The following is a 115343-nucleotide window of genomic DNA, read 5'->3' as shown; positions in this document are numbered from 1 at the left end:
CTCCTCACTCATAGCGGACATAAATCTGAACTTAGTCTGGCCCGCCTCATTGCTGTTGCCAGAAATTAATACAAAGGTAATACAGCTTGAACGTTAAACTGGAAGGCATACGGACATGATAGCAGTTTAAATTGCTCATCGGCCGAATAGGTGACAGCAATTTGTCGAAGCATTTTAATCATAACATGGCTGCAAAGATATGAGGTTCACAATCAAGATAATATAGTAAACAGGGACTTTTAAAACACAATTAATTTAAAAGCCATCCTATACTAATGCTTAAAGCATCAGCTGAAAAAATATTAGTTTTTTTTGCAGTTTCTCATTTTATAAAAGAAGCCGGAATGCGCATTTTCGATGATAAAACGATCATCGTAATTAGGACGTCTTACGAAGGTTATTCCGTTAACAGTAGCCTGCTGTTTAATACCACCCATGACACTTTCAAGCGCTGGGGATGCTACCTCATTACCCAGCATTTTCACTTTGTAGTTACTTCCATTGTCTTCAACGACAGCAGCTTTTGGCAAAAGCTGCGTCTCTGTATGAGAGCTGGTTATCCGGACATCACATAAATATGTCCCCAAGCCTAAACCTTCAGCTGCGGAACATAAACCGGAAAAACACAAAGCAATCATACAATAAACAAATTTATTCATATCTGTCTTCCAGGACTTTGGATCGTTAAAAAATCGTTATCGGCAAAATATTTTGTGACTTGAGGAATTGGTGATGTCATACGTGTATAGAGCTGATTTATGGATATTAATTTTTGTTGTGGGTAAGGTTGGATGAGCCGGGTGCTATGTTGGATGCAATGGTAACAGTCAGTCATTAAGAACGGAACGTCCGCTCCTTGCTCATTACGGACGTTCACCGCCTGTATCTTCTTTTTATGTTGCGATCCTTAATATCCTGGCATGATACGAACGGCTTTCAGCTCTAATGCAACATAACATCTGTGACCAGCATGCCGCGATTCAACCCGTTCCCCTGCAGAAGAGGCCGGGCGGGAAATGGATCGTTGGTGGTGCCGGATAAACTGCCATCACTCAGGCTGACACTATGCGATATCTTTTAAGGAAGATCGGGATTTACTGGTGCCGGTAAAAACGACTGATATGACTTTACCGGCTTTCGCAGTTCAGGCCTGGCAACTCGGTGTCTCCGCATTGCCTTGCTATCTGCTTAGTCTGTATGCATGAAGTCGCCGGGGTAATTAACCTCCGGCAGACCACGTTAACGGCATAGGGATAACTATTTAGCTCCACTCATCCCGGGAGAACCATCATGTCCTCCCTCATTCCCGCCACTGCCACCCTGCCCGCCGACGCCGCCAGGACCCGCATCGCCTCCGTTTCCGCCATTACCTGATCCGTCACCATTACCGCCGTTCCCTCCATTTCCTCCGTTTTCACCACCATTACCGCCGTCGCCGCCATTTCCGTTGCTGCCAGAACCAGCATTCCCTCCGTCTCCCCCGTTTCCGTCACCGCCACCGTCACCACCGTCGCCACCGTCGCCGTCTGCCCATGCCGCAGTGCTGAATATTCCGGCCGCCAGAGAAGAGGTTACCGTGAGTACGACCATGAAAGGTCTCAGTAATGCTGAGGTGAGAATAATGAGATATACAGCTTTCATGAGAAGGTTTTTCATATCATCCTCTGCGCTATGACTTATATGCCGCCGCCGCTATCACCGCCATCACCACCATCACCACCATCACCACCGGATGAGTTGTTCCCGCTTCCTCCGTTGCCACCATCCCCTCCATCGGCTCCGTTAGTGCCGCCATTTCCGCCATCTCCGCCATTTGAGTTGGAGCCTGTACCAGCATTACCGCCGTTACCGCCATCCCCTCCGTTTTCGCCCGGACCACCGTCCCCGCCGTTTCCACCATCAGAAATCAGTGATAAGGAATCAGGAAAAGGAATCGGGGAGGCCGGAGAGGCATAACCGCAGTGTGTAAAAATCACCAGTATCAGAGTGGAGCACCTTAGTAGGGTACGGTATCGTTTACAGATGTTCTGACTGGTCATTGTTACCTCCATCACCGCCAGCACCTCCGGGCGCATTGTCAGTTGAACCACCATCACCCCCGTTGCCACCATTGGCGCTACCCTGTCCATTTTTATGATGTTTGTGGTGTTTATGGTAGGGTTCAGTCGCGGCGCCTGCCCCATTTCCCCCATTTCCGCCGTTACCACCTGTAGCAGAACCGTTACCGCCGTTACCTCCGTTCAGACAGCCTGTACCGGGCACGCCGTCTTTACCACTTTCTCCATCAGGCGAACTGCCGTTCCCATCTTGTCCGTTCAGGCTCTCACAGGCAGACAGCTGAATAGTGTCCTGCGGGAGTGTCTGACTGAATACCGGCAGGGAAAGGAGCAGCCCTGCAGATAGTGGAAAAAAAATCAGCGTGTTGTGTAGCTTTGACATAGAAGTTTCATCCTTTAATTAATGGCCGCCTTCATGAGGCGACCATTTTTAGTTAGATTCTGCAGCCTGATTACGCACCGCCGCCATCACCACCACCACCATCGCCACCGCTGTCACCACCATCACCGCCGCCGTCACCGTCACCGGAACCATTACCGTTAGCGGAGCCGTTGCCAGTGCCGTTATCATTACCGCTGCCATTCCCGTTACCGCTGGCGCTGTTATTTCCTCCATCGCCGCCAGGGCCACCAGGAGAATTAGAACCAGAACCCCCGTTGCCGCCGTCACCTCCATTAGCATCGCCGACAAGTAAGAAGGTCTGTGGGGAGTGATTCGTAAACGGTTGGTTATGTAACGGTGCAGCGACTGCAAGTCGCGCCGCAGAGAGGACAAAAACAGCCAAAGCAAGCGTTAATTTTTTATGTCTCATAATCCATCCTTAAAGATAATAAATACATGAGATAATCGCTGGCCCACCCCATAGCTAATGAGCTATTTCATTAAAAGTAAATTATCTAAAAAATAAAAACTATGGAGTGTAATGAAACGTTTTTCGTTGTTTTATAATGTTTTCGTTTAATTTTAAAAAAAATTTTCGGGGATGCTATTTTTTAACTAACTAGTTAATAGCTAATGACATTAAAGGCTAATAATTACTCTGCTAACAATTTACTCTTTTCATGAAATAATACATATTGCATTTTTATTAAGGCACTTTTTTCATAAGCAGGGAATGACAATCCTGAACTCAAAAAAAAGCAAAAGCATATATCATTTTCTATAATTCATCTGACTTTTAAGAGGTATGGTAAGGGGACACTGTTTAACCACTCAGAATTAATTTTCCTGAACCTCAGAAATCCGTAATTTCAGGAAGCACTACCCTAACTGCTGCAGGCGGGACCTCGCGGGGCTGAATAAAGGTGAAACCCGTAACGCGCAGATGCATGCGATATTTATGCACCGGCTGGAAGAAATCAGGGCCCGAAATCCGGCAAATCAGAGCTGCATGTTGCGCAGTAAAGTAACTGCCCCGCTTCCCATTGATACAGACCGCCTGTTTCGACGGTGTGCTGTTATGCGGCGGAGCGGGCTAAAGCCGCCCCTGTAAACGCCTGTCGTCAGACATATCCCATCATTTTCAGCAGCGACTGCACCTGATTCATCGCTTCGCTGCGATGGGTGACGCCCAGCTTCTGATAGAGATTGCGGATATGGGTTTTGATGGTGGTGGAGGCCACCGCCAGCTCACCAGCGATTTGATCGTTGCTGTAGCCAGAATAGATCAATCCCAGCACCTGCCATTCACGCTGCGTCAGCGGACTGGTTCGGATCAGCTCCGGCACGTCAGGATGGTTAAGCAACCGGCTGACAAAGCCTTCATCGAAATGAGCGAACTTGTGACGGTGATATTTATTGATCTCCAGCAGGATGCGCCGGGCGCGGTGGCTGTCCAGCTCATTCAGGGTATTAAGCTGGATCAATTGCCGCAACTGCTGCGCCATCATCTCGCCTTCAATCACGAAATGGCTGATAAAACCGGTGCTTCGCGCCAGTTTCAGCGCCTCTATCAGGACACGCTGCGCCTCCGCTTTGCGGTCGGTCTGCCAGTAGATCTGATTCAGCAGCAGCAGATTACGGTTTAAATCACTCATCAGGCGCAGGGCACGGGCATTCTCATTCAACTCCTCCAGCACCACTTCCGCCTGACTGACATCACCCAGCAGGATCTGCGCGCGGGCGATGTTCCGCCACTGCCCCTGCAGAAAATGGTTATTGGCAAAGGCAGGTTTAGGCGTCTGCCTCATCCAGTCGCGGGCGTTCTGGCTGTCGCCGGTCAACTGCCAGTAAATGACCCGGACTTTGTCGGCATTGGCTATCCAGTCGCTGTGCCAGTTGCCATTGTTCAGCAGGTTTTCCAGCCGGTTCAGGTAGCTGCGGGCGTTATCCAGATTGCCACGTGCCAGTGAGCACTGCACCAGCAAACCCAGACACTGAATCTGCTGCTGCGGCTGGAAACCGTTCAGTACTTTGATGCCTTCCCGGGCCGCCTGCTCCGCCTCTTCCAGCCGTCCCCAGGCCCACAGCAACTGAGCGCGGATGCGCAGCAGAAACTCATGCAGCGGGAACTGCGCCAGGTGCTGTTCGTCGACCAGCACAAAGGCGCGGCTCTGGATCTCATAGGCTGCCTGCAAAAAGCCCTGAGCAAACAGAATCTCGCTCTGCTGAATCAGGCTCCAGAGGGCGTAGTGCCACACTTCATCGCGCCGCGCCATCTGTTCGGTCTGCCGCATCAGTTTGAGTGAATCATCCAGCTCGCCTTTGCAGTGCATCACTTCACCATGCACTGAGGTTGCCACAATGCGGCTGTAGTGACGGCTCGCTGGCAGGGTGTCGAGCGCCACTTTCGCCAGCCGCTCCGCTTCATCGGTATTGCCATCGTTAATCGCCACCTGGGCGCGCAATGCATTAAATTCACCGCGCAGTGCTGCGTCGATCTCGCAGCGGCTGGCCTGTTCAAAACGCGCCAGCAGACTGTCGACTTCGGAGAAGCGATGCTGACTCTGCATCAGCCACGCCTGCAGCAGTACCAGCATTGGATTTTCCAGCATCATCTCCCACGGCAGTGCTTTCAGGGAGTTCTCCAGCAGCGGCAACTCGCTCTGATTAAACAGCGTCCACGCGTGCTTCAGCAGCACGTCCCGCAGCATGGTGGCGTCGCCAGAGGCGAGCGCATGATGAATCGCCTCGCCGGGAAAACCCTGCGCCATCCAGCTCTCTGCCGCAGCCCGATGCAGCGCGGGCAGTTCCGCCGCCAGTTCCCACTGGCAGCGCTGACGCAGGAAGTTACCAAACAGCGGATGGTAGCTGAACCAGCAGCCTGAATCGTCCATGCGCTGCAGAAACAGACCCTGACGCTCAATCTCTTCCAGCCGCATCTGGCCGTTCTCTTCGCGGGTGACACAGGCGATCAGTTCATCGTTCATTGAACGCAGCAGCGCGGTTTTCAGTAAGAAATGGCGGGTAGGCAGATCGACGTTATCCAGAACTTCCTCAACCAGATAATCGGAGAGGTGGCTGGCATTAATGCCAGAGAGACGCCGGGCGGAATGCTGAGCCGAACTGGCACCCTGTCGCGCCGACAGTACGATCAGTTGCAGCGCAGTGGCCCAGCCCGCTACATCATCACAGAGTCGGCTGCTCTCTTCGCTTTCCAGCGGGGCCGCCAGTCGGCAGTCAAAAAACTGTCGCGCCTCCTGGTGGGTAAAAGCCAGCTGCTGGCTGCCCAGTTCAATCAGTTGCTCACGCACCCGCAGGTTGGCGATACCGAGTTGCGGCAGGTTGCGTGACATCAGAATCAGCGTCAGATTTTCTGGCTGATGGCGCAGGAAAAAGCGCATCGCGTCGTGAATCACCGGATTGGTGATCAGATGGTAGTCATCAACGATCAGCCACAGCGGCTGCTGCCACTCCACCAGCTCGATAAAGAGCTGAGAAAACAGCGCATTGAGATTGACATACTGCCGCTTCTGCGCCAGCAGTTCACTGCGCGGACAGCCACCGTGGGTGGCCTGTTGCAGTGCAGCGATCAGGTAGTCGGCAAAGCGCTCCGGCTGATTATCGCCCTCATCTAAAGAAACCCACCCCAGATCGCTTTTCCCTGCCGCCCACTGCGACACCAGTGTGGTTTTACCATAGCCCGCCGGACTGGTGACCAGCACCAGCCGATAGTTCCCGGCAGCGGTGAGCTTTTGCAGCAATCTCTCCCGAATCACAGTGCCTTCAAGACGCACCGGGCGGCTGAGTTTAGCGGGTATTAACATGGGCGCGCGTTTCTCCATTTGTCGAGCGCATCATTATTTTACGCTTCGTAATTATTCCTTACACAGGTTCAGCATTTCGTCAGATGAATGCAAGCAAACCCATTAACTAATCTTTACAAAAGCGTGTGCTATCACACTCCTTCAACGATTTCGGATTAGCCTCATCCTCTCCACCCTCCCCATCCTCCTCCGCTAATTCTTTGCAGGAGGATGAGCGAGGGTTTCCGCGCGGGCAGACTGTCGCCACATTGATCCATTTTCCGTTTTACAGGACATCAACCATGACACAGCCCGATTTCAACCCGATTCAGTTCAATGCTGCCCTGACCCGTCAGTGGCAGCGTTTTGGCCTGCGCGATGCGCAGGAGATGACCACGACACAGTGGTGGCAGGCACTCAGCGGTGCGCTGGCCGATATGCTGGCCGCGCAGCCTGCTCTTCCGGACCCAACAGAACTGCGCCATGTTAACTATCTGTCGATGGAGTTTTTGATCGGTCGCCTGACCGGCAACAACCTGCTGAACCTGGGCTGGTATGACGCGGTCAACGAGGCCCTGGCCGCCTGGGATATCTCACTCACTGACGTGCTGGAAACCGAAACGGATCCGGCGCTGGGTAATGGCGGCCTGGGTCGCCTGGCAGCCTGTTTCCTGGATTCCATGGCGAATGTGGGTCAGCCCGCTACGGGCTACGGTCTGAACTATCAGTACGGTCTGTTCCGCCAGCGCTTCGAACAGGGCGCGCAGATTGAAGGCCCGGATGACTGGCAGCGCGACCGCTATCCGTGGTTTAACCACAACGCCGCGCTTAACGTGCGGGTCGGGCTGGGCGGTAAAGTGGTGACGGTTGCGGGTCAGCCACAGTGGCAACCGGCGTTTGAACTGCTCGGCGAAGCCTGGGATCTGCCGGTGGTGGGTTATCAGAATGGTATCAGCCAGCCACTGCGTCTATGGCAGGCGAAACATGCCCAGCCGTTTAACCTCAGTCGCTTTAACGACGGCGACTTTCTGCGCGCTGAACAACAGGGTATTGATGCTGAAAAACTGACTAAAGTGCTCTACCCCAATGACAATCATCAGAACGGTAAAAAACTGCGTCTGATGCAGCAATATTTTCAGTGCGCCTGTGCGCTGGCTGACATTCTGCGTCGCCATCATCGGGCCGGCCGCAGCATCGAAACCCTGGCCGATCATGAAGTGATCCAGCTTAATGACACCCATCCGACGCTGGCCATCCCGGAGCTGATGCGTCTGCTGCTGGATGAGCATCAGCTGAGCTGGGATCGCGCCTGGCAGATCACACAGCACACTTTTGCCTACACCAATCACACCCTGATGCCGGAAGCGCTGGAGTGCTGGGATGTGCGTCTGGTGCGCAGCCTGCTGCCGCGCCATATGATGATCATCAATACCCTGAACGCGCAGCTAAAAACGGCTGTCACCGCGCGCTGGCCGGACGATGAAGCGAAGTGGGCCAGACTGGCGCTGGTGCATAATAACCAGCTGCGGATGGCGAACCTCTGCGTGACCAGCGGGTTCGCGGTCAACGGTGTGGCGGCGCTGCACTCGAAACTGGTGGTGCAGGATCTCTTCCCGGAATATCACCAGATGTGGCCAGAGAAATTTCACAACGTGACCAACGGCATTACGCCGCGCCGCTGGATCAATCAGTGCAACCCGGCGCTGAGTGCCCTGATCACCCGGACATTGCAAAAACCCTGGCTGAACGATCTCGATGCCTTGCAGGGGCTGGAAGCCTTTGCGGATGACGCCGCCTTCTGCGCGGAATATCGCGCCATCAAGCAGCAGAACAAAGTCGCGCTGGCGCACTGGGTAAAACAGCGGACCGGCATTGAGATTGACCCTACCGCGCTGTTTGACGTACAGATCAAACGACTGCATGAGTACAAACGCCAGCATCTGAGCCTGCTGCACATCATTGCGCTGTGGCAGACGCTGGTCACCGATCCGCAGGCTAACCGGACGCCGCGCGTGGTGTTGTTTGGTGCCAAAGCCGCGCCCGGCTATGCACTGGCGAAAAACATCATCTATGCCATCAACAAAGTGGCCGAGGTGATCAATCAGGATCCCCGCATCGGTGACCGGCTGAAAGTCGTGTTTATTCCCGATTACAACGTCTCCGTCGCCGAGCGGCTGATTCCCGCCGCCGACCTTTCTGAGCAGATCTCCACCGCCGGTAAAGAAGCGTCCGGCACCGGAAATATGAAACTGGCGCTGAATGGCGCACTGACCATAGGCACACTGGATGGAGCGAACGTCGAGATCGCTGAGCAGGTTGGCAGCGAGAACATCTTTATCTTCGGGCATACCGTGGAACAGGTGGTGGCGTTAAAAGCAGACGGTTATGCCCCGGCGCAGTGGCGCAAGAAAGATTCGCAGCTCAATCAGGTCTTACTGGCGCTGGAAGATGGCACCTTCAGCCAGGGCGACTGCCACGCCTTTGATGCGATGTTGCAGAGTCTCGGCCCGGAAGGCGGTGATCCCTATCTGGTACTGGCTGACTTCCAGCCCTACCTTGACGCACAGGCGCAGGTAGAAGCGCTGTGGAGCGATCAGGAGGCCTGGACACGTGCCACCATCCTCAATACCGCACGCTGTGGCATGTTCAGCTCCGATCGCGCTATCCGCGATTACCAGCAGCGCATCTGGCAAGCGAAACGCTAAGGAACGCCATGAAAACAGATCCGGTTATGGACGATTTCTCCCGGGCGGGCATCGCCGCTGAGTATATCAATGCACACGGCAAGCCACAGGCGATCCCGACCCTGACCCGCCAGCGTTTGCTGGCGGTGATGCAGCCTTCCCATCCGCTGAGCACGCCGCTGCCACCGGTGGTGATTTTTCGCAGCGGCGATCTTCTGAGCCTGTCACCACAGCTCGCTGACGATGCCCACTGGCATCTCACCAGTGAAGCGGGTGAAATCAGCTCAGGTCGCTGCCAGCCCGCTCAGCCGCTGCATCTGCCGCCGCTGCCAGAAGGCTATCATCAGCTGACGCTGCAACAGGGCGCGCAGCAGTGGTCGTGCCGGATAATAATTGCCCCGGCCCGCTGTTATGAACCCCCGGCCCTGCTGGCAGATGAGTCATTATGGGGCGCCTGCGTGCAGCTCTATACCCTGCGCTCGGCGGAGAACTGGGGAATCGGCGACTTTGGCGATCTGCGCCGGATGCTGCCGGAGGTCGCTGCACGCGGCGGCGCGTTTATCGGTCTTAACCCTATCCATGCGCTGTTTCCCTCCAGCCCGGAGAGTGCCAGCCCTTACAGCCCCTCGTCCCGGCGCTGGCTCAATGTGCTCTACATCGATGTGGGCGCAGTCGCTGACTTCCGGCAGAGCGCTGCCGCTCAGGCCTGGTGGCAACGTCCGGAAACAGAACAGGCGCTGGAACAGGCTCGTGCAGCAGATTGGGTGGATTATGCGGCGGTGACCCGGCTGAAAATTGACGCGCTGAGACTGGCGTGGCCGCAGTTTACTCAGCGTGACGCCAGCGATCCCGAGGTGCAGGCGTTTAATGGATTTATACGTGAAGGAGGCGAGAGTCTTCAGCATCAGGCGCTGTTTGATGCGCTGCACGCCGATCAGATAGCACAGGATAGTGATCGCTGGGGCTGGCCGGTGTGGCCGGAGGCGTTGCAGGATCCCGGCAGTCCGGCCGTGCAGGCCTTCCTGCAACAGCACGCCGATCAGGTGCGCTTCTGGCTCTGGCTGCAGTGGCTGGCCGCGAAGCAGTTTGCCGACTGCTGGGACATCTGCCAGCAGCAGCAGATGCCGATTGGACTTTACCGCGATCTGGCGGTGGGTGTTGCGCAGGGTGGCGCAGAGACCTGGAGCGAGCGCGATCTCTACTGCATGGAGGCCAGAATCGGTGCGCCGCCCGATATTCTCGGCCCGCGCGGCCAGGACTGGGGATTGCCGCCCATGGATCCGCAGGTGATGCGTCAGCGCGCCTGGGAGCCGTGGATCGCCCTGCTGCGCGCCAACATGCGCCACTGCGGCGCACTGCGCATTGACCATGTGATGGCGCTAATGCGACTGTGGTGGATTCCGGCCGGTGATAGCGCGATGCACGGTGCCTACGTGCACTATCCCATCGACGATCTGCTGGCGATTCTGGCGCTGGAAAGTCAGCGTCATCGCTGCATGGTAATTGGCGAAGATCTCGGTACGGTGCCGGAAGCGATTGTCGATAAGCTGCGTGATGGCGGGGTCTACTCCTATAAGGTGCTCTATTTTGAGCAGGAGTCAGCCCACAGTTTTCGTCCGCCCGCCGAATGGCCACGGCAGGCAATGGCGGTCGCGACTACTCACGATCTTCCGACGCTGCGTGGCTGGTGGCAGAGCGATGATTTGACCACCGGCGCACAACTCGGCCTCTATCCCGACAAGGTGGTGCTGGCCGGGCTATATCAGGATCGGCTGCGGGCGAAGCAGGCGCTGCTGCAGAGTCTGCATCGGGTTGGTGCCCTGCCGAAACGTGCCGGACGCGATGCACCTCGCACCGGCATGAGCAAGGCATTAAACCGGGCGATGCAGCGCTATCTGGCTGACAGTCACAGCGCCCTGCTGGGACTGCAACCGGAGGACTGGCTGGATATGGCGGTGCCGGTCAATATTCCGGGCACCAGCGATGAATATCCGAACTGGCGACGCAAGCTCAGCGCCACGCTGGAAACGCTGTTCAGCGATCCTGCCACTGACACGCTGCTGCGTGATCTGACGGCACGCCGGAAGCGACTACTGCGCAATTGAAGGTCAACGCGCGACTCAGACTCGTCTCTGACGCAGCCTGTTTTACATAATTTTCAGTTATTACAGCGTGCGGGCCGGCAACGGCTCGCACTCTGCTACTGTAATCAGCGCCTCTCAACAGTGATAAGATCACCCTGAGCACGAGCGTCTGAAAAAAGCACACCGGATTCTGTTCAGGATTTAATGAACTTAAGAATTTATCTTCGCCCAATCCTGAGATTGCTTTAACAGCAATGCCCAGTCGTCAGGTGGATAGCCGTTATGCAACATTCCTGAAAATACTTTATAGGCGTCACGCTTACTGCCATAAGCACGTTTGGTCTCAGCGTCATTCATCCATGCAAGGATGATGGTTTTATGTTGCTCGCTGAATCTAAAGAACAAACGATACTGCATCAAAAACTTTGCACGTAACCAATGCTTATTTTGTTCTCCCAGCGTATCGCCCTGGCGAAACTTTGCCTGATGTGGATCGGCGCAAATCTCACTATTGATAACTTTAAACACAGCGGCTAAAAGCTTAGTCGTCGCTTTTCGCTGGTAACTTTCAGGATATTTAGCCCTGAGTAACTCCACTTCATTGGTCAGCGCAATCAGCTGCGATTCAAAACAGGGATGAACATAAACGTGCCATCCATTTATAACCGTGCTGTCTTCCATACTTAATTACTCATCGTCCATGAGTGGAGCATCCAAATCAACGTCCATACCTTCGGTCAACGATGTAATGCGAGTTAATAATCCTCGATCCAGCGTTTTAATATTTGCAGGTGTGTTGCGTATGTCAGCAGCAAGAAAACTCAGAAAGCTCGCGATCACTGGATCATCATCAGTCACCGTTTCCTGACGGGTAATAAGGACTTTGCCGCCCGGCAGAACAGCGTATTCGATATTCTCACCCGGTTGCAGATTCATCGCATCACGAACTGCGGCAGGGATAGTGGTCTGGCTGCGGGCTGTCAGTTTTGATGAAGCACGCAGAGAGATGTTTGCATGAGTCAGAGTTCCCATTGCGGATTCTCACTAGAAAAAACAAGATAGCGCAACAGTAATGCAAGTGCATTGGCAATGCAAATGCATTGATCGCGATAAGAGCGAATGTTTTGTTACTAAGTCTTCATTAAAAGTTTCTGATTACGCTTTTCCGTATCGACTGAAAAATTGGCACCCTGTTTTATTTCCTGCCAGACATCAAACTCTTCGCGACTGATAAGCGCAGCAGCAGAGCCGCCCCGCGGGGTGATAATCACAGGCTCACCCGCCATCACGATATCCATGATTTCAGTAAGATATTTTCGGGCCTGTGTTGTCGTGTAACTTCGCATTTAGCCTCCAGAAAAGTCATCCCTGAAACAGCTTAGTTAGCCTATATTCATCAAACGCTATTGCCCACAGCATGACTTACGCAATGCGTAAAACCACGCAAAAAAATCATGCAATCAGGATCTCTGCAACAAAAAAAGGTGCGCCGCAGCGCACCAGATGGAACAACATCAGTATTGTCGGGGCAGCTTCACCCCTTGCCTTTAACACTACTGATAAAGGTCTGCCGGGCAGAGGTGGAACCCAGCCGCTCGGCTTCATCCAGCAGTTTCAGCGCCTTATCGATATTACCGCTGTTCACCGCCTGTCTGATCTTCTGGTTAAAGTAACTCTCGGTGTCGCTCATGATCGGTTCCGCACGGGCTTTTGGCGCGGGCGCTGCGGCGGGTGCAGGCGCCGGTGCTGCGCTGTACGCTGCCGCAGGTGCGGTATTGCCGACGGTCACCGCGCTCGGGCCGGATGAACCAAACAGCGGCCCGACCAGAATGGATGAGCCGGAACTGGTCTGCATCTTCAGCTTGATTGTCCCTTCCCGGCTGTGGCGGGCGACGGGATCGGGAATATCCGGTACCGCATGACCGGTGCCCTGGGCGTAGGCCTTGGCCGGGTCAAGCAGCGTGGTGGTTTGTGTCAGATCGCTGTCGGTGGTGAACACCAGCAGGTAGATTTTTTGCTGACCCAGCGCCGGGGTTAATTTCATCACCCCTTCCAGTCGATCTGCCGCCATCACGCCCGGCTTCTGATAGGTAAAGTAGCGGCTGGGGAACCAGGCCGCAGGACGCAGGTTTTCATCCAGCACCAGCACGTTCGGTGCGAAAACCTGACCGTTCGCCACTTCACTGCTCAGCGTCAGCGTCAGTTCGCCGATATTGGCGGGCAGACTGTAGGCCGCGACCGGACCGGCAATGTGTGGCGCATTCAGCGTCTGTCCGCTGTTAGCAAGTTTTGTGGTCTGTGTCTGAGAAGCAGACAGCGGTTGCCAGCTCAGGCGTTGCAGTGTCTCGGGTGCCACAACCGGTGCGGACGAGAGATCCTGCGGCACCAGATTGACATCCGCCAGGGCGGGAAGCGCGTGTCCTGTCAGTAACGCCGCACTCAGGCAGAGTGCAGCCAGTTTTTTCATTTTCATTATGTCTACCTTATTGCAGGTCGCGGCGTGAACCAGGCAATGGCACACCGCGACCAAAGAGATCCATCAGGCGCAGGCGCGCCTGTCAGAAAAGGTGCTGGCTTACCACCAGATTTCCATCTGCGCGCCGAAGGTCACTTCATCGTCTTTACCACGGCTGTTGGTCAGGATGCCGTTGCCGCTGGTGTCCGCAGAGGCGAAGGTGGTGAGATCGCCTGAGTTATCTTTGTTGTAACCCCACTTTTCATCCCATTTGGCGTAGGTCGCGAACAGACGCAGAGCCGGACGTGACCAGATGCTGTCGCCCGCCTGCCACTGCTGCGCCAGCGTCACTTTGTACTGGCCGTTGCGCTCGTTAGCCTGCTGTGATTTGACGTTGTCGTAGCCCAGTTCCAGCAACGTGCTCATAATCGGCGTCCATTTGTACATCGGACGCACACCCACGGTGTACCACTCGGTGCCGCGGTTGTTGTCCAGATCGATGTTCTGGTACATAGCGACGTACATCAGATCCCAGCGTTCGGCCAGCGAGATCGCACCGTGGTCGAGGATGCGGTACATGTCACCATTGTTATTGAGGCTGGTGCCCTGCGGCACGCCTTTGCCCTGAGAGGTCAGCGCATCGGTGGCATACTGCAGCACGAATTTGTTATAGCCCTTCAGCATGCTCTGGGTATGTTCAGCAGTGAACATCCAGCCATCTTTAGAAGCCCCCTCTTCCAGACGGTAGTCGTCACGGGCATTAGCGCGACCGTAGTCGACACCCAGCTCCAGCACGCCGTTGGTGTTGGTTTCCAGACCGGCCAGACGCACATCAAACACGTCGTTGGCAGTACTGGTGGCGAAGTCACGGATACGATCGCTGGAGAAGGTGTAAGAGCCGCCCGCTTCAGATGAACGGGTTGCGGCGAAAGAGAGTTTACCGAAGCCGAGATCGACATCTTCCAGACCGGCACCCGGACCGGAAATATCCCAGTAGTAGAAGTCGATCATATGGACGTCATGACGCTGATAGAAACGCTTACCGGCCCAGATGGTAGAGCCTGGCAGCGCATCGATCAGGTTTTTACCTTTTACGTTGGCTTCACGGAAGGCGGGCGATGTGGCTTCCCAGTCATTCTGCTGTGCCACGGAGTAAGCCACGTTGGTGTCGAAATAGAAGCTTTTGTCGCCCTCTTTCCACACTTCCTGGCCTAATTTCAGTTCGGCGTAGGTTTCACATTCGTTGCCCAGACGGTATTTACTTTGGGCACCGGTGGCCTGGAAACATTGCTGTTCACCACCGCTGCCGGTCCAGCCAATGCCGGAACGGGCGTAACCGGTAAAATCAACCGCCATCGTCGGGGCGGAGAGGGTTCCCACCGCGACGGCAACGGCGATGGGAAGTTTGCGCAGAGTTAACATTTTCTATCTCCTGAGGTCATTGCTTTTATTGTTTTTGGCAGGGCTATACACCCGGCTCCTGATACAGCCTGCGGCACGCGCTCCCGTCCTCGCGGAACAGGTGACAACGCTCGGGCGGCAGGCCAATACCGAGGATGGCGCCCTCTTTTACCAGCACGACGTCCTCCTGGCGGTAAACCAGGTTCTGACGGATAGCGGGAATCTCAATGTGGATCTGTGTTTCATGCCCCAGCTGTTCCACCACCTGCACTTCCCCTTCCAGGGTGACGTCGGCGATATCGCTGGAGAGCAGATGTTCCGGGCGAATACCCAGTGACATGTTGCTGCCGACCTGCACACCGGCGCTGTCAACCGGCAGCCAGACCAGCTGCTGATTCGGCAGCCGCACCTGAACCTGATCGATGGCGGTGGCGGTCACTTTGACCGGCAGGAAATTCATTTTTGGTGAGCCGATAAATCCGGCGACAAAGCGGTTGGCGGGATAGTGGTACAGCTCAAGCGGCTTACCGACCTGCGCAATGCGTCCGGCATCCAGCACCACGATTTTGTCGGCCAGCGTCATCGCTTCGATCTGATCGTGGGTTACGTAAATCATGGTGCGCTTCAGGCGCTTATGCAGACGGGAGATCTCAATCCGCATCTGAACGCGCAGCGCGGCGTCAAGGTTCGACAGTGGTTCATCCAGCAGGAAGACGCGCGGTTCCGCCACCAGCGTGCGGCCAATCGCCACGCGCTGACGCTGCCCGCCAGAGAGGGCTTTAGGACGGCGATCGAGCAGATGCGCCAGTTGCAGAATCTCCGCCACCTGATTAACCCGCTGCTGGATCTCCGCTTTTTTCACCCCGGCAAGTTTGAGGCCAAAAGACATGTTCTCCGCCACCGACAGATGGGGATAGAGCGCATAGGACTGAAACACCATGCCGATGCCGCGTTCGGCGGGCGGCACTTCATTCATGCGCCGGTCGCCGATTAACAGCTCGCCGCTGGTGATGGTCTCCAGTCCGGCAATCATGCGCAGCAGCGTCGATTTGCCACAGCCTGATGGGCCGACGAAAACAACAAATTCCCCTTCACGAATAGTGAGATCGATATCTTTCGACACCACCGTATCGCCCCAGGCTTTCGTGACATTGCGTAACACAACGCTCGCCATGATCCCTTCCCTCTTAGCTGCATAGTCGTGTCTGCCCAGCGGCAGACGAGTTCCGGGGCTCACTATGCGAGAGGAAACTGACGGTAACATCCTCCACCGCACTGCAATCCGCTGGGGGAGGAGGCGGGAGGAGGAGAAACGCGGGCTGACGCCGCGGCCCGCACGCTGCCGCGCTTTTTTGTGATCGCTAACGCAGACCCGCAGGAATTTTTGCAGCGTAAGCGCCCGCTTAAAGGGCTTTTTGCCAGCGCGATCACAGCGGCAGGTCGAGGGGCGTAGAGCAGAGGAGGATGAGAAGCCGTGGCGGATAAGCACAATGATGCCGGTAAAGCATTCACCACTTCCGCTAACAGGATGGATTTATGACGATGAAAACCGGAGCAAGAATTCTGGCCCTTTCTGCCCTCTCTGCCGTGCTCTTTTCGGCAAGCGCGATGGCAAAAATTGAGGAAGGTAAACTGGTCATCTGGATCAACGGTGACAAGGGCTACAACGGCCTTGCCGAAGTGGGTAAGAAATTTGAGCAGGAGACCGGCATCAAAGTCACGGTCGAACATCCTGACAAAATGGAAGAGAAGTATCCGCAGGTCGCGGCGACCGGCGATGGCCCGGATATTATCTTCTGGGCACATGACCGTTTCGGCGGCTATGCGCAGTCAGGCCTGCTGGCTGAGATCACGCCGGATGCCAGCTTCCGCGAGAAGATTTTCCCGTTCACCTGGGACGCGGTGCGCTTCGACGGCAAGCTGATTGGCTATCCGATTTCCGTTGAGTCGCTGTCACTGATCTACAACAAGAAGCTGCTGCCGAATCCGCCAAAAACCTGGGAAGAGATTGCCGGTCTCGACAAGCAACTGCGCGCCAAAGGCAAAAGCGCCATCATGTTTAACCTGCAGGAACCCTACTTCACCTGGCCGCTGCTGGCCGCAGGCGGGGCTTACGCCTTTAAGCTCACCGACGGACATTATGACGTGAAGGATGTCGGCGTCGATAACGCCGGTGCTAAAGCGGGCATGCAGTTCCTGGTCGATCAGGTTAAAGCCAAAACCCTGAATGCGGACACCGATTATTCGATTGCTGAGGCCGCCTTTAACAAAGGCGAAACCGCCATGACCATTAATGGTCCGTGGGCGTGGGGCAACCTCGACAAGAGCGGTATCGACTATGGCGTTACCAAATTGCCAACCCTGAACGGTAAACCGTCGAAAGCTTTTGTCGGCGTGCTGAGTGCCGGGATCAACGCCGCCAGTCCTAACAAAGAGCTGGCGAAAGAGTTCCTGGAGAATTATCTGCTGACTGACACCGGTCTGGATGCGGTCAACAAAGATAAGCCGCTAGGTGCCGTGGCGCTGAAATCTTTCCAGCAGACGCTGGAAAAAGATTCGCGTATCGCCGCCACCATGAACAACGCCCGTCAGGGTGACATCATGCCGAATATCCCGCAGATGGCGGCATTCTGGTATGCGATGCGCACCGCTACCCTGAACGCGCTGGGCGGTCGTCAGAGCGTCGACGCCGCACTGAAAGATGCTCAGGCCCGTCTGAAGAAGTAATTCTCCCCTTGCAGCCGGGGCAACCCGGCTTGAGTGACCGTTAAGGAAAACCGCATCATGTCAGGAAAACCGAAAACGCGCAGTGTGCTGTTGAAAAGCGTTCTCATCGGGATCTGCTGTCTGCTGGTCGGCTATCTGCTGGTGCTGATGTACGCGCAGGGCGAATATCTGTTTGCGCTGCTGACGCTGATCCTCAGTGCGACCGGACTGTGGATTTTTGCTAACCGTCGCGCCTATGCGTGGCGTTATGTCTATCCCGGCGTAGCGGGAATGGCGCTGTTTGTACTGTTTCCCCTTGCCTGCACGATTGCCATTGCCTTTACCAACTACAGCAGCAGCAACCAGCTCACCTTTGAACGGGCGCAGCAGGTTTTGCTGGGCCGCACCTTCCAGTCGGGTGAAGCAGTCAGTTTTTCTCTGTTCCCGGCCGGCGATCGCTGGCAGCTGGTGCTGAATGATGGCAAAGACTATGTTTCACCGCCGTTTCAGTTTGGCGCTGAACAGACACTGAAAATGGCCCCTGCCGCACCACCTTCAGGTGAACGGGCAAACTTCAGAGCGATCACGACCCATCGTCAGGCACTGAGTCAGATCCGGGCTGAACTGCCGGATGGTCGTCAGTTACGGATGAGTTCGCTGCGCCAGTTCTCCGGCACCCAGCCACTCTATAGGGTTGGCACGCAGGATGAGCTGATCAACCAGCAGAGTAACGCGCGCTATCGTGCTAATCCGCAGACCGGTTTCTACCAGGCGATTAACGCCGACGGCCGTTGGGCGAACGAAACCCTGAGTCCCGGCTTTACCGTGAATACCGGCTGGAAAAACTTCGTGCGGGTGTTTACTGACGAAGGGATTCAGAAGCCGTTCCTGGCGATATTTGGCTGGACGCTACTCTTCTCGCTGATCACCGTGGTGCTGACCGTCGCGGTGGGCATGGTGCTGGCGTGTCTGGTGCAGTGGGAGGCGTTGCGCGGCAAAGCGGTCTATCGGGTAATGCTGATTCTGCCCTATGCCGTGCCGGCGTTTATCTCGATCCTGATTTTCAAGGGGTTGTTCAACCAGAGCTTTGGTGAAATCAACGTGATGCTCAGCGCGCTGTTTGGCGTGAAGCCCGCCTGGTTCAGCGACCCGACGCTGGCGCGCACCATGCTGATTATCGTCAATACCTGGCTCGGCTACCCGTACATGATGATCCTCTGCATGGGCCTGCTGAAGGCGATTCCGGACGATCTCTATGAAGCCTCGGCGATGGATGGTGCGGGACCGCTGCAGAACTTCTTCCTGATTACTCTGCCGCTGCTGCTGAAACCACTGATGCCGCTGATGATCGCCAGCTTTGCCTTTAACTTTAATAACTTTGTGCTGGTGCAGTTACTCACCAACGGCGGGCCGGATCGCCTCGGCACCACCACGCCAGCCGGTTACACCGATTTGCTGGTGAACTACACCTGGCGTATCGCCTTTGAAGGCGGCGGCGGGCAGGACTTTGGGCTGGCCGCCGCTATCGCCACGCTGATCTTCCTGCTGGTGGGTGCGCTGGCGGTGATTAACCTGAAAGCCTCGCGGATGAAATTCGACTAAGCGCCTGGCCCGACAGGCGTCATGGTTGCAGGCAGTCCGGACGCGAAGAGCGTGGAACAACCGGAACCTGGGAGGTGAGGATTGTGAGCACTGCCCGGGGTCAGACTGACAAATAAAATAGCCTGAGGGACCAGGCTCAGAGGAGTTGTTATGGCTATGGTACAACCGAAATCGCAACGGCTGCGTCTGTTCACCACGCATCTGCTGCTGCTGTTATTTATCGCGGCGATTCTCTTTCCCCTGCTGATGGTGATTGCGATTTCGCTGCGTGCCGGGAACTTCGCCACCGGCAGCCTGATCCCGGAGCAGATCTCGTGGGAGCACTGGCGTCTGGCGCTGGGTTTCAGCGTGGAACATGCGGATGGCCGGGTGACACCGCCGCCCTTCCCGGTGCTGCTCTGGTTATGGAACTCGATCAAGATTGCGGCAATCAGTGCGCTGGGCATCGTGGCGCTCTCTACCACCTGCGCCTATGCCTTTGCCCGTATGCGCTTTACCGGCCGTGCCAGCCTGCTAAAAGGAATGCTGATTTTCCAGATGTTCCCGGCGGTGCTGTCGCTGGTGGCGCTCTATGCCCTGTTTGATCGTCTCGGTCAGTATCTGCCTTTTATCGGGCTGAATACCCACGGTGGGGTGATATTCGCCTATCTGGGCGGTATCGCGCTGCATGTCTGGACTATCAAAGGCTATTTCGAAACTATCGACGGGTCACTGGAAGAGGCCGCCGCGCTGGATGGCGCAACGCCGTGGCAGGCGTTCCGGCTGGTGCTGCTGCCGCTGTCGGTGCCGATTCTGGCGGTGGTGTTTATTCTGGCGTTTATCGCCGCGGTGACTGAAGTGCCGGTCGCCTCGCTGCTGCTGCGCGATGTAAACAGCTACACCCTGGCGGTCGGAATGCAGCAGTACCTCAATCCGCAGAACTATCTGTGGGGCGATTTCGCCGCTGCGGCGGTGCTCTCCGCGATTCCGATCACCCTGGTTTTCCTGCTGGCGCAGCGCTGGCTGGTGAGCGGTTTAACCGCAGGCGGGGTGAAAGGCTAAAACGATCATCATTGTACGTTGCCACTACTTACACAACGCCTGTTGTGGTTGAAGGATTCGGCGGCCTGCGGGCCGCCTTTTTTATGCTAATCCGATTCCGACGCACGGCTGCCTGCCACCAGCGCCACGACCATGGCAGTGATCGCCTGTTCTCCTTCCGGTTTGCTGACATCGCCGCGTGCTACCGCACCTGCGATGGCATCCGCGCCCCCCAGCAAGCCCCACATGCCTGCTTCCGGAATACCGCTGCTGCCTGCCAGAGGGACAAACCAGCGCTGACAGCGGGCGATAAAGTCGAGCTGATAGTGGCGTTTGACGGCAGCCAGTTCCGGCGAGGTGCTGAGCGCTGACAGCAACTCCGGAATCTCACGCCCCTCCGTCATCACACAATCCACATAACAGGCCGCAAGCACTTCCGCTTTTTGTTGCATCACCATCGGCGCGGCATTCATCGCCGCTTCCATCTTTTCGGTCTGGCGGCGATCAAAATCGTCATACAATGCCGCCAGCAATCCATGACGGGTGATGAAGTGGTCATAAACCACCGGTTTACTGACCCCCGCCGCGTCGCCGACTCTGGCCAGCGTCAGTGCCTCGCTGCCTTCGGTTTGCATTATCTGCCACGCGACGTCTGACAACTGCCTGCGTCGTGCTTCGCGTGACAGACGCTTACGGGGTGTTTTTTCAACGGTCATGCTTTTCCTGATGGGCGAACAGACGCTGGCCCAGTTGATGCGCCAGCTGATAGTGTGACTCAGGATAACCTTCATCGCCGCTAAGCAACAGTTCACTGGTCACCACCGGCGCACCGCAATAGTCAAAGATGCCGTGATCAATCTGATTCCGCATGCTGGCGAAATAGCCGCGCCGCAGAAAGGTTCGGGTATCAGCCGCGCCAATCGCAACCAGATGCACGGGAAGATGGCCGAGGCGTTTTACGATATGGCCATCCTGCTCATCAAAGGCCCAGCCCGCGATGAAGACGCGATCTATCCAGCCTTTAAGCTGTGCCGGAAATGACCACCAGTAGACCGGATAGACCAGCACCAGCGCATCGGCACAATCCAGCCGCTGCTGTTCTGCCAGCACATCGGGCGGCGTCGGTGCCAGACCGTTGAAATGTCTGTGATCGCTGAGCGTAAAACGTGGATCAAACCCTTCTGCCGCCAGATCGGCCTTTTCAGCCGTATGTTGGCCTGTCGCGATAATGCCCTGCGCCAGCTGGTCCGCCACGCGATGGGTGTGAGCGTCCTGATTGGGATGGGAAGTCACTATTAATGCATGCATCGTCGTCACCTTACCTGATTAGTCATTAAGCTACTAAAGGTAAGTTACTATTGGTAGGTTATCAAGCGGCGACCGTTGATCGATTCGCTGACCGCACTTACTGTTTAAACGCAGATGTCGCCAGCAAGGCCTGCTCCAGCAGAGGGTGATCGAACGTAAAGGGAAGGTGCGCCAGGCTGGCGGAGGGGAAATGGATCTGCTGCGCAATCTCTCTTACCCTGTCCGCGTTAATCGCCGCAGGCAGCGTCAGAGGCGAGTGGAAACGGCGCAGCAGCGCCAGCAGTTCAGGCTCCACCTGCTTACCCTGCTGTTCAATCCAGGATTGTACCAGCAAGCTAAAGCCGACCTTTTCACCATGCAGCCAGTGATGCAGCTCCGGGTGGTGAGTCAGGCGATCGTGGATGATGTGGGCAAAACCGGGGGTTGCCATCTCATCCTGAATACTGTTGGCCAGCCCCGCCAGCACAATGTTGGCTTCAATCACTTTCTCCAGCGCCGGGGTGACCTGCTGCCTGATGTTATCGGCCACCGCCGTGTCTCCCCAGCGTTTCAGCACCGTCACCGCCTGCCAGGCGGCTGCGACTTTAAGATCCAGCGCCAGCTGGTGCGGCGTCTGTCGCTGATAAGGCTCAAATTCAAACCATTTGGCCAGCGCATCCACGATCCCGGCCCGCAGATAACGTACCTCGCTGCGGGCGATGACCTCGCTGTCCACCAGAATCCGCTCCGGCATGGCATTCAGTGGCTGGCTGCGCAGATGGCCGCCGCGCTCATCATAGATAATCGCCAGCGGAGACCAGGCGGCACAGGTGGCGGCCAGCGTGGCGAAGTTAACCAGCCGGATATCCGGCAGCGCATCATTGACCGCTTTGGCGCAGTCCAGCACCCGCCCGCCGCCGACTGCCAGAATCAGGGTAGCGCCGTGCGTCTGCACCTGCTGTTGCAGGGCAGCAATCGCCGCATCGGTACACTCACCGGTCAGGGTGTCGAGCTGCCAGCGGATCCCCGCCCGTTCCAGACTTATGCTCATGTCAGGATTCACCGCCTGCCAGGCCCGCGGCGAGGTGAAGATGTGAATATGCGAGGCAAGCGGCCGGATAATTTCTCCCACCCCGGCCCGCAGCCCTGGCCGTTGCAGATAGCCTTTCGGCGACATCACGCGAAACATGGTTGCTCCTTATCGACGATAAGCCAGCGAGCGTACCAGCCGGTCGCCGAGTTTCTGAATAAGCATCACAAGCGCCAGCAGCACCACAATGGTGGCCGCCATGATTTGGTTATCGAAACGCTGATAACCGTAGCGAATCGCCAGATCGCCCAGCCCGCCACCGCCAACCACGCCCGCCATCGCCGAGAAGCCAATCAACATCACAATCGTCAGGGTAACGCCCGCCACCAGCGCGGGAAGCGCTTCCGGCAGCAGCACACGGCTGACGATATGCCACAGGGTACCGCCCATTGATACCACCGCTTCTATGCGGCCGCGGTCGACCTCATCCAGCGCGTTCTCCACGATGCGGGCAAAGAAGGGAAATGCCCCCAGCGTAATCGGCACAATGGCGGCAGTGCTGCCCAGCGTGGTGCCGACCAGCAGACGGGTAAAGGGGATCAGCGCAATCAGCAGCACCACAAACGGCAAGGCGCGTCCGGTATTTACCAGCGTATTCAGCAGCAGTGAAATCGCGCGATTGGGCAGAATGCCTTTTGGCCGGGTCAGAAACAGCAGCACGCCTACCGGCAGCCCTATCGCGACCGTGAACAGGGCCGCCAGCAACACCATATACAGTGTTTCGCCAGTGGCGTTCAGCAGCAGTTCCTGAAACCGCTCACTACTCATGCTACGCATCGGGTTAACGCCTCATGCTGATATTTTTCGATAAACGCCCGGTCTGCTTCGCCATCCTTCAGCAGCATTTTGCGCAGGCGTCCCTCTTCACGTCCCATGATCTGGCTCAGGCTGCCGCTCTCAACCAGCTGGCCATTCTCAAGTAGCGCCGCCCCGTCACAAATCCGCTTCACCACCGCCATTTCATGGGTGATCAATACAATGGTGATATTGAGCTGCTGCTGAATATCGGCCAGCAGATCGAGAATCGAAGTGGTGGTTTCGGGATCCAGCGCGCTGGTCGCCTCATCGCACAACAGATAACGGGGTCGGGCGGCCAGCGCGCGGGCGATGCCGACGCGCTGTTTCTGTCCACCGGAGAGCTGCGACGGCCAGGCCGCAGCAAAGGAGGCCAGCCCTACCAGTTTCAGCAGCGATGCGACCCGCTCGCGACGTTCAGCCGCAGGCACACCGGCAATCTCCAGCGCCAGATCGACGTTGTCCTGCACGTTGCGCGAATGCAGCAGATTGAAGTGCTGGAAGATCATCCCCATCTGCTGTCGCTGCTGACGCAGTTGCGCCAGGCTCATCGCAGCGAGATCCTGCCCGTCGATTTCAATCAGGCCGCTGGTGGGACTCTCCAGCCGATTGAGGCAGCGCAATAGTGTACTTTTGCCCGCTCCGCTCCGACCGAGGATGCCAAAGATGGTCCCCTCTTCGATGGTGAGTGAGATGTCGTCTAACGCTGGCGCGGATGCGCCAGGATACTGTTTGCTGAGATGACTGAGTTTAATCATGCTGCTGGTCCGCAACCGGAATCACTGAGCCCTGATAATTTTTACGGATAAACTCCGCTACCTGCGGCGAGCGCAGATCTTTCGCCAGCTGTAACACGCGGGGATCCTTCGCCAGTTCTGGCGTCGTTACCAGCAGGTTGGCGTAGGGATTATGTGCTGCAGACTCCAGTCCCAGCGCATCTTTCGCCGGGGTCAGACCTGCTTCCAGCGCGTAGTTGCCGTTGATAATTGCGGCATCCACATCATCCAGCGAGCGTGGCAGTTGCGGCGACTCAATCTCAACGATCTTAATTTTCTTCGGGTTATCACTGATATCTTTTGGCGTCACCAGCGTCGAACCCGTTTCACCCTGCGCGTTGAGTTTGATCACCCCTTTGTCCTGCAACAGCCAGAGTGCGCGGCTCAGGTTAGTGGTATTGTTCGGTACCGCAATGCTGGCCCCTTCAGGTAGCGCCGCTAAACTTTTCACTTTCCGCGAATAGATACCCAGCGGCTCGATGTGAACACTGGCGGCCACGGCAAAGGTTTTCCCCAGCGCCTTCTCCTGATCTTTCAGGTAAGGCAGATGCTGGAAGTAGTTGGCATCCACATCCCCGGCGGCCAGCAGCTCATTGGCATTCACGCCCCCGCTCAGCTCAACAATTTTGAGATCCAGTTTCGGATCCAGGGTTTTGACATACTCCAGGATTTCCGCATGGGGCAGCGGATCGGCCGCTACGCGCAGCGGCGCGGCCTGTAAACTCTGGGCAATCAGCAGTGAAAGACCGGCAAGGGCCAGAAAGCGCTTTTTAATCATCATCATTTATCTCTTATCGTTATCAGTGGGTATTGTGTTCGGGGTAGAAACGCTGGGCAACTTCCGGATGCGAACGCAGCCGGCCTTTAAGGTAGTTCCAGCCCACTTCGCGCAGCAGCGGATTAAGCGGATCGCTGCTCGGTCCCTGTGCCAGTTCAGCCAGCTGAGGAGGCAGTTGATAGATCGGCACCACGGCGTCGAGTTGTGCGCCCAGGAAAAAGGCGATGGATAAGCGTTCGCTGCTCTGCGGTGGCGACACCACACGGTGCACCGTTGCGCGAAGATAACCGTTGGTTGCCAGCTCCAGCAGCTCGCCAATGTTCACCACAAACGCGCCCGGCAGTGGTGAGGCATCGATCCAGTTGTCCGGCGTCACTTCCACCTGTAAGCCCGGCTGATCGTCCTGCAGTAACATCGTCAGGAAGCCTGAATCTTTGTGCGCGCCAACACCCTGGCGTGATTCGCCCTCCGTGCGGCCCGGATAACGGATCAGTTTGATATGTTCGTTGGGATAGTCGCCATAGAGGTTATCGAAGGCGTTGCGCGGCAGATTCAGTGCCCCGGCAAAGGCGCGCAGCAGCTCCAGCGCCACCGCTGTCATCTGCTGCTGCCAGCGGGTGACCACCGTTTGCAGTTCAGGTAAAGCTTCAGGCCACTGATTCGGCCCCTGCATCCGTTGCCAGGTGGGTGAATCGGCGGTAACGGGCAGCGCTTCCCGTTCCGCACCAATATCAAACTGCTCGCGATAGTCAGGCTGGCTGCGGGTTATTTCAACCCCCGCCAGGTTATAGCCGCGAAAATGCGGCGAGTTCGCCATCGCCACTGCGGATTTATCCGCCTGTGGCAGGGCAAAAAATTTCCGCGCGACGTGCTGAACCTCATCTAATAATTCACGGTCGATGCCGTGATTGATTAAATAGAAGAAACCGACATCACGCGCGGCCTGGCTTAATTTTTCCAGGACCTGTTGCTGCTGCTGTTGATTACCTGACAATAATGCGAAATCAATTACCGGCAATTCTGCTGTGGTTAACGCGCTCATGATTGACACTCTGTTGGCATGGAATCGCTTTACACTGCCATTTCATTTATGCGTTAACTACCAACTAATCCTGCTATGTATATGCGACGGATGGGAATATCCCACCACGCCGCGGGCTTTAAACCCGCAGATTACTCTGCGCTCCACGCCACGAATGCCGGCGGTAACCATGCCGTAATCTCAGGCAAAGGCTGTTGATAAAGCGCAATCTCGACAAAACAGGTCTGCGCGCTGCACCCCTGGCCGAGTCGCGAACTGCCGCTATCCTGGGTCAGCACATTGGGATTGCCGTGTTTATCCAGCGGCTGACCATCCTGCTGATCGAGCGGGTCATACCAGGCGCCGGTCGACATCTGTACGACACCCGGCAGGATATCCTGCGTCAGATGCACGCCCGCCAGCAGCGCGCCGCGTCCGTTAAAGACTTTTACGATGCTGTTCTCCTCAATGCCGCGCGCAGCAGCATCTTCAGGATGCATCCAGAGTGGCTCACGCCCGGCAATTTTGGTGGCCCGGCTGACCCGTCCATGATCGTACTGACTATGCAACCGGGTCCGTGGCTGGCTGGAGAGCAGATGCAACGGCCACTGCTGCTTTTCCTGCTGTTGCGCCTGGTATTCCGGCGCATACCAGCAGGCAAATCCGGGCGCTTCGTCATACCCGAAATCGGCCACGTGCTGAGAAAAAAGCTCGATTTTCCCCGACGGCGTGCTGAGCGGGGCTGACTCCGGGTTATCACGAAACGCTTTTAGCAGGATCTGCGGCGTCTCCGGCGCGGGATACTCCACCACTCCCTGTGACCAGAACGCCTCAAAGGGCGGCAGTTCGATGCCCTGCGCTGCCGCGCGTGGCCGGGAATCTTCATAGAGTGACTGAAGCCACTGGCGCTCATCCCGTCCCTGCGTAAAGGCGTCAGCAAAACCGAGCCGCTGCGCCAGGGCGGCAAAAATTGCGTAATCCGATTTTGCCTCGCCAAACGGCGCCAGATGCTGCGGCATGGCGATGATAAAACCGTCGTTGCTGGCACTGCCAATATCTTCACGCTCCAGCGACGTGGTCGCAGGCAGCACGATGTCGGCAAATTTTGCCTGCGCCGTCCAGAACTGCTCATGCACAATTACAGTGTCCGGCCGCTGCCAGGCGCGTATCAGCTTGTTGATATCCTGATGATGATGAAAGACATTGCCGCCCGCCCAGTAGACCAGCCGGATGTCGGGATAGACCCGCTGTTGCCCATCAAACTCATAGTGCCCTCCGGGATTGAGCAACATGTCGGCGATGCGTGCCACCGGAATCGTCTGCTGCACCGGATTATGACCGGCGGGCAGACGAGGCCCGGAAAACTGTCGCCGGGCGGCACCGGCCAGATTGGTTGAGGCGTAACCAAAGCCCAGCCCGCCGCCGGGTGTGCCAATCTGACCCAGCAGAGCGGTGGTCGCAACGGTGGCCCAGAAAGCCTGCTCGCCCTGCCGCGCCCGCTGCACTGACCAGGCAATATTCACCATCGTTTTATGCGCCGCCATCTGCCGTGCCAACGCACGGATCTCCGCGGCCGCCAGCCCGGTCAGCGGAGCGGCCCATTCTGGCGTTTTAGCTATCCCGTCGCGTTCACCCAGCAGGTAGGCGGCATAGTGGTCAAAGCCCACCGTGTAACGTTCTGTGAATGGCGCATCGTAAAGAGATTCAGTAATTAACACCTGCCCGATTGCCAGTAACAGCGCCGTATCGGAGCCGGGCTGTATCGCCAGCCACTCCGCATCCGCCACCCCAGCAAGATCGTTTCTGACCGGACTGATGTTGATAAACCGGGTGCCATTCTGCCGCAGCGTGGATAACCAATGAGAAAGCGCATGGTCATTAGCCCCGCCGCCATTGACCTGCGCATTGCGCAGCGGCAAACCCCCGATAGCCACAAACAGTTCGCAATGCTCCGCCAGAACCGGCCAATGGGTATGGTGACGTTGTAACTCATCCAGGTTACCAATGATGTGCGGCAGCGTGCGTTCACCGGCCGCAATGCTGTAGGTGTTGGTGCTGGCGGTGTAGCCGCCATAGTGGTTAAAGAAACGATGAAGCTGGCTCTGGGCATGATGGAAACGTCCGGCACTCGACCAGCCGTAAGAGCCGGCGTAGATCGCCTGATTGCCGTGCTCTGTTTTGACACGCTCCAGCTCCTCCGCCACCAGCTGCAACGCAACATCCCAGCTCACCTCCACAAACGGCTCTTTGCCGCGCCCGTTGCGGGATGCGCTTCTGCTCTGGAGATAACCGAGCCTGACGGCCGGATTTTTGACCCGGGTTTCGCTTTGCACCGCGCCCGGTAACGACTGCCCGATCGCAGAGGGATTACGGTCCCACGCCACCGGCCTGACCGACGTCAGCTTGTACCCATCGGTGGTGACGTGATACGTGCCCCAGTGCATAACGGCTAAATCATTCTTTTTCATGGCTCACTCGCGTCGGATACGGCGCGAGAGACGCGTACCCAGGGTTTGCAGTAGCTGGACAATGACAATCAGCACCAGCGCAGTCGAAATCGTGGCAAAGGCATCAAAGCGCTGATAGCCGTAAGTAATGGCGAGGTCGCCAATACCGCCGCCGCCCACCGTGCCCGCCATTGCCGTCGCACCCAGCAGGCCGATAGTGGCGGTGGTCAGAGCTAACACCAGCGACGAGGCGGCTTCCGGTATCATGAAATACCATATGGTCTGCAGCGTGGTGGCACCCATCGCATTGGCTGACTCCAGAATGCCCTCATCCACCTCCAGCAGCGCATTCTCCACCAGCCGTGAAATATAGGGCGCGATAAATATCACCAGCGGCACAATGGCCCCCGCCGTACCGATGGTGGTGTTCACCAGCAGGCGCGTCAGCGGCAGAATAGTGATCAGCAGAATAATAAACGGCAGTGAACGGATGATATTCACGATCGGGTTCAGCAACTGATGTACCAGTCGATTCGGCTGTATCCCACCCGGACGACAGATCACCAGCACAATGCCAAGCGGCAGGCCCAGCAGCGAACCAAAGCCCAGCGACAACGCCACCATGATCAGCGTGTCCTGCATCGCCGTCAGGAACTGATCGCCGGTAACGGCGGTTTCAAAGAGTTCTGACATCACTGATTTTCACTCCGGTCGCGATGAGAAACTGGATGGCCGCCTCGCGTCGGGCGGGCTCGCCTTTGATCTGCACAATCATGAAACCCAGAATGGTACGCTGTACTTCCGTCATGCTGGCGAACAGGATATTTACTTCAACCTCATGTTCACGGATCAGGCGATTGATGATCGGCTGTTGTGCCGTGCTGCCGACAAACTCCAGCCGCAACACGTCGACAGCCGGATGCTGGCTTAACAGCGCAAGGGTCTGCTGTGGCAGACGATCGTGGATGACGGACTGCACAAAGCTGGCGCTCACCGACTGTTGCGGTTCAGCAAACAGCGACAGGACATCGCCCTGTTCAACGATACGGCCCTGCTCCATCACCGCCATCCGGTTGCAGATCTTCTGGACCACCGACATCTCATGGGTGATCAGGACAATGGTGATGCCGTAACGCTGATTAATCTCCTGTAACAGCAGCAGAATCTGTACCGTGGTCTGGGGATCCAGCGCGGAGGTCGCCTCATCACACAACAGAATCGCGGGATTGGTTGCCAGCGCGCGGGCAATTCCGACGCGCTGTTTTTGTCCGCCGGAGAGTTCATCCGGGTAGCTGTGGGCTTTGTCGCTGAGGTTAACAAACGCCAGCAGCTCCGCCACGCGGGTGGCAATAAAATCTTTATCCCGGCCCTGTAAAATCAGTGGGATGGCGACGTTGTGAAACACCGTTCGGGCATTGAGCAAATTGAAGTGCTGGAAGATCATGCCAATCTGCTTTTTGACCTGAATTAAGCGCTTTTTGCTGATCCCTTGTAACGCTTCACCCTGCACCTCAACCGAGCCGGTTGTGGGGGTCTCCAGGTGATTAATCAGGCGCAGCAGCGTACTTTTTCCGGCTCCACTGGTGCCGATGACGCCAAAGATGTCACCCTGGTTGATGCGCAGATTAATCTCCTTCAGCGCCTGCACTTCTGCACCGTTACGCGCAAACGTTTTGCTGACATGGCGAAACGCAATGGCTACCTGACTCATTTGAAATAATCTGGCAGCAGATAGCCCGCATACTGCGCATTTCCGGTGATATAGCTTTTAAATTCTGCTGAGTGGTAGCCGGCAATAATGTCACGGGCAAACTGAGCCTGCTTATTTTTACCGGCTACCGTCACCACGTTTATAAACTGGCTGGTTGCCGCTTCCAGTTTCAGTGCCGAATTGAGTTTCATGCCACTGGATACCGCGAAGTTGCCCTGAATGACTCCATAGTCAACATCGGGGAGTGCACGCACCTGCTGAGCGTTATCCATCTCTTTAAGCACGATTTTGTAGGGATTTTCCGTGATATTTTTCTGCGAAAAAGTGGCAGCATCGCTATCGGGGCTGATTTTGAGCCAGCCGATGCTCTGGAGTAACAGCGCCGCCCGGTACTCATTTGAGGGCTGATTGGGCACAGAGACCGTGCTGCCCGGCGCGGGTTGAGTCAGCGTTTTCACGCGCCCAGAGTAGAGCCCCATTGGCGGGGTCGGCACCTGCACAATCCCAACGTTATCAATGCCAAGCCGCTCATTAACCGACTTAAGATAGACGGGATGCTGCATGATATTGGCGTCAATCGTCCCGCGATGAACAGCATCATTAACCTGAATTCCATCACTGAAATCTTTATACTCCAGAGTATACCCCTGCCTGATTAATAAGGGCGCGACGCCTTTTTCAAATTGCTCTTTATAAGGCCCTGGATTAAATCCAATCCGTATTTTCTTCTGGTCGGCTGCCTGAGCGGCAGAAATAAAAAGGCTGGCGGTGGTCAGCGCCAGAATAATTCCCCGGGATGTGATCTGCATTGTTTGCCCTGATTCATTATTGTGAGAGCGATCGATTTAATCACAGCCATCGCGGAGAGGAACAGGCAAAACCCAGCCCCGACTTTGGCTTATTTATGCTAACGATAGTCACATGCTGGATATTCGAATCCTTGCAAAGAACAGCGTTATTTCTGCTAAAGATTTTAATGTCAGCTGTGTCATCCTTCTTCGCTTAACACTGTTTATTGCGGGAGAGATATGGCGGAGTTTGCAGCTTCAGAGATGGTCGCAGGGCTGGAAGAGAACCTCTTCAGCATGCTGGAAAAGCAGGCAGCACAACTGGATGATGCGCTGTTACCGCTGATCGATCTCTCCTCCGGCAGTCCACGTCAGCCAACGCCGCCCGCGGTAATCGCTTCATTACAGGCTGCGGCAGCGAAACCGGAGAACCATGAGTATCCCTCGTTCTGGGGCAAACCCGCGCTGCGCCGTGCTATCGCAGCCTTCTACCAGCATCACTACGGCGTCACGCTCGATCCTGAAACTGAAGTGGCGCTGTTCCAGGGCGCGCACATTGGCGTCAACGGTTTTCCCCGCGCCCTGCTTAATCCGGGTCAGGTGTTAATTTCTACCGATCCCTGCTATCCGCTCTACCGCTCAGCGGCCCGTCAGGCAGGTGCAGATTTTTATGGCATTCCGCTGGAGGCGCGCAATGATTTCCTGCCCGATTTCACCCAAGTGCCAGACAAGATCGCGGCGCGTGCCGGTCTGCTGCTGCTCAATTATCCCCATAACCCCACCGGCGCACTGGCGACAGCCGCGCTGTTCGCCGACGCGCTGGCCTTCGCCCGCCAGCATCATGTTCCGCTGATTCATGACTTCGCCTATGCCACGCTGGGCAGTGAGTCGGGCGAACAGCCGCTGAGTCTGCTGGCACAGCCCGATGGCAAAGCCTGGGGCGTGGAAATCTACACGCTGTCAAAAAGCGCACTCATGGCAGGCTGGCGGGTGGGATTTGCGGTGGGAAACGCCTCGATGATTGCAGCATTTAAAAAACTTCATACTCATAGCTACAGCACGGTGTATGGCGCGGTGCAGGATGCCGCCATCACCGCGTTGTCGCTGCCCGCTGAACAACTCAGCTTGCTGGCAGAGCATTACCATCAGCGGCGCAGAGTGATTTTAGCCAGGCTGGCAGCAATGCACTGGCCGGTTCGCGCCCGTCAGGGCACCTTTTTCCTCTGGCTGGCAGCGCCAGCTGGTTTCACCGGGGAGCAATTCGCCGCCCTGCTACTGGCCCAGTGTCATCTGCTGGTGGCACCGGGTAACGGGTTTGGCGCAGCGGGTCGTGATTATATTCGCATCAGCCTGACAACCGGGACGGAGCAATTACTGCAGGCGCTGGATCGCATCGACGAACTGAAACTGTTTAAGTAGCGCATCAGCACCGGGAAAACCAGTTCCAGATATAACCAGAGCACCAGCCGCAAGCTATTACCAAATGTTCAGACCCGTAAGCAGGCGTGAATAAGTTCACTATGCTGGGTTTGTCAGTAAATGCAGTTATTTCGGCTGAAAACTTGCAAAAACTTACAATCGTAGTCTAGAGTTTACCGGCTGCGGTTTCTGCCGCTTCACTTAAAAATTATTCGGCTTCTTATAGCTTTCATTTCCACGGTTTCTTCTGAACATTGTTTGCGGCTGCGAAAGCTATAAGACTCCTTCATTGATGCACCTGAGGAGAATATGGACACCAGAAACTCATCGTCTGAACACCCAAAGAAACATTTCTGGAACAGGAAGCCAAAAGAGCTGACTGTTGACGACATTACCGTAATAGACAACGACATGCTGAAGCGTGCAGTTGGCGCAGCTGCGTTAGGTAATGCGATGGAATGGTTCGACTTTGGCGTATACAGCTATCTCGCCGTGATCATCGGCAAAGTCTTCTTCCCGGATGCCAACAACGCGGTGCAGCTGATCGCCACCTTTGGTACGTTTGCCGCGGCCTTCCTGGTCCGTCCGATTGGTGGCCTGGTATTTGGCCCGCTGGGTGACCGCATCGGACGGCAGAAAGTGCTGGCGATGACGATGATCATGATGTCGATTGGTACGTTCTGTATCGGTCTGATCCCGGCTTACTCTTCAATAGGCATCATGGCACCGATTCTGCTGCTGGTGGCACGTCTGATTCAGGGCTTCTCAACCGGCGGTGAATATGGTGGCGCAGCGACCTTTATCGCGGAGTACTCTACCGATAAACGCCGGGGCTTTATGGGCAGCTTCCTGGAATTCGGCACCATCGGCGGTTACCTGCTGGGTGCCAGCCTGGTCACGGTGATGACCACCGTGATGTCGAATGAGGCGATGATGTCCTGGGGCTGGCGCGTGCCGTTCTTTATCGCCGCGCCGCTGGGCCTGTTTGGTCTCTATGTGCGACTGAAGCTGGAAGAGACTCCGGCTTTCCAGCAGCACATGGAAAAACAGGAAGCACTGGAGCAAAGCAAGCCGCGTCTGACGTTGATGCAGATGCTGAGCAAATACCGCGCACCGATGATGAAATGTATCGGTCTGGTGCTGCTGTTTAACGTCTCTAACTACATGCTGACCTCGTACATGCCGAGCTATCTGACCGGCGTGCTGGGTCTGCCAGAGTTAAGTGGCCTGCTGCTGGTGATGGTGGCGATGTTCGTGATGATGCCGCTGACGCTGCTGTGGGGTCGCTGGACTGACCGCATCGGTCGTCGTCCGGTGATTGCCTTTGGTGCGGTGGGTCTGATCCTGCTCGCCATCCCGAGCTTTATACTGATCGGGTCCGGTAATATGTGGGCGGTATTTGGCGGCCTGATGATTCTGGGTGTATTGCACACCTGCTTCAGCGGCACTATGCCTTCGACGCTGCCTGCGCTGTTTACTACCGATATCCGTTACAGTGCGCTGGCCATCGGCTTCAACCTGTCGGTATCGCTGTTTGGGGGTACCACACCGCTGATTACCGCGTGGCTGGTGGATACCACTAAAAACAATATGATGCCAGCTTACTACATGATGGGCGCGGGCGTGATTGGCCTGCTCACCATTCTGACGGTACGTGAAACAGCCCGTCAACCGCTGACCGGTTCATCCCCTGCGGTAGCGACCAAAGCGGAAGCGCATCGCCTGATCGACAAGCTGCGCAAGCGGCACAAGCCATCAGCGACCACCGCGAAATAACTGTTCTGACACCCTGCTCTGCAGGGTGTTTTTTTATCTGCCATCCGATCTGTTTACCCAGCTGATTTAACTGCCCTGAAACGCGCCACTTTCGCCCGATTGCCACACAGCGCCATGCTGCACCAGCGACGGCGATGCGCTTTGGTGCGATCGTAAAACCACAGTGTACAGGCGGGATGTTCACAGCCACGGACTCTGCTGAAATCCTCCTGCGCCAGCAACATTGCAGCCTGTTCCGCAACCTGTCCCAGCCGCTGCATCACACTCTGGCCCGCATAAACCCGCCTGATTTTTAAGGCGCCCGGCTCCCCGTTCATTTGCAGATGGCTGGTCGCTTCACCCAGCCAGGCGTTCAGCGCCTGAATATCAACGCCCTCTCCCGCTTTGTGCTGCTGCACGTTATCACGAATGATCTGACGTAAGTGACGCGCTGCTTCCAACAGCGCACCCGGTTCATGCTGCGGAGCCGGGGCATCTGGTGCCAGTCCGGCCTGGTGTAGCCAGGCTTCAACATCCTGATCGGTTTGCCAGAAGTCGTGCGGCTGGCCTTCCACGATGGCCACGGTATTGATGAAATCCAGCGCCGGATGATCGGCCAGAAACCACGGTCCCTGGGCGGTGTGTGATTGCGTTTCCGCCATGATATTGCCTCCCTTGTTAACTCTGCTGATGCCACTGTAACCGACAAAGTACTATTTGAATAGTTACACCGCATCTTTTGTAACCATTATAAATTGATTTGACAGGTTACATTCTGGCTGCATAATGACTCTTGGTAACCCCATAAATATCATTTAACCAGTTACAGGAGTTCAGCATGCGTGATCAATCCATTTCGTATCGTTACCAGCAGGCCGATGGCGTCAATATTTTCTATCGCGAAGCGGGCGATCCTTCCCTGCCGGTACTGCTGCTGTTGCATGGCTTTCCCACCTCTTCACATCAGTTCCGCAATCTGATCCCGCTTCTGGCCGATAAATTTCATCTCATCGCACCCGATATGCCGGGCTTTGGCTTCACTGAAGTGCCTGCTGAGCGCAACTATTCCTGGACCTTCGACGCGCTGGGCCAGACGCTGACCGCCTTTGTCGATGCACTGGGGCTGGAACGTTATGCGATGTATGTTTTCGACTATGGCGCACCTGCCGGTCTGCGACTGGCACTGGCTTACCCCGATCGCGTCAGCGGACTGATATCACAAAACGGTAACGCCTATCTGGAGGGATTAGGAGAGGCCTGGGCGCCGGTCCGCGCCTACTGGGACGATCCCAGCGAAGCAAATGGTCAGGTGATCCGTGACGCCATCCTGACGCTGGAAGGGGTGAAGTGGCAGTATCTGCATGGGGTGAGCGATCCGCAGCAGATCGCCCCGGAAACCTATACCCTGGATACTCTGCTGATGGAGCGCCCCGGTAACAAAGATATTCAGCAGGCCCTGTTTCTCAATTACGCCAGTAATCTGAAACGTTATCCGGAATTTCAGGCTTTCTTTCGCCAGCAGCAGGTGCCAACGCTGGTGATCTGGGGCAAGCACGATCCGTTCTTTATTCCACCGGGCGCAGTGGCCTGGCAGCGGGATAATCCACAGGCGGTGGTCGAGATGCTGGATAGCGGCCACTTCGCGCTGGAGACGCACACCCATCACATTGCGTCGCGCATCCGCGAGATGTTCAGTGGCGACTGACCCGCTGCGCGCAGAGGCAGGCTATTCAGCGCTGCCTCTGCATACGTGCAGGTCATTCATTGCTAAAGCGGCCAACGGTGCTGGCCGCGCCCAGCGCATGGCCTTTTAGCTGTGCAACCAGCTCTGCCTGGGTTAACCCCGCTTTCAACTGACCCACCGGCAAATCGGTGGCGATCAGCACAAAGTTATAGTGATGCAGCCCACTGCCTGCAGGCGGACAAGGACCATAATAGTGCAGCGTCCCTGGGGTATTTTTTCCGCCGGTGTAGTCCTTGCCCTTTGTCAGAGCCCCCTGCGCAAATGACGAGCGGCTGGCGGGAATGTTATAGGCCACCATGTGGGTAACGCCGAGCCCTTTGGCCCCGACCGGGTCGGTCATCAGAAGAGCCAGACTGCGGGTGCCCGCCGGAATCGCAGACCAGTTCAATTCGGGAGAGATATTCTCACCGGTACAGGAAGGATTACTTTTATTGGCACCGGCAAACTTTTTATCCAGTAGCGCATTATCGCTGAAGTCTTGTGATTGCAGCGTAAATACCGACGCCGCCAGCGTGGTCATTGGCAAAATGGCCAGCACCGTCGCGCAGAGTAATTTTTTCACCAGCCACTCCTTATCAGATTACTCAAGAGATTATGTTCCGTATGGATTGCGTCACAGCCTGATTACTATAACGGCTTTAACGCGATTGACCCGACTGACCGCCTGTTCAGGGGTAAGGAAACGGCAAATCTATGATCTCCGTCGCGCTGGCTGAGAGAGCTGACGCGTTGCCCTGTGACGCATTACCCGATATAAGTTAACGCGTCTGGCTGAAGTTTCGCCTGAATCATCGTCACTGTCACCGATAAGTGGACACTATGCAGATTGAAGATCTCCGGATTTACGTTGCGGTAATGCATGCTGGCAACTTTACTGCAGCAGCTGAGCATCTGATGCTATCGAAACAGTATGTCAGCCGCCGTATGGCTGCGCTGGAGGCATCATTAGGGGTACGACTGTTGATCCGTAACACCCGTAAGCTGTCTGTAACGGATGCAGGTTTACTGTTCGCGCAACATGCTCAGCGCATTCTGGATGAGATTCAGGAAGCGCAACTGGCAGTGTCAGAGCAGCAGCAGGCGCTGCGCGGCACCTTCCGAATCAATCTGCCGATGTCCTTTGGCATGAGCCACCTCTCCCCCCTGATTGCCGAGTTTCTAAGCCACCATCCGTCATTGCAGTTTCATATTGAGCTGGCTGACCGCTATGCCGATGTGATTGGCGAAGGCGTTGATATGGCGATTCGCATCGGTACGCTGGCTGATTCCACGCTGATTGCCCGTCCGCTCGGCGAGCTGAAGCGGGTTATCTGCTGCAGCCCCCGCTATCTGGAACGGGCAGGCGTGCCGCAGCAGCCAGAAGCCTTGCTGCAACATGCCTGTCTGCGCTACGGACGTGAAGGTCAGAATGGCTGGGAACTGCAGGTCAATGGTAAACCCAAGTGGCTGGCGGTTCAGGGCCCGATGGTGAGTAACAATGGCGAGGTCCTGCGTGATGCCGCACTGGCAGGCTTAGGACTGGTATTGTTACCCGCCTTTATTGTTGAGACAGCCCTGCAACGCGGTGAGCTGGTGACCGTGCTGGACGACTATCTGCCGCCCCCGCTCTCCCTGAATGCGGTTTACCCGCAGCACCGTCAGCGCAGCGAAGTAAACCGCCAGTTACTGGCCTTTCTCCAGGCGCGTTTAGCGTCGTGACAGCACTAAAGTTTTTTTAATGCCGCAAAGACTCTGGCGACAGCGACGGCACCCGGATCAGACACGCCGTTGAGGTTAGCACTGTTAAGATAGGATGATCGGCCCGCTTTTGCTTTCCCCATGCTGGCGGTTGCATCACTGCCCTGCTGTGCCGCATCAGCCGCCTCTGCCAGCGATTTACCCGCCACCAGCACCTCGATTGCCGGTTGCAGCGCATCAATCAGCGTGCGATCTCCTGGTTGTGCCCCGCCATACTGCTTCATCTTCTCCAGACCCTGTTGCAGGGCCGCGGGCAGCGCATCGCCTTCGGCCAGCTGCTGCGCAGCAGCGGTGAAAAAGATCGCCATCAGTACGCCGCTGGAGCCGCCCATCACCGTCGCCAGTCGCTCACCCGTCACCGCGAGCAGATCGGGCAAGGCATTTAACGGCAGCTGATTATCTGTACATTCGCGCTGGATCTGGCGTGCGCCAGCAGCAAAGGTCGAACCGGTATCGCCATCACCGACCTGCGCATCCAGTTTGTTCAGCTCGCTTTCGCTGGCGATCAGGGTTTCACAGATGCTGTTAACAAACGCAGCGACGGTCGGGTTATCTGAGGGTTGCGCCGGATGCGCTGTTGCCTCTTTTGTCGCGTTAACCGGCTGCAGCGGTGCGACTTTAACCGCCTGAACCCAGCCGGTGACCTCAACCGGCGCGCAAATCGCCTCCTCGAACAACGGCGTCAGCGTCATGGAGGTGACGGAAAAGCCCTTCATGTCCAGCGCGGTCATCAGCGGAGCCGGGCCAATCAGATAATCACTGCCCCGGCTGAGCGGCGACTCAATCAGGTCACGCGTGACCAGACTCATCTCCAGCGCGGACATGCCGCCAAGATTATTGATTAACAGCGCGCGTGGCTGATCGTTGTCCGGCATCACTTTCTCCAGCAGGTGCTGCACAATCTGCTGACTGTTTTGCGTCTGCATGACGTCAACACCCGGTTCGCCGTGAATCCCCAGCCCCATTTCAACGCTTCCGTCTGGCACCCGCTGGCCGGTCTGTTCATCCGGCAGATGGCAGCTTGAGAGCGCAACGCCCATGGTGGCGATAGCACGACTGGCTGCCTCTGCTGCCTCGGTCACCGCCGTCAGGTCATCACCCCGCTCTGCGACGAAGCCCGCCACTTTATGCACCAGCAACGTGCCCGCGACGCCGCGTGGCTGAGGGTTATCGGGCAACGCAACATCATCACCGACAATCACCATATTGACGCTGAATCCCGCTTTGCGCGCTTTTTCTGCCGCCAGACCGAAGTTGAGGCGATCCCCGGTGTAGTTTTTCACAATCAGCAGACATCCCGCCTCACCGGTAATATTGATGATGGCGTTGTAAACCGCGTCAACGCTGGGGGAAGCAAAAACATCGCCACAGACGGCAGCTGTCAGCATCCCTTTGCCGATAAAGCCGACATGGGCCGGTTCATGGCCTGAACCACCACCGGAAATCAGCGCGACCTGCTGTTTTTGCCAGTCATTACGCATCACGATGCGAATGCGCGGATCGACCTGCAACCGGACCAGATTGCGCCATGGGCTGGCGTAAATCATGCCATCTAACGCGCTGTCAACGAGATCATCCTTTTTATTCATTACGAATCGGGTCATGTCTTATTTCCTCATAGGCATGCAGGTTTGCTGATGACCCAGTGTTACATACCACTGACGACAGTGAGAAATCCATCAACAGGTCTGTAGCCTGATTTCAGACATACCGCACGAAAACCAGCTGACACAGGCGCAATGATTTTTACTAATTGATTGATTTTTATCAAATGTCTTTACCTGAAAGTGAGAGGTTCTGCGCAGAACATGAACCGGGGATCACGGATGGTAAAAATTCATTTGTTAACAGAGGATGTTTTAATGGCCCAACGTATGATTCTCAATGAAACCGCCTGGTTTGGTGCTGGTGCTTTGCGCCATTTGCCGGAAGAGGTACAACGTCGCGGGATGCGAAAAGCACTGATCGTCACTGACAAAGCGCTGGTCGCGGCGGGTGCGCTGAAGCGGGTGACCGATCTGCTGGCGCAACATCAGCTTGACTGGGCGGTGTATGATGAGGTGGTGCCGAATCCTACCATTCGGGTTGTGCAGCAGGGTGTTGCGGTGTTCAGAGAGTCAGGTGCCGACTACCTGATCGCCATTGGCGGGGGCTCACCACAGGATACCAGCAAGGCGATCGGCATTATTATTAATAACCCTGAGTTTGAAGATGTCCGCAGCCTGGAAGGCGTCAGCCCCACCCGTCATCCGTGCGTGCCGATCATCGCCATCCCGACCACGGCAGGCACCGCCGCAGAAGTGACGATTAATTACGTCATTACCGATGAAGAGAATCGCCGTAAGTTTGTCTGTGTCGATCCCCATGACATTCCGAAAGTGGCGATCATTGATGCGGAGATGATGGCGAGCATGCCAGCGTCGCTGAAGGCTGCGACCGGTATTGATGCCTTAACCCATGCCATTGAAGGCTACATCACACGCGGAGCCTGGACCCTGACCGATATGCTGCACCTCAAAGCCATTGAGATTATCAGCCAGTCACTGCGCGAATCGGTGGCAGGAAATATTGAGGCGGTTGAGCAGATGGCGCTGGGACAATATGTGGCCGGTATGGGTTTCTCTAATGTCGGCCTTGGTCTGGTGCATGGCATGGCACACCCGCTGGGCGCCTTTTACAATGTCCCGCACGGCGTAGCCAATGCCATTTTGCTGCCGCAGGTGATGGCGTGGAATGCCTCAGGCACTGGCGAAAAATATCGCGACATTGCCCGTGCAATGGGTGTGAAACAGGTTGAGTCATTGTCGCTTGATCAGGCACGGGAAGCGGCGGTCGCCGCGGTGCGTCAGCTCTGTCGCGATGTGGGTATTCCCCGCTCATTGCGTGAAGTGGGCTTAAAAGAAGCGGATATACCTGCACTGGCACAGGCCGCGCTGGATGATGTCTGCACCGGCGGCAACCCACGTACGCCGGACCTGGAGGACGTGATGGCGTTATACCGCCAGAGTTAAAGCGCATATCCTGTAGTGATGCACTGCCGATAACAGGCCCGTCCTCGCTGGCGGGCTTTTTTACGTCATGGCAACGCTTAATCCGGGAGCCTTCGCCAGAGGTTGTTGAGTCTGGCTGACGGCATCAGCCAAGGTTTTAGCCGCGTTTATCCTGCCTGGTTTCAGCCTGAAATCGCCCGCTGTTACGGTGAAGTTCAGCGAGCGAACCAACTGCCCTTACCCATGATTTCTTTAGATGCTAAACCCTGATTCACTTGATCTGGATCACAAAAATCCGCATCATGCGCAGCGAAAACCTTAATGACGCTGCGGAGATATCAATGACACTGTACCAGGGTATGCTAATTTTCTATGCCGTTGTTGCATTGATCGCTACGCTGATCACGTTCTTCATCGCCAAAGATAAGCTGAGCATCAAACTGCTGAGCGCCTTTCTGGTGGGGGCCACCTGGCCGATGAGTTTTCCTGTCGCGCTGATGTTTGCTCTGTTTTAATTGACATTATCCCCTTAGATACCACACTCAGGTAAGACGTCCCTGACCTGCAAACCGCCGATCACCGACGTGGCCTTGTTCATGACGGTTAATAAGGAGCGGATATGCGCGTTATCAGTGTGATGATTCTGGTTTCTCTTCTCAGTGCCTGTAGTGCCCCATGGCATGCTGAAAAACCGGTTCCGGCGGCCGAAACCCGCCAGCAGACCTGCCAGCCAGGCTCCAATCCCAGCCAGAACGACTGCGGTCATTTCCCTGAACCTGAATTCCATTGATCCTGTCACAAGGCGATCGCTGCTGTGAGATCTCAATTACGCTATTTCATCGCATAACAAGGCTTTACACGCTGCTAACCGGTCAGTAAAGTAGCGCCCAGACATCAATTCTGATGCGTAAGCGTTAACGTCAACCAACGCCCCCGCAGCACTGCTGCATGTGATGATCCCTGCCATGATGCCTGTACAACACCCAGCTAAACCTCTCGCTGCGTATTCCAGCGCCACATTTTTTTTGTTCGTCCTGCTGCTGACCGCGGCTAATCTTCGTGCGCCCATTACTGTCATCGGCCCGGTACTACAGGATATCCGCCAGACCTTTGGCCTGAGTGTCGGTGAAGCGGGTCTGTTTAACTTTATTCCACTGATGCTGTTTGCCCTGCTCGCCCCACTGGCCGCCTGGCTGGGAAATCGCGTCGGGCTTGAGCGCAGTTTATGGGGCGCGCTATGCCTGATCACTGCCGGTTCGCTGTTGCGCTGGCAGCCTGCTGAAGCGGCGTTGTGGAGCGGAACGCTGTTGCTCAGCGCAGGTATTGCCGCCGCCAACGTGCTGCTGCCGCCACTGATTAAACGCGATTTCACCGCCCACACCGCTAAATATATTGGCCTTTATGCCGCCACCATGTCGATTACTGCCAGCCTGGCATCTGGCATTGCCGTTCCGCTGAGCCAGCTTTCAGCGGCAGGCTGGCGACTCTCGCTGGTTGTCTGGGCGCTACCGGGGCTGATTGCGCTACTCGTCTGGCTGCCGCTGTTACGTCAACGGCGGTCAACCGCAGCGTCCGCCGACGCGCCCGTTGCATATCGCCATCCGTGGCGAACGGCAGGCGGCTGGCAAATCGCACTGTTTATGGCGCTGCAATCGCTGGCGTTTTATACCCTGATTGACTGGTTTACGCTGTTTGCCCAGGATAACGGCTTCAGTCAGGCCCACGCAGGCTGGCTGCTGTTCTGGTATCAGGCAATTGCGATCGTCGCTAACCTGGGCTGCATGGTGGCGCTGAAGCGCGTAAAAGATGCCCGGCTTACCGCGTTCATTGCTTCAACAGGCATTTTCCTCGGCATGCTGGGCCTCTTGCTCAATCCGCAGTGGGCCGTCATCTGGCTGACACTGGCCGGACTGGGCGCAGGCGCATCACTGGTGCTCTGCCTCTCACTGTTTAATCTTCGAGCCACCCATCACCGTCAGGCGTCACAGCTGTCGGGCATGGCACAGTGTGTCGGATATGCGCTGGCGGCACTCGGCCCTTTGTTCTTTGGCGTGCTCCATGAGCAGAGCGGTAACTGGACGCTGCCCTTCAGCGTGCTGGCAATGCTGAGCCTGTTACAGATGCTGCTGGCTCCGCTGGCAGCGCAGTCAAAACCCATTAGCTGAAAATGCGGCGGAGCCGTTAACAATAAATGACTCGCCGATCGCGGATGCTTAGCATCACGGGTCGGCGGGAATCGACGGGAGAATGTGCGTGTCTGAACTGAATAATGCTCTGCTGCAGGAGATCCTGGATCAGGTGCGTCCGCTGATCCATCAGGGAAAGGTGGCTGACTATATCCCTGCGCTGGCGGATGTGGCTGCCGATCATCTGGCAATAGCGGTTTGCCTGCGTGATGGCACCCTCTTTCAGGCGGGCGATGCTGAGATGCGCTTTTCGATTCAGTCGATCTCCAAGGCACTCTCTCTGACCGTAGCACTGACCCGCTATGAGGACAGCGAAATCTGGCAGCGGGTCGGCAAAGAGCCTTCTGGCCAGCCATTTAATTCATTGGTTCAGCTGGAGCTGGAACAGGGCAAGCCGCGTAATCCGTTTATTAATGCCGGTGCGCTGGTGATTTGTGATCTGCTGGAAACCCGACTGACCGCCCCGCGTCAGCGAATGCTGGAAATTGTGCGCCAGCTGAGTCAGCAGTCCGATATCAATTATGATCGCCACGTTGCCCGCTCTGAGTTCGAACACTCGGCCCGCAATGCAGCGATCGCCTGGCTGATGAAGTCGTTTGGAAATTTCGATAACGATGTCACCAGCGTGATGCAGACCTATTTCCACTACTGTTCGCTGTCGATGAACTGCGTTGAGCTGGCCCGCACGTTTATCTATCTGGCGAATCAGGGCAAAACGCTGGATGGCAGCCAGATGATTACTCCACGTCAGGCGCGGCAGATTAACGCACTGATGATCACCAGCGGGATGTACGACGGCGCAGGCGAATTCGCGTGGCGGGTCGGGATGCCCGCAAAATCGGGCGTGGGTGGCGGGATTATTGCCATTATCCCAGGTGAGATGAGCATTGCCGTCTGGTCGCCTGGGCTGGATAGCGCGGGCAATTCTCTGGCCGGTACCGCTGTGCTGGAATTGCTGACCGAGAAGCTGGGGCGATCGATATTCTGAGTCTGAGCGCGCAAGTCACAGGCTCGCCATGATGAAATGCGGCGGGATTCCCATGATTTCAGGAAGCTGATTTTGCATTTTCCGTGTAGTGCGCTGGCGATTTGAGTCGTCAGCGATAATCAGAACTCAAAAAATTAATTAGTGCGAAATCTGCGCCAGATCGTCTTCATTCAGACCAGTCATCTGCATAACGGTATTGCGATCCATTCCACTCTTCAGCATGGTTCGGGCAATTCTGAGGCTTGCTCCACGACTACCTTCTGTACGTCCCTGTTCAATACCCTGTTCAATGCCTTTCTCAAGCCCTATCTGCTCAAGCTGTTGTGCGATAGTCATAAGTGCGTTCTCGTGTTGGGGCACACGCTGTGCCAGCTCCCGTACAAAGGCTTTGGCGTCCGATGTTTCACCCGCCTGTACAATGTAGTGTACCAGCGTTATCACCTGTGATGAAGAGTGATAGCCAGCCTGCAAAATGGTTACCAGCCTGTCCATCATTTCAGCCAGATCACGCTGCCGGATATGCTTCTGCAACAGGGTCAGAGCCGCCATGCTGCGATGTTGCATGATCTCATCGTCAGGAATCACCGTGACATCGACCAGCGGAAAACTACGGCTGTAAAGCCTGTCCGCCAGCGCCGGGGCATCGAACTCATCCAGCCACCGGGTCGAATAGGGATAGGGAGTGCGTCTGCCAGTGTAAAACAGGATGGGAATCACCAGCGGCAACCGCTTATGCCCTGCTTCAAGATGGCGTTGCATGGCAGCCACGGCATAACGCATCAGCCGAAATGCCATATGTTTGTCTGGCACAGATTGATGCTCAATGAGTACATGGATATATCCATCGCCAGCGGTTGTTTTAAGGCTGTAAAGCACGTCGCTAAAGTACTGCCGAAGGTCATCCTCGACAAACGACCCCGACTCCAGTTTCAGCGTGCTGAGATCACAGCATATGCGCAGCTCTGGCGGCAAATGCAGCTCCATGAAATCCCGGGCAATATCCGGCTGAGTCAGAAATTGCCGGAAAGTGGCATCATGAGGCACAGGCGTGCTGTTCTTCTTTTTCACTGGCCAGAATCCTTTCTGTTCCTGAAGCGCTTACAACGGCTGATTCAGCCAGTAAAAGACGCTAATTCCTGTAGCGCACGAACGTTTAAAGTCCTGATGGAAATAACGAAATTAATACCCTGATGACTAAAGCGCGTAAAAGGCTTTTCCTGAAATCTACGAGGTTGCTCTGAATATCAACCCATGTCGGGCATTAAAAACTATTCCATCTGACTCAGCTCACCACATTAATTGGCTCGCCCTGAATAAAGGCCGCGATATTGGCCATCACGCCAGCCACCAGATTCTCCACGCCGCTGCGACTTGCCCAGGCGATGTGCGGTGTCAGCAGCAGAGTTGGCAGATCCGCCAGCAGCGGATTATCCGGAGCGGGCGGCTCGCTGCTCAGCACATCCAGCGCCGCACCACCAATCAGCCCCTGCTTTAACGCGGCAGCAAGATCGGCTTCGTTAATCAGTCCGCCACGTGCCGTGTTTATCAGCAGCGCCTGTGGCTTCATTTTATCCAGCGCCTCGCGATCAATCATCTGGCGGGTGCTGTCACTCAGCGGGCAGTGCAGCGAAATGATGTCGCTGGTCGCCAGCATCTGCTCAAAGCTGATATAACCGTCACGCACCCTTTCACTGCCTTTTCGCTCGGCGTACTGCACCTGCATTCCCAGCGCCTGGGCCAGCCTGCCGACCGCCTGGCCGATGTCGCCTTTGCCCGCGATGCCCAGCGTGGCACCGCCAATATCCCCTATCGGCTGATGATGCACACAGAAGTGCTTAGCCTGGGGCCAGTCGATGCGGGTATTGCTGGCATAAGCCATCAGTTGACGGCGCAGGGCAAAAATCGCGGCTATCACCGCCTCTGAAACGCTCTGAGTTGAATAGCCTGGAACATTACTGACCACGATGCCGCGTGCGCGGCAGGCATCAAGATCGATACAGTCATAGCCCGTCGCTGCGACACAGATAAAACGCAGTTCAGGCAGTTGTTGCAGTGTGTCAGCCCGCAACGGCACCTTATTGGTGATAGCGACCGTTGCGCCCGCCAGCGAAGACACAATGTCTTCAGCCGGAGTCTGCGCGCGCATCTCCCAGTCAGCCTGCTGTTGACCGGTCGGCAGGGGTACCGGCAGCGTGTCACCATCCAGCATTACAATTTTCATTTTTTATTCCTTCATCAGGTTTGGTTAAACCGCAGGCGAATGATTAATGTTATTTGTATGTGCACCGCGAGTAACAACTAAGTTAAATGATGCTGAAATTAAAGTGAAAATGTTCAAAGAGTGCGAATTTTTTCGGAACAAATGCCACTTTATTTAACTCTTTTATTCCCTTCGCGTTACACTGCCGCCCTGAATTCTGACCTCATACGACCGTTGAAATCATGCCGGGATCTTCACTCAGACAACGATTCACCGCCGGTATTGCGATACTGGCCGTGCTGCTGTTGTTTGTTGCACCGATGATCTCAAAGAATCTCGCTGAACATCATGCCAGGATGCAAGGCGCTTCGATCATGAGCGCAGAGATGCCGATGATGGATCATCACAGCGAGATGTCGATGGCTGATCACGGGATGATGATGGGCCCGGGCTTTGCCTGTGGCTACTGCGATCTGCTGGTGCATGTTCCGCTGATGCTCTGGGTTTTTATCCCGTTTATCTGGTGGATGTGCCTGATCAGCCGCGCCCCGCCGCCAGCGGCTATCAATCCACCCCAATGGCAACGGCTGTTGCGTCTTCATCGACCGCGCGCGCCACCCTTTATCTCGTCACACTCACTGCTTACTAATCCGATTGCGTGACAACGTCACCTGATCGTCTTTGTCTTTTGAAAAGTGTGGAATGCTATGTCCTCTTCTCAGGAAATGTCCCCTGCACCGCGCGGCACGGTGTTTAATCTCTTTCGCCGCCTGCATTTTTATATCGGCCTGTTTATTGCGCCGTTTATTTTTGTTGCGGCACTCACCGGCACGCTCTACGTTCTGACGCCGCAACTGGAACAGGCTATCTACCATGATGCCCTGACCACCGACGCCCAGGGTGAGGCCCAACCGTTGTCCGCCCAGATTGCCGCTGCGCGAGCCCGTGCCGGTGAATCAGCACGCATTTACGCTGTGCGTCCGGCACCCGGCCCGCAGGATACGACCCGCGTGCAGTTTGCCGAGCCACAGCTTGGCCCATCGGAATCACGATCGCTGTTTATTGATCCCTACACCCTGCAGGTGAAAGGCGATATGACGGTGTATGGCACCAGCGGTGTGTTGCCGCTGCGCATGTGGCTGGATCAGCTGCATCGCGGCCTGTTGCTGGGTGATTTTGGCCGAAACTACAGTGAACTGGCAGCCTCCTGGCTGTGGGTCGCCGCGCTGGGTGGGATTGTCTTATGGTCCGGCACCCGGCCGCCGCGCACCCGCAGTAAAGGACGGAGCGGCTTCGCGGCAACCCGTCACTGGCATGTCACGCTGGGGCTGCTGCTGACAATCGGACTGGTGTTCTTTTCAGTAACCGGACTGACCTGGTCACAGTGGGCGGGCAATAATATTGAAAAGATGCGCAGCGACTTTGGCTGGAAAACGCCGCAGGTCAATACTGCACTGAACGGTAACGCGCCCGCTGAAGCCGCCGATCCCCATGCTGACCATCGCGGCGCGATGGAAGGGATGACGATGTCCGGAATGACCATGCCAGCGAAAACCGCTGCGCCGGTGATTCTCAATCAGCCGAATGCCAGCTGGGATCAGGCGCTGGCAGCGGCGCGTCAGGCCGGACTGCACGCAGCGAAACTGGAACTACGCCAGCCTAAGAACGCTGAACAGGCGTGGACGGTTTCGGAGATTGACCGCAGCTGGCCAAGCCAGGTCGATGCGGTTTCAATTAACCCGACTGATTTTAGCGTGGTCGACCGCGTTGAGTTCGCCAGCTTCCCGCTGGTGGCGAAACTGACCCGCTGGGGCGTGGATGCGCATATGGGCGTGCTGTTTGGCCTGCCTAATCAGCTGATTCTGGCGCTGTCTGGCTTTGGACTCTGCACAATGATTGTGCTGGGCTACCGCATGTGGTGGATTCGTCGCCCGGCTGTTCCGCAGCTCAACCCCTCGCAGACGCTGTTATCCGCCTGGCTGGCGCTGCCGCGCTATGCGCAGGGCACCAGTCTGATAGTGATGCTGGCGCTGGGATATGCCCTGCCCGTTATGGGTATCAGCCTGCTGGTGCTGGTGCTGCTGGATATTCAGCGCTGGCGCAGCGCACAGCGCGCCGCGGTCGTTCGCGTGGATGTCGCCCCGGACAAGCAGTCGCCGCTGGCCATCGTCCAGTCGCGTTTTGCCGGGAAGCGCAAAGAGATGCGCTATTTTCTGCGCAGCGTGACGGTGCTGGCGCTGATTGTCATTACGGTGATGGCGAATGCGATGATTGGCGGAGTGATTGATCAGTATCAGATCCCCTTCAGTCACTGGTCGCTGACCATGTATATCACCCAGGCGATGATGATCCTGCTCTACTCCACGGTCTTTACCGGGCTATTGTCGATTCCACTCTGGTATTTCTTCCTCGGTGAGAGCGACGAACAGGGCAAGTAAGCTGGCAAGACGCCGAACACTCTGTTATTCAAAATAACTGACGAAGCCGGGCAAAACTCCCGGCTTCTCATTCTCCGCCTGAGGTCTATGATCGTTGTTATGAGTCACTTTATTTGAGAGCAAATCATGAACATTGTGCGAGCTAATCCTGAACAACTGTTTGAGTACGGTCCTTTTACCGTCCGTCGCCAGCGTCCTGGCGAGGCGTTAAGCCCGCTGGTCAGTGTTGATCTGATGTCGCTAAAACTCGATGCCCGGATTCCGATGCAGCAGCATCAGGATGAAGAAGTTTTCACCTACCTGTGGCGTGGTTCGATGCAGCATCAGGACAGTAATGGCGAACGTACCCAGCTCTCTGCAAAACGCGTGATGGTGGTGAACGCGGGTGATGGCGTTCAATACGAAGAGTCGGTGCCGTTATATGAAGCGGAGCTGTTACAGGCGGTTATCCGGCCTGCACAGCAGGGCGGTGAAGCGATGACCCAGGTGCTGGAGCGCGATCAGGGCATTATGACCAATGGCTGGACCGAACTGGCCGGGCCGGAAGAGTCTGATGCGCCGCTGGAACTGCGCCAGGAAGTCTACATCTTCGACACACTGCTTGAGCGCAACCATACGCTGGACGTGCCGTCGATGCCGGGCTTTGTCGCTTATCTCACCGTGCTTGAAGGGATTATTCGCGTCGGCGATCTGCGACTGAGTCGCGGTGATGCCGTCAGCGGGCTGGATTCCAGCATTGAGATCGTGGGCGATCGGGATGCCAATCTGGTCTGCTTCCTGATAAAGCCCGATAATTTTGCATAAAAAAGCGCGGGAACTTCCCGCGCTCATCTCTTGCTTTAAGCAGATTAAAGCGTGCTACGTTGCTGCATCGCCTGAACCCGTTTATAGGCATGATCGAACTGACGTACATCATCGCGCAGCCAGTGGCGTTGCGTCAGCGGAGCATCATCCAGCGCCTGCGGCAGCGGCACACCCGCCAGCGATCCCCGGCAGCAAAAGGCGCGCGCCAGCGTTGGGGTGGCAATGCCGATATAACGGGCAAATTCAGGTAATGTCATCAATGCTGTACTCATTTCCCACCTCCTGTAAACACAATCTCCCCTGCATTTTCAGGCCAAATCCTGAATGCTTTTATTGATCTGAAACATAGATGTGGTACTAATCTTCTGCCTGCTAATGAGAGCGTTCACCGCGTCTGACGCAAACCGAGAAAGAAGTGAGGAACCCGTGCGCCATTATGGATTGATGATTGCCCTGCTGTTTTCCGGCTTTGCCACCGCCCACACCCTGACCCCTGGTCAGCCTGTACCACCTGTCTTCGTTGCCGATAAAGGCGAAATGGTGCTGAATCAGGGCGACATAAATTATCAGCGCTGGAACAGTCAGACTCTGACCGGAAAAGTGCGTCTGGTGATTCATGTGGCGGGTCGTCTCTCAGCGAAGGATCAGAGTGCACGATTAATCGAAGCCATTCAGCAGGCCAGCCTGCCGCGTGACCGTTTTCAGACCACCACCATCGTGAATACTGACGATGCGCTGCCTGGCAGTGCCATTTTTGTGGTGCGCAGCATCGCTTCCAGTAAAAAAGCGGCACCGTGGCAGCAATTCATTATCGACAGCAGTGGCGTAACCGCGCACAGCTGGCATCTTAAGCCGGAAAGCGCGTCCGTGGTGGTGATTGATCCGGCAGGCATTGTGCGCTTTGCTAAAGATGGCGCATTATCTGCGGAGGATGTCGCCAGCGTGATGAAACAGCTGCGCGCATTACTGGATTAATTCACGCATAATGTCCGTCCGGCTATCGCCGCAAAACGCGGAAGGCTGCTGAATTCTCCGACATTTTTATTATCGTGAACTACTCTTAGTTGTAATGGATTAACCCGCCGTTCTTTGAAAACCTGCCAACTATGCTATGGCAGTCGGGGACGATTATTGAAGATGGCATCGAATCATTCGACCTGCTGTGACTTCCTCTGTAGATAAGGACAGCCATGATGACGGTCTGTGCAGAACAACACGTCAATTTCATACACAGCGATGCAGCCAGCCTGTTGAACGACATTGAGCAACGGCTTGATCAGCTTTTACCGGTTGAAAGCGAACGTGACTTAGTGGGCGCTGCCATGCGCGACGGTGCGCTGGCACCAGGAAAGCGTATCCGTCCACTGCTGTTGTTGCTGGCAGCGCGCGATCTGGGCTGCAACGCCACGCCTGCCGGCCTGCTCGATCTCGCCTGCGCGGTAGAGATGGTGCATGCCGCATCACTGATTCTGGATGACATGCCCTGCATGGATGATGCGCAACTGCGTCGCGGACGTCCGACCATTCATTGCCAGTATGGTGAACATGTCGCGATTCTGGCCGCGGTGGCCCTGCTGAGTAAGGCATTCGGCGTGGTCGCTGCGGCAGAAGGCTTAACGGCAACCGCCAGAGCCGACGCTGTCGCAGAGTTATCCCATGCAGTCGGCATGCAGGGGCTGGTACAGGGGCAGTTTAAGGATCTCTCCGAAGGTGACAAGCCACGCAGTGCTGACGCCATTCTGATGACCAATCACTATAAAACCAGCACCCTGTTCTGCGCCTCCATGCAGATGGCCTCTATCGTGGCTGAAGCCTCAGGTGAAGCCCGCGAACAGCTGCATCGTTTTTCGCTTAATCTTGGTCAGGCTTTCCAGCTACTGGACGATCTCACTGACGGCATGGCCGACACCGGTAAAGATGCCCATCAGGATGAGGGGAAATCAACGCTGGTGAATCTGCTGGGACCACAGGCGGTTGAAACGCGACTGCGCGATCATCTGCGCTGCGCCAGCGAGCATCTGTTATCGGCCTGCCGGGACGGTTATGCCACACACCATTTTGTTCAGGCCTGGTTTGAGAAAAAACTCGCTGCCGTCAGTTAAGGATGCTGCATGAGCCACTTTGCGGTCATTGCACCGCCCTTCTATAGCCATGTGCAGGCGCTTCAGCACCTTAGCCAGGCCTTAATCGCACGCGGACACCAGATCACTTTCATCCAGCAGACGGACGTTAGCGCGCTACTCACCGATAGCCGGATCGGCTTTTTCCCGCTGGGTTTAGCCTCGCATCCGGCGGGCAGTCTGGCACACACCCTGCAACTGGCGGCGCATCCTCTCGGCCCCTCAATGCTGAAACTGATCAATGAGATGGCCCGCAGCACCGATATGCTCTGTCGTGAACTGCCCGTGGTGCTGAGCACCCTGGCGATTGATGGCGTGATCGTCGATCAGATGGAGCCTGCCGGTGCACTGGCGGCAGAAGCGCTGAACCTGCCTTATGTTTCGGTTGCCTGTGCGCTGCCACTTAACCGTGAAGCGGATTTCCCGCTGGCCGTGATGCCGTTTGACTATGCCAGGACCGATCAGGCACGGGAACGCTATCGCACCAGTGAAAAAATCTATGACTGGCTGATGCGACGTCACGATCGGGTGATCGCCCGCAACGCTCATGCGATGGGATTAGCGCCACGGGAAAAACTGCATCACTGTTTTTCACCGCTGGCGCAGATCAGCCAGCTGATTCCGGAACTGGATTTTCCCCGCCAGGCGTTGCCCGATCATTTCCATTCGGTTGGCCCGCTGCGTACCACTGAACCGGCACCCGCCGCGTCGCAGCCTCGCTACTTCCCGCATGATGACAAACCGCGCATTTTTGCTTCCCTCGGCACGCTGCAGGGACATCGCTACGGCCTGTTTAAAACCATCGTCCGCGCCTGCCAGGAGATCGATGCTCAGTTATTGCTGGCGCATTGCGGTCGGTTGTCACCTTTCCAGGCGGAGAAACTGGCGCAGGCCAGCCATGTTCAGGTGGTCGATTTTGCCGACCAGGCAGCTGCACTGGCTCAGGCCGATCTTGCCATTACGCACGGCGGCATGAATACGGTGCTGGATGGGATTAACCACCTGACGCCGCTGCTGACGATCCCGCTGGCCTTTGATCAGCCGGGTGTGGCTGCCAGAGTGGTCTGGCACGGTATCGGACGTCGCGCCTCACGCTTCTCCACCAGCCACTCCATGGCGCGTCAGCTCCAGACCTTACTGGCTGATGAAAGCTACGTTCAGCAGATGAAAACGCTGCGTAGCGCACTTCGTCAGGCGGGCGGAACCCCCCTGGCGGCGGACATTGTCGAACAGGCGATGCTGACCCGCCAGCCGGTGCTCACCAGGAGAGACTATGCCGCGGTATGATCTGATTCTGGTGGGTGCGGGACTGGCCAACGGGCTGATCGCCCTGCGCCTGAGACAGCAGCGGCCCTCCCTGCGCATTCTGCTGATTGACGCCGAACGTGAACCGGGTGCCAATCACACCTGGTCGTTTCATGCGGAAGATCTCACCGAAACGCAGCATCGCTGGATCGCTCCGCTGGTAGTACATCACTGGTCCGGTTATGAGGTCCGCTTTCCCCAACGCAGTCGCAGTCTGAACAGTGGCTATTTTTGCGTGACTGCGGAGCGCTTCGCGCAGGTCATCCGCGACAGGTTTGCGCCGGATCTGCTGCTGAATACCCGGGTTGCGAGCATCGCTTCACGCGCGGTCACGCTGGACGATGGCCGGGTGCTGGAGAGTGATGCAGTGATTGATGGCCGTGGCTACCAGCCCGATGCCGCGCTGCGCATGGGCTTCCAGTCGTTTGTCGGACAGGAGTGGCAGCTCAGCGAGCCACATGGCCTGACTGCGCCAATCATCATGGATGCCACGGTAGATCAGCAGGCAGGCTATCGCTTTGTCTACAGCCTGCCCTTTTCTGCAGACACCCTGCTGATTGAAGATACCCACTACATTGATAACGCCACGCTGGAAGGCGATCGCGCCCGTCAGAATATCCGCGACTATGCCGCGCAGCAGGGGTGGCAATTAGACCGCCTGCTACGCGAAGAGCAAGGCGCGTTACCCATTACGCTGACTGGCGACGTGGCCGCCTTCTGGCAGAACCGCGATTTGCCCTGCAGCGGTTTGCGTGCCGGGTTATTCCATCCGACTACCGGCTATTCTCTGCCGCTGGCGGTCGCGCTGGCTGACCGGCTGGCGCAGATGCAGACGTTTACCTCTGAGACCCTGCACGCCACCATTCAGCAATTCGCCAGTCAGGCCTGGCAGCAACAGCGCTTCTTCCGCATGCTGAACCGTATGCTGTTTCTGGCGGGTCCGGCTGACCAGCGCTGGCAGGTTATGCAACGTTTTTACGGCCTTCCCGAAGGTCTGATCGCCCGTTTTTATGCGGGAAAACTCACTTTGCCTGATCGGCTGCGCATCTTAAGCGGCAAGCCCCCGGTCCCCGTTCTGGCGGCGTTACAGGCTATTATGACTCCTCACCGTCAACAGGCGATGCAATGAATAGAACTACAGTAATTGGCGCAGGCTTTGGTGGTCTGGCTCTGGCAATTCGCCTTCAGGCGTCAGGCGTTCCCACCCGACTGCTGGAGCAGCGTGACAAGCCTGGCGGCCGGGCTTATGTCTATCAGGATCAGGGCTTCACGTTTGATGCCGGCCCCACGGTAATCACCGATCCCAGCGCCATTGAAGAGCTGTTCACCCTGGCGGGTAAAAAGCTCTCTGACTATGTCGAGCTGATGCCGGTGAAGCCGTTTTATCGCCTCTGCTGGGAGTCCGGCAAGGTGTTCAGTTATGACAACGATCAGCCCGCGCTGGAAGCGCAGATTGCCGCGTTTAATCCGCGTGACGTTGAAGGATATCGTCGCTTTCTGGCCTATTCCCGAGCGGTGTTTGCTGAAGGCTATCTGAAACTTGGCACCGTGCCGTTTCTGTCATTCCGCGATATGCTGCGGGCCGCGCCTCAGCTGGCAAAACTTCAGGCGTGGCGCAGCGTTTACAGCAAAGTGGCGAGCTACATTGAAGATGAGCATCTGCGTCAGGCCTTCTCTTTCCACTCACTGCTGGTGGGCGGAAATCCGTTTGCCACTTCCTCAATCTATACCCTGATTCATGCGCTGGAACGTGAATGGGGCGTCTGGTTCCCACGCGGTGGCACGGGCGCGCTGGTGCAGGGCATGGTGAAACTGTTTGAAGATCTGGGCGGCGAAGTGGAGCTCAATGCCAGCGTTGCCCGGCTGGAGACCCAGGAAAACAGGATTACCGCGGTGCACCTGAAAGATGGCCGGGTCTTCCCGACCCGCGCGGTTGCCTCCAACGCAGATGTGGTTCACACCTACCGCGAACTGCTGAGCCAGCACCCCGCTTCGCAGGCGCAGGGACGGTCACTGCAGAACAAACGCATGAGCAACTCGCTGTTTGTGATCTATTTTGGCCTGAATCATCATCACGATCAGCTGGCGCACCACACGGTCTGCTTTGGTCCGCGCTATCGTGAGTTGATTGATGAAATCTTTAACAAAGATGGCCTGGCAGAGGACTTCTCGCTCTATCTGCATGCGCCCTGCGTGACCGATCCCTCACTGGCACCGGAAGGCTGCGGCAGCTACTACGTGCTGGCGCCGGTACCGCACCTCGGCACCGCCGATATCGACTGGGCCGTTGAAGGTCCGCGCCTGTGCGATCGCATTTTCGACTATCTGGAACAGCATTACATGCCGGGCCTGCGTAGCCAGTTGGTCACGCATCGCATCTTCACGCCGTTTGATTTCCGCGATGAGCTGAATGCGTATCAGGGCTCGGCCTTCTCAGTGGAACCGATCCTGACGCAAAGCGCCTGGTTCCGGCCTCACAACCGCGATAAAAATATTAATAATCTCTATCTGGTCGGTGCAGGTACCCATCCTGGCGCGGGTATTCCAGGGGTGATTGGCTCGGCCAAGGCTACCGCAGGATTGATGCTGGAGGATCTGGCTTGAATAGTCCGTCACTGCTTGATCATGCCGTAGACACCATGGAGGTGGGATCGAAAAGCTTTGCCACCGCGTCAAAACTGTTTGATGCCAAAACCCGACGCAGCGTGCTGATGCTCTACGCCTGGTGCCGTCACTGTGATGATGTGATTGACGATCAGGTACTGGGATTCAGCAACGATACGCCATCGCTGCAATCTGCCGAACAGCGCCTGGCGCAGCTGGAGATGAAAACGCGTCAGGCCTATGCCGGATCCCAGATGCATGAGCCCGCCTTTGCGGCCTTTCAGGAGGTGGCAATGGCACACGATATTCTGCCTGCTTACGCTTTTGATCATCTGGCGGGCTTTGCGATGGACGTGCATGAGACACGCTATCAGACGCTGGATGATACGCTGCGTTACTGTTACCACGTTGCGGGCGTGGTTGGCCTGATGATGGCGCAGATTATGGGCGTACGCGACAACGCCACGCTGGATCGCGCCTGCGATCTCGGTCTGGCGTTTCAGCTGACCAATATTGCGCGCGATATCGTTGAAGATGCTGAAGCGGGACGCTGCTATCTGCCCGCTACGTGGCTGGCTGAAGAGGGGCTGACTCGAGAGAATCTGGCCGAACCGCAAAATCGCCAGGCATTAAGCCGCGTCGCCCGTCGGCTGGTGGAAACGGCGGAGCCCTATTATCGATCGGCGTCGGCTGGCCTGCCGGGTTTACCGCTGCGTTCAGCGTGGGCGATTGCTACCGCGCAGCAGGTCTATCGTAAAATCGGTATGAAGGTGGTTAAGGCGGGTTCACAGGCGTGGGATCAACGCCAGTCCACCAGCACGCCAGAGAAACTGGCATTGCTGGTGGGGGCATCGGGTCAGGCGGTTACTTCCCGGGTGGCGCGTCACGCTCCACGCTCCGCTGATCTCTGGCAGCGCCCCGTTTAACGCCATGACGTTCTCGCAGCGTCGCCTGCAGTTTTGACAGCGGCGGCGCGTAAAGAAAGCCAAACGAGACACAGCCCTCTTTGCCTCGTACCGCATGATGCATGCGGTGCGCCATATAAAGCCTGCGTAAATAACCCCGGCGCGGAACATAGCGGAATGGCCAGCGCTGGTGCACCAGGCCATCATGCACAATAAAATAGAGCAGGCCGTAGAGCGTCATACCCGCCCCGATCCACTGCAACGGCCAGACACCCGTGCTGCCCAGATAAATGAGCAAAATCGACAGAGCGGCGAACACTACAGCATAGAGGTCGTTAACCTCAAACCAGCCTTTATGCGGTTCATGATGTGACAGATGCCAGCCCCAACCCCAGCCATGCATTATGTATCTGTGCGCCAGTGCAGCCGTTATCTCCATTCCGATAACAGTGACCAGAACAATCAGGGCATTCCAAATCCACAACATAGTTTCTCCCGAACATGCATCCTGCAAAGTGGCGCAGAGGTTCAATTTTAACAGAGATTGGGGAAAACAGCGGGTCGGGTTGTGCCGGTTTTAACGATAGCTGCAGGAGATGGCACGGATAATGATTGTGTCAGCGCTCAGGGTAGAAACATGTGGCGCATTCAGCATGCATCACACCGTTACCACCTGTAATGCACCGTCTGAACAACCTAGTTATAAACCAGGTTAAAGGTCACCGTGCTGTCCGCTTTGCCCGCCATAACCTGCCCGTCGGTCTGAATATATTGCGCGTTAAACGCCATCGACTTCGTCTGATTGGGTGAGGAGATCGTCGTCAGCACCGGCAGTTGATCGGTGGGCACATTCAGAGGGAGCCGCTGGCCTTCAGGAACCTGCAGGCCCGACCCATAGGTCAGGGCAATGCCCACACCTGAAGCAGAGTTGCTCTGTGGCGTCAGGCTAAGGGCATCCTTATCACCCGCAGTAGCCATACCGAAGAAGCCCACTTTAACCGCTGCACTGTGTTCACACATCACCTGAATCTGAAAACCTTTTTCACTTCCCGCCCGGCTACCGATACCGCTAAACTCTGCCTTACTCACTTTTCCCATCTCCACATTAATCACGGACTGGGAGGTGACAACGGCACAGCTGCCATATTGCACGGTAAAGCTGGAGAGGAAGATCTGCGGCTTATCATTGATCGGCTGACTACTGGCTGCACTATCCCCCACCTTTAAGCTGGCATTGCCAATATTCACCTCACCGACATTGGCCGGTTGATTGCCTGGATTAAGCGGCGATTGCTGGCCCGGGATTTTATAGAAGACCACATAGGACTGAAGTGTAATGTCATGTGCAGAATTCAACTGTGGGCCGGTCTGGGAATTACAGATCGAGCTGATTTTGCCCTTGCCGCTGGTATCAGAGAAGGTACCGGCGCACCAGGAGGGCTCCCTGAAACCAATAGCGAATCCGATGCTATCTACTCCCGGCACACGATATATTGGCGTATTATGACCGCCCGCAATATTCGTCTGTAAGCCGGACTCTTCGGCGTTAATCTCAAACCCCAGATCCTTGTAGTTATAGCCCTGCTCACCGCTGTTTCTATTGCAGGTAAAGGCATTACTGCTTTGCAAAGGCATCTGCGCCGAGATGGCCGTGCCATCGGCTGCGCCCGGCACATAGTTGACGTTTTGCACCTGTACCACAACCTGACTGATACCCTGACAGGACTCCTGCCCCAGCGCCTGCAAACAAACCAGCGCCGGGATCATCAGTATGATTCCTGTCATTAATCGCTGAACTGATTTCATCTTAAATTCCTGTGGATTACTGACAAACCGCAGAGACCAGCCTGACCGGGTTAGAGCCAGTGGCGGCTGGCAGGCGGAACGGTGCGCGACAGCTTTTCTGCCCTCCCTCATCCTGCCAGTTCACTTCGATGAGGCCCTGAGCCGGTACACCGCTCAGATAAAGTTCCCCTTTTTCGGCCACGATGCCGCTGGTACTGCTCTCTTTACCCGCGGCGGCAAGTGCGACCTGGCCAGCCGCACCGAAGGGCGGAAAAGTATCCTGCCAGGTAAGGGTGAACAACACCCTGTTACCTACGTGGGTGGCATAATCGGCCATCACAATCGCTCCACGCGTAGGGATAGCCTTTTGCCCATCCAGTTCGACGTCAACGTTGTCGGGCAGCGTATCCGTTTCCAGTTCGATAGCGTTTTCCTGGTAGGGCGAGAGTGAAGGCACAATCGCATAGCCGCGGCCATCAGTGACCACTTTGCTGCCGCTCTGGATGCCCACATCTGCCGTATCCGGTACCCGAACAATCGCGAAGGTATCGCCCAGCGGCTGGCTTAACGTAATGCCGTGTTCATGCGCGACGATCCCACCCGACAGGCCATAGTTAAACTGGCTGCTGTGCCGATCGTGACTGACCCCGACACTGACGCTGCCGCGACTGCCGCGATAGTCCAGCGAACCGTTGCTGTTCACGTTCTGTCCCTGACTGTCATGACCCTGTTGCAGGTTGTAGTGCAGGTTATCGTCCTGCAACGCGCTGCCCGACAGGCTGACCTGCTGAGACACATCGCCATCATTAGTGGCATTCATGCTGTAGCTGACGGAGCTGTCTGGCAGCAGTGCGCTGAAGGGGATGGAGACATTGAAAGAGACCGCACGGTCAGCTTTACGGGCACTGGTCGAGTCGTTGTAAAACCAGGCAATGCCCCACGAAATGGCGTTGTAATCGCTGTAGAAGCCCAGATGTAATGTGCGATCTTCATTGTCTGATCGCCAGTAGCGCTGCACATAAGCGGAGGCACTGAGGCTGCCATAATCACCGATACCCTGAGAGATCGAAATCTCCGAGCGACTGCGTTTGTTAGCCACATAGCTTGCGGGACTGGTCATCGCATTGGCCTCGCTGAAGGCATAAAAACCGCTGGAAGAGTAGCGATAGCTTGCCATGCTGAAGGTCGTATTGGTGGAGGCGAAATTTTTCTGATATTGCACACGCACCGACTGACCACTCCGGCTTTGTCCTTCCGGCATACGGGTTTTTGCCAGAGTCACATCGGTTCCCAGCGAGCCAAAATCACCCAGGCTTTTACCCAGGCCCGCCGCCACAGCGTGATAGTTTTGCGCAACCTGCAGGCCACCAAAGGCGGTAAAGTCATGCGGCAGTCCGTAGAACAGCGTGGATTGCACAAATTCAGGCGAACGCAGGTTGCTGCTGCCTGAGTAGTGATAACGACCGCCACTGACACCGTATTTCAGATGGCCCTGACGCAGCATATAAGGCACGGCAGAGTAAGGCTGAGTGAAGGTGCGCACCGAGCCATCACTTTCATGAATGGTAATCTCAAGGTCACCGCTCTGGGACGTGGGATAGAGATCTTTGATTTCGAACGCACCGGGTGCGACCACGGTTTCATAAATCATATAGCCGTGCTGGCTCACCGTTACCCGCGCATTGCTATGGGCGATGCCGTGGATCATCGGGGCGAAGCCGCGCTGGCTTTCCGGAAGCATGGTGTCATCAGACATGATCTGCATACCGCGAAACTGCACGCTGTCAAAAACATCGCCGGACGTATAGGTATCCCCTACCCGAAACTGGCTTTTCAGCGCCTTAAGATCCCGCTCCAGAAATGAGGTCTGAGACTGCCATTGACTGACCAGATCGTAGCGCCATGTGGACGTGTTACGCAGCCGCCATGCACCAAGATTGGCCCCGCTGCGCAGGCTGAGTAACGTCGAGTTCCAGCGGTCCCTGTGATTGCGGCTACTGCTGCCAGACAAGGTATAGTTCACAAAAGCAGCCGATACCCCCTCATCCCAGCGTGCTGGATCGACATAATCGCGATCTTTCACCATCAGCGCGATCTGTGGAATTGAAAGGTTTAACTGCTGATGCGCGAAATCAAAGTGGGTCGATGCATCGGGAATGAAATCGCCTAACTCTTCGATGGCCTCATCTTTCTTCAGATTAGTGAGGGCGGAAAAACCGTTAACGTTCACCCCCATCGCGGCCAGCTCTGCCACCGTCAGTTGCGGAACCAGCCCCGCTCTGCCTTGTACGAAGCTGACATCGCGGCTATCAATAACTCTGTTGTTGAGCAACAGCGTGACATGATAAGTGCCGGGTTGCTGTCCGCCCTCACGAGCAAAATAGTGGAGATCGGTGGCGTGATGTTGATCGGATGAGAACTCCAGTGCCGCCGGGTCAAAATAGTCATCCGCACGAGCACCACGCAGCGGGCAGAACAAAATCAGCATTAACCAGGGAGAGGCGTAAAGCGGCTTTGCGTACCTTCTCTTTCCTCTCTGAGCGTGCTGATTAACTTTCACTGATGATGGCCCCGGGTTTAAAACAAAATAAATTACAAATAACAACTAGCGCGTACGTTGTTCGGTAATGCCGCCGTAGTCGTTGATTGCAGACCAGCTCACTGCGCCGGAATCAGCGACGCGCCAGTGCCGATCTTCTCCAGGGCCAATCATGCCCGGATCCTGTATCTCGTGATGATTAACGCTGAGCGAATAAAATGAGACAAAGTAAGGCGTTGGGTTATGCGCAATCAGCTGATTGCCTTCATGGCGGAATGAGAGTTGCTGCCAGGCATCAGCCGGATTACCCGGCAAATCTTTTGGCCGATAAAAAAGCTTAAATTTCGATTTAATATTGACCTGAAGCTGGTTACTTTTATCGCGCGGCGTCGGTGAAATAGATTTCACATTCAGCCAGAATACCGATTCACGATCTTTCGGCAGGGGCATCCCCAGATAATTAATCCTTAACAGATTCTCTTTTTCCGCATCAAGCCGGAATAGCGGTGGCGTAACAATAAATGGTACCCGGGAATGATTATTTTGATCAAAGTTCTCTATCCAGGATTCAACCAGATACGGCGTATTTTTATCCTGATTGGAGACCGAAAGTGTTGCCTCCTTTTTGCCTTCCACAAAAATAACACGCGTCCCTCCCATTACCACACCCGCATGGGCAGCCATGCCCAGCATGCACGCAGAAAAGAGTGAAATAAGTCTTATTACCTTAAACATAGATATTTGTGCCATCGATATTTCGGAGGGGAAGCAGGGTTGCCCCTGCTATTAATTAATTATAAATCATCACAAAGTTAGAGACTGAGTTGGCAGCACCGACAGCGATCGGCGCACCATCACTTTTATAATCGGCAAAGAAATTTAAGTCCGCAGAACCGCCCTCGTTAGCCGTTACCAGGCTGACCGCTTTGGAGACGGATCCGATAGCAATCGGCGTGCTTCGGTCAGCTTCATAAAGTTTAATTCCTACGCCGGACGCGCCACCGCTGGTAACTTTCAGCAGGGAGTTGTCACCGCTATCTTTATCGCCATCAAACAGCACAGCCACGGTTTTAACTGATGAAGGACAATCCTTAACAGAGATAGTGAATGGCGTTTCTGTAGTTTCATTACGGCTTTCGAAATACGATTTCGCCCATTTACCTAAATCAACGCTCTGGTTTTTACTGGCGGTAGAAACGTCACAGGAAACATCGGTAATTTCGCCGGTAAATTTCACTTCACCACCGGCACCCTGTGTACCGGCTGCTGCTCCCGGATTAGGAGTAATCGGTGATGGGCCATCAGCAGGCGTTGCTAATGCTGATCCGGACACCATAAGGCCAGCCAGTGCCACGGGCAGAATATGTTTTCTGATATTCATCAAACCTGTCTCTTTTAATACATGCAAAGTGGCTGCAATGAGTCACCTGATGGATAAATATGCATTTATAGAAATGCGCCAACATAAAAACCCTAGGTTTATTATGTTGCCGCTATATTAGCCTCTCACGGCTATATAAAAATTAAACAAGACGTTCAGGTTCTTACACAGAAGAGATACATTAGTAGCCTTCCTTGATCTACATCACTTTAAGAAGGTAAAAAGATTATTTATTGAAAAAAATATTTTTACTAAGAAGGCACTTAATATAAACCTTAAATATATATTCATTCCAGAATGGGAATATATAAGTTGGCCGCCGGGAAAATTATGTAGCGCCGGAAATTCTCAGCGGTGATTAGCAGCGGCTCACCTCGGATTTTACATCATCTGCCACACCAGGTTTTCGACTTGCGTGATTTTCACTGATGCCGCGAACCAGTCAGCTCAGCTCAAAGCAAATCGTGACCTATGGGAGTACGAAAAGCGTGGCGTGCCGCGGTCATTAACTGACTGGCGGTGACGGTCGTGGGTAAGCGCATCAGAATTTTGCTCGCCTGCCAGTAACAGAGCAGCATGACCTCATCCTCCTCTTTTTCAGCCAGTTCATGCAGGCGGGCGCGCAGTGATAACACATCAATGGTCTGCTGCTCGTCAAGCATGTCAGAGATCGTCTGATTGATGACGTGATGGAGAGTTTTCCAGGTGAGATCGGTATGCAAAATTAACCTCTTCTAACGCTTATCAGCTCCGGGCAAACAAACAGCAGTGAAGCAGCTTAAATGGCTGCATCCTGCAAAAGATTGCACACTGCTGACAACTATAGCTGTTCGTGGGCGGCTACGCCGTGCCAGCAGTTGAAAATGCCAAAGTTGGCAATTCTAACGACTAATGGACCTGCCTGTCGCGTATTACACGCGACTCATCAGCTGATTGCTGTTTTTTGTAACAATTGCAGCTGATTCTTAACTGGCTGATGTCAGAGGGATTTGCCAGGGTAAACAGGTTTCCCGTCTCGTTAATGTTCAAGGAGTTGTCGATGAGTCAGCACGCAAATGTACTGGTATGGGGCCACGGCCCTGAGATATTTGAAGTCTTTCTGGAACCCACCTGTCCTTTTTCGGTGCGCGCCTTCAATAAATTCGACGCGTTACTGGCGCACGCGGGTGAAGAGAACATCACCCTGAAGATCCGTCTGCAATCACAGCCGTGGCACCTCTATTCCGGGCTGATAGTGCGCTATATCCTTGCCGCCGCATGCGAAAGTAAAGAGGCCGCGAAAAAGGTGATGCAGGCGGTGGCCGATCACCGTGAAGAGTTTGAGTTCACCGATCACTGTACCGGTCCGAACCGCGATGCCACGCCGAATCAAATCCTCGCCCGCCTGAAAGAGGTCAGCGGCGTAGATGCCAGCGCCGCGTTTGATCAGCCCGACCTGCAGAACGCCATTAAATGGCACTGCAAGTATGCCCGTCAGAACGGCATTCACGTTTCACCGACCTTTATGGTTAACGGTCTGGTACAGCCCGAAATCAGCAGCGGTGACGATATAGCGCACTGGGCAAGCTTTCTGATTCGTTAATCTTAGTGCGCGGCTGTGCCTGGCCGCGCCAGACTGAGCCTCTCCTTTGCGACCCCACTCACGCGCAAACTCAATATCCTGATAATTAAGCCTGTTTTCCCATGTGGAGGCCGGGTAAGCTGTACCGCTATCAGCAGCAGACGGTGGGATTAAAGCCGCTGCTGTTGTTCATCTTAACGGCACCGCTGGCCTGCATGGCGATAACCTGACGTTACGCCGGGCCCGCACGCCTAATTCATTGAGGATTTGCTGATGACGATGACGCTGCAACAACTGCAGGACAAATATCCGGGTGCCTTCACAGATGCATTTGGTGACTCCCCGGAATTAGCCAGCGAGCTCGCAACGCTGATTATTGCCGGTAAGAAAGTGGCCACCTGCGGGTCGTTGCGGAGCTGGCAGGATCAGGAAGCATTGCCTCAACCGGGCGGTTACAGCATTGTTCTCAACGGCGAACAGCAGCCCGTCTGCGTGATCCGCACCACCGGCTTGTTCCTGACGCGCTTTGATCGCGTGACGCCCGAGATGGCGATGCTGGAGGGTGAAGGCGATCTGAGCCTCGACCACTGGCGTCAGGAACATCAGCGCTACTTCGAGCGCGCTGGCTATTTTCACAGCGAAATGGAGCTGATCTTCGAGACGTTCCAGCTGGTCGAGGTAGTCTAAACCGGCACGCTACAGCGTGTTTGCCGCCATCAGCGCAAGTCGCGCAATCCCCCGCGCGGCAAGGTTATCAGCCGCCTGGGCTGCGCGCATGCCACTGGCACACACCAGTACCACACGCTGATTGACCGGCGGTTGCCAGGCCGCTATCTGCTGCGGCAGAATTCGCACCACCCGCTCGGCCACACTGACCGGTGCCTCTTCCAGGCTGCGCAACTCCACTATGCAATCATCCTCCATCAGCATGGCCCGATCGATAAAGGGCGTGCCGGGCGCGTCAGGTTCAGGTGCGTCATCAAAACGAAACTGCCTGATATGCCAGTCAACAAAGTCACAGTGGATCATGCAGCCGAGCGGCGATGGCGTCAGTTTTAACAATACGCTCAGCGCCATCTGTGCCTGCATTGCGCCCAGCGTCGCTACCGCCGGTCCCATTACGCCTGCCGTATTGCAGTTACCCGAGGCCGTGGGCAGCTGCGGGAACAGCGCGCGATAGCCAGGCGCACCGCCACAGAATCCGCCAACATAGCCTTTGCGTCCCAGCACCGAAGCGCAGATCAGCGGCAGGCCTGCCGGATAACAGGCGTCGGAGAGCTGATAAGTAATAGCGAAGTTATCCGCCGCATCCACCACCAGATCGATTCCCTCCAGCGCCTGCGGCAGTTGACTGGCGCTTAGCGCGTGTGGATGCGCCTCAACGTGGCAGTCAGGATTGCGCTGCGCCAGCGCACGCTGAGCGCAAAATACTTTCTGCTGGCCCACATCGTCGACGCCAAACAGCGTCTGCCGGTGGAGGTTGTGCAGTTCAACCCGATCGCCATCGTAAAGACGGATAAATCCCACACCCGCGCCTGCCAGTAACGGCAGCAGCGTCGCACTAAGCCCGCCCGCCCCCACCACCAGCACCTTTGCCCTGCTCAGCCGCTGCTGCCCCGCTTCACCAATCTCTGGCAACATCGTCTGTCGCTGATAACGCTCCATCGCTGCTCCTTAACTGAATTGTGCCAGACCAAAAATAGGCGTAGAGGCAGACGCCATGTCGCGCTGCTCCATCAATCCCGCCTGAAACGCCTCGTGTCCGCCGTGGATCGCAGCAGCAAAGGCACGGGCCATGCGCACCGGATCGCGCGCTTTTGCCACCGCCGTGTTGAGCAGCACGCCATCAAAACCCATCTCCATCGCCTGAGCCGCCTGGCCAGGTGCGCCAATGCCCGCATCAATAATCAACGGCACATCTTTAAACCACGCACGCATAGCGCGCAGCCCCTCGATATTACGCAGCCCCTGGCCGGAGCCGATCGGCGCGCCCCAGGGCATCAGCACTTCACAGCCCGCTTCCAGCAATTTTTCGCCGACAATCAGATCTTCCGTAGTGTAGGGAAACACCTGGAACCCGTCAGCGCAGAGAATCCGTGCGGCCTCAACCAGGGCAAAAGGATCGGGCTGCAGCGTGTCGGCATGGCCAATCACCTCCAGCTTGATCCACGGTGTGTCGAACAGTTCACGCGCCATCTGCGCCGTCGTCACCGCCTCTTTCACCGTGTGGCAGCCCGCCGTATTCGGCAGAATACGTATGTTGAGCTGTTGCAGCAGCGTGCGGAAAGCGCCGCCTTCACTGCCTTCCCGTCGCAGGCTGACGGTAATAATCTCCGCGCCTGACGCGTTGATCGCCTGATGCAGAATGTCCGGTGACGGATAACCGGCCGTGCCGAGCAGAAATCGGGATTGCGGAGTAAATTGATAGAACATGGTTAACCTCCCTGCATCGGTGACAGGATTTCGAGCTGGTTGCCCGCCTCAAGTTGCTGGCTGGCATAGCGGCTACGCGGTACAAACTCCCCGTTCAGCGCGGTGGCGACGGTCCGCGGATCGATCTGCTGCTCCGCCATAAGCTCCGCCAGCGTCGTTGCGCCGGTTTCAATCGTGCGGCCATTCAGTTCAACGCGCATGAGTCATCTCCTGAGTCAGTTGCAGCATAAGTTTTTCAGCCATGATCGGGGCCAGCAAAAAGCCGTGGCGATAAAGTCCATTGAGTGAGAAACGGCCATTTTCGTAGCGGACTTCCGGCAGGTTCTGCCGATAAGCAGGACGCAGACCGGTGCCACTCTCCACAATCCGCGCTTCAGCCAGCGCCGGATGCAGGCTATAAGCGGCGCTGAGCAGTTCCATCATCGCCCGGGCGCTGATCGGGCTGCTGTCGTGGCTTTCGACCATGGTGGCACCCAGCATGAAGTGGCCCCCGGTACGCGGTACCAGATAGCAGGGAAAGCGTGGGTGCAGCAACCGGACAGGACGTAAGAGTTGTACGTCGGATGTGTGCAGGATCACCATTTCGCCCCGCACGGCGCGCAGGGCTGGCTGCCGATCGGTGGCGTGGATGCCACGGCAGTCGATGATTTTGCCGCCGGGTTTACCGCTGTGAAAGGGGACGCCAGCCTGTTGCAGTTTGTCGCGCAGTTGCTGCAAGGCGCGGCGCGGATCGAGATGCGCCTCTGCGGTGAAAAACAGGCCGCGGGCAAAGCGGTTTTCCAGTGCGGGTTCAATGTCACCGGGAGAGACCCACTGATGCTGCTGCGTCATGCTGGCGAAGCGCGTGAGTTCGCGGCTGTCACGCGGCGGAGCCACCACCAGCGTGCCCTGCTGTTCCACGCCATCAACGCGTTTCGCCCACCAGCTGGCCGCGTGCTGGCCCCATTCGATCACCTGTGGCGGTGCGCTTTCTGCTTCACACCAGGGCGCGAGCATGCCGCCCGCCCAGTGCGAGGCCGCACGGCAGTCAGGCTGAGTAATAACTTCGACCGTTTCTCCCCGCTCCAGCAGCAGCGTGGCGACACAAAGCCCGGCAACGCCACTGCCGAGCACCGACCAGCGGCTCATGGTGTCCACCGGACAGGAAAAGAAAGATTCAGGATGAGATTTTTCATTTTGGCCTCGTTATCCGTTAACGAAGACCCGTGATACAGAGGGAAAAGGCAGGAACGTTGCGAATACGCCCCTGCGGCAAGTATCTGATGAGATACCCGTCTTCCTACGCCAGTATCAACTGGGTCAGGTTCTAAGGGTCGCTAAGCCGCGCGGTGCGCTATTAGCCTCTCAGTCTCTCTGGCGAGACTCCCCTGACGGGTTTAGTTGTAAGTTAAGCAGACAGCTTCGTCAAGCAGACTGCATGGAACCGGGTCAGAAAATCGGACTTAACCGGCAGAACCGAAATGCCAGTCAGTTGCGGTTGCCAGCGTCACAAAGGGGCCCGCCAGCGTCTGGTTGTGATGCGCAATAATCTTCTCCGCAGAGAGGTGGGGATTATCGACGGTGGTGTGCGCATCGTAAATCAGTACGACGTTAAAACCCAGCTCCGGGGCTGCCCGACAGGTAGTATCAACACAGAACTCCGTTTTCATCCCCGCAATCACCAGTTGCTTAATGCCCTTTTGCCTCAGCTGAAGCTGCAGGCCAGTATCCCTGAAACAGCTGGGATATCTTTTGGTGAAGACGACATCACTCTGCGGGTTGACCTGCAATTCCGGGATCAGGCGCGTCAGCGGGCTTTGCTCGTTAAAAGGGGAATCATCCGGGCCGATATGGCGTGCGAAAAAGAGGGGGACGGCAGAAGCCCTGGCTTTAGTAATAAGAATTGAGGTATTCGACAAGATCGAATTTGCGGCAAAGGGAGCCTCGGGACCATTAAAAAGGCCCTGCTGCATGTCGATAATTAAAAGTGCACTTTCAGATGTAACCATGACCTGTCTCCATTCAGTTTTAAGAACGGAGAACAGCTCCCCGTCCGGTTCGGCGGGGAGTGAGAATCTGTTGTGTCAGGTGCCTGTCACAGAGTCGCTCACGCCGCCGCCAGGGGCGGTGGTAGTGGTGACGGTGGTGAAAGACTGAACTGACATAAACATTTTCTGACCCTGAGTTAATGCGTTCGGTGAAGTCACCCTCAGAAGGATGGCGCTGGCATCTACATTACCCTGTACGCTGTCGCTTTTAAAGCGCCTGCAGCGATTGGGTTACCGCATCGGTTATTTCACGAATGCGCGGTTCGGCACGGCGATAGTAAGTCCATTTCCCGACTTTGCTGGCTTCAACCAGCCCCGCATTGTGAAGTGCTTTCAGGCATAACGAGGTGGCGGGCTGTGATAAGCCCGCCTTGTCCTGTATGAGGCTGGCACAGACGCCATACTGATCGAAGGGATAGAGCTGGGTATAGCCCGCAAACGCTTCGTCAGGATTTTTAAGCCACTTCAGCACTGCCACTCTGGTCGGGTTGGACAGTAACTTCAGGGCATTTTCGGGGGACATGCCGCCTCACAGAATATCAGGATGGGTAAAATGGATAGTCAGTATAGCCTTTCTCAGTGCCGCCATACAGGGAGGCGTGATCGACCTCATTCAGCGGATATCCTGATTTAATTCGCGCGGGCAGATCGGGATTAGCGATAAATGAGCGGCCAAAACCAAACAGATCGCCCCAGCCTTTTTCCAGCACATGCTGCGCTTTTTCAGCCGTGTAGCGACCCGAATAGATGATCGGAGAGCGGAATGTTTCCCGCAGTGCGATCCGGAAGCTCTCTGGCATCTCCGGGCTGTTGTCCCAGTCGGCTTCAGCAATGGAGAGATAGCCAACTTCCAGCTCGTTCAGCAGTGCTGCTGCGCGGATGTAGGTCGCGTGTGGATCACTTTCAACCAGGCCGAGATAGACGCGCTCTTCGTCGGTACTGGTAAACAGAGGCGCAAATCTGACGCCAACGCGGTGGCTGCCAAATACTGAGCTGACTGCCTCAACGACTTCTCGCAGGAAGCGCAGACGATTCTCAGCAGAGCCGCCATATTCATCCGTACGGAAGTTGGTGTGCTCAGAAATAAACTGGTTAATCAGATACCCGTTGGCGGAATGCAGTTCCACACCGTCGAAACCGGCCGCTTTGGCATTCTCCGCCGCGCGTCGGTAAAGCTCTACGATCTCTTTAACTTCCGATGTAGTCAGTGCGCGTGGCTCGCTGGGTGCGGTCAATATGCCGGCGCCGGGTCCGGTTTCAATAAATACCCGGACGTTATCGGCTGCAATGGCTGAAGGGGCAACGGGTGCCTGCTTGCCCGGCTGCAGTTCATTATGCGACACGCGGCCAACATGCCAGAGCTGGCAGAAAATCGTGGCCCCTTGCTGATGTACTGCCTCTGTAACCTTTTTCCAGCCGGCGATCTGCGCTTCGCTGTGGATCCCCGGCGTCCATGCATAGCCCTGCCCGCGAGGCTCAATCTGGGTGCCTTCGGTGATCATCAGTCCCGCGCTGGAACGCTGGCGGTAGTACTCCACCATCATCTCGCCGGGAATGTTGCCCGGTTGTTCACTGCGGCAGCGCGTCAGTGGCGGCAGTACAATGCGGTTACGAAGCTGAAGGTCGCCCAGACTCAAGGGGGTAAAAAGTGACGGCATGACAAAAAATCCTCTGATGTGTGAAGAGGCGACATTATATTTACACATTTAAATTTGTAAATGTGTAATCTGTGCTTTTTGTCCAGGGCGGTATCTGTGGTTTCTGGCAGAGGGTTACTTTCTGGGTGAGTGCTGACAGCGCGTGGGATTAACAGTCTCTCAGCGCAGCGCCTGACTGCGTAACGTCAGGAGGAGATCCTGCAGACGCCGCTTTCAGGCAAATTGCTTCGCCGGGACGGAGGTGATGCCTGCAGGATCATAAGAACATTAAGAAGCGTATTTTTCAGTGAACGCCTGCCACTGCTGGCGATAAACCTCCAGTTGACTGAGTGCGCCATCAATGGAGGGCTGTGCTTTGTTGTCAGGATTCGGCGTGGCACGAATCAAATCGGCAAAGGTGCTGAAGACAGAGTCCATATCACGTCCCGACTTCATGGCTTCCATCATCCCGGCCAGCTCCACCTGTGGCCGTGCGGTTGCGCTCTTAACCTGGCTGAGATAGTCACGTGCGCTCTCCTGCATGTCGCGTGTTCCATGACGTATGGCTAACGCCAGCGTATCCTGTGCTCCCAGCAACGTCTGACGTTCACGAATGGCGACTTTGACGCTTATCATCTCATCAGCAATGTCATTCGCCTGCTTCTGGTTATCGCCGGAGACATATTTTTCAATCAGTTTATGGAGCTTAGACTGCGTCAGGGTCAGCGCCATGGCTTCCGAGGTATCCGAATTATCGTACTGATTACGGCCCACCTGGCCTTCAGCCAGCACCTCATGGAGTGCAGCGGCAAACTCATCCATAGCGGTCTGCGTATTAGCAGCTGTCATACTCAGAAGTGGAGTAAAAGTTCTGGCGTCCCAGCTGGTGTAGGGATCGTTGAATAATGCATATCCAAGGTTAACGGACGGTCCCTGACCGGATGACTTTGTCTTTGCCAGTTCCTCTGAATTTTTAGCCTGCTGCTCTGCCGTAATGGGCTCAGCGATAGCCTGCACCAGGCGCGCTCTTGCCTCGGGTGAGATCACCACCACACTGGCAGGTAATTCTTTTCCGGTAATAGTTTCTTTAGTCGTGTTCTCAGATCTGTTTGTTACGGTGAGCGTGGCTAAATATCCTCTTGCCACCTCTGTTGTCACGCCATTGATTAACCCCATAATGCCCTCTACGGTTTGATTGGTTGAACAATTTATCGGCAAAATGTAACCAATCTTTACCGAAATCTTATTGCTGCCTGGGTTAAGACGGCTCAGGGCAAGTCTGGCTATCATCGCCGCTGCGGCCTGACTTTGATCCAGAAAAGGTTCAGAATCCCCAGGCTGACCAGCTAACGGCTCCCGGCAGCGTTTCAGACTTTGCGGGATGCACAGGAAAGTTTCAGAGCAGTACGCATTTATCCATTTCAGACAGGGTTAATTCAGAGGAGACGTCGTGAATAGTGCACTTCCATTAGACGCGCTTGGGCCACGCATTTGTATTATGGGTCCCTCGAACAGCGGAAAATCGACCTTAGCTGAAGCCATTGCTCGCAAAACAGATCTACCAGCAGTTCATCTGGATCAGCTTCACCATATTCCGGACAGTCAATGGGTGCCCAGAGCACCGGCAGAATTTCTTCGTTTGCATGCTGAGGCGGTGAGTCAGGAAAGATGGGTGATGGAGGGTAATTACACCAAATGCATTGAAGAACGATTCGCGCGTGCCACAGGCTTAATTCTGCTGGATGTAAAAGTGACAGTGGCACTTCTGCGCTACATTCGCAGATGTTATTCATCCACGCCGCGTATTGGCGGCCTGGGGATGGGCAGAGAGCCGATGAGCCTGGAGATGCTGAAATATATTATCCGTACTGCCCCGCAAAATCGAAAGCACCATAAAAAGCTTTACGACCAGGTCAGACTGCCAAAACTTCTGCTTCCTTCTCCCCGCGATGTTAAAGCCTGTTCTGACTACTGGGGATTAAAGCTAACGAATAATGATCGATGAACACAGGCTGCAGGAATAACGTCTGTTTTCCGTTAATGGGGTCGTTCTGACTCAGTGACTTTTTGAATAACAAAGAAGCACCACTGCCATCAATCAAAAAGCATTAAGCTCGTCAGAAGAGAGTCCAGCGATTCTACCGGCCCGGCATGATTTGTCTCGGAACGAATTGTGTCCCAGGGCATGGCGTCATCAGTACAATAATCACCTGTGCACTGCATATCGGCAGGCTCACTGAGTAAACCAACCGGAAGCCAGATATAAGGTCTGCCAAGCAACCGGTTAGGCACTGTGGAGCCACAGCTGGCGCAAAAATCGTTGCGATAACCGGTGAGTTTGCGCCATGACGCGATCTGGCTCTCACCGGAAACCCAGCTGAAGTCACTCTCTTTTACGATCGTTGCCAGGTTATAGCCGGTTCCGCTCTGTTTTCTGCACAAAGAACAGTGACAACGGTAATAGCGCGTGGGGGTTACTGATATTTCGAAAGCAACGGTTTCACACAGACATGCGCCTTTCATTTCATCATCCTGTTCACTCAGATTCCTGGTTTGTCTGACTACTTGCCTGATCATAGTGGTGTTTAAGTAAGGGGCTGCAGTAGCGCTACCGGAATCCTGTCATTTTAATGCCGCTCCGGCTCATTGCATGATCTTTTGCGGATTTGAGCCAGAAGCGGATACCCCCTCGTACACCTTCATCAGTATTAACTGCGGCTGAATACCAGTTTCAGCCCTGCCAGCGCAAAGCAGCAGGCTAATAGCGCATCGAGTCCGCGACGAATGCGACGGTAAAATGCGCCCATCACGGCGGTTGAGAACAGCAGAGCATAGCCGCCGAACACAACCACGCAAATCACCGCACAGCCGCAGATGATTATCGGCAGCGTGGCGGCGACCACATCCGGCTTCAGTGCAAACGACATAATGGCCACCCAGGTAAGAATCGCCTTGGGGTTGCCGATATGCATCAGTATCCCCTGACGGAACAGTCTGCCATACGCGACACGCTCATCGCTGGCTTTAAAATCGCTGGCCTCAGTGCGGCGTAACGCAGATTTGCCGGCTTTAAACGCCAGCCATAACAGATATAACCCTCCGCCAATTTTTAACACGATCAGCAACTGAGCGAAGGTGGCCAGCACAGTCAGCACACCGCAGGCGGCCAGCAGCGCCCAGAGCATCGAACCACTCACGACACCCGCAGCCAGCGCCAGTGCGGCCCCCCTGCCCTTTTTCATTGCCGTTCCCATTATCGCCATATTACTTGGCCCGGGACTGGCTGTTGCGACAAAGTAGGTGGTGAAGATCAGGATTAATTCGTGCGAAAGCGCCATGATGTCCTCTGCGATGGGTTGTTATTTATCTGTTATATCGGCTGACGTGCAAATTTGCTATCTCCTGGTTCGCTGCGGCTTCGTTTCTCGCTTTAAACGATCTGCGCAATCAAACGTTTTCCAGACATAGCTTTCTTCTGCGGGGATCGGCATCCTGCCGGAAGTATCATCAAAGGATTCGCTTTAAGGGACAACTCAGGGTCGTTTACGGTCATCCAGATGCAGTTGCAAAAATGTCAAATCCAGCCAGCGTCCAAACTTAGTTCCAACCTCCGTCATTCTGCCGGACTCAATAAATCCCAGTTTTTTATGCAGGGCAATGGATGCCGCATTTTCCGATTCAATCGCCGCCACCATAACGTGCTTCCCGGCTTCGCGAGCAAGCTGGATAAGCCCCTGCATCAGGGCGGCACCCGCGCCTTTACCTCGTGCATCTTTATGAACATAAACCGAATGCTCAACCGTATGACGATATCCGTCCCAGGGACGCCAGTCACCATAAGAGGCATATCCCAGCACGGTATCATCTTTGTCTGTCGCCACAATCACAGGAAAACCGGCCTGCTGGCGGCTGTTTATCCACGCGATGCGGTTAGCCACATCAATACGATTTTCATTCCAGATCGCGGTGGTGTTAAGCACCGCGTCGTTATAAATCTCTGCGATGATTTCAGCATCGCTCTCTACAGCCGCACGGATAATCATGGTGGACACCCCTTTGCTCACTCACTAAAGTAGATGAATTGTTCACTATGATACTTATCCATTATGTTAGATAAAATGTCCAGCAAAGAAGACAACCTGAACATCCGCATCGGTCAGAAGGTAAAAGAGGAAAGGGAAAAACGCGGCTGGTCACTTACCGAGCTGGCTGATAACTCAGGCGTTTCACGAGCGATGATCCATAAGATTGAGCGTGGGGAGAGCAGCCCGACAGCGGTTCTGTTAGCGCGCCTCTCAGGCTCGTTTGATATGACTATCTCACAGATGCTTGCTCAGACTGAAGTGCAAACCGGGACGCTGGTCAGGCATGAAAATCAGCCGGTGTGGCAGGATCCGGAAACCGGCTATCTGCGTCGCCACGTTTCACCGGGCGAGATGCCGGTCGATCTGGTCAGTGTCGAACTGCCGGCAAATACCGCTGTGCCGATGCCGGCAATCTCCTATGTTTCAAGACGCCAGCTGATATGGGTAATTGAAGGGACGCTGACTTTTGAAGCAGGTTCCAGCACCTATGAGATGGCTGCTGGCGACTGTCTGGAACTGGGCGATCCAGCTGATTGCGTGTTCAGAAATAAAACGACTCAGGGCTGTCGATATGCCGTTATCGTACTCCGGCCTGCCTGAGCAGGCAGACGGCATAAATCCCTGAGTAAATCGGCCATTAGCAGAGGGATGATTGTTACTCAGTCCGGCTATTGATCGCCTTTCAGGAATCAAATCGTCAGCCGGACTGAATCTGCTTAGGGAAAAATTATCTCCCCAGAATCTCTCTGCGGACAATCTCAGCGCCAGCACTTAACGCATGCAGTTTGCCATTAGCAACCTGACGCGGCAGTGGAATCATGCCGCAGTTGGTTGAAGGATAGAGATTTTCAGCATCCACAAACTGCAGCGCTTTGCGCAGCGTATTCGCCACTTCTTCAGGTGTCTCGATGGTATGGGTTGCCACATCGATGGCACCGACCATCACCTTCTTACCGCGAATCAGCTCGATCAGATCCATCGGAACCCGCGAGTTCTGACACTCCAGTGAGACAATATCGATAGCTGAACGCTGTAATTTAGGGAAGACCTCTTCGTACTGACGCCACTCTGTACCCAGAGTTTTCTTCCAGTCTGTATTCGCTTTAATGCCGTAGCCGTAGCAGATATGAACCGCGGTTTCACACTTCAGACCTTCGATGGCGCGCTCTAACGCGGCGATGCCCCAGTCGTTCACCTCATCGAAAAAGACGTTAAACGCAGGCTCATCAAACTGAATAATATCCACGCCAGCGGCTTCTAATTCTTTGGCTTCCTGATTCAGAATCTTTGCGAATTCCCAGGCCAGCTTTTCGCGGCTTTTATAGTGATTGTCATAAAGGGTATCGATCATCGTCATCGGACCCGGCAACGCCCACTTAATAGGACGATCGGTCAGCTTACGCAGGATTTTCGCATCTTCAACAAATACGGGTTTCTGACGTGAGACTTCACCCACCACGGTCGGGACGCTCGCATCATAGCGATTACGGATTCGAACCACTTCACGCTTTTCAAAATCCACACCGCTGAGGTGTTCAATAAACGTCGTCACGAAGTGCTGACGGGTCTGCTCGCCATCACTGACGATATCAATACCGGCACGAACCTGATCGTCCAGACACAGACGCAACGCATCTCTTTTGCCGTCAACTAACTCTTCATCCTGCAGTTTCCAGGGTGACCAGAGCACCTCTGGCTGCGCAATCCAGGAGGGTTTAGGCAAGCTGCCAGCAGTAGATGTCGGTAATAAGGTTTTCATAGCAGGTGACCTTCTATATTTAATTAATCAAAGAACGAATTCAGCAGACCATTGCGCGAGAAGTGTCTGATTCGGCTTAATAAAATGCGTCTCAGTAAACTTGCCCTGTTCGACGGCCAGGCGGCTGCGTTCTTCGCGATCGTAAACAATCCGGGTTAACGAATAATCCTGATGCTGCAGCGTGGGTTGATAGCACTGTCCCGCAGCAGAATTCGCGTTGTAAATTTCAGGGCGATAGATCTTCTGGAAAGTTTCCATGGTGCTGATGGTGCTGATCAGCTCGAGATTGGTGTAATCGCTGAGCAGGTCACCGTGGAAATAGAAAGCCAGCGGCGCAACACTGCCCTGCGGCATGAAGAAACGCACTTTCAGACCCATTTTTCCGAAATAGAAGTCAGTCAGGGAAGGTTCATCCTGCTGATATTCAATGCCCAATACCGGATGCTGATTACCGGTGCGCACGTAGGTGTTTTTGCTCGATACACTCAGGCAGATAACCGGCGATTTACTGAAGTTCTCTTTATAGACCGCTGAGTTCACGAAACTTTTGAAAATATTGCCATGCAGCTGACCAAAATCATCCGGCAGGCTGAATTCAGTCTGACCTTTGTTATGTTCTGACAGAACAACGCTGAAATCATAATCACGCACATAGGAAGAGAAGTTATTGCCGACAATCCCCTCGGTGCACTGACCGGTTTTATGATCCACGATATGCGTTTTTAAAATCTCAATCGCCGGGAACGTTTCGTCGCTGCTTCCGGGACGAAGATTCAGCTCAGCAGAAATAATCTCAAGTTCAACTGAGTAGCGGTCGCCCTTTGGATTGTCCCAGTGCGCCAGAGAGTTGAAACGATTGTCGATCATCACCAGGGCGTTGTGCAGGTTTTCCTGACGTTTTTCGCCGCGCGCTAAATTAGCGAAGTTAGTCGTCGCCCGCGTATTTTTCGAAGGATTATAGTTTTCGTCGAAACGAATGCGCTTGAGGGTAAAGGCTAAGTTGTTCATCGCTATCGGGTATCCTGGTCGCTGATATGCGTTGTTGCTTTTAAGGGTTATCCAGCGTGGCTATCCCTTTACAACTATTCATATGACTCAAAGTTATTAACAATTCTTACTTTATGCCTCAACACCCGGTTGAAAAAAAGTGATTAAATTTCAACGAACATGAAGGAAATTCATGTTGGGGCATTAAAGCGGGGAAATTTTCATGAGGCTGCGAGTCTTTTAACACCTGATGTAAAATCCGGGTGTAAAAAGCCTCGCACAAAGAGGGCTTAGCAAGAGATGTCAGAGGTGGAGTGATCTTTCGCCTCAACTTAAGGCGCGGAGGCTTTCATGATCCCATAATCAGGCACGCCAGCGTGCTGTTAGTCATTTAGCGGAAATCAATCGGTTCCCACCCGCAGAGCGTTAAACGCAGCATGGATGCAGCAGCTAATAAATCCCGGTCACAGCCAGGCAACACGACTAAATTTTATAAACGTTATCACACATCACTTTATGTGCGCCTGATTTTACCGAAAGCCTGCACGCTGCCTCTTTCATCAGTTTTCCCATCTCACTGTCGCGCATCGACTGCGTCAGGCGTGAAGCCGGACCGGTTAATGCCAGCGCCGCGAGCAGTTTGTTACCTTCACCAAACACCGGTACGGAGAATGCCGCGATATGCGGATCGCGGATACCTGACGTGAAGAGCGGGAGTTCAGGTACAGAGTCAAACAGAGGTTCATTCAGCCCCCAGTAACGAAGCACCTGCCCGATGGCAGAATTATCCAGCGGCAGATAAGTGCCGGGCAGACGTGTTTCACGCAGTCCTTCAGAGGGCTCCGCTCTGAAAAGACAGAGTCGTTGACCGTTTTCAATCACATACCATGTGGCGCTTTCGCCTGTCGCAGTCGCCAGTGCGTGAAGTTCAGGCTGAACGATACTGGCCAGATGAAAGGATTGTTCATAGAGCTTGCCCAGATAAAGCAGTCTTGGCCCCAGGGTATAAACGCCATTGTCGCGACGAATGACATAGTTCATGCGCTCAAGTGAGTTCATCAGACGATAAACTGTCGTTTTATGGTACCCCGAAAGCTGCGCCAGCGCGGTCAGCGTCAGTGATTCCTCACCAGGCCTGAAACAATCCAGCAGCGCCAGCGCTTTTTCTACGGCAATTACGCCTTCATTCCCCATCGGTACGTCCTCCTGTTTGCGACGGCAGGCAGTTTACCGCGCAATTTGTGATTCACATCGTATTTACATCACAAATGAATGCTTAACACTGGTGCGAACTCAATTAACATCGATATAGTAGTTTTATATTGTACAACTTAGTTGTGCCTGGTAAAACAAAGAGGATTAATCTATGCCCCATGCAGAGAATACCTTCATCAATCGCGACATTATCCGTATCGCACCAGAGCGCGTAAAACAGGCTGCTCAGTTTCAGGCGGCGATCCTTGCTGATGTTGCCGGACGACGCGGAACGCTGCACGGTCGCGTAAAACCTGTGTCCCCCACAATGAAAGTCGCCGGACCGGCTATCACTGTCGAGGTGAGACCGGGCGACAACCTGGCGATCCACGCCGCGCTGGCGATTGCCCAGCCGGGCGATGTCATTGTGGTCGATGGCAAAGGCGATATCAGCTGTGCATTAATCGGTGAGATAATGTCCACTCAGGCAGAAGCCTCCGGCATCGCCGGAATTATTATTGATGGTGCGGTGCGTGACGCAGATGCACTGAGCGCGAACGGCTTTCCGGTTTTCTCTGCGGGCCTGAATCCCTGCGGCCCGACCAAGTCCATTGCGGGACGGGTCAACTACCCTGTTTCTGTGGCGGGCGCAGCCATTCAGCCAGGCGATCTCGTCATCGGGGATATTGATGGCGTGGTGGTTCTGCCGCGTGAAGACGTTCCTGCGTTGCTCGAACTGGCCCAGAAAAAACTCGATTTCGAAACCAGCCGTATCGCAGCAATTCGTGATGGCGACCTTCGCGCGCCGTGGTTAGAGAAAGCCCTGCAAACCGCTGGCATGCTGGTCGATGGGGAGTCGCTCTGATGACAACCTCTTCTCCCGTGATCCTGGTGACGGGTAATGACCTGGCACCGCAGGCAGTAAACCTGCTTAGTGACTTCAGCATTGTTTATGCCGGCAAACAGCCCAGCGAAGATAGCCTGTTCCAGCTCTGCCAGCAGCATAATCCTGTGGCGATTATCGTCCGATACGGAAAAATCAACGCCCGCATTATGGATGCCGCGCCTGACCTGCGGGTTATTTCCAAACACGGCAGCGGCATTGACGTTATCGACCAAAAGGCGGCGGCTGAACGTCATATCAGTGTTCAGTCAGCCCCGGGGGCCAACGCAGCGGCCGTGGCCGAGCATACCTGGGCGTTAATTTTAGCCTGTGCAAAATCGGTGATACCGCTTGATCAACGCATGCGCCAGGGACACTGGGACAAATCGACCCATAAGTCGGTGGAGCTGGAGGGCAGAACGCTGGGTCTGGTAGGGCTTGGTGCCATAGGCGGTCGTGTTGCCCGTATTGGCCGTGCTTTTGGCATGAAGGTGCTTGCCTATGATCCTTTTGCCAGAACCTTTCCCGATGAGTGTGAATCCTCTTCACTTGACGACCTGCTGCAACAGGCAGATGTCATTTCGCTGCACTGCCCGTTAACCGAACAGACGCGCCAGATGATTAACGCTGAGAAACTGGCTCTGTTTAAAAAAGGCGCCATCCTGGTGAACACGGCACGCGGTGGTCTCATTGATGAAGAAGCGCTGTTAGCGGCGCTGGATAATGGCACTGTCGCCTGGGCCGCACTGGACAGTTTTGCCACTGAACCCCTGACTGCGCCGCATATCTGGCAGAGTGTTAAGAATGTGATTCTTTCGCCACACATCGGCGGCGTCAGCGATAACTCCTACGTGAAGATGGGCACCGTCGCGGCCAGTAACATATTAAGCGTACTGGCAGAACCACTGAAAAACGAAAGTCCGGTAGCCTGAACCGCCCTCTCCAGCCGATCAGACAGGTAACAGCGCTGTCTGGTCGGCTGGTTAATGGGTTTAATCTGCTGCATTAGAGCGTAATGCTTAGCTTTCAGGGTTTCCGATACGAATCTTATTCTGTTCTATGCCGTCCTGGCTTACTTGCCTTCGCCCACATAAATGGGTTTATTACCCTTCAATCGTTAACGACTCTTCTCGCGTATTGAATGAGGTGGCTGCCTGCAGCGGTTTCTTTGAAGTGTTAATTGTAGGGCATGTGTTATGAAGGATATGTCCGCTATGAGCAAGGAACGGATGACTAGCTTGCAGCAAGACGGGGGCAGGATTTATTGGGGTTATATCCACTGTTTTTTTGGATTATAACGCGATATCCGATGAGTTCAGCAAATGTCCTTCCGTTGATGTTTAAGTATAATGATAATGTTTATCAACAAAAGGATATTGTTATGTATGGGTTTATGATGATTCTGGCTGTTCTTGTACTCAATGCATGTACTACTTATTCACCTGTTAAAGTTGAACAACCCAAGCCCCTTCGACAAGATCGGCCCGTTTACCCATACTATGCGGCTAAGAACCGGATAGAAGGTATGGTTAAGTTTAACTTTGACGTTGATGCAGAAGGCAGGGTAAGTCAGATGAGAATTATCGAGTCTACGCCAGACCACTTGTTCGATGATGCTGTAATAACAGCCGTATCAAAATGGCGTTTTGAAAAGGGCAAACCTGCCAGGAATCTTCCCATGACTGTAAAATTAAAAGTGCAAAAATAGATTTAATTTTAAGGCTGCATGAATGAAAATTAATGACTGTAATTCAGGAGGTTATTATGGCTGAATGTTGTTCTTCTAAATATTAACATAAATTATTATCCGATGTCCGCTTCTGGCACAAAGCGGATATCTGCATCAGATAAAGTCCGATATGTGCAAAAGCGAAAACACAAGATACGGATTAATCCAGATCAAATCCTGATAGCATCTCGAACCGTATCAAACGTTTTTCCCGGGCAGATGTATTATTTTCTAATCTCGGCTCTGTACTACTGAGCCGGAATGACGTCGCCAGAGCACTACGGAAATCGCCGTAATGAACAGTGTCAGGAAAGCTGAAATAAGCAGCGTACCGCCTACGCCGTCCCGTTCCAGCAGCATGGCATAAGCAGAAGGGGCAAGTGCCGCGAGAAAAAATCCTGGTGATAACAGCATGCCTGTTTTGCGGGCGTAATGTTGCGGATCAAACAGCACGAGAGGAAGTAAGGCCTTCACGACCGTGCACAGTCCGTTCACGGCTCCATAACCCAGGACGAAGAGGGCTGTAGCCACAGGCGTAACGTACCCCGCAAGGCCGGTCATAAAACAGAGTGGCAGCAGGATACCGGTAATAAGGTTCAGGCGTAGTGCGGAGATTCGTGCGCCGGAGGCCACGTCCAGCAGGCGGGCACTCACCTGTCCCACGCCCCAAAGCATGCCGGCCAGGGCAGGCATGCTATAAGCGGCCAGTATCTGGGGGAAATGCGTAGACACGCCGGTGGAGACAAAGCTGAGCAGCGCTATCAGGGCGGCATACCACAGGCCGCTGATAAATCCTTTTCGTTCCTCTGCGGTCCCTGCCGCCGGAAGCTCAGATCGACCAGCAGCGGGAGGTTTTACCCGACGGCCTGCCGGAACGGCGGTCAGAAAAAGCAGGCCCACCAGACCCGCACACCCGTAAACGAGTAAGGCATGCCGCCAGTCGGTAATGTGCAGCAGGGCCGCGCCAGCAGTCCAGAACACAGCTGACGCGAGGCCGCCCAGCAGTGTAACCAGAGAGACTGCCCTTCGGGCCCCTGCACCTGCGGTTTCCACAAGCAGGGCAAACGCAGCGTCATACAAGGCAAGGCGCATGCCGACTCCCGTCAGGACCCAAACCGCAATCCATGCCACCGTGGAATGGGTAATCGCCATCAGAAAACACCCAATGGTTATGGCGAAGGTTCCCGCCATCATCATCATGCGTCCTCCGGTCCGGGCCATGACGGAACCGGTCAGCGGTGAAACCAGCCCCATAACCAGCATGGCAACGGTCAGACCAGAGAATGTCACCACGGGAGACCAGCCCGTCTCCGCCATGATGGCGGCTCCGAAAACGCCCGGCATGTAGAACGTAATACCCCAGTTAATAAGCTGTGTCATACCGATACAGAAAATGCTGAGGCCTGTCAGATGTCCGGCTGTCAAACTATGCTCTCCGCAAGCGTGGAGTCGCCCTGTCCAAGCGTGCGCTGCAGAATGACCGTATCGAGCCAGCGCCCGTGCTTGAATCCTACCGAACTGAGTGTGCCAGTGATGCTGAAGCCTGCGGCGCGGTGCAGGGCAAGGGAGGCAGTATTTTCGCTATTACCTACCACGGCCACGAGCTGGCGAAAGCCACGGGCTTCTGCCCAGGCTATCGCAAGGGATAACAGCATTTTGCCGTAGCCCCGCCCCTGACAAGTGGCGTCAATATAGACTGAGTCTTCCAGGGTAAACCGGTAGGCGCGCCGTTCCCTGTAAAATGACAGGTAGCAGTATCCCCGGACCTGCCCATCATCAACCGCCACAAACCAGGGCAGTCCTGCTGAACGCACCTTTTGCAGGCGGGCTGCCATTTCAGGTACATCTGGCGGTTCGGTTTCAAAAGTGGCGGTGCCATGTAATACGTGATAAGCATAAATCTGCTGGATAGCAGTAATATGTCTTTCATCTGCTTCAGTTATTTCCATCGGTATTGCTCTTTATCCGGTCAGAAACAAAGACTAACCCGGGTAAATAATTTCAGACAGGCCGCAGGACTTATCAGCGGTATAAGGAAAACTTTGGCATGGCAAACCTGAACCTTGATCACCTTGCTACTTTCAGGATGGTCATCAGCCGGGGCAGTTTCTCCGGAGCGGCAGAAGCACTCGGACTATCACAGCCTGCTGTCAGCCTGCAGATAAGACAGCTGGAGCAGGCACTCCATGTCCGGCTTATTGAGAGAACCAGCCGGGGGATAAGGCCCACTCCTGCCGGGCTGACTTTTTCTGAGCACTGTATGAAAATTGATTCAGTGGTAAATACGGCCATTGAATCGGTGTCTCTGCATTCAGACGACATCACCGGCACCGTTACTGTTGGCACTGGTGCAACAGCCTGTATTCATCTTCTGCCTCCCTTACTGCAACAGCTGCGACAGGCACATCCCCTGCTGAAAGTAGACGTACGCACGGGCAATACTTCCGATATTGTTCGGAGCGTAGGAGAGAATCGTATAGACATTGGACTTGTAACGCTTCCAGTAACCGGCAAATGCCTGAGCGTAAGCCCGCTGGGTACTGATGAGTTTGTCGTTATCATGGAAAAGGATGCATCAGAGCAGAGTGCGAACCCGCTGTCTCCCGACGCCCTTTTGTCACTGCCGCTGATTATCTTTGAACCCGGAAGCGGGACACGCGCCCTAATCGACGAATGGTTCCGGTATGCCGGGCATACTGCCAGCCCTGTGATGGAACTTGGCAGTATTGAAGCAATCAAAAGAATGGTACGTTCCGGTCTGGGCTACAGCATCGTTCCCCTTATGTCCGTTGCTGGTATGGAAGAAAGTCAGGGTCTCAGCCTTTACTCTGTGACGCCCTCGCTTCACCGGACTCTGGGGACAGTAATGCGGGAGGATCGGATTGTCAGCAGGGGCATAAGTGAAGTGCTGAAAAGACTAAACGCCAGTTTTGCAAAAGATGAAAGCAGATAAATATCACTCAATATATTTATCTGACAGATCCGGCCTGCTCAGCTCCGAAAAATATCCTTGCTGCTTAAGCCTCTGATGTCCGCTTCTGGCACAAAGCGGACCATCGTCCAGGCTTATGCCTGCTATGAGCGAAGAGCGATTACTCACAGATCCGGGGCTTGATAATAAAGCACTCTCGATTTTAATAAGATTTTTATTTACCCATCCATAAGCCCTCTCTCGTTACAGGCGTCATATTTGAAGAGTTCCCCCTTCATTTTTCCCTGCCATCGGTTTATAAACTCTACCGTGTCGGTTTTTATAAGATGGGCTTTGAGCGCGTCCTGATCTATCCATCGTTCTGATATAAGCAATCTTCCGGTCTGATAGTCCTCCACGACAGCGTTATATGAAAGGTTTCCATCACGTTGTCGAACGGCATTCGCCAATAACTTAAGTTCTCCCATAAATTGTTCCAGGACAGAAGGATCAATGTACATATAACCGGAAATGATAAGCATCTTATTTTTCCTTTAACTGACTGCTACTCGCCCTCAGAAAATGGCTGATCAGGTATGGGGTTATCAGAAGTTAGTCAGCACAATTTTGCCCTGGATACTTCCTGACGAAGCGCGCCGATGTGCGGCTGATGCCATGGCTAACGGATAGGTGTTGTCAATCACGACGTTGATAATGCCTTTTTCCAGTAAAAGCCCCGCTTCGGATAGCTGCAGACCACTTGAACGCACTTGCGTTGTTGACACAGTAATCCCTTTTTGAGCAGCCTCAGTCTGCCCGGTAAAACTCAAAGGATTCACCAGAAATAGTGCTCCGCCCTGTCTGATGCAGCTTAAAAAGCGCTCTATATGCTTTCCGCCAACAGCATCAATAACCAGATCGACGTTTTTCACTACATTCTCAGCGGCTACTTTGGTGTAGTCGATAAAATCATCCGCACCCAGTTCGCGCATAAGCACTTCATGACGGGAAGAAGCGACGGCAATGACTCTCGCACCCTTCCACTTCGCGATCTGAACAGCAATGTGCCCTACGCCTCCTCCTGCACCGTTAACCATCACCGTCTGGCCTTCAAGCAGAACCGGTTTATGGTTTAAAGATTGAAACGGATTGGGCGCATCATGGCCGACGTCGACAAGAAATTGCCACGTGGTGAGCAGTGACATCGGGGCACCCGCTGCCCGGATATGGTCTATTCCCTGAGGTTTTAACGCCACCTCTGATGCAGGAACGCTTACATAGTCGGCATAAGCTCCACTACCGGCCATTACCCCATCAGGAAAACGCACCATTGAATAGACTTCATCTCCGGTGCTGAATGCGGAAACATTTTCGCCCACGGCTTCGATAACTCCTGAAACATCCGTTCCCAGGATTAAGGGAAAGTGGGGTTCGGGCCGCCACTCAGGCGGAAGCGCCCGATAACCATCACGCAGATACAAGTCTGGTGGGTTCAGACTTGCGGCATGCACGCGCACAAGGACTTCGTCAGCCCCGATAGTTGGGCGGGGTGCATCTTCATACCTGAGATTCTCCGGGCCACCAAACGCATGTAGCTGTACTGCTTTCATCATTTCAGTCATGGCAATTTCACTCCAAAACAGATTCAGGTGCCAGAATATGACCAATTGTGATGATTGATAATGGGGCTGGATTTCGCTTTAATATTGCCATGAAGGAACAAATAATCTTTGAAAGACTAACAGGTCTGATTGCATTCGCTCGTGCGGGATCGCTCGGCAGCTTTACCGCTGCCGCTCGCTCGCTGGCAGTATCCCCTTCCGCGATAAGTAAAAGTATCCAGAGACTGGAGCAGCGTCTTGGCATCACATTGTTCACCCGAACCACCCGTTCGCTGGTGCTGACTGCTGAGGGTCGTGAACTGCACGAGCGCACGCTGCAGTTATTACGCGATGCTGAGGAGCTTGAGCAGGTCGCCATGCGATCGCGAGAGGAGCCAGCGGGAACATTACGCATTGCGGCATCGTTTCCCATTGGTGTTCATGTGATCGCGCCTCTCCTTCCGCAATTCTGTGCACTTCATCCTAAAGTGACAATCGACTTAAAGCTGAGTGATCGCGTAATTAGCATTGTTGACGAGAGTATTGATATAGCCATCCGGATCGGCGACCTCGCAGATTCAAATCTTCTGTCGCGTCGTTTGTCTCCATATCAAATAGGTTGTTATGCTTCGCCAGATTATTTGACCCGATGCCCGGAACCCGAACACCCCAATGATCTTATCGGGCATAAAACGGTTAATTTGCGATATCAAAATACGGGGCAGATTTTTCGCTGGCCGTTCCGGGTTGGCGAGCGGGAGATTGAAATTGTGCCATCATCTGCTGTCATCGTCGATGCAAGCGAGGCCGTTATCGCGGCTGTGGCGGCCGGTGCCGGAATAGGCATGGTGGCGAGTTTTATGGCTGCTTCCTGGGTTAAGCGCGGGGAGTTAGTGCCCCTTCTCACTGATTTTTCAGTAGAGCGGCATAATATTTCTGCGGTATGGCATGCGAGCAGGCGTTCAAATCCTGCTGTACGCGCCTTTATTGATCTCATGCTTAACAGTTCTGAACGCTCTTAAACTGGGTATTGTCAGTAAATCCCCAAAGGTAAGTTCTTTCCGCATCTGACACATAACAGACATCAACAACCAGCAGACTGATTCAGTTAATGACAGGATGTGGAATTTTTATATGGCAGAGATAAAGCCGGAAGAACCCGCCTGCAGAGGCGCTGATAAGCGTCTGCAGGCGGGATTACTTTATTTACTGACTGACGAAGCGCTATTTTCAACGTCGATGGTTAACTCTTTTTTGCGGCCCATGACCAGCACGGCAATGCCGCCGATGCCACAGAGGATAGCCAGTGGCACCATAGCCAGCGTATGGCTGCCGGTCGCCTGATTGATAATGCCATAAACGTTGACCATCACCCCACCGCCGATCAGATTCGCCATCGCACCGATAGCCGCCAGACCCGCTGCAGCGGTAGTCGATGACATCCATCCCGATGCCAGCGCCCAGAAAGGTCCTTTCATTGAGTAGGCTCCGATTAATACCAGCGACAGGATCACCACACTGCCAGTCAGACTATTGGTGATAAAGGCTGACAGCAGGCCACCTGCAATTAAGAACAGCGTTAACGCGGTGTGCCAGCGACGCTCGCCGCTGCGGTCAGAACTTCTCCCCCAGATAATCATCAGAATGGAGGCCAGGCCGTAGGGAATCGCATTGACTAAACCGGTGGTGAAGTTATCCAGTCCAAACGATTTAAGCAGTTGCGGAGACCAGACGCTCAGCGTTGAGCCCGCCGCAGACGCGCCTGCATAAATCAGCGCCATCACCCAGATATGTTTGTGACGCAGCAACTGCCACAAAGAGATATGACCTATCGCCTTCTTCTTCGCATTTTCGGCTTCGAGTGTGCTGTTCAGCCACGCTTTTTGTTCCTGATTTAACCAGCTGGCATTAGTGGGACGATTGCTCAGTAAAAAGAAGGCTGCAATTCCCAGAATGACCGCCGGAATACCCTCAAGGATAAATAACCAGTGCCAGCCACGCATACCGTACCAGCCATCCAGTGACAAAATCAGACCAGAAATGGGCGATCCAATAAAGTTCGCCGCAGGAATGGCCACCATAAAGGTAGCAATCACGCGTGCACGGTACTTTCCGGGGATCCAGTAAGTCAGATAAAGAATGACGCCAGGGAAAAATCCGGCCTCAGCGGCACCCAGTAAAAAGCGCAATATATAGAGTGTATTGGCACTTTCAACAAAGGCGGTACAGACAGAGATGATACCCCACGACACCATGATGCGAGAGATCCAAATCTTTGCGCCAATTTTCTGCATGGCCAGATTGCTGGGCACTTCAAACAGGAAGTAACCGACAAAAAACAGACTACTCGCAAAACCAAATACCGCTTTCGACAATCCTAAATCTTCGTTCATCTGCAACGAAGCCATCCCAATGTTGCCGCGATCAATAATGGCAATCAGATAACAAACAATCAGGAAGGGCAAAATGCGCCAGACCACCTTCTTGACGGTCTGCTGCTCAATATCGGCAGAGAAAGTCGGGATGTGCTGTTTTTCAGACATGATGATCCTCACAATTTTGTCATTGCTTTACGTGCAATCCGCAAAGCGCTTTGTTTTACCCTGTAAAACTTCAATGTACTGAGTAAAACCATTATCACGATAAAAATTCTTCCCCGCCGGAAGATGTAATGAGGTTGTGTTATTTGTCACAAAAAAGTATTCGTCAACCTTAGTTTATGTGACGAGTATGTCGTTACCGGGTGGAGTTCATCGATCTTTTCAATGAAGTGACGACAGAAGAACGGGAAAGAGTGAGGGGGAACAGAGTAATTTGAGCGCCGCTGTCGGGAAGTGAGGCCTTAGCGCTTGTGTGAAGGTATCAGCCAGCGTCTGAGAAGTTCGCAGCTGATGAAGCACTCGCCTGCCACTGTCGGACGGTCACATCATAAAATTCCCTGACCGATAACGGCGAGTTTCTCCTCACAGTATCCGATAACGTCATTATTCGCGGTGTTACGGTGAAAAGAGAGGGATGCTATGAAATACCAAATTACTGGCCTGAACGCCGGGCAATTTGCTCATCTTTTTGGACAGAGCGATGAATATCTGAGAAAACACCATGCAGTACGACAAACGGTAGAGTGCTATCCGGGTTATCCCGACAGAATCTCATTATGCGATATCCCGGTCGGAGAAACTGCTCTCCTGATTAATCACATCTATCAGCCTGCAGCCACGCCCTATTTTGGTACTCATGCAATCTATATATGGGAGGGATGCACCCGCCAAGGCATTTACATCAATGAATTACCTGAAGTCCTGCTAAGCAGAACGCTGTCATTAAGGGCCTATGACGGAAAGCATTTTTTAAGAGAGGCAGATATAGCTGAGGGGAAAGTTGCTGAAAAGCTCATCGGCCATTTTTTTGCCGATCCGAAGATTAGTTATATCCAGATACATAATGCGAAACGGGGATGCTATTCCTGCTGTGCAGAACGTTTTGAATGACGGTTTGTATTGAGAAGCCCTATCCGCAACAGGAAATTATTCGTCTCAAGGGTCGCTTCCGTATCATGACCCTCTTCTGAAGAGGGTACTAAGAATTATGTCAGTAATCCTGCCCTATCCAATATGGCAAAAGGAGTACCTGTTTCTGGAGGGTCAGACGTCATGAAGCGCGATACCCTTTTTTATACTGGCAATAAAATTATCACGGATTATATCCTCGTGGTTCGCGTTCCAGGCAATGCCAACTTTCCAGCTTATTGACTCACCTGTTAACGGAATAATAACCAGCTCCGGCGGTGCAATATGCATAACACTGTATGGCACAAGGGCAACACCCGTGCCCGCGATGACCAGCGCGACAATAGTTTGTATATCATCACTCAATTGAGTGGATGATATGAAAAGCGCGTTGTCATGAAGAAAGCGATCAATTTGCGCATTTAAACCCCGTCCTCGCTCGGCATGAAGTCGCAACAGAGGGCGTTTCTTCAGCCAGTCATCAGCAGGCAATGACGGTGAACTTGCAGGCGCAATCAAAACCAATCGATCGGTAAACAATGGCAGGTAATCCAGCGCTACAGGAGGCGGAACTCTGACAAAACCGATCTGGAGCTCATCATTTTGCAAAAGTTCGTACTGCTGGAAGGAAGGAAGATCCGTCAATGACATCTCTATCCCCGGACACTCCCGACGAAATTCTGCCATACAGCGTGGTGCAAGATAAAAACTTGAGAGACCGAACCCCACGGCTATATGCCCTTCAATCCCTTTTGAAACCCGCTCTGCATGATGCATAAATAATCGGGTTTGCCTGACCACTTTTTCAGCCTCTGGCAGCAGACATCTGCCACCGCTCGTGAGTGTGGCTCCATGACGCCCCCGCGTAAACAGTGACGTTTCCACCAGGGACTCAAGGAGATTAATCTGCTTGGTCAATGCAGGTTGCGAAATAAACAACGCCCGTGCCGCGTCGGCATAATTTCTTTTTTCAGCCAGTATCAAAAAGGCCTTAAGCAAGCGGATGTTCATTTTTTACATTCCAAAAGGTTATCGAAACCGGAAATGTTTTGATTATACAGTTATCAGCAATGGTTATGTAATTCAGTTTCGATTACTACCGGAGAAGTACCATGAGCAACCATACATCCTTAAAAGCTGCCACCGTGCAATTTCAGCATCTGGCAAATAACAAAAATTATAATCTGCTGATAATGGAGAAATTTATTGAACAGGCAGCGATTGAGCAGGTGAAAATCCTCACATTCCCGGAAATGTGTATTACCGGCTACTGGCATGTACCCAAACTCACCTCGGCTGAGGTAACTGCTCTCGCCGAGCCGATCGAGGGGAGTCCTTCCCTTACATTGATTCGTTCCCTGGCGATGAAACATCAAATGCTGATTGGCGCCGGGCTTATCGAAAGAGCCGATGATGGCCGCCTCTATAATGCGTATGTTGCCTGTATGCCGGACGGCTCAATGCACACTCATCGCAAACTCCACGCTTTTGAACATCCGTCAATCAGCAGCGGTGACCGCTTTACCGTTTTTGAAACGCCCTGGGGAGTAAAAGTAGGTATCCTCATTTGCTGGGACAATAATCTGGTAGAAAATGTGCGTGCAACGGCATTGCTGGGTGCAGATATTCTTCTCGCGCCACATCAGACAGGCGGTACCGATTCCCGCAGTCCTTATGCGATGAAACCCATTCCGCTGACGCTCTGGGCGGAACGGGAAACGCGAAGGGAAGAAATTACTGCTGCATTCAAAGGGGCAAATGGTCGGGAATGGCTGATGAGGTGGCTGCCGGCTCGTGCGCATGACAACGGCTTATTTATTCTCTTCAGTAACGGCGTAGGTGCAGATGATGATGAGGTGCGCACAGGTAATGCAATGATCCTGGATCCCTATGGAAGAATCATTAATGAAACCTGGGCAGCGGAAGATTTTATGGTGAGCGCTGACCTTGATTTGAGTCTGCTTGGAATGAGTACCGGACGTCGCTGGATCCATGGTCGCCGTCCTGATTTATACCATATTCTGACACAACCGCAGGGCTACGAACGTGATGCGATTAGCGCCCGATTTTCTGATGAGACGCCTTAAATAGGCTCGGCGACTGAAATCATCCAGTCGCGAGAAAGATTGTCAGGGCGCGGCATCGTGAAAACCTCGCCCTGACATTAAAGCTTAAACCAGCGCACTATTAATTTTAAAGACGCTGACACTGGCAAGCAACATTTCGGCCTGAGCCTGTAAGGCCTGCGCTGCGGCTGTGGATTGCTGAGAAAGCGCGGCATTTTGCTGAGTGGCCGCGTCCATATGTGTGACCGCCAGATTAACCTGATCGATACCAACACTCTGCTCATTACTGGCCGATGATACGTTTTCAATCAACTCGCTGACCTGATGAATACGTAAAATAATTTCCTCCATCGTTGTCCCCGCGTGTTGAACCAGTTCATTGCCCTGGCCGATTGAACTCACAGAACGTTCGATCAGGATACGCACATCCTTTGCCGCTTTTGCAGAGCGCTGTGCCAGAGCACGTACTTCGGCCGCAACCACCGCAAACCCTCGACCTTCGGTGCCCGCACGCGCCGCTTCGACCGCAGCATTCAGTGCCAGAATATTAGTCTGAAAAGCGATACCGTCAATCACCGTAATGATCTGGTTAATCTCGTTCGAGAACTGCTGAATCTCACTCATGGTGTGTACCACTTTTTCCACCACATTGCCGCCCTGACCCGCAATGGAGCGGGCATCCTGGGCAATATTGCTGGCATGATATGCGTTCTGCGCGTTGTTTTTCACCACTGAAGTGAGTTCCTCCATGGAGGCAGCGGTTTCTTCAAGTGCGCCAGCCTGCGCCTCGTTACGTGAGGAAAGTTCCTGGCTGCCCTGCGCGATTTGAATTGACGCAGAGGCGATGTTTTCCGTACCGGTACGTACACCAGAGACGATTGAAGTCAGGCTGCTATTCATTTCACGCAACGCTGTCATTAACTCTGCGGTTTCGTCACGTCCGTTTGGACGAATTACGGTCTGCAGATCACCTGAAGCCACGGTGCGCGCAATATTGACTGCTTCGCGTAATGGATGGGTAATGCTGCGGATTAACCAGACAGTTATCACTATGCCGGAAAGTAAAATACCGGCCATGGCGATCCATAAGGTCATACGGGTTTCACGGTACTGAGCAAGGTTTTGCGCTGTCAGTTGCTGATTGAGTTTTTGAGCATGTGCCAGCGTATGATGAACGACATCATCAATCATTTTGGTCGGCTCACGATCGATGCCATTGACCTGGCTATCAACCAGCTGGGCGCTGGCGAGGTTACGCGTGTCGTAGTTTTGCAACGCAGCGAGGTATTTTTGTCTGAGCTGGACGTGTAGCTCAATCGTCTGTTTCACCTGCGCCGTATCCATCCCAAGCTCGGGTTGAAGTATCAGCAGTTGATGGAGCAGTGCCTGAGTTTTGTCACTCTGCGTCAGAAAGGCCGTTTTGTATTTGTCAAAAACACTCTGGCCTTGTGTGCCGCGTAAGAGGGCATTTTTCCACTCCTGTACCTGAATTTTAAACTGAACCTGTGCATTACGTGCAGTATCAATGCTCTCTGCGACACGTGTTTCGCTTGCCATGATGTCAATATTTTTTTGCAGAGCCTGAGCATTCAGATTTATGCCCCTCAAACCGACAATCATTGTCGCCAGCAGCAGGATTGCTGCCATCACACTGAGTCTTTGCCCTATCGTAAAATGATTAAGTTTCATATTTTTTCCGTGGTGAAAACAATAATGCACCGGCAAATCCCGGTACAACGGTTATCGTCACGGTAAAGCATGGACTTTATGGCTGGGGGAAGATTGATGGCATAATTTCATGTAAATAAGCGTCTCTTTTAAGCTGACAGAGGCTGAAGAGAGGCCATGAATTAAAGTTTAAGCTGCTGGCTGCTCCGGTTTGAAAGGCACTATTGGTCGTTATCAACAATCAAGTCATCACAAATACTCGTGTTGTTAAAGCAGAAAAATGAGGAGAGTCAGCACGCTCGCTAACGCTATGCCACTATTAACTTGTGTAAGATCATGCCGGATATCAGTTTTGTGCGCTAAATAACGCAGGTAGCGTGCCTGATCATTAAATCCGCTCTATGCGGAATTGATAATCAGTCACTGGGCATCCCGTCAGCAATAGACTACTCAGAGATTTTCTTAATAGGATAACTAACGAGTGGTTTGATCTCTTTAAGCACAAACATACTCTGCATTTCTTTAATTCCTGGCAATCTGCGTACCACTGACATTGCAAAATCAGCATAGGAGTCCAGATCTGAAGCCACAACCTGTAGCAGAAAGTCAGCATCCCCACCGATGCTATAACAGGCAACCACATCCTCCAGGGCGGTCACTTCCTCTTCAAACTTTCTGGCCTCCGCTTCGCTATGGCTGTCAATGACGACCCGAATGAAAACCATTACTCCCAGCCCAATTTTCTTGCGGTCAAGAACAGCACGATAGCCCTGAATAACATTATCTTCCTCGAGCTTACGAACTTTGCGCCAGCAGGGAGATGCTGAAATGTTTATCTTCTCCGCCAGCACCTGGTTAGTTACCCGGGCATCGTCCTGTAAAATTTCGAGAATTTTCATATCTGTCGAGCTAAGCATCATGAGGGGAAACTCCTTTCTTTATGGAGGCGGTTTAGGGTTACTTTTACCTAAAAACAGGCGTTAAGTAAATAATATAGGTAACAATTTTCCGCTTTCCTGCTGCATAATATCTTTACTTTTCCAGCCTGTTATTACAAACAATATAAGGAAAAACTGAACCCTGATTTAATGCATATGATTCAATTTAATTTAAAGAATGCCGGGAGCCGATCATCTCTTGAAGAGAGGGTCATATAGAACACTGCGCGCACATGAAAATTAAACTTGTCATCTGCGTAGTTAAATTAATGCAATAATATCCGCCATGCAATAATTGAACACCCACCTTCAACGTTAAACCAACTGATAAAAAGGATGCATATCTTTAACCCTTAATTAAGATTTTTATATGACAACCATCGTTCAGAACCAGGCATTTTTAAACAACTAACGCTGTTCCCTTTTACCGAAGTGCATTTCAACAGGAATAACTATGTCAGGAACTACTGAAATACTATCTTATATTGCTGCACTCGGTTTAGCTGCTGCAATTCCGGGTCCGGGGATGACTGCATTAGTCGCTCGCAGCGTGAGTGGGGGCGCAATAACAGGCTTTACGATGCTGGCCGGTCTCATTCTCGGAGATTTGATTTATTTATCTGTGGCGGTATTTGGTCTGGCGGTGATCGCTCATACCTATACCTCTCTTTTTACGCTGATTAACTGGGCTGCCTCACTCTTTTTATGCCTGCTGGCATGGCAGTTTTGGTGCCACCAGCCTCAGGCAATAAATATCGATCAAAAAGCGACAAAACGAGAACTGGCATCAGCCTGGTTTTCAGGACTGACCATAACGCTGGGAAACCCTAAAACCATCGCTTTCTATCTGGCTATACTGCCTCTGGTTATCTCTCTCGATAATGTATCTTTTCAGATGTGGGGAGGACTGCTGGTTCCGCTTACCGTGTTAGTCCTTTTGAGTGTAGGAGCCGTTTTTATTTTTGCAGCCCTCAGAATACGCCATCTCCTGACCAGCGCTAAAGCGCAACGACTCCTTTTCCGTTCAGCCGGTACCATCATGATGCTGGCCGCGGCTGGAATGGTGGTAAAGACTCTTTAGCGTTCATTACCACCTCCTCTGCCTCAGGAAAATGGGGCCGGTCTCGTGGTCTTGATAGAAAATGATCAAGCTCTGGCCTGTTTATCAGGCAATAAGCAATAAATAGTAAAAGTGATTCCAGCCAGAAAAGCCTGAGCGTCAAAAGCAGCTATCTTCTGATAGCTGCTTTTTTGCCTTTCAGATATCCCATTTTTTACTGCTTATATTCCTGCTTCAACGTTTCCTGACTATCCACCAGGACCGCATTAGCGGCTAACCCTGTACTTCACATCTATAATTCAGTGACTCAGGCCCATGCGCCCGATCCGGCTAGCCGATTAATCAGTTTGGGGGTGGCTGGACGTCGTAGTGTCATCGATACATCAAAATTCACTCCCGGATGATACCGGCCGGGTTTAAGATGCTCATAATTTACAGAAATAAGGATGCCTCATGATCTTTTCTCTCAAAAATCAGGTTGCGCTGGTTACCGGTGCCAGCTCGGGTCTCGGCTATGCCTGCGCAGAAGCACTCGCTAAAGAAGGGGCCTGTGTAGTGATTAACTACCATAGCCAGGCGGAACCGGCCGAGGAGCTGGCTGAGAAAATCCGCGCCGATGGAGGCCGTGCAATTGCTGTCAAAGGAGACGTGTCTAAAGAGGCGGATGTAGAGAATCTTTTTGACCAGACGATCAGGGAATTTGGCAGGCTGGATATCCTGGTGGCGAACTCAGGACTGCAGAAAGATGCCCCGTCCATTGAGATGACGCTAGAGGACTGGAATACCGTTCTGGACGTGAACCTGACTGGCCAGTTCCTCTGCGCGCGCGCTGCGCTGCGGCAGTTCAAGCGGCAGGAGCATCGCCAGGATATCAGCAAAGCTGTCGGTAAGATTATTCATATGAGTTCGGTTCACCAGCTCATTCCCTGGGCCGGACACGTCAACTATGCCGCATCAAAAGGCGGCGTTGACATGCTGATGAAAAGCCTGGCTCAGGAAGTGGGTGAAGAACGTATTCGTGTCAATGCAGTGGCCCCCGGCGCTATCGCTACCGCCATCAACGAGGAAAGCACCCAGGGTGAAGCGGGCAAAGCGCTGTTAAAGCTCATTCCTTATGGACGTATCGGTGCGGCTGAAGATGTGGCGAATGCCGTCATCTGGCTTGCCAGTGATCTCTCTGATTACGTTCATGGCACCACGCTTTTTATCGATGGTGGAATGAGCCTTTATCCCGGATTCCGCGACAACGGCTGAGTGATGCGTCACTGTCCCAGGTGGATGGCCGACTGATCGATAGCTCGTTGATGGGAATGGTATCCGGAACGGGAAGTCCGGATTACGCTTTCCCGCCGTTCATAATAAAACGCCAGCGGGCTGGTGCGTTCAGTCCATGCCGCAACGGCTTCAGTAAGGTTGAACGGCAAGAGCATCGATTCAATCTTTACAGGCATCCGGGCTGATCAGACGCGTACGGCAGACCTCCAGAATTTCATCAGCAAGCCTGGAATTATCCGGGCAGGCACGCGAAAGCATCAGGGCACCCACAAGATGCGCGAGCGTATTGATCAGATCCGCACGCGTGACCTGTTCCGTTTCTAAAAGGGCAAGCTGTCGTTCAATTCCGGCCGCAAAGGTCTCGCGGATGGATTCAGACTGGCGCGCTGCATCGGTGCCCAGGGCCGACATGACACACCCCTTTGCCATATCATCGCGATGCTGGTGGGAAAGGTAATATTCAACGAACTTTTCCCGACTCACACCCTGAGTTTTTTCCGCCGATTGCGCGAAGCCGCAGTTCATCGCTTCGGCTAACAAATCGGCTTTCGACCCAAAGTGCTTATAGAACCCGCCATGCGTTAACCCTGCGGCTGACATCAGTTCAGCGACGCCTACCCCATCGTAACCCCGCTCACGAAAAAGTTCTGACGCCGTTTCAACGATTCGGTTCCTGTTTTCGCGAACCTGCTCTTTTGACACTTTCATCTTTTCCTCCTGAAACTGAGCTTAAGTATACATTGATGATGATCATAATCAAACCAGTTGACTTTAATGATTACGATCATCATCATTAAATCAGTTTACTGACCCGCTAATCCGCAAAGGAATAACCATGACGAATCAATCCTTATTTCAGCCCTATGAACTGGGATCTGTCACGCTTGCGAATCGCATCGTGATGGCTCCGCTGACACGTAACCGGGCAGGCGCAGGTCTGGTGCCAGGTGAACTGGCAGCGACTTACTACGCTCAGCGTGCCACAGCAGGGTTACTGATTACCGAGGCTACCCAGATATCAGCAGAGGCGCAGGGCTATCAGGATACGCCGGGGATCTACACGCAGGCCCAGATTGAGGGCTGGCGTAAAGTCACAGACGCAGTCCATGCCAAAGGCGGACGGATATTTGTGCAGTTGTGGCACACAGGTCGAATTTCACATGTCGATTTACAGCCAGAGGGTGCCGCACCAGGCGCGCCGTCAGCTATCCGTGCTGAAACCAAAACCTTCGTGAACAACCATTTTGTTGATGTTTCAGAACCCAGAGCGCTTGAGCTGAAGGAAATAAAAGGCATTGTTGCCGATTTCAGAAAGGCATCAGCCAATGCCATTACCGCAGGTTTTGATGGCGTAGAGATACACGGTGCGAATGGCTATCTGCTTGAGCAGTTCCTGAAAGATGGTGCCAATCAGCGCACCGATGAATATGGCGGTTCAGTTGAGAATCGTGCGCGTCTGCTACTAGAGGTCGTGGAGGCCGTGAAAGATGAGATCGGCGCAGCGCGGACGGGCGTTCGCATCTCACCGGTCTCACCTGCTAATGCGATTTCATGCAGCGATCCGCAGCCACAATATGACTACCTGGCAGAGCAACTTGATGCTTCAGGTATCGTTTATCTGCATGTTGTTGAAGGCGCGACGGGAGGTCCCCGTGATGCCTCACCGTTTGATTACGCTTCGCTGCGTCGCCGCTTTAAAAACACCTACATCGGTAACAATGGCTATGACCTGGCGCTGGCGTCTGACCATCTTGCACAGGACAAAGCCGATTTGTTCGCGTTCGGTCGCTCCTTCATCTCTAACCCCGATTTCGTCGAAAGACTTAAGTCGGGAGCACCTCTGGCCCCGCTTAATCCTGAAACACTGTATGGCGGAGGTGCGGAGGGCTACACCGACTATCCATCGCTTAGCGGTAACACTCTTTAGATATCACGGTTAACACTGCATCGCTAACGGCGATTTTTATCAGACAAATGAAGAAGATAAAATTATGACTCGTACTTCAGTCCTCATTACAGGCGCATCAACGGGTATTGGTGCTGTTTACGCTGAGCGCTTTGCACGTCGTGGACATGACCTGGTTCTGGTTGCTCGCGACAAATTGAAATTAGAGGCGCTTGCTGAACGGCTGCGACAGGAAAATCATATTTCCGTCGATGTGCTGCCTGCCGACCTCACGCTGGCGAGTGATTTAGCTGCTGTTGAAGCACGCCTCCGGGAAGACACGCGGATAGGCACTCTTATCAATAACGCAGGTATCGCTCAGTCCGGCACGTTTACCGAGCAGACGCCTGATTCCATTGAACGCCTTATCGCGCTTAACGTCACTGCCCTGACAAGACTGGCCACTGCTGCAGCACGCCGGTTCGCAGAAGCCGGAGAAGGTTCGATCGTCAATATCAGTTCCGTAGTGGGTCTCGCCCCGGAATTTGCAATGACGGTTTACGGCGCAACAAAAGCCTTTGTTCTTTTCCTCTCTCAGGGAATGAACGTTGAGCTCTCTTCAAAAGGCATTTATATCCAGGCGGTGCTCCCTGCAGGTACGTACACCGAAATCTGGGATCGTGCCGGTATCGACATCAGTAACGCCTCAAAAATGATGGAAGTGGGCGAACTGGTTGACGCCGCTCTGGCGGGTTTTGACCGCCGCGAGCACGTGACGATTCCGCCATTACATAAAGCTGAGCGCTGGGATGTTCTTGATGCCTCTCGTCAGGGTCTGCTCTCGGACATCAGACAGGAAGAGGCCGCAGAGCGATACAAAACCCTTTAGCTAAGCCCTGCTCAGCAGAACCTTTTACGGGTTCTGCTGAGCGGTAAATCGGCCATGAATGTCTTAATGGCCGCATGAGCATATTAACCGGCAAATCCTTATTCCATTATTTATTACGTTGCTCCAGGGAGCCGCTTTTTTGCTCAGCAACAGAGGCAGCTGAAAGTACGTCAGTGCTAAACATCAGAGGATAAACACCAAATGAAAACCAGGACGATGCGAGCCTTTACGTTTAAGCGCTACGGGAAATCACCTGAGCTGGGATTTGAAAATGTAGATTACCCTTCCCCCGCTGCCGATGAAATCCTGGTAAAAGTCTATGCCGTTGGTCTGAATCCCATTGATAACATGATCCCCGGCGGAATATTCAAACCGATTCTGCATTTTAAACTTCCGGCGACGCTGGGCAGTGATTTGTCAGGCGTGGTGATTGCAACTGGAAGTCGGGTGACACGTTTCAAGCCGGGCGATGAAGTCTTCGCCTGCATTTTCGACAGGGGAACAGTTTCACTCGCCGATTTTGCATGCGTACCTGAAAGTCTCGCGGCTTTTAAACCTGAAAATCTGGATTTCATTAAGGCTGCTTCGCTGCCGATGGTTAGCCTCACCGCCTGGCAGGCGTTTACAGAGAGAGCACATCTGCGACCAGGCCAAAAAGTGTTTATTCCGGCAGGTTCGGGAGGGATTGGCACTATTGCGATTCAGCTGGCAAAGCATCTTGGCGCCCGGGTAGCGACGACGACCAGTTCAGCCAACGTAGAGTGGGTGAGTCGGCTGGGCGCAGATGAAGTGGTCGACTATAAAAAGCAGGAATTTGAAACCGTGCTGAGTGGCTACGATCTCGTACTCGGCACGCTGCGGGGGGATTCCATTGAAAAATCCATGCAGATTCTTAAACCTGGTGGAAAGATTGTTTCTCTGGTCGGTCCATTAGACGTTAATTTCGCGCGAGCCAGGCAGCTGAATATCTTCCTGCGGATGATTTTTGCCCTGATGAGTCGCAAAATTATGCGCCTTTCAAAAAAGCGCGGTCTGGATTATTCATTTCTCTTTGTGCGTCCTGATGGCGATCAACTCACCCAAATCGGCAAACTTATAGAAGCAGGACATATCAAACCGGTAATCGACCGGGTGTTCCCTTTTGCAGAAACTCAGGATGCGCTTGACTGGCTTCAACGCGGACATGCAAAGGGTAAAGTCGTGGTTGAAATTCATCAGGAATAACAACCAGATCTGACGTGGGAAATAGTCATTAACTCAGGCGGTAGCGCCTGAAGCCAGGATGCGTGACCTGCTAACTAAGCATCTGCTTCCCAGACCCCGCTCTCGTTATGCACTCTGTGGTAATGTTAACGCCATACGGTTTTTGCTCTGAGGATTGCGACATGTCTCACTTTTATCAACTCACTGCCACCAGTCTGAATGGCCAGCTTATCCCGATGACCGACTACGCTGACAAGGTGGTTCTGGTGGTTAATACCGCCAGCCATTGTGGATTCACGCCACAATACGCAGGTCTTGAATCGCTCTATAAAAAGTACGCCGCGCAGGGGCTGGTGGTGCTGGGTTTTCCCTGCAACCAGTTCGGAAAGCAGGAACCCGGCGGTGCCGAAGAAATCGCGCAGACATGCCACATCAACTATGGTGTGAGTTTTCCGATGTTCGGGAAAGTTGAGGTCAATGGCACCTCAACGCACCCGATTTTCCGTTACCTGAAAGATGAATTACCCGGCGTGCTGGGAGGTCGTATTAAGTGGAACTTCACTAAGTTCCTGATCGGACGCGACGGCAAACCGATCAAACGCTTTGCCCCGACCACCACCCCGGAGAAAATGGAATCCGCCATTCTTGCTGCTCTTTAAGTGCGGTGTTTTACCATCTCACTGTCAATGACGGGATTACCAGTAAACTGTTTCTTTCCGCTCCACCTGGCAGCGCATTTAACTCATCGACGTCTGTTCAGGGCCAGAAGCGGACGTTACTCACTGTGAGAAGCAGAACGCATAGCAGCGCTATGCCCGGTTTTGTCAGTCAATCCGGATATAATTGCCAGAATCAGCGCTATAACCGAGAGTATCGCGCCTGCCCAGTCAGGCGACTGAAGACCAAAGCCGGCCGCTATAACTGCCCCTCCCAGCCATGCACCCAGGGCATTACCGAGATTGAAGAGGCCTATGTTAACGGCTGCAGCCAGCGTCGGAGCCCCTGCCGCCCGCGCTTTGTCCATCACCAGTTTCTGGATGGGGGACACGGTCGCAAACCCAAACGCAGCCATCAGAAAAATACAGACCGCTGACATGACCTGGCTGTGGGCAGTAAAGTTAAATACCAGCAGGACTACGGCCTGAGCGGCCAGGGTGACGTAAAGCATCGGCATCAGCGCGCGATCGGCATATCTGCCGCCCAGCTGATTACCGACAAATAGCCCCAGACCGAACAGCAGCATCAGCCATGCCAGGCTGCTTTCGCTGTATCCAGCCAGCCCGATCATCATGGGTGCGATATAGGTAATGGAGGTAAAAAATGCACCCGGCCCAAAGACCGTTATGCCCATCGCCAGCAGAACATTGACGTTGCGGAAGGCATTAAACTCGTGTGCGAAATTATGGTTCTCCGGACGGGGCTGATGCGGGATAAGCATACCGACGCTGATAACCGTAACAACTCCAATTGCGGCAATAACCATAAAAGCATCTCGCCAGGAAAGATGCTGCCCGATCCAGGTACCGACGGGAACACCAATAAGATTTGCTACGGTCAGTCCCATGAACATGAATGCAATCGCCCTTACCCGCTTAGACGGCGCAACCATATCGGCAGCAATGATCGAACCAATACCGAAGAAGGCGCCGTGAGTCAGCGACGTGATGATCCTGCCCAGAATGGCAATGCCCAGCGTGGGCGCAAAGGCCGTAACGAGGTTACCCGCCACAAACAGCAGCATCAGGAAAACCAGCATGGCTTTTCGGGGCACTTTTGAGCCCAGAATAATCAGGGCCGGCGCGCCGACAAAAACACCCAGCGCATAAGCCGTTGCCAGATTTCCGGCCACGGGAATAGTAACGTTGAAATCAGCGGCAATAACGGGAAGCAGGCCGGCAATGATGAATTCAGTCGTACCGATACCGAATGCACCAATCGCCAGCGCCCAGAGAGCAAGTGGCATAACAAATATCCTGTCAGTTAACCTATTTTTTTGTCTGAGCTGCGCATAACACGTGCCGGCTTTCGTTTAGAGAACCGGCACATGACACGGTGATGGCAGCAGGACAGACAGGATATAAGCTTGCTTAGAGTTGATAAACAGCCCTGAAATCGCCTGAGTGGTGACAAAAATTCTACTTAAGAGTGCCAAAGTATCCTTTTTCGGCTTTACTCAGCAGTTCATCGACAATAAGCCTGACCTTGGGGATCAGATGCCTTGTCCGGGGCCAGACAACGTTCAGCCCGACGGGTACGGGCATATGATCGGGCATAACAGCAACAAGCCTGCCCTCATCAATATGGCTGTTCACCATCGATTCCGGAAACTGGGCAATACCTGCTCCTGCGAGGCAGGCCTGAAGCATGGCGTCTCCGTCGCTTATCTGGTGTGCCGAGGCCGAGATAAACTTTAATTCCCGCTCCCCGGCTGGCCGCAGCCGCCAGGCAAGCGGCGCCCCCCGCCGGTACCCCATAATGCAGCAGTGTTTTTTTAGCGCTTCGACATCAAAGGGCTGACCATGCCGCTCAACATAAGCGGGAGATGCGCAGAGCATGAGGCGCTGCCGGCTCAGACGACGCGCAATCAGCTCATCGGTACTCTGCAGTTCGCCCAGGCGCAGTACCAGGTCAACGCCCTCCTCAACCGGATCAATCAGACGGTCGTTAAAGGTCAACACCAGACGCAGGGCTGGATAACGATTCATCACTTCAAGCAGCACCGGCATCATCAGATTGCGTCCGAATGATGCTGGCATGTCTATACGCACCGTTCCGGCAGGATTGTCCTGCCGCCGGCTGAGCGTATTTTCAGCCGAGTCCAGAATTTCCAGCGCAGAGAGGCAACTGGTGAGATAGGCCTCTCCGTCACTGGTCAGGCTTAGCTTACGGGTTGAGCGGTGAAACAGCCGCGTTCCCAGCCTCTCCTCAAGCCGCGCCACGCTTTTTCCGACGGCAGATTTTGTAATGCCCAACTGCTCCGCAGCTTCAGTAAAGCTGCTGGACCTGGCCGTTGTGACAAAAGTCGTGATTCCTCGCAAGGATTCCGCTGTAAAACCGGTAGACATAAAGTTGACTCTCTGGCGACTCATAGCGTGTTTATCGATGTGTAATTCTATACCAGGCTTAAGTCAGTTCGAAAACAAAGTGCCGGCACCTGTCGGCGTATCCATCTTAAAAACACGGGGAGCAGTCATGTCACAGACAAGACCTTTGAAATTTGTCTCACTGCTGGGCAGTCTTCGCGCGGAATCTTTTAACGCCGTCGTAGCCCGCAATCTTAGCCTGCTGGCGCCGGCAGGCGTGGATGTCAGCGCGCTCAGCTCTGTCGGAGAAATACCGCATTACGACGCTGACCTGCAGGCTCAGGGGTTTCCTGAATCGGTTGTGGAAATGGGACAAGCGATAGCGGCAGCAGACGGCCTGATTATTGTCACACCTGAATATAACTATTCTGTGCCGGGTGCCCTGAAAAATGCGCTGGACTGGCTTTCACGTCTTCCGGATACCCCTGTTGCCGGTAAGCCCGTCGCCATAATCACTGCGTCACCCGGTGCCATAGGTGGTGCAAGGGCGCAGTATCACCTGCGCCAGATTCTGGTCTTTCTCGACGGCAGAGTGCTTAACAAGCCAGAGGTCATGATTGGACAGGCCTCATCCCGGCTTGATCCAAAATCCGGCCACATAACGGATGCGGACACCCGTGACCATATTTCGGCTCAGCTTAGTGCGCTCGCGACAATGGCGGCCCGCCAGGGCTGATTAATAACATTACTCACATCTGAACAACCACAGGGAGAAAACTATGTCTACCAACGTTATTCGCGGTATGGACCATGTCGGCATTACCGTTTCTGATATTGATGAGGCTACCCGCTTCTTTTCTGACGCCTTTGGTGCAGAAGTTATTTATGACTCCGTCTCGCCTTCAGACGATGACGTAAAAGGCGAAGAAACGGAAAATATTCTGAACCTGTTCCCGGGAACGAAAATTACCACGGTCAGAATGATGAAGCTGAAGCACGGCCCGGGACTGGAACTTTTTGAAATGAAGGGGCCAGAGCAAAGTCAGCCCGTGCGACCCAGTGATTATGGCCTGCAGCATTTTGCTGTTTACGTTGATGACATCAACGAGGCTATCAGCCTGTTCGAGCAGGCTGGCGGGAAAATGTTTACTTCTCCTCAGCCCCTGATGTTTCCAACTGAGGTGGGAGAGAATAACTTTTTCTGCTACGGCCGCACGCCGTGGGGTAGCGTCATTGAACTGATTTCTTTACCTTCAAAGCTGCCGTATGAAGACCATACCTCTCTGCGCCGCTGGAAGCCCTGAGTGTAACCGGGTGCGCCAGCGCAGGCGTACCCGTAAATACTAAACGTCCGCTCCTCGCTCATAGCTGACTTGCCCACGAATAATCTCCGACTCATACCCTCGTACAAGACAGTTGCTTGCAGCTGGATTAGCGGGTTTCCAGGCGGCCCCTATAACGCCGCCCCGGCACGTATCACATACATGTCCGGGAGGGCCCACTTCTGGTTTCACTATGAATGTTGACACCTGCAACACCCTGCTCCCAAGAGTGTGAAAATCATCCCTGAAACCGATTAAGGTTCACAAGTTGTCGCAGCATCTCGATATGAATCGGTTTATCATTAAGCGCCGGTATGTAAGTAAACGATGTACCACCCGCATGCATAAAAATCTCCCTGTTCTGCTCATCAAGCTCCTCAAGCGTTTCTAAACAGTCTGATGCGAACCCCGGGCTGATGACATGCAGGCTTTTTATTCCTTCATTCGGTAGGTTTTTAATTGTCTCATCAGTAAAAGGCGTTAACCATGGCTCTCTGCCGAATCTTGACTGGAACGTCATCAATATTTTCAATGACGGCATATTGATTGCTTCAATGAGTAATTTTGTCGTTAACTCACATCTTTCCTGGTATCGGTCCCCCTCTTTGACAAACCTTACCGGTATACCATGATATGAAATTAACAATGCATCTGGAACGCCGTTAGCTTCGAAAGATGCCTGAACGGATGCTCTTAACGCTTCAATGTAGGCAGGGTGATCGGCATAGTCATTGATGAAATTTATGGAGGGTGTATACCGGTTCTTCATTATCTGCAGGTGACGGCTCACGCTATCCCAAACAGAAGAAACGGTCGAAGATGAAAACTGGGGATACAAAGGAATGACGATAATTTTATCGACGCCTTTTTCCAGTAGCCTGTCAATTGCACCACCTATACTGGGCTCGCCATAACTCATCCCCAGCTCGACGGGCATACCTGTCACTTCTTCAAGCGCACGGGCTTGCCTGACGCTGTAAACCATGAGAGGGGAGCCTTCCTCCATCCAAATCGAAGAATATAATTTCGCCACTCGCCTTGCACGTAATGGGATAATCACGCCATGTAGAATGGGGCACCAAATGATTCTTGGTAAGTCGACCACTCTGTAGTCATGCAGAAATTTAGATAAAAATTTCTTTACCGCAACAGGCGTTGGTTCTTTTGGTGTTCCAAGGTTAACAATCAAAACACCCTGTTTATTCGTCATCAGGTGGGACCCTCAAAGCCATTGTCACTAACTCACTCATGCCAGTCACTCCGTAGCAGCTTGTCTTAAAGGCCTCAATTTGACCTCATTTTGTAGAAATAATTGAAATGCAGATTGACTGTTTCACGGCTTATGATGCTATGAGTCTGATTGCAGCCATCGTTTTTACTCAATGATCATGATTTTAGGACAAATCATCAGTGAAAACATTACTTTCTCTATCGTCAGATTTAACCGGTGCGGAGCTACGCGACGTCATTATTGAAGTCGGCGTGTGGAGGAGTTAGCTGGAGGAGGTGAGAAAACCGCATCTGGATGCCCGCGCAGATGCATGCCTTAGGCTTGATCTTTTTATGCGTATAAGTGATAAAGGCGACTGACCTGCTCCCTGTTAATCCTTACAGCACGCTTTTAGCAATGTCTGTTACTCGCTCAAAGCGGACTGACACGCATCAACAGCTTACCACTGCTTTTACCAGGCTGGACGACGTTGCCTGAACTCGTTTCGGATATCGTCGTCAGCAGGCGAGCCGCGCAGCGGTGCGAGAGCAGAATTTAATAGTTACAATATACTAATGCGATTTAATAACAGGCGCAGGATTAGGCCGGCGAACCGGCCTGAGGCATTATCAGATGGCGCAATAAACGCGCGCTTCACGTGGCGTGTATATACCAAACGTCACCACGCTCAGTAAGCCATTAACAAACGTCTGCTGCACTTCAACCCGGTTAACTTTTTCCTGGCCGCCGCACACCTGCGCCGCATCAATGCTCTTACGCTGACCGATACCTGAAACAAAGAACGGCTGGCTGGTGGTTTTCGTCGCCGCGCCAACTTGATTCTGTTTCATTACGAAAGTCTGCTGCGCACAGCCGGTTAAACTCAGAGCCAAAAACGCCGCAACACAAAGCTTGTTCATAAATATCCTTATCGCCTGAAATGAAAAAAATGCTGAGTGAAATCATCACTCAACCAGCAATCAGGTTATCGACAACGAAAGCGGAAACATGAGAAAAATTTTTAAGTACCCCTAACGGATACGTTTTGCTGAATAGTACAGCAATAAAAAAAGCCCCTGCACAGCAGGAGCTTTTTATGTTTACCGCAGCGTTTCCGCTTAGCGAGTCAAATCGTAGAAGAACTTTTTGACGCCATCGAGAAAGCTTTTTGAATGCGGACTGTTCTTCTCGCCCGCCGCACCACCAAAGCTCTATTCCGGCTTACGCAGCAGCGACTTATGCTTCTCGCTCATAGCGGACCCTGGGCTGCCGTCAGTCCGCTTTGTGCCAGAAGCGGAAGTAGCGCATGAACTGTTATGGTAAATTTGAACGTCCGGCTTAATCAATTGAGGATAAGCAGAATGCTTCTGGAGAAGCTCAGATTGCTTGAGTGCAGCCTTCACGGCGACAGGCGCAATGATCCGGAGTGGCTGGAACTGATTCTTCATCCTGAATTCCGTGAAATCACCCGGTCAGGTGTGACGGTCGACCGGTCAGAGACCATTGCGTCGCTGCTAAGTGAAAAGGCTGCACCTTATATTCTCAGCAGCGATTTCTGTCTTACGGAGATGGGCTGCGGTTACCCTCTGCTTCACTATCGGACGTTTTATGCTGATGGCAGCCATCATGCATTACGTTCCTCTTGCTGGATTTGTTCGGATGAGGGCCAGTGGACTCTGTTTTTTCACCACGGAACGCCGGCTGCAGGCAATGCCGGGGTTCAGGGTTGAGTTGCACACTTAGGACAGAGAGAATGGGTTTATGCGGAAGATTATTGTTGTGCCATACGATGATAGATGGCCTGAGATGTTTGAAGCTGAAAGTTTACTGATAAAAACATTGCTCGGTGGAATGGCTAAGGATGTCCATCATATTGGAAGCACGTCAGTTCCTGGTCTCTCAGCAAAGCCCGTAATTGATATGCTACTTGAAGTTTCAGACATCAATGAACTGGATAAGTACCATTCAGCAATGGCCCACGCCGGGTATGTTGCTCGCGGTGAGAACGGGATTGCGGGGCGCAGATATTTCATTAAAGGTGGTGATCAGCGTAGTCATCAAGTCCATGCGTTTGCAGTCGGAGATATGCAGGTATTGAGACATCTTGCTTTCCGTGATTATCTTCGAAGAAACAAAGACATTGCAGAAGAGTATGCTGAGATAAAACACGCAGCTGTATTACTCAGCAGGAACGATGCTCATCGCTATAGCGCCCTCAAAGCGAAATTTATAGAGCGTCATCAACAACTAGCGCTAGCTGTCTGAGAACGATTGAGATTGAGTTCGTTGCCGGGAGGGTATGTTCAATAACGATGAATTCACTGAGTAGTCATCAGTCAACGTCTGCTGTTCGCTCAAAGCAGACCCTGACCTTCAGAGCAGCACGCTTTCTCCGAGCATCTATTAAACCAGTAAAACTCCCCTTACCCACCTCCGAACCCCACAGATATTGCATAAACTATGCCTGAAACCGGCGCGCAGTCCGGTCGTGGAACTCACTGCTTTGATGCTTTTTCCGCTAATTTCTCAGGAAACGGGTCAGTTATAAGTAGCGGAGGAAGCGCCGTATGGGTAGCTGCCAGTCGTGATAGCCAGGGCATAGGCGCAGTGTACAAGACACAAACCGGTCCCGTACAGTAAACGTGCGGAGGTTACTGCTATGCTTGTTTCAGCAAAATAAATTCGGGGTATTTACTTCAATCGCTCCTCAGGCGTTCGCCATTTGAGTAGTCGCTGAAGCGCAGTTTCGCCCTTAAGAACTCCTTTGCGGCCCTTAAACGTTCTCTCAACTGTTCCTGAAGTGCTGCATCGCATCTCTCAATGTCTTTTTCAGCATCCCTGAAAAATTGCTCGATACGCATATCTTCTGCCCATTTAGCCATGATGACCTGCAGTTCATTCACACTGGCTTTATGCGCCTCTTCCTGCTTACGGATAGCCTCACGTTTTTTATACTCGAACATCTGCTGCTCCATCCGAACCCGATGGGCTTCTGCACGTTCCTTTATTGTCTAGATTTCCTTTCTCAGGACAGGCAAAGCAGACTCTACAGATTTAATAATTTTCGGTATCTGACTTATCAGGCTGCAGGTTTTAGTTTGAGAGAAAACCTGGTGCCAGCCTTCAGACTCATAAGGTGAGTAGAGCTGCAGCCTGAATCGGCCACTCGGTATGTGCCGCCGACTGTAATAGCCCAGATGGGCTGAATTTTTACCGCGGGACCAGTTAATCATTCTTTCATCCCGTATATAACGCCCTTTCGCCTCCTTAACTGGCACCTCTTCCGTCATCTCAACCAGTGAGAAGCCTACACTTACGCCTTCTACGCTGATGATGCTGGGACCTGAGGGCCTCCAGAGCGCCGGATACAGATAATTGCAGGTTCCGTGTTCAGCGAAAGTGATATCTCTTCTCCGGAAGCAATCTCCCCGTTCAGCGAGCCTTACCAGGAATCCACGTCTCTCAGCTGCAGCAAAAAATTTCAACATGAAAGCTTCCGCAATATTCAGGCCCGTATCCGATATATTCACGTCAAGAAGCTTGCGCTTAATGAGTTTGTAATATCCCAGCTCAGTCACAGACGACTTCAACAAAATCTCTTTGCTGGCAAAAAACAGCATCTCGCCCTGAACTGGATGGGATGATGATTTCGACCTGCGCTTAAGCGGGATTATGGCTACATGAAGCCGGTTTTTTGTTCCCAACTGGTTTAAGCGGCATCAAATCATCCGGCTTGCCGATGTAGCCTTTAGTGTTTGCTTTCGGCGAAGGTAAGGGTGGAATGGCAGGAGGGTTTTCTTTAGCGACAGCGCGCCAGTATCAGTCCAAAGGCCTGGGAATCTGGAGTTCAACACATCTGGCATTAAGCGCCTGCTCGCTCACCTTGAGGCCCGCTGCTACGACGTCTGCCGGTTTTACGCAGACCAGCATATAGAGAAAATGTCTATCGTTTAAAGAACTGATTAGCGATGCCCATAACCTGCAATAACCGTTGATAAATTAGCTCAACTTAGCTAGTGTAAAAAATCGCCCGAGCCACAGTTGACAATATAAAATGGCGCTTATAGAGGTTAAAAAAGTACATTCCCTTATATTCATCATAACTGCAGTAAGTTGCAATAAATGACCTTCATTAATCAGATAAATTTATGATTTAATGGTTTAAGGATGTGCCCCCTAAAGTCTATTAATCAAATACTAAGTCTCAGAAAGTAATACGGCATGTAGCATTCGATGAGTCAAAAATCGATAGACAGCGATTCTATGACTCTAATAGTTTATGGATGTAAAACAAGCACAATGGAGACTTTGTCCGCATAATAAATTATTTGAGAGAAAAGCATTGTGGTAACAATGAGATGCAATGGTATAAAAGGCATTAAAAACTTAAAGTCGTGGAACTCATATTGCGATACACTTATCGTTTTAAATTTATAGCATTATGTTTAAAATACTATTATAAATAGTCTAATTAAGAATCATCGTAACATTTACGCTCGGTAATATCACTCAAAAACTTGTCAGAAGTCTAAAGGATCAGATTTATTCTACACTATTTTAAGCAAAAACTCCTTAACCACCCCCTAAATTTATGCGGCTATCTTTTATAACATTTAAAAACGGAGATAAAAATTACCATAGAAGATTATAATTATATTGGCGGACATGAACTCAAACCTAAATCATCTTTGTGGATTTATCCTAAACAAAAAAATACCTATTATATATGGAGTAATATAAATGCTGGAAATGACTTCCATTGAAAAGAGAGCTTTAAAAGCTTTAGATTTAAATGCTTTTCCGCTGAACCTATCAGAAATAAGAACAAATATAGAATCAATTTTATCGGAATTACAGCGATATGGCTTTTTTAATGAATACACAACACATAGTTATGATCATGTCCATTCTATGCTTGAAATGGCAGAATGGATCATACCTGAATCTTCAAAAGAGTTACTGACTCCAGCAGATTATCTTTTCTTGACTTTATCGTTTTATTTTCATGACCTTGGGCTTTTGATCAGCCAATTTGAATATAATAATAGAAGTAAAAACCAAGAGTTCAAAAATTTCCTAGCTGGCCGTAAGTCAGATGATATTGATAATATTGAATACATGAACAAACTTGATAAATTATCTCCCGAAGAAAAGGACAGGATACTTTATCAAGAATTTGTTAGAAGCACTCATGGCAAAAGGGTAAAATCATGGATTGAAGGAACACCATTAGATGATGATGATACATCATCTCAGATCAGAATCGCGCTCCATAACTTAATTGGCAAGCTTGACTCTTCTGCTCGTGAAGGATTGGCAACATTATGCGAAAGTCATACGTTGGATGATATATCAGATACTAGTAAATATAGTGTATCAATGCCATATGGTGAAACTGAAAATGAAACAGTTAACTTGCAATATATTTCCATTATTTTGAGGACAGTAGACCTTCTGCAGGTTACAAGAAAAAGAGCTCCATCTGTTTTGTTTAATTTAATAAATCCTAAAGACCCAATAAGCCAAATAGAATGGCAAAAGCAAAATGCTGTTAGATCTATAAGGCCAGCTCCAGGCAGGGATCGTGAAGGAAAAGCATCATTAACTGAACAATCCGACACTATTCAGGTATTTGCTAGGTTCGAGAAATCCGACGGATTTTTTGGGCTTACAAGCTATATTTCATATGTTAGAGCACAGCTTAATGCATGCCAAGAAGCATTAAACAAATCCGAGAAAGAACTAGCTAACCCACCTAAATTCCCATGGAAGTTTATTGATGATTCTAAAGTTGAGGCCGTTGGTTTCCTCACAAAATCTTTCGGATTTGAGTTGGATCAGCATAAGATTTTAGACTTGTTAACTGGGCATACTCTTTATAACGATACTGATGTTGTGATAAGGGAATTAACTCAAAATTCACTTGATGCAGTTAGATTACAAGCTACATTAGATCAAAAAAGTCCTGAACTAGGTAGGATTGATATCTCTTGGGATGAAGAAAGTAAAGTATTGGAAATCCAAGATACTGGTACGGGTATGTCACAGGAGGTTATTGAAAATCATTTATTAAAAGTTGGTTCATCCCGATATCAAGATCCTAAATTTAGAGAAAACTTCCCTGAATTTTCATCTATCAGCAGGTTTGGAATTGGGGTATTATCGGCATTTATGGTTGCCGATAATGTTGAGATCACTACCTGCAGCATAGAAGATGATAAAGCTAGGCAAATATCATTGAGATCCGTTCATGGTAAATACCTTATAAAATTACTAGATAAAGTATCACAAAAAGATGAAATTGCCGTTTACCCGCATGGTTCAAGGATAAGATTGAAATTGAGATCAACAGCAAACATAGGTAACATCTTAGATGTTGCCAAGATGTGGCTACTTTTTCCTAAATGCCAAGTTTTTGTCAGTATAAACAACAATGCTCCACAAAGAATAGGTTTCAAATCACCTAAAGAAGCTCTGCAAAATTATATTGATGAGTCAAGTTTTACTTCAACGCGGATGAGTCGAGAATATGAAATTACAGAAGTTAGTGATGGTGGTGTTACTATGGCATTCATCTTAGAAAGAGACGAGCTTTTCAATGATTGGAGTTTTACACAGATTGATAACACGAACCATTATAGGGAGGAAAAAGAAGATAAACCATTGGTTGGTATTTGTGTCGAAGGCGTTGGTGTCGAATTTACGACGCCAGGATTTAAAACAAACTCTATTATTTCAATAGCAAATATTGTTGGAAAAAATGCTCCTAAGACTAATGTTGCAAGGTCTGCTCTTGAAGATACTATTGAGTACAGAGATAATTTAGAAAAAATTTACAAGCTTTATACAAAACATATAATCAATGAGACAAAACGTCTATCAGAAACCTTAAATTTTTCGCTATCCCGGGCTATTGAACAAGCGCCCTACCTTACACTTCCTTTAACAATAAATATATCTAGCGCATCGAAACCTAGCATACTTAAAGCTGAGCTTGCTAAAATACCATACCTTTTAATTGAGGAACAAAATCAAAGAAAAAATATATCTTTTAGAGAATTAGAATTGAAAGAGTCATTTTGGACTATTAACTCACCTCTGACCAATTCTGTAGAGCAATTCATACGTGAAGCACCTAAGAACTTGAGTGCTTTGGCTATTTTTGAAAACCTTAAAGGCAGTAATTTTGGACTTCCAACAGGTGCCATTCTTTGTAATTTTGGGAGAAATGAACAAATCGACTCTATGGTGAGAGATGTTTTTGAGCCTGTTTTTATTGAAGCCAACCAAAATGCAAGAAGCATTATAGTAAAATGGGATAAAATTAAAGGAAATCCAAATTGGATAAACAGCGAGTTTATCATGAATGATATAGCCCGCTCTGATAGAAAGTTACAATCTTTATTTCATCAAGCAGACGTTTATTCTCGACGTCGACACATGAATGATTCAATATCAATATTATTCCATATTGGTAACGATGTTGAGGTAAAAAACCTTGATGATTACAGTGAATTCATTGCTGATAAGCAATTATATCTTAACCCAGAAGTACCATTATCTATTTATTTGAAAAAGATTTGGTTAACCCAAGATAAAAATAAAGAGATACAAATCTTCTCAGCTATAACCATATATAAAATAATTAGGCAATTCCAAATACAGAGCGAAAATATTTCTAATGAAACACTAAACAGAATACTTTCCAGTCAAGGGATTGAGTCATTATTAGAACATATCGACACAACAGAGTATCTAGACATTATAAATCAAACGAACACAAGACAATTTAACCCTTTCGCTTGGAAAAGAAGAGGATTAGATGCACAAGAGTCAGGAGATATATAATGCTGAATAGAGAGAGTTTTTTACTTGAACGATATAAGTATATTTTATTGCGAAAACAAACACTTAATGAAGCCACATTCAAAATAGCTGCAATATATCAAGTAATTATTATCACGCTGGCTGCAGCGCAATATAATATCATAAATCTTTTAAATACATATAAAATAGATAAAATAAAAGCTATTTTCTTTAGTAACTGTTTAATGGCAATGTTATTAATCCTAACCATCTTTACAGTAACGCTCTTAATTGGAGGTGTTTTTTCTTGGCTGAAATATCGAAATGAAGAATCGGATATTGAACAAGAAGCTTTTGGGTTGAGTAGAAAAAAACCAAAACTTACGAATGTGGTTAGATGGTATGAGACATATTTAGTTCTGACCATACTATTGATATTTATCGCCTCCTCAACCACTTACGTTAAAATAGTTTACCCAATGTTAAATCTATAGTTATCATTTGTAGAGGGGGGACCCTCTACAAATATAGCCTTTTTTTTGGTTGAGTATATTAGACACTTTACTTGCGGCGCTGGTTTGAGCAATCTCCCTACAATATTTAACTTTACTCTGTTGCGGCGATATACTGTTTAAATAATAAAAGCAATTTTCTTTAAGAAAAGACCTAAATTTCACAGTATGTACCAGTTCCCTTTCATTACTTACCGGCACGTACAATTTGTTAACCTTAACACGAAGTGGAGGAATATATTCGTTAGCATTGACCCTTTTGGCCATCTTCTACAATCTGAAGGATACTTACGACTAAGTTAGACTAACTTATTCCTTTACCGAGTATCTGGCTGTAGAGGGTAGTGACGATCCAGTAGTGGGTATTATCCAGCCACGGATAGGCTTCAGGGGAGCGATATAACCCTGTTGTGCACAGTAACGCATGACCATGTCACAAAGCGTATTTTCATCCGGCAGGCCCTAACACCCTAATCATCTTCCCTGCACCACTGAATAAACATATCCGGTGAGGAACAGAACCGTATAATGCTGTCTTACGAATGGCTGCTGTTAAAATGTGCCCTTATTACCCGCCATAATCAGGTGATAGATAACCCGAACGCTGACTCCTTCAAGAACCTCTCTCAGACGTGATGTTAAGTTGATATCCACCCGGGATGGTTCAGTTAAAAATGAGGGATGGTTGTGACCAAGTATTACAGCAGAGACATTGTGCTGAAGCGCACGACGGACAATTTCACGCGGATGAATTTCGACGCTTAAAATTGAGCCGTAAAAAATCTCTTCGTAGGCCAACATCTGGTGCTGATTATTCAGATACGCGACGGCTAACACCTCGCTAAAGACGGTGTCCGTAAGATAGCGGTAATTGATAGCCAGCTCTGCCTCCGCCAGGATCTGGCTGTAAGTTGCCATCGCATAGTTGCCCTGCGCATTCAGCACGGGAAGCCGGCTTAAAATGCGCACGTCGTCGCTTACGGTGTGAAGAGATGATTCTTCAAATTCTGAAGCAGGTGTGTTGACGTTCTGCTGTGAAATATTGTCTCTTCCATTTGCGTTCATGTGATGTTTCTCCGAGTTCATCGCCGTGAGTGCAGAACGAAAGCGCGGGCATCGGGCAGAACGCAGGGGAAAATGGCAAAGCCGTAGCCCGCAAGGACCGAGTGTAGACATTTAGCTAAGCGGCCCTTGATTAAGGCCGCCCGGGTGACAGATTTCTGAACGGTGGGGAGACTCGATGCGCAAAACAGGACAGCAGGAAATGAACAGGTCACAGCGCCGGACGGCGGTAGTGCGCAGGTTCAGTTATAAGCGGCCACGTCAGTTTTTGGCCAGTGAAGGCGCTAGCTTCAGCCCGCTACAGGAAAGGGTGCGAACGTTGCCATTAGCCCCCCCAACCGACAGGCCCGAAACGCAGTCTTTGGCGTTTCGATCCTGCCGGGAATCCGCGGAGCCGGAGGGGGATTTAAATTCAATCGATTATCTCCTCAAATATGCGCGACTTATACCAGTTGGCATTTGCTTATGAGCTAGCAGTTCATCAGGACCATAGAATGGATTAACATAATTTTTACATTGTTGACTTGCAGAGCATTGGCAACCATCTTAAATTGAGCTTATGCTGATTTAAGTTCATTATCATTAAACGGGTCGCGTGTACGCTTCAAGCTGGTCTGTTGCAAAATACGCCCTACAAGTTACCGGTTGCCTAAAATATAATAGACGGACTAATAACATAAAATTCTCGTGCTCTTTAATAAGGAAATTGAAATGACTCAACAAGAAGTTTTCGATTTAGCTTATAAGGCTCTGTCAGGCATCACTGACGACTGGAATGCTGCTTATTATGAAGATCTCAGTGGCGAGCTTAAGCTTCAATGGATTGAGCAACCAATTTTTCAGGCTCAAGCTTATTCCGCGTATACCCTTGGGGGCACGCCCTCTCACGCCATCGGCATCTCATACAATTTGTTATGGCAGTTATATTTAGATATCAAACATTACTTTGAGTACCTTGAAAGCGGAAAGGATGATAAGGCATTTAAATATTGGTGGGGTGAAGAGAAACATATTGATTCATTATTAACATTAACCACTAGAGAACAAGCCATACAGAATATATACATGGCAGCAGTTACATGGGTTTATTTTCATGAACTTGGACATTTATCTCAGGAGCACGGGGTAATAAGAAATGGGAATTCATCCAGATGTAACAGCACTTTAGTAGAGTGTGACATCCAGAACAGCAAAGAAATGAATGGGGAAACATCTATAGTATGGCATGTCACAGAGATCGCAGCTGATTATTTTGCTACATCAACGTGTGTTGCCGAGTTAATACGTCATTTCAATACAAAAAACGATTTACTGTTGGCAA

Annotated in this window: 112 protein-coding genes, 1 pseudogene and 1 riboswitch (1 of these 114 cut by a window edge); of the genes and pseudogenes, 47 read left to right on the top strand and 66 right to left on the bottom strand. The window is 53.0% G+C overall.

Going from position 1 to position 115343, the window contains the following annotated elements:
• Positions 1-302: 302 nt before the first annotated feature.
• From LC417_RS11970 to malT, 6 genes are all read right to left on the bottom strand, one after another.
• Complete coding sequence (locus tag LC417_RS11970) at positions 303-659, bottom strand: hypothetical protein (protein WP_089414813.1); 357 nt, start codon at positions 657-659, stop codon at positions 303-305.
• A gap of 612 nt (positions 660-1271) precedes the next feature.
• Positions 1272-1517 (bottom strand): hypothetical protein, encoded by a 246-nt coding sequence (locus LC417_RS11965; RefSeq protein WP_022624743.1) that lies wholly within the window; start codon positions 1515-1517, stop codon positions 1272-1274.
• A gap of 152 nt (positions 1518-1669) precedes the next feature.
• Positions 1670-1900, bottom strand: a complete 231-nt coding sequence (locus LC417_RS11960) for a hypothetical protein (RefSeq protein WP_033760254.1) — start codon at positions 1898-1900, stop codon at positions 1670-1672.
• A 116-nt stretch (positions 1901-2016) separates the two neighbouring features.
• On the bottom strand, positions 2017-2439 hold the full coding sequence (locus LC417_RS11955; protein ID WP_010247334.1) for a hypothetical protein: 423 nt from the start codon (positions 2437-2439) through the stop codon (positions 2017-2019).
• Positions 2440-2487: 48 nt separating this feature from the next.
• Positions 2488-2640, bottom strand: a complete 153-nt coding sequence (locus LC417_RS11950; protein WP_223565891.1) for a hypothetical protein — start codon at positions 2638-2640, stop codon at positions 2488-2490.
• 920 nt (positions 2641-3560) lie between these two features.
• Complete coding sequence (gene malT / locus LC417_RS11945) at positions 3561-6263, bottom strand: HTH-type transcriptional regulator MalT (protein WP_033760251.1); 2703 nt, start codon at positions 6261-6263, stop codon at positions 3561-3563.
• A 281-nt stretch (positions 6264-6544) separates the two neighbouring features.
• Between malT and malP the strand changes: the two genes are divergently transcribed.
• Positions 6545-8947, top strand: a complete 2403-nt coding sequence (malP, locus tag LC417_RS11940) for a maltodextrin phosphorylase (protein ID WP_223565890.1) — start codon at positions 6545-6547, stop codon at positions 8945-8947.
• A gap of 8 nt (positions 8948-8955) precedes the next feature.
• Entirely contained in the window at positions 8956-11031 is a 2076-nt protein-coding gene (malQ, locus tag LC417_RS11935; protein ID WP_223565889.1) for a 4-alpha-glucanotransferase, read from the top strand.
• Between the two features lie 189 nt (positions 11032-11220).
• Here malQ and LC417_RS11930 read toward each other — a convergent pair whose 3' ends face one another.
• From LC417_RS11930 to malK, 6 genes are all read right to left on the bottom strand, one after another.
• A complete protein-coding gene (locus LC417_RS11930) occupies positions 11221-11691 on the bottom strand; it encodes a type II toxin-antitoxin system YhaV family toxin (protein ID WP_223565888.1) in 471 nt (156 codons plus the stop codon).
• A gap of 6 nt (positions 11692-11697) precedes the next feature.
• Entirely contained in the window at positions 11698-12042 is a 345-nt protein-coding gene (locus tag LC417_RS11925) for a type II toxin-antitoxin system PrlF family antitoxin (protein WP_033768537.1), read from the bottom strand.
• Positions 12043-12140: 98 nt separating this feature from the next.
• Positions 12141-12356: a type II toxin-antitoxin system Phd/YefM family antitoxin gene (locus LC417_RS11920; RefSeq protein ID WP_223565887.1), complete on the bottom strand. Its 216-nt coding sequence runs from the start codon at positions 12354-12356 to the stop codon at positions 12141-12143.
• A gap of 188 nt (positions 12357-12544) precedes the next feature.
• A complete protein-coding gene (gene malM, locus LC417_RS11915; protein WP_163641413.1) occupies positions 12545-13483 on the bottom strand; it encodes a maltose operon protein MalM in 939 nt (312 codons plus the stop codon).
• Positions 13484-13585: 102 nt separating this feature from the next.
• Positions 13586-14887, bottom strand: coding sequence for a maltoporin (locus tag LC417_RS11910; protein ID WP_033760237.1), 1302 nt, complete (start codon positions 14885-14887; stop codon positions 13586-13588).
• A 43-nt stretch (positions 14888-14930) separates the two neighbouring features.
• Positions 14931-16040 (bottom strand): maltose/maltodextrin ABC transporter ATP-binding protein MalK, encoded by a 1110-nt coding sequence (gene malK, locus LC417_RS11905; RefSeq protein ID WP_010247360.1) that lies wholly within the window; start codon positions 16038-16040, stop codon positions 14931-14933.
• 362 nt (positions 16041-16402) lie between these two features.
• Here malK and malE point away from each other — a divergent pair, with 362 nt between their 5' ends.
• The 3 genes from malE (at position 16403) to malG (ending at position 20215) form a co-directional block, all read left to right on the top strand.
• Positions 16403-17593, top strand: coding sequence for a maltose/maltodextrin ABC transporter substrate-binding protein MalE (gene malE / locus LC417_RS11900; RefSeq protein ID WP_223565886.1), 1191 nt, complete (start codon positions 16403-16405; stop codon positions 17591-17593).
• A gap of 57 nt (positions 17594-17650) precedes the next feature.
• Positions 17651-19174 carry a maltose ABC transporter permease MalF gene (malF, locus tag LC417_RS11895; protein WP_089414820.1) on the top strand — a complete coding sequence of 508 codons (1524 nt, stop codon included), beginning with the start codon at positions 17651-17653 and terminating at the stop codon, positions 19172-19174.
• Positions 19175-19324: 150 nt separating this feature from the next.
• On the top strand, positions 19325-20215 hold the full coding sequence (malG, locus tag LC417_RS11890; RefSeq protein WP_010247369.1) for a maltose ABC transporter permease MalG: 891 nt from the start codon (positions 19325-19327) through the stop codon (positions 20213-20215).
• Between the two features lie 86 nt (positions 20216-20301).
• Here malG and LC417_RS11885 read toward each other — a convergent pair whose 3' ends face one another.
• The 11 genes from LC417_RS11885 to LC417_RS11835 form a co-directional block, all read right to left on the bottom strand.
• Positions 20302-20910 carry a TetR/AcrR family transcriptional regulator gene (locus tag LC417_RS11885; RefSeq protein ID WP_223565885.1) on the bottom strand — a complete coding sequence of 203 codons (609 nt, stop codon included), beginning with the start codon at positions 20908-20910 and terminating at the stop codon, positions 20302-20304.
• On the bottom strand, positions 20900-21502 hold the full coding sequence (locus LC417_RS11880) for an NAD(P)H-dependent oxidoreductase (protein ID WP_033768546.1): 603 nt from the start codon (positions 21500-21502) through the stop codon (positions 20900-20902). Before LC417_RS11880 ends, LC417_RS11885 begins: the two co-directional genes overlap by 11 nt.
• A 97-nt stretch (positions 21503-21599) precedes the next feature.
• Positions 21600-22670, bottom strand: coding sequence for an iron-containing alcohol dehydrogenase family protein (locus LC417_RS11875; protein WP_223565884.1), 1071 nt, complete (start codon positions 22668-22670; stop codon positions 21600-21602).
• A gap of 9 nt (positions 22671-22679) precedes the next feature.
• Entirely contained in the window at positions 22680-23348 is a 669-nt protein-coding gene (locus LC417_RS11870) for a methionine ABC transporter permease (protein ID WP_022624728.1), read from the bottom strand.
• A complete protein-coding gene (locus tag LC417_RS11865) occupies positions 23336-24124 on the bottom strand; it encodes a methionine ABC transporter ATP-binding protein (RefSeq protein ID WP_050498567.1) in 789 nt (262 codons plus the stop codon). The genes LC417_RS11870 and LC417_RS11865 overlap by 13 nt, the downstream gene beginning before the upstream one ends.
• On the bottom strand, positions 24117-24920 hold the full coding sequence (locus LC417_RS11860) for a MetQ/NlpA family ABC transporter substrate-binding protein (RefSeq protein WP_010247386.1): 804 nt from the start codon (positions 24918-24920) through the stop codon (positions 24117-24119). The genes LC417_RS11865 and LC417_RS11860 overlap by 8 nt, the downstream gene beginning before the upstream one ends.
• A 22-nt stretch (positions 24921-24942) precedes the next feature.
• The gene (locus LC417_RS11855) at positions 24943-25962 is read right to left on the bottom strand and encodes an isopenicillin N synthase family oxygenase (RefSeq protein WP_010670745.1); all 1020 of its coding nucleotides are present in this window, start codon (positions 25960-25962) and stop codon (positions 24943-24945) included.
• A gap of 131 nt (positions 25963-26093) precedes the next feature.
• Positions 26094-28409 (bottom strand): molybdopterin-dependent oxidoreductase, encoded by a 2316-nt coding sequence (locus tag LC417_RS11850; protein ID WP_223565883.1) that lies wholly within the window; start codon positions 28407-28409, stop codon positions 26094-26096.
• A 3-nt stretch (positions 28410-28412) separates the two neighbouring features.
• Entirely contained in the window at positions 28413-29081 is a 669-nt protein-coding gene (locus tag LC417_RS11845; protein ID WP_010670743.1) for a methionine ABC transporter permease, read from the bottom strand.
• Positions 29065-30099, bottom strand: a complete 1035-nt coding sequence (locus LC417_RS11840; RefSeq protein WP_010670742.1) for a methionine ABC transporter ATP-binding protein — start codon at positions 30097-30099, stop codon at positions 29065-29067. Before LC417_RS11840 ends, LC417_RS11845 begins: the two co-directional genes overlap by 17 nt.
• Complete coding sequence (locus LC417_RS11835; protein ID WP_064690725.1) at positions 30096-30908, bottom strand: MetQ/NlpA family ABC transporter substrate-binding protein; 813 nt, start codon at positions 30906-30908, stop codon at positions 30096-30098. The genes LC417_RS11840 and LC417_RS11835 overlap by 4 nt, the downstream gene beginning before the upstream one ends.
• A gap of 219 nt (positions 30909-31127) precedes the next feature.
• On the opposite strand from LC417_RS11835, the gene LC417_RS11830 reads away from it, so the two are divergent.
• Both LC417_RS11830 and proP read left to right on the top strand, forming a co-directional pair.
• Complete coding sequence (locus tag LC417_RS11830; protein WP_223565882.1) at positions 31128-32306, top strand: aminotransferase class I/II-fold pyridoxal phosphate-dependent enzyme; 1179 nt, start codon at positions 31128-31130, stop codon at positions 32304-32306.
• 309 nt (positions 32307-32615) lie between these two features.
• A complete protein-coding gene (gene proP, locus LC417_RS11825) occupies positions 32616-34082 on the top strand; it encodes a glycine betaine/L-proline transporter ProP (RefSeq protein WP_223565881.1) in 1467 nt (488 codons plus the stop codon).
• A gap of 53 nt (positions 34083-34135) precedes the next feature.
• On the opposite strand, the gene LC417_RS11820 is transcribed toward proP, so the two are convergent.
• A complete protein-coding gene (locus LC417_RS11820; protein ID WP_223565880.1) occupies positions 34136-34723 on the bottom strand; it encodes an ABATE domain-containing protein in 588 nt (195 codons plus the stop codon).
• Between the two features lie 176 nt (positions 34724-34899).
• Here LC417_RS11820 and LC417_RS11815 point away from each other — a divergent pair, with 176 nt between their 5' ends.
• A complete protein-coding gene (locus LC417_RS11815; RefSeq protein WP_010247407.1) occupies positions 34900-35766 on the top strand; it encodes an alpha/beta fold hydrolase in 867 nt (288 codons plus the stop codon).
• Positions 35767-35818: 52 nt separating this feature from the next.
• On the opposite strand, the gene LC417_RS11810 is transcribed toward LC417_RS11815, so the two are convergent.
• Positions 35819-36367, bottom strand: coding sequence for a YbhB/YbcL family Raf kinase inhibitor-like protein (locus LC417_RS11810; RefSeq protein WP_062759169.1), 549 nt, complete (start codon positions 36365-36367; stop codon positions 35819-35821).
• Between the two features lie 257 nt (positions 36368-36624).
• Here LC417_RS11810 and LC417_RS11805 point away from each other — a divergent pair, with 257 nt between their 5' ends.
• On the top strand, positions 36625-37503 hold the full coding sequence (locus LC417_RS11805; RefSeq protein WP_033773828.1) for a LysR family transcriptional regulator: 879 nt from the start codon (positions 36625-36627) through the stop codon (positions 37501-37503).
• A gap of 5 nt (positions 37504-37508) precedes the next feature.
• On the opposite strand, the gene LC417_RS11800 is transcribed toward LC417_RS11805, so the two are convergent.
• Entirely contained in the window at positions 37509-39146 is a 1638-nt protein-coding gene (locus LC417_RS11800; RefSeq protein ID WP_223565879.1) for a dihydroxyacetone kinase subunit DhaK, read from the bottom strand.
• 258 nt (positions 39147-39404) lie between these two features.
• Between LC417_RS11800 and fucO the strand changes: the two genes are divergently transcribed.
• The 5 genes from fucO to glsB all read left to right on the top strand — a co-directional run bounded on the left by fucO (position 39405) and on the right by glsB (position 43706).
• Positions 39405-40553 (top strand): lactaldehyde reductase, encoded by a 1149-nt coding sequence (gene fucO / locus LC417_RS11795; RefSeq protein WP_061703408.1) that lies wholly within the window; start codon positions 39405-39407, stop codon positions 40551-40553.
• A gap of 320 nt (positions 40554-40873) precedes the next feature.
• A complete protein-coding gene (locus tag LC417_RS11790; protein WP_010247416.1) occupies positions 40874-41047 on the top strand; it encodes a GhoT/OrtT family toxin in 174 nt (57 codons plus the stop codon).
• Between the two features lie 104 nt (positions 41048-41151).
• Positions 41152-41322 carry a hypothetical protein gene (locus tag LC417_RS11785; protein WP_010247418.1) on the top strand — a complete coding sequence of 57 codons (171 nt, stop codon included), beginning with the start codon at positions 41152-41154 and terminating at the stop codon, positions 41320-41322.
• Positions 41323-41497: 175 nt separating this feature from the next.
• Positions 41498-42697, top strand: coding sequence for an MFS transporter (locus LC417_RS11780; RefSeq protein ID WP_223565878.1), 1200 nt, complete (start codon positions 41498-41500; stop codon positions 42695-42697).
• A gap of 82 nt (positions 42698-42779) precedes the next feature.
• Positions 42780-43706, top strand: coding sequence for a glutaminase B (gene glsB / locus LC417_RS11775; RefSeq protein WP_061703406.1), 927 nt, complete (start codon positions 42780-42782; stop codon positions 43704-43706).
• A gap of 138 nt (positions 43707-43844) precedes the next feature.
• Here the strand turns inward: glsB and LC417_RS11770 are convergent, their stop codons facing one another.
• Both LC417_RS11770 and LC417_RS11765 read right to left on the bottom strand, forming a co-directional pair.
• A complete protein-coding gene (locus tag LC417_RS11770; RefSeq protein WP_050679413.1) occupies positions 43845-44774 on the bottom strand; it encodes an Rpn family recombination-promoting nuclease/putative transposase in 930 nt (309 codons plus the stop codon).
• Positions 44775-44988: 214 nt separating this feature from the next.
• Positions 44989-45927 (bottom strand): D-2-hydroxyacid dehydrogenase, encoded by a 939-nt coding sequence (locus tag LC417_RS11765; RefSeq protein WP_061703405.1) that lies wholly within the window; start codon positions 45925-45927, stop codon positions 44989-44991.
• Positions 45928-46148: 221 nt separating this feature from the next.
• Between LC417_RS11765 and LC417_RS11760 the strand changes: the two genes are divergently transcribed.
• The 3 genes from LC417_RS11760 to LC417_RS11750 all read left to right on the top strand — a co-directional run bounded on the left by LC417_RS11760 (position 46149) and on the right by LC417_RS11750 (position 49148).
• Positions 46149-46568 carry a DUF2946 domain-containing protein gene (locus LC417_RS11760; RefSeq protein ID WP_033786872.1) on the top strand — a complete coding sequence of 140 codons (420 nt, stop codon included), beginning with the start codon at positions 46149-46151 and terminating at the stop codon, positions 46566-46568.
• 45 nt (positions 46569-46613) lie between these two features.
• Positions 46614-48344 carry a DUF2534 family protein gene (locus tag LC417_RS11755; protein WP_050679415.1) on the top strand — a complete coding sequence of 577 codons (1731 nt, stop codon included), beginning with the start codon at positions 46614-46616 and terminating at the stop codon, positions 48342-48344.
• 126 nt (positions 48345-48470) lie between these two features.
• The gene (locus LC417_RS11750) at positions 48471-49148 is read left to right on the top strand and encodes a pirin family protein (RefSeq protein WP_010670732.1); all 678 of its coding nucleotides are present in this window, start codon (positions 48471-48473) and stop codon (positions 49146-49148) included.
• Between the two features lie 44 nt (positions 49149-49192).
• Here the strand turns inward: LC417_RS11750 and LC417_RS11745 are convergent, their stop codons facing one another.
• The gene (locus LC417_RS11745; RefSeq protein ID WP_010247439.1) at positions 49193-49420 is read right to left on the bottom strand and encodes a hypothetical protein; all 228 of its coding nucleotides are present in this window, start codon (positions 49418-49420) and stop codon (positions 49193-49195) included.
• Positions 49421-49592: 172 nt separating this feature from the next.
• Here LC417_RS11745 and LC417_RS11740 point away from each other — a divergent pair, with 172 nt between their 5' ends.
• The 6 genes from LC417_RS11740 (at position 49593) to crtB (ending at position 56103) form a co-directional block, all read left to right on the top strand.
• Positions 49593-50123, top strand: a complete 531-nt coding sequence (locus LC417_RS11740; RefSeq protein ID WP_061703404.1) for a YtfJ family protein — start codon at positions 49593-49595, stop codon at positions 50121-50123.
• Between the two features lie 218 nt (positions 50124-50341).
• Positions 50342-51250: a polyprenyl synthetase family protein gene (locus LC417_RS11735; RefSeq protein WP_223566037.1), complete on the top strand. Its 909-nt coding sequence runs from the start codon at positions 50342-50344 to the stop codon at positions 51248-51250.
• Positions 51251-51259: 9 nt separating this feature from the next.
• The gene (locus LC417_RS11730) at positions 51260-52555 is read left to right on the top strand and encodes a glycosyltransferase (protein ID WP_223565877.1); all 1296 of its coding nucleotides are present in this window, start codon (positions 51260-51262) and stop codon (positions 52553-52555) included.
• Positions 52542-53702 carry a lycopene beta-cyclase CrtY gene (crtY, locus tag LC417_RS11725; protein WP_154210281.1) on the top strand — a complete coding sequence of 387 codons (1161 nt, stop codon included), beginning with the start codon at positions 52542-52544 and terminating at the stop codon, positions 53700-53702. The genes LC417_RS11730 and crtY overlap by 14 nt, the downstream gene beginning before the upstream one ends.
• Positions 53699-55177: a phytoene desaturase gene (locus LC417_RS11720; protein WP_124890518.1), complete on the top strand. Its 1479-nt coding sequence runs from the start codon at positions 53699-53701 to the stop codon at positions 55175-55177. Before crtY ends, LC417_RS11720 begins: the two co-directional genes overlap by 4 nt.
• Positions 55174-56103, top strand: a complete 930-nt coding sequence (gene crtB, locus LC417_RS11715) for a 15-cis-phytoene synthase CrtB (protein ID WP_163763371.1) — start codon at positions 55174-55176, stop codon at positions 56101-56103. Before LC417_RS11720 ends, crtB begins: the two co-directional genes overlap by 4 nt.
• Here crtB and LC417_RS11710 read toward each other — a convergent pair.
• From LC417_RS11710 to LC417_RS11685, 6 genes are all read right to left on the bottom strand, one after another.
• Positions 56042-56569: a sterol desaturase family protein gene (locus LC417_RS11710; RefSeq protein WP_010247467.1), complete on the bottom strand. Its 528-nt coding sequence runs from the start codon at positions 56567-56569 to the stop codon at positions 56042-56044. The genes crtB and LC417_RS11710 overlap by 62 nt on opposite strands.
• 209 nt (positions 56570-56778) lie before the next feature.
• Positions 56779-57888, bottom strand: coding sequence for a fimbrial protein (locus LC417_RS11705; RefSeq protein WP_223565876.1), 1110 nt, complete (start codon positions 57886-57888; stop codon positions 56779-56781).
• 16 nt (positions 57889-57904) lie between these two features.
• Positions 57905-60355, bottom strand: coding sequence for a fimbria/pilus outer membrane usher protein (locus LC417_RS11700; RefSeq protein WP_223565875.1), 2451 nt, complete (start codon positions 60353-60355; stop codon positions 57905-57907).
• A 117-nt stretch (positions 60356-60472) separates the two neighbouring features.
• Positions 60473-61141 (bottom strand): molecular chaperone, encoded by a 669-nt coding sequence (locus LC417_RS11695; RefSeq protein WP_374197798.1) that lies wholly within the window; start codon positions 61139-61141, stop codon positions 60473-60475.
• Positions 61142-61196: 55 nt separating this feature from the next.
• The gene (locus LC417_RS11690; protein WP_033786857.1) at positions 61197-61787 is read right to left on the bottom strand and encodes a fimbrial protein; all 591 of its coding nucleotides are present in this window, start codon (positions 61785-61787) and stop codon (positions 61197-61199) included.
• Between the two features lie 452 nt (positions 61788-62239).
• On the bottom strand, positions 62240-62509 hold the full coding sequence (locus tag LC417_RS11685; RefSeq protein WP_031593389.1) for a hypothetical protein: 270 nt from the start codon (positions 62507-62509) through the stop codon (positions 62240-62242).
• Between the two features lie 317 nt (positions 62510-62826).
• On the opposite strand from LC417_RS11685, the gene LC417_RS11680 reads away from it, so the two are divergent.
• Positions 62827-63369 carry a thioredoxin domain-containing protein gene (locus tag LC417_RS11680; protein ID WP_163851921.1) on the top strand — a complete coding sequence of 181 codons (543 nt, stop codon included), beginning with the start codon at positions 62827-62829 and terminating at the stop codon, positions 63367-63369.
• A gap of 252 nt (positions 63370-63621) precedes the next feature.
• Positions 63622-64035, top strand: coding sequence for an ASCH domain-containing protein (locus LC417_RS11675; protein ID WP_010670725.1), 414 nt, complete (start codon positions 63622-63624; stop codon positions 64033-64035).
• A gap of 9 nt (positions 64036-64044) precedes the next feature.
• Here the strand turns inward: LC417_RS11675 and LC417_RS11670 are convergent, their stop codons facing one another.
• The 8 genes from LC417_RS11670 to LC417_RS11635 all read right to left on the bottom strand — a co-directional run bounded on the left by LC417_RS11670 (position 64045) and on the right by LC417_RS11635 (position 70735).
• Positions 64045-65013: a HesA/MoeB/ThiF family protein gene (locus LC417_RS11670; RefSeq protein ID WP_223565874.1), complete on the bottom strand. Its 969-nt coding sequence runs from the start codon at positions 65011-65013 to the stop codon at positions 64045-64047.
• A 9-nt stretch (positions 65014-65022) separates the two neighbouring features.
• The gene (locus LC417_RS11665) at positions 65023-65781 is read right to left on the bottom strand and encodes a thiazole synthase (RefSeq protein WP_223565873.1); all 759 of its coding nucleotides are present in this window, start codon (positions 65779-65781) and stop codon (positions 65023-65025) included.
• Between the two features lie 2 nt (positions 65782-65783).
• A complete protein-coding gene (gene thiS / locus LC417_RS11660) occupies positions 65784-65981 on the bottom strand; it encodes a sulfur carrier protein ThiS (protein ID WP_010247485.1) in 198 nt (65 codons plus the stop codon).
• Entirely contained in the window at positions 65971-66909 is a 939-nt protein-coding gene (locus LC417_RS11655) for an FAD-dependent oxidoreductase (RefSeq protein WP_223565872.1), read from the bottom strand. Before LC417_RS11655 ends, thiS begins: the two co-directional genes overlap by 11 nt.
• 131 nt (positions 66910-67040) lie before the next feature.
• Positions 67041-67160: riboswitch (TPP riboswitch) on the bottom strand.
• A gap of 63 nt (positions 67161-67223) precedes the next feature.
• The gene (locus LC417_RS11650) at positions 67224-67769 is read right to left on the bottom strand and encodes a cysteine hydrolase family protein (protein WP_223565871.1); all 546 of its coding nucleotides are present in this window, start codon (positions 67767-67769) and stop codon (positions 67224-67226) included.
• Positions 67770-68016: 247 nt separating this feature from the next.
• On the bottom strand, positions 68017-68331 hold the full coding sequence (locus LC417_RS11645; RefSeq protein ID WP_010247494.1) for a helix-turn-helix transcriptional regulator: 315 nt from the start codon (positions 68329-68331) through the stop codon (positions 68017-68019).
• Positions 68332-68347: 16 nt separating this feature from the next.
• Complete coding sequence (locus LC417_RS11640; RefSeq protein WP_223565870.1) at positions 68348-69466, bottom strand: alkene reductase; 1119 nt, start codon at positions 69464-69466, stop codon at positions 68348-68350.
• A 267-nt stretch (positions 69467-69733) separates the two neighbouring features.
• Complete coding sequence (locus LC417_RS11635) at positions 69734-70735, bottom strand: hypothetical protein (protein WP_223565869.1); 1002 nt, start codon at positions 70733-70735, stop codon at positions 69734-69736.
• 160 nt (positions 70736-70895) lie between these two features.
• Between LC417_RS11635 and LC417_RS11630 the strand changes: the two genes are divergently transcribed.
• A complete protein-coding gene (locus LC417_RS11630; protein WP_223565868.1) occupies positions 70896-71450 on the top strand; it encodes an AAA family ATPase in 555 nt (184 codons plus the stop codon).
• 89 nt (positions 71451-71539) lie between these two features.
• Here LC417_RS11630 and LC417_RS11625 read toward each other — a convergent pair whose 3' ends face one another.
• From LC417_RS11625 to LC417_RS11615, 3 genes are all read right to left on the bottom strand, one after another.
• Positions 71540-71968, bottom strand: coding sequence for a GFA family protein (locus tag LC417_RS11625; protein ID WP_072101266.1), 429 nt, complete (start codon positions 71966-71968; stop codon positions 71540-71542).
• A 185-nt stretch (positions 71969-72153) separates the two neighbouring features.
• Entirely contained in the window at positions 72154-72783 is a 630-nt protein-coding gene (locus tag LC417_RS11620) for a LysE family translocator (RefSeq protein WP_010670716.1), read from the bottom strand.
• A 195-nt stretch (positions 72784-72978) separates the two neighbouring features.
• Positions 72979-73488, bottom strand: a complete 510-nt coding sequence (locus LC417_RS11615; protein WP_050679425.1) for a GNAT family N-acetyltransferase — start codon at positions 73486-73488, stop codon at positions 72979-72981.
• Positions 73489-73551: 63 nt separating this feature from the next.
• Here LC417_RS11615 and LC417_RS11610 point away from each other — a divergent pair, with 63 nt between their 5' ends.
• Positions 73552-74130 carry an XRE family transcriptional regulator gene (locus LC417_RS11610; RefSeq protein WP_223565867.1) on the top strand — a complete coding sequence of 193 codons (579 nt, stop codon included), beginning with the start codon at positions 73552-73554 and terminating at the stop codon, positions 74128-74130.
• A 127-nt stretch (positions 74131-74257) separates the two neighbouring features.
• Here LC417_RS11610 and LC417_RS11605 read toward each other — a convergent pair whose 3' ends face one another.
• The 3 genes from LC417_RS11605 to LC417_RS11595 form a co-directional block, all read right to left on the bottom strand.
• A complete protein-coding gene (locus LC417_RS11605; protein WP_062759120.1) occupies positions 74258-75289 on the bottom strand; it encodes a methionine synthase in 1032 nt (343 codons plus the stop codon).
• A gap of 27 nt (positions 75290-75316) precedes the next feature.
• Entirely contained in the window at positions 75317-76297 is a 981-nt protein-coding gene (locus LC417_RS11600) for a DUF1852 domain-containing protein (protein ID WP_033768596.1), read from the bottom strand.
• A gap of 462 nt (positions 76298-76759) precedes the next feature.
• Positions 76760-77470, bottom strand: a complete 711-nt coding sequence (locus LC417_RS11595) for an IclR family transcriptional regulator (protein ID WP_010247520.1) — start codon at positions 77468-77470, stop codon at positions 76760-76762.
• A 172-nt stretch (positions 77471-77642) separates the two neighbouring features.
• Between LC417_RS11595 and LC417_RS11590 the strand changes: the two genes are divergently transcribed.
• The 3 genes from LC417_RS11590 to LC417_RS11580 all read left to right on the top strand — a co-directional run bounded on the left by LC417_RS11590 (position 77643) and on the right by LC417_RS11580 (position 80061).
• On the top strand, positions 77643-78335 hold the full coding sequence (locus tag LC417_RS11590; RefSeq protein WP_061902258.1) for an RraA family protein: 693 nt from the start codon (positions 77643-77645) through the stop codon (positions 78333-78335).
• Positions 78335-79285 carry a hydroxyacid dehydrogenase gene (locus tag LC417_RS11585; RefSeq protein ID WP_223565866.1) on the top strand — a complete coding sequence of 317 codons (951 nt, stop codon included), beginning with the start codon at positions 78335-78337 and terminating at the stop codon, positions 79283-79285. The genes LC417_RS11590 and LC417_RS11585 overlap by 1 nt, the downstream gene beginning before the upstream one ends.
• 377 nt (positions 79286-79662) lie before the next feature.
• The gene (locus LC417_RS11580) at positions 79663-80061 is read left to right on the top strand and encodes a TonB family protein (protein ID WP_223565865.1); all 399 of its coding nucleotides are present in this window, start codon (positions 79663-79665) and stop codon (positions 80059-80061) included.
• A 252-nt stretch (positions 80062-80313) separates the two neighbouring features.
• Here the strand turns inward: LC417_RS11580 and LC417_RS11575 are convergent, their stop codons facing one another.
• Positions 80314-81507 carry an MFS transporter gene (locus LC417_RS11575; protein WP_223565864.1) on the bottom strand — a complete coding sequence of 398 codons (1194 nt, stop codon included), beginning with the start codon at positions 81505-81507 and terminating at the stop codon, positions 80314-80316.
• Positions 81504-82031, bottom strand: a complete 528-nt coding sequence (locus tag LC417_RS11570; protein ID WP_223565863.1) for a GNAT family N-acetyltransferase — start codon at positions 82029-82031, stop codon at positions 81504-81506. Before LC417_RS11570 ends, LC417_RS11575 begins: the two co-directional genes overlap by 4 nt.
• A gap of 98 nt (positions 82032-82129) precedes the next feature.
• Between LC417_RS11570 and LC417_RS11565 the strand changes: the two genes are divergently transcribed.
• Positions 82130-83035, top strand: coding sequence for a LysR family transcriptional regulator (locus LC417_RS11565; RefSeq protein WP_033773779.1), 906 nt, complete (start codon positions 82130-82132; stop codon positions 83033-83035).
• Between the two features lie 197 nt (positions 83036-83232).
• On the opposite strand, the gene LC417_RS11560 is transcribed toward LC417_RS11565, so the two are convergent.
• Both LC417_RS11560 and LC417_RS11555 read right to left on the bottom strand, forming a co-directional pair.
• Complete coding sequence (locus LC417_RS11560) at positions 83233-83535, bottom strand: putative quinol monooxygenase (protein WP_187506388.1); 303 nt, start codon at positions 83533-83535, stop codon at positions 83233-83235.
• Between the two features lie 63 nt (positions 83536-83598).
• Complete coding sequence (locus tag LC417_RS11555) at positions 83599-84615, bottom strand: NADP-dependent oxidoreductase (RefSeq protein WP_223565862.1); 1017 nt, start codon at positions 84613-84615, stop codon at positions 83599-83601.
• Positions 84616-84704: 89 nt separating this feature from the next.
• On the opposite strand from LC417_RS11555, the gene LC417_RS11550 reads away from it, so the two are divergent.
• Entirely contained in the window at positions 84705-85616 is a 912-nt protein-coding gene (locus tag LC417_RS11550) for a LysR family transcriptional regulator (protein WP_223566035.1), read from the top strand.
• Between the two features lie 180 nt (positions 85617-85796).
• Here LC417_RS11550 and LC417_RS11545 read toward each other — a convergent pair whose 3' ends face one another.
• Positions 85797-87137: an MFS transporter gene (locus tag LC417_RS11545; RefSeq protein ID WP_010259093.1), complete on the bottom strand. Its 1341-nt coding sequence runs from the start codon at positions 87135-87137 to the stop codon at positions 85797-85799.
• Between the two features lie 477 nt (positions 87138-87614).
• On the opposite strand from LC417_RS11545, the gene LC417_RS11540 reads away from it, so the two are divergent.
• Positions 87615-88085, top strand: coding sequence for a DUF1203 domain-containing protein (locus tag LC417_RS11540; protein ID WP_223565861.1), 471 nt, complete (start codon positions 87615-87617; stop codon positions 88083-88085).
• A 153-nt stretch (positions 88086-88238) separates the two neighbouring features.
• On the opposite strand, the gene LC417_RS11535 is transcribed toward LC417_RS11540, so the two are convergent.
• Positions 88239-89114 (bottom strand): LysR family transcriptional regulator, encoded by an 876-nt coding sequence (locus LC417_RS11535; RefSeq protein ID WP_111534344.1) that lies wholly within the window; start codon positions 89112-89114, stop codon positions 88239-88241.
• Positions 89115-89215: 101 nt separating this feature from the next.
• Between LC417_RS11535 and LC417_RS11530 the strand changes: the two genes are divergently transcribed.
• Complete coding sequence (locus LC417_RS11530) at positions 89216-90190, top strand: nitrilase family protein (protein WP_223565860.1); 975 nt, start codon at positions 89216-89218, stop codon at positions 90188-90190.
• Between the two features lie 84 nt (positions 90191-90274).
• Here LC417_RS11530 and LC417_RS11525 read toward each other — a convergent pair whose 3' ends face one another.
• Both LC417_RS11525 and LC417_RS11520 read right to left on the bottom strand, forming a co-directional pair.
• Positions 90275-91858: a methyl-accepting chemotaxis protein gene (locus LC417_RS11525; protein ID WP_052271233.1), complete on the bottom strand. Its 1584-nt coding sequence runs from the start codon at positions 91856-91858 to the stop codon at positions 90275-90277.
• A 425-nt stretch (positions 91859-92283) separates the two neighbouring features.
• Positions 92284-92757 carry an Lrp/AsnC family transcriptional regulator gene (locus tag LC417_RS11520; RefSeq protein WP_154210262.1) on the bottom strand — a complete coding sequence of 158 codons (474 nt, stop codon included), beginning with the start codon at positions 92755-92757 and terminating at the stop codon, positions 92284-92286.
• Positions 92758-93229: 472 nt separating this feature from the next.
• Here LC417_RS11520 and LC417_RS11515 point away from each other — a divergent pair, with 472 nt between their 5' ends.
• Together LC417_RS11515 and LC417_RS11510 are read left to right on the top strand one after the other, a co-directional pair.
• Positions 93230-93856, top strand: coding sequence for a LysE family translocator (locus LC417_RS11515; RefSeq protein ID WP_022624675.1), 627 nt, complete (start codon positions 93230-93232; stop codon positions 93854-93856).
• A 432-nt stretch (positions 93857-94288) separates the two neighbouring features.
• Positions 94289-95089 (top strand): SDR family oxidoreductase, encoded by an 801-nt coding sequence (locus tag LC417_RS11510; RefSeq protein WP_223565859.1) that lies wholly within the window; start codon positions 94289-94291, stop codon positions 95087-95089.
• Between the two features lie 180 nt (positions 95090-95269).
• On the opposite strand, the gene LC417_RS11505 is transcribed toward LC417_RS11510, so the two are convergent.
• A complete protein-coding gene (locus tag LC417_RS11505; RefSeq protein WP_223565858.1) occupies positions 95270-95818 on the bottom strand; it encodes a TetR/AcrR family transcriptional regulator in 549 nt (182 codons plus the stop codon).
• Between the two features lie 127 nt (positions 95819-95945).
• Here LC417_RS11505 and LC417_RS11500 point away from each other — a divergent pair, with 127 nt between their 5' ends.
• The 4 genes from LC417_RS11500 (at position 95946) to LC417_RS11485 (ending at position 99746) form a co-directional block, all read left to right on the top strand.
• Positions 95946-97037 (top strand): alkene reductase, encoded by a 1092-nt coding sequence (locus LC417_RS11500; protein WP_223565857.1) that lies wholly within the window; start codon positions 95946-95948, stop codon positions 97035-97037.
• A gap of 64 nt (positions 97038-97101) precedes the next feature.
• Entirely contained in the window at positions 97102-97884 is a 783-nt protein-coding gene (locus LC417_RS11495; RefSeq protein WP_122890070.1) for an SDR family oxidoreductase, read from the top strand.
• A 201-nt stretch (positions 97885-98085) separates the two neighbouring features.
• Positions 98086-99108 (top strand): NADP-dependent oxidoreductase, encoded by a 1023-nt coding sequence (locus tag LC417_RS11490; RefSeq protein WP_223565856.1) that lies wholly within the window; start codon positions 98086-98088, stop codon positions 99106-99108.
• A 161-nt stretch (positions 99109-99269) separates the two neighbouring features.
• Positions 99270-99746, top strand: coding sequence for a glutathione peroxidase (locus LC417_RS11485; protein WP_022624670.1), 477 nt, complete (start codon positions 99270-99272; stop codon positions 99744-99746).
• Positions 99747-99862: 116 nt separating this feature from the next.
• Here the strand turns inward: LC417_RS11485 and LC417_RS11480 are convergent, their stop codons facing one another.
• Both LC417_RS11480 and LC417_RS11475 read right to left on the bottom strand, forming a co-directional pair.
• Positions 99863-101050, bottom strand: coding sequence for an MFS transporter (locus LC417_RS11480; protein ID WP_223565855.1), 1188 nt, complete (start codon positions 101048-101050; stop codon positions 99863-99865).
• 172 nt (positions 101051-101222) lie between these two features.
• The gene (locus tag LC417_RS11475; RefSeq protein ID WP_033773749.1) at positions 101223-102152 is read right to left on the bottom strand and encodes a LysR family transcriptional regulator; all 930 of its coding nucleotides are present in this window, start codon (positions 102150-102152) and stop codon (positions 101223-101225) included.
• A 127-nt stretch (positions 102153-102279) separates the two neighbouring features.
• Between LC417_RS11475 and LC417_RS11470 the strand changes: the two genes are divergently transcribed.
• Together LC417_RS11470 and LC417_RS11465 are read left to right on the top strand one after the other, a co-directional pair.
• A complete protein-coding gene (locus LC417_RS11470; RefSeq protein ID WP_033773748.1) occupies positions 102280-102846 on the top strand; it encodes an NADPH-dependent FMN reductase in 567 nt (188 codons plus the stop codon).
• A gap of 43 nt (positions 102847-102889) precedes the next feature.
• Positions 102890-103414, top strand: coding sequence for a VOC family protein (locus LC417_RS11465; RefSeq protein WP_010670676.1), 525 nt, complete (start codon positions 102890-102892; stop codon positions 103412-103414).
• Positions 103415-103670: 256 nt separating this feature from the next.
• On the opposite strand, the gene hemH is transcribed toward LC417_RS11465, so the two are convergent.
• The 3 genes and pseudogenes from hemH to LC417_RS11450 all read right to left on the bottom strand — a co-directional run.
• Positions 103671-104642, bottom strand: a complete 972-nt coding sequence (gene hemH / locus LC417_RS11460) for a ferrochelatase (RefSeq protein WP_010259113.1) — start codon at positions 104640-104642, stop codon at positions 103671-103673.
• 629 nt (positions 104643-105271) lie between these two features.
• Positions 105272-105562: a Bor family protein gene (locus tag LC417_RS11455; protein ID WP_033760039.1), complete on the bottom strand. Its 291-nt coding sequence runs from the start codon at positions 105560-105562 to the stop codon at positions 105272-105274.
• A 198-nt stretch (positions 105563-105760) separates the two neighbouring features.
• A pseudogene (locus tag LC417_RS11450) lies at positions 105761-105895 on the bottom strand (molecular chaperone DnaJ); the annotation flags it as partial.
• Positions 105896-106003: 108 nt separating this feature from the next.
• Between LC417_RS11450 and LC417_RS11445 the strand changes: the two are divergent.
• Both LC417_RS11445 and LC417_RS11440 read left to right on the top strand, forming a co-directional pair.
• A complete protein-coding gene (locus LC417_RS11445) occupies positions 106004-106372 on the top strand; it encodes a nuclear transport factor 2 family protein (RefSeq protein ID WP_191920339.1) in 369 nt (122 codons plus the stop codon).
• 31 nt (positions 106373-106403) lie between these two features.
• Complete coding sequence (locus LC417_RS11440; protein ID WP_191920203.1) at positions 106404-106907, top strand: GrpB family protein; 504 nt, start codon at positions 106404-106406, stop codon at positions 106905-106907.
• Positions 106908-107338: 431 nt separating this feature from the next.
• Here LC417_RS11440 and LC417_RS11435 read toward each other — a convergent pair whose 3' ends face one another.
• Positions 107339-107605: a hypothetical protein gene (locus LC417_RS11435; protein ID WP_191920204.1), complete on the bottom strand. Its 267-nt coding sequence runs from the start codon at positions 107603-107605 to the stop codon at positions 107339-107341.
• Positions 107606-107653: 48 nt separating this feature from the next.
• Positions 107654-108262, bottom strand: coding sequence for a hypothetical protein (locus LC417_RS11430; RefSeq protein ID WP_191920205.1), 609 nt, complete (start codon positions 108260-108262; stop codon positions 107654-107656).
• 1120 nt (positions 108263-109382) lie between these two features.
• Between LC417_RS11430 and LC417_RS11425 the strand changes: the two genes are divergently transcribed.
• Together LC417_RS11425 and LC417_RS11420 are read left to right on the top strand one after the other, a co-directional pair.
• Positions 109383-112490 carry an ATP-binding protein gene (locus LC417_RS11425; protein ID WP_191920206.1) on the top strand — a complete coding sequence of 1036 codons (3108 nt, stop codon included), beginning with the start codon at positions 109383-109385 and terminating at the stop codon, positions 112488-112490.
• The gene (locus tag LC417_RS11420; protein WP_191920207.1) at positions 112490-112942 is read left to right on the top strand and encodes a hypothetical protein; all 453 of its coding nucleotides are present in this window, start codon (positions 112490-112492) and stop codon (positions 112940-112942) included. The genes LC417_RS11425 and LC417_RS11420 overlap by 1 nt, the downstream gene beginning before the upstream one ends.
• A 570-nt stretch (positions 112943-113512) precedes the next feature.
• Here LC417_RS11420 and LC417_RS11415 read toward each other — a convergent pair.
• Entirely contained in the window at positions 113513-114025 is a 513-nt protein-coding gene (locus LC417_RS11415; RefSeq protein WP_191920208.1) for a JAB domain-containing protein, read from the bottom strand.
• A 708-nt stretch (positions 114026-114733) separates the two neighbouring features.
• On the opposite strand from LC417_RS11415, the gene LC417_RS11410 reads away from it, so the two are divergent.
• On the top strand, positions 114734-115343 hold the 5' portion of the coding sequence (locus LC417_RS11410) for a hypothetical protein (protein ID WP_223565854.1). Its footprint extends 434 nt past the window's final position; the window shows 610 of its 1044 coding nt (coding positions 1-610); its start codon is at positions 114734-114736; the stop codon falls past the right edge of the window.

Origin of the sequence: Pantoea sp. OVA07A, assembly GCF_019969975.1 — a bacterium.
GTDB classification, from domain to species: Bacteria; Pseudomonadota; Gammaproteobacteria; order Enterobacterales; family Enterobacteriaceae; genus Pantoea; species Pantoea agglomerans.
The sequence above is the reverse complement of the archived record's forward strand: the minus strand, read 5'-3'. Positions and strand labels throughout refer to the sequence as shown.

Coding starts and splice junctions, on each gene's coding strand:
- LC417_RS11970 (WP_089414813.1), bottom strand. CDS start 659: ATGAATAAATTTGTTTATTGTATGATTGCTTTGTGTTTTTCCGGTTTA.
- LC417_RS11960 (WP_033760254.1), bottom strand. CDS start 1,900: ATGGTGGAAACGGCGGGGACGGTGGTCCGGGCGAAAACGGAGGGGATG.
- LC417_RS11955 (WP_010247334.1), bottom strand. CDS start 2,439: ATGTCAAAGCTACACAACACGCTGATTTTTTTTCCACTATCTGCAGGG.
- LC417_RS11950 (WP_223565891.1), bottom strand. CDS start 2,640: ATGGCAGCGGTAATGATAACGGCACTGGCAACGGCTCCGCTAACGGTA.
- malT (WP_033760251.1), bottom strand. CDS start 6,263: ATGTTAATACCCGCTAAACTCAGCCGCCCGGTGCGTCTTGAAGGCACT.
- malP (WP_223565890.1), top strand. CDS start 6,545: ATGACACAGCCCGATTTCAACCCGATTCAGTTCAATGCTGCCCTGACC.
- malQ (WP_223565889.1), top strand. CDS start 8,956: ATGAAAACAGATCCGGTTATGGACGATTTCTCCCGGGCGGGCATCGCC.
- LC417_RS11930 (WP_223565888.1), bottom strand. CDS start 11,691: ATGGAAGACAGCACGGTTATAAATGGATGGCACGTTTATGTTCATCCC.
- LC417_RS11925 (WP_033768537.1), bottom strand. CDS start 12,042: ATGGGAACTCTGACTCATGCAAACATCTCTCTGCGTGCTTCATCAAAA.
- LC417_RS11920 (WP_223565887.1), bottom strand. CDS start 12,356: ATGCGAAGTTACACGACAACACAGGCCCGAAAATATCTTACTGAAATC.
- malM (WP_163641413.1), bottom strand. CDS start 13,483: ATGAAAATGAAAAAACTGGCTGCACTCTGCCTGAGTGCGGCGTTACTG.
- LC417_RS11910 (WP_033760237.1), bottom strand. CDS start 14,887: ATGTTAACTCTGCGCAAACTTCCCATCGCCGTTGCCGTCGCGGTGGGA.
- malK (WP_010247360.1), bottom strand. CDS start 16,040: ATGGCGAGCGTTGTGTTACGCAATGTCACGAAAGCCTGGGGCGATACG.
- malE (WP_223565886.1), top strand. CDS start 16,403: ATGACGATGAAAACCGGAGCAAGAATTCTGGCCCTTTCTGCCCTCTCT.
- malF (WP_089414820.1), top strand. CDS start 17,651: ATGTCAGGAAAACCGAAAACGCGCAGTGTGCTGTTGAAAAGCGTTCTC.
- malG (WP_010247369.1), top strand. CDS start 19,325: ATGGCTATGGTACAACCGAAATCGCAACGGCTGCGTCTGTTCACCACG.
- LC417_RS11885 (WP_223565885.1), bottom strand. CDS start 20,910: ATGACCGTTGAAAAAACACCCCGTAAGCGTCTGTCACGCGAAGCACGA.
- LC417_RS11880 (WP_033768546.1), bottom strand. CDS start 21,502: ATGCATGCATTAATAGTGACTTCCCATCCCAATCAGGACGCTCACACC.
- LC417_RS11875 (WP_223565884.1), bottom strand. CDS start 22,670: ATGTTTCGCGTGATGTCGCCGAAAGGCTATCTGCAACGGCCAGGGCTG.
- LC417_RS11870 (WP_022624728.1), bottom strand. CDS start 23,348: ATGCGTAGCATGAGTAGTGAGCGGTTTCAGGAACTGCTGCTGAACGCC.
- LC417_RS11865 (WP_050498567.1), bottom strand. CDS start 24,124: ATGATTAAACTCAGTCATCTCAGCAAACAGTATCCTGGCGCATCCGCG.
- LC417_RS11860 (WP_010247386.1), bottom strand. CDS start 24,920: ATGATTAAAAAGCGCTTTCTGGCCCTTGCCGGTCTTTCACTGCTGATT.
- LC417_RS11855 (WP_010670745.1), bottom strand. CDS start 25,962: ATGAGCGCGTTAACCACAGCAGAATTGCCGGTAATTGATTTCGCATTA.
- LC417_RS11850 (WP_223565883.1), bottom strand. CDS start 28,409: ATGAAAAAGAATGATTTAGCCGTTATGCACTGGGGCACGTATCACGTC.
- LC417_RS11845 (WP_010670743.1), bottom strand. CDS start 29,081: ATGTCAGAACTCTTTGAAACCGCCGTTACCGGCGATCAGTTCCTGACG.
- LC417_RS11840 (WP_010670742.1), bottom strand. CDS start 30,099: ATGAGTCAGGTAGCCATTGCGTTTCGCCATGTCAGCAAAACGTTTGCG.
- LC417_RS11835 (WP_064690725.1), bottom strand. CDS start 30,908: ATGCAGATCACATCCCGGGGAATTATTCTGGCGCTGACCACCGCCAGC.
- LC417_RS11830 (WP_223565882.1), top strand. CDS start 31,128: ATGGCGGAGTTTGCAGCTTCAGAGATGGTCGCAGGGCTGGAAGAGAAC.
- proP (WP_223565881.1), top strand. CDS start 32,616: ATGGACACCAGAAACTCATCGTCTGAACACCCAAAGAAACATTTCTGG.
- LC417_RS11820 (WP_223565880.1), bottom strand. CDS start 34,723: ATGGCGGAAACGCAATCACACACCGCCCAGGGACCGTGGTTTCTGGCC.
- LC417_RS11815 (WP_010247407.1), top strand. CDS start 34,900: ATGCGTGATCAATCCATTTCGTATCGTTACCAGCAGGCCGATGGCGTC.
- LC417_RS11805 (WP_033773828.1), top strand. CDS start 36,625: ATGCAGATTGAAGATCTCCGGATTTACGTTGCGGTAATGCATGCTGGC.
- LC417_RS11800 (WP_223565879.1), bottom strand. CDS start 39,146: ATGACCCGATTCGTAATGAATAAAAAGGATGATCTCGTTGACAGCGCG.
- fucO (WP_061703408.1), top strand. CDS start 39,405: ATGGCCCAACGTATGATTCTCAATGAAACCGCCTGGTTTGGTGCTGGT.
- LC417_RS11790 (WP_010247416.1), top strand. CDS start 40,874: ATGACACTGTACCAGGGTATGCTAATTTTCTATGCCGTTGTTGCATTG.
- LC417_RS11785 (WP_010247418.1), top strand. CDS start 41,152: ATGCGCGTTATCAGTGTGATGATTCTGGTTTCTCTTCTCAGTGCCTGT.
- LC417_RS11780 (WP_223565878.1), top strand. CDS start 41,498: ATGATGCCTGTACAACACCCAGCTAAACCTCTCGCTGCGTATTCCAGC.
- glsB (WP_061703406.1), top strand. CDS start 42,780: ATGTGCGTGTCTGAACTGAATAATGCTCTGCTGCAGGAGATCCTGGAT.
- LC417_RS11765 (WP_061703405.1), bottom strand. CDS start 45,927: ATGAAAATTGTAATGCTGGATGGTGACACGCTGCCGGTACCCCTGCCG.
- LC417_RS11760 (WP_033786872.1), top strand. CDS start 46,149: ATGCCGGGATCTTCACTCAGACAACGATTCACCGCCGGTATTGCGATA.
- LC417_RS11755 (WP_050679415.1), top strand. CDS start 46,614: ATGTCCTCTTCTCAGGAAATGTCCCCTGCACCGCGCGGCACGGTGTTT.
- LC417_RS11750 (WP_010670732.1), top strand. CDS start 48,471: ATGAACATTGTGCGAGCTAATCCTGAACAACTGTTTGAGTACGGTCCT.
- LC417_RS11745 (WP_010247439.1), bottom strand. CDS start 49,420: ATGAGTACAGCATTGATGACATTACCTGAATTTGCCCGTTATATCGGC.
- LC417_RS11740 (WP_061703404.1), top strand. CDS start 49,593: ATGATTGCCCTGCTGTTTTCCGGCTTTGCCACCGCCCACACCCTGACC.
- LC417_RS11735 (WP_223566037.1), top strand. CDS start 50,342: ATGACGGTCTGTGCAGAACAACACGTCAATTTCATACACAGCGATGCA.
- LC417_RS11730 (WP_223565877.1), top strand. CDS start 51,260: ATGAGCCACTTTGCGGTCATTGCACCGCCCTTCTATAGCCATGTGCAG.
- crtY (WP_154210281.1), top strand. CDS start 52,542: ATGCCGCGGTATGATCTGATTCTGGTGGGTGCGGGACTGGCCAACGGG.
- LC417_RS11720 (WP_124890518.1), top strand. CDS start 53,699: ATGAATAGAACTACAGTAATTGGCGCAGGCTTTGGTGGTCTGGCTCTG.
- LC417_RS11710 (WP_010247467.1), bottom strand. CDS start 56,569: ATGTTGTGGATTTGGAATGCCCTGATTGTTCTGGTCACTGTTATCGGA.
- LC417_RS11705 (WP_223565876.1), bottom strand. CDS start 57,888: ATGAAATCAGTTCAGCGATTAATGACAGGAATCATACTGATGATCCCG.
- LC417_RS11700 (WP_223565875.1), bottom strand. CDS start 60,355: ATGCTGATTTTGTTCTGCCCGCTGCGTGGTGCTCGTGCGGATGACTAT.
- LC417_RS11695 (WP_374197798.1), bottom strand. CDS start 61,141: ATGTTTAAGGTAATAAGACTTATTTCACTCTTTTCTGCGTGCATGCTG.
- LC417_RS11690 (WP_033786857.1), bottom strand. CDS start 61,787: ATGAATATCAGAAAACATATTCTGCCCGTGGCACTGGCTGGCCTTATG.
- LC417_RS11680 (WP_163851921.1), top strand. CDS start 62,827: ATGAGTCAGCACGCAAATGTACTGGTATGGGGCCACGGCCCTGAGATA.
- LC417_RS11675 (WP_010670725.1), top strand. CDS start 63,622: ATGACGATGACGCTGCAACAACTGCAGGACAAATATCCGGGTGCCTTC.
- LC417_RS11670 (WP_223565874.1), bottom strand. CDS start 65,013: ATGGAGCGTTATCAGCGACAGACGATGTTGCCAGAGATTGGTGAAGCG.
- LC417_RS11665 (WP_223565873.1), bottom strand. CDS start 65,781: ATGTTCTATCAATTTACTCCGCAATCCCGATTTCTGCTCGGCACGGCC.
- thiS (WP_010247485.1), bottom strand. CDS start 65,981: ATGCGCGTTGAACTGAATGGCCGCACGATTGAAACCGGCGCAACGACG.
- LC417_RS11655 (WP_223565872.1), bottom strand. CDS start 66,909: ATGAGCCGCTGGTCGGTGCTCGGCAGTGGCGTTGCCGGGCTTTGTGTC.
- LC417_RS11650 (WP_223565871.1), bottom strand. CDS start 67,769: ATGGTTACATCTGAAAGTGCACTTTTAATTATCGACATGCAGCAGGGC.
- LC417_RS11645 (WP_010247494.1), bottom strand. CDS start 68,331: ATGTCCCCCGAAAATGCCCTGAAGTTACTGTCCAACCCGACCAGAGTG.
- LC417_RS11640 (WP_223565870.1), bottom strand. CDS start 69,466: ATGCCGTCACTTTTTACCCCCTTGAGTCTGGGCGACCTTCAGCTTCGT.
- LC417_RS11635 (WP_223565869.1), bottom strand. CDS start 70,735: ATGATAGCCAGACTTGCCCTGAGCCGTCTTAACCCAGGCAGCAATAAG.
- LC417_RS11625 (WP_072101266.1), bottom strand. CDS start 71,968: ATGAAAGGCGCATGTCTGTGTGAAACCGTTGCTTTCGAAATATCAGTA.
- LC417_RS11620 (WP_010670716.1), bottom strand. CDS start 72,783: ATGGCGCTTTCGCACGAATTAATCCTGATCTTCACCACCTACTTTGTC.
- LC417_RS11615 (WP_050679425.1), bottom strand. CDS start 73,488: ATGATTATCCGTGCGGCTGTAGAGAGCGATGCTGAAATCATCGCAGAG.
- LC417_RS11610 (WP_223565867.1), top strand. CDS start 73,552: ATGTTAGATAAAATGTCCAGCAAAGAAGACAACCTGAACATCCGCATC.
- LC417_RS11605 (WP_062759120.1), bottom strand. CDS start 75,289: ATGAAAACCTTATTACCGACATCTACTGCTGGCAGCTTGCCTAAACCC.
- LC417_RS11600 (WP_033768596.1), bottom strand. CDS start 76,297: ATGAACAACTTAGCCTTTACCCTCAAGCGCATTCGTTTCGACGAAAAC.
- LC417_RS11595 (WP_010247520.1), bottom strand. CDS start 77,470: ATGGGGAATGAAGGCGTAATTGCCGTAGAAAAAGCGCTGGCGCTGCTG.
- LC417_RS11590 (WP_061902258.1), top strand. CDS start 77,643: ATGCCCCATGCAGAGAATACCTTCATCAATCGCGACATTATCCGTATC.
- LC417_RS11585 (WP_223565866.1), top strand. CDS start 78,335: ATGACAACCTCTTCTCCCGTGATCCTGGTGACGGGTAATGACCTGGCA.
- LC417_RS11580 (WP_223565865.1), top strand. CDS start 79,663: ATGAGTTCAGCAAATGTCCTTCCGTTGATGTTTAAGTATAATGATAAT.
- LC417_RS11570 (WP_223565863.1), bottom strand. CDS start 82,031: ATGGAAATAACTGAAGCAGATGAAAGACATATTACTGCTATCCAGCAG.
- LC417_RS11565 (WP_033773779.1), top strand. CDS start 82,130: ATGGCAAACCTGAACCTTGATCACCTTGCTACTTTCAGGATGGTCATC.
- LC417_RS11560 (WP_187506388.1), bottom strand. CDS start 83,535: ATGCTTATCATTTCCGGTTATATGTACATTGATCCTTCTGTCCTGGAA.
- LC417_RS11555 (WP_223565862.1), bottom strand. CDS start 84,615: ATGACTGAAATGATGAAAGCAGTACAGCTACATGCGTTTGGTGGCCCG.
- LC417_RS11550 (WP_223566035.1), top strand. CDS start 84,705: ATGAAGGAACAAATAATCTTTGAAAGACTAACAGGTCTGATTGCATTC.
- LC417_RS11545 (WP_010259093.1), bottom strand. CDS start 87,137: ATGTCTGAAAAACAGCACATCCCGACTTTCTCTGCCGATATTGAGCAG.
- LC417_RS11540 (WP_223565861.1), top strand. CDS start 87,615: ATGAAATACCAAATTACTGGCCTGAACGCCGGGCAATTTGCTCATCTT.
- LC417_RS11535 (WP_111534344.1), bottom strand. CDS start 89,114: ATGAACATCCGCTTGCTTAAGGCCTTTTTGATACTGGCTGAAAAAAGA.
- LC417_RS11530 (WP_223565860.1), top strand. CDS start 89,216: ATGAGCAACCATACATCCTTAAAAGCTGCCACCGTGCAATTTCAGCAT.
- LC417_RS11525 (WP_052271233.1), bottom strand. CDS start 91,858: ATGAAACTTAATCATTTTACGATAGGGCAAAGACTCAGTGTGATGGCA.
- LC417_RS11520 (WP_154210262.1), bottom strand. CDS start 92,757: ATGATGCTTAGCTCGACAGATATGAAAATTCTCGAAATTTTACAGGAC.
- LC417_RS11515 (WP_022624675.1), top strand. CDS start 93,230: ATGTCAGGAACTACTGAAATACTATCTTATATTGCTGCACTCGGTTTA.
- LC417_RS11510 (WP_223565859.1), top strand. CDS start 94,289: ATGATCTTTTCTCTCAAAAATCAGGTTGCGCTGGTTACCGGTGCCAGC.
- LC417_RS11505 (WP_223565858.1), bottom strand. CDS start 95,818: ATGAAAGTGTCAAAAGAGCAGGTTCGCGAAAACAGGAACCGAATCGTT.
- LC417_RS11500 (WP_223565857.1), top strand. CDS start 95,946: ATGACGAATCAATCCTTATTTCAGCCCTATGAACTGGGATCTGTCACG.
- LC417_RS11495 (WP_122890070.1), top strand. CDS start 97,102: ATGACTCGTACTTCAGTCCTCATTACAGGCGCATCAACGGGTATTGGT.
- LC417_RS11490 (WP_223565856.1), top strand. CDS start 98,086: ATGAAAACCAGGACGATGCGAGCCTTTACGTTTAAGCGCTACGGGAAA.
- LC417_RS11485 (WP_022624670.1), top strand. CDS start 99,270: ATGTCTCACTTTTATCAACTCACTGCCACCAGTCTGAATGGCCAGCTT.
- LC417_RS11480 (WP_223565855.1), bottom strand. CDS start 101,050: ATGCCACTTGCTCTCTGGGCGCTGGCGATTGGTGCATTCGGTATCGGT.
- LC417_RS11475 (WP_033773749.1), bottom strand. CDS start 102,152: ATGTCTACCGGTTTTACAGCGGAATCCTTGCGAGGAATCACGACTTTT.
- LC417_RS11470 (WP_033773748.1), top strand. CDS start 102,280: ATGTCACAGACAAGACCTTTGAAATTTGTCTCACTGCTGGGCAGTCTT.
- LC417_RS11465 (WP_010670676.1), top strand. CDS start 102,890: ATGTCTACCAACGTTATTCGCGGTATGGACCATGTCGGCATTACCGTT.
- hemH (WP_010259113.1), bottom strand. CDS start 104,642: ATGACGAATAAACAGGGTGTTTTGATTGTTAACCTTGGAACACCAAAA.
- LC417_RS11455 (WP_033760039.1), bottom strand. CDS start 105,562: ATGAACAAGCTTTGTGTTGCGGCGTTTTTGGCTCTGAGTTTAACCGGC.
- LC417_RS11445 (WP_191920339.1), top strand. CDS start 106,004: ATGCTTCTGGAGAAGCTCAGATTGCTTGAGTGCAGCCTTCACGGCGAC.
- LC417_RS11440 (WP_191920203.1), top strand. CDS start 106,404: ATGCGGAAGATTATTGTTGTGCCATACGATGATAGATGGCCTGAGATG.
- LC417_RS11435 (WP_191920204.1), bottom strand. CDS start 107,605: ATGTTCGAGTATAAAAAACGTGAGGCTATCCGTAAGCAGGAAGAGGCG.
- LC417_RS11430 (WP_191920205.1), bottom strand. CDS start 108,262: ATGCTGTTTTTTGCCAGCAAAGAGATTTTGTTGAAGTCGTCTGTGACT.
- LC417_RS11425 (WP_191920206.1), top strand. CDS start 109,383: ATGCTGGAAATGACTTCCATTGAAAAGAGAGCTTTAAAAGCTTTAGAT.
- LC417_RS11420 (WP_191920207.1), top strand. CDS start 112,490: ATGCTGAATAGAGAGAGTTTTTTACTTGAACGATATAAGTATATTTTA.
- LC417_RS11415 (WP_191920208.1), bottom strand. CDS start 114,025: ATGAACGCAAATGGAAGAGACAATATTTCACAGCAGAACGTCAACACA.